The organism is Rhodococcus globerulus (assembly GCF_019334125.1).
GTDB classification, from domain to species: Bacteria; Actinomycetota; Actinomycetes; order Mycobacteriales; family Mycobacteriaceae; genus Rhodococcus_F; species Rhodococcus_F globerula.
The window spans coordinates 5573928-5688779 of record NZ_CP079698.1; the positions used below are offsets into that span (position 1 = coordinate 5573928).

Below are 114852 nucleotides of genomic sequence, written 5' to 3' on the forward strand. Positions count from 1 at the left end.
ATGGTCGCGCTTGACGACGCCGGCGATCGACCGGAGGTTGTCGGCCAGGTCTCCGAACAGTCCGGACAGCGAGGCTGGGACGTCCGCGGTCGCGGTGTCGAGCCACCCTGCGAATTCGTCTGCCGAGGACGCAGCTGCCTGCGCTTTGCTCGTCACGTCGGACTCGTCGTTGTTGTTGGCGTCGATATAGGCGTTGAAGACGGCCACGTCGTCCTTCGATCGGCGTATCAGCTCTTCACAGGTCTGGAACGCGGTCTCGACCGCGTCGGCTGCAGCTTTCGACGACGACGCTGCAATCGACGCCGTCACCTCGGCCTGATAGGCAGCAGCCTGCACCCTGTTCGGAGTCGGTGATCCCTCTACGGCACCCGAACACCCCACGATCACCACAGAACCCACCGTCAACGCGCCGATCGCGACAACTAATCCACGACGTCGATACCGGTCCACGCTTTTTCCCGATCCCCTGACCGGTCCCGACTTCATCACCGACGAATCCCCCCTCACATCGCGTTGCCACCGGCAACTCTTGCAGCCGAACGTCGAACTCGAGAACGCTACCCGACGGTAACCGGGGCCACAGTGTGCCAGGCCGACCGGGATGGTGAAAGATGAGGTACGCGCCATATTCATCATGGAAGTGGATCGGACCTAACAAGGTCCCGGTCACCTACGTAAGGACGCCCAACCACGCGTCCCTAACCCCTCTGAGGAGCACACGTTGTCTGACCTGATCCAGGGTCCCTCGTCCGAGCCGAACGCCGAGTCCGGGGGCACGGGAGTGCCAGGTTCACCATCCCCCAGCGCACCCCCTGGAGCGGACGGCCGTGTTCGCGTCATTCGCGAAGGCGTCGCGTCGTACCTGCCGGACATCGACCCGGACGAAACCACTGAATGGCTCGAGTCGTTCGACGGACTTCTGGATCGATCAGGCCCGACCCGTGCCCGCTACCTGATGCTGCGCATGCTCGAACGCGCCGGCGAGAAGCACGTCGCACTGCCCGCTCTGACGTCCACCGATTACGTCAACACGATCCCGACCGAGAACGAACCGTGGTTCCCGGGCGACGAAGAGGTCGAACGCCGTTACCGCGCTTGGATCCGCTGGAACGCAGCCATCATGGTGCACCGCGCGCAGCGCCCCGGCGTCGGTGTCGGTGGCCACATCTCCACCTACGCGTCCTCCGCCGCCTTGTACGAGGTGGGCTTCAACCACTTCTTCCGTGGCAAGGATCATCCGGGCGGCGGCGACCACATCTTCATCCAGGGCCACGCCTCCCCCGGCATCTACGCGCGAGCATTCCTCGAAGGCCGTATCCCGGCCGAGCAGATGGACGGCTTCCGTCAGGAACAGAGCCACGCCGACAAGGGCGGCGGACTCCCGTCGTACCCGCACCCCCGCTTGCTCCCCGACTTCTGGGAGTTCCCGACGGTATCGATGGGTCTCGGCCCGATGAACGCCATCTACCAGGCGCGGTACAACCACTACCTCAATGATCGCGGCATCAAGGACACCACCGATCAGCATGTGTGGGCATTCCTCGGCGACGGCGAGATGGACGAGCCGGAGTCGCGCGGTCTTGCGCACGTCGCGGCGACCGAAGGCCTCGACAATCTGACGTTTGTCGTCAACTGCAACCTGCAGCGCCTCGACGGCCCGGTTCGCGGCAACGGCAAGATCATCCAGGAGCTGGAGTCGTTCTTCCGCGGCGCAGGCTGGAACGTCATCAAGGTCGTATGGGGCCGCGAGTGGGATTCGCTGCTGCACGCCGACAAGGACGGCGCGCTCGTCAACCTGATGAACGTGACCCCGGACGGCGATTTCCAGACGTACAAGGCCAACGACGGCGCGTTCGTGCGTGATCACTTCTTCGGTCGCGACCCGCGCACCAAGGAACTCGTCAAGGACCTCACCGATCCGGAAATCTGGAACCTCAAGCGTGGTGGCCACGACTACCGCAAGGTTCACGCCGCATATGCCGCCGCGATGGCTCACAAGGGCCAGCCGACGGTCATCCTCGCGCACACCATCAAGGGCTACACGCTCGGCAAGCACTTCGAGGGCCGCAACGCGACGCACCAGATGAAGAAGCTGACGCTGGACGACCTGAAGGCCTTCCGCGACATGCAGCACATCCCGATCTCGGATGCCGAGCTCGAGAAGGATCCGTACCTGCCTCCGTACTACCACCCAGGCAACGACGCACCCGAGATCCAGTACATGCTCGATCGCCGCAAGGCACTCGGCGGTTTCCTGCCGTCCCGCAACACGGATGCTGCGCCGCTGAAGCTTCCCGAGGACAAGACGTACGACGTCATCCGCAAGGGTTCGGGCAAGCAGGAAGTGGCCACGACCATGGCCATCGTCCGCATCCTCAAGGAACTGCTGCGCGACAAGGAGATCGGCAAGCGCATCGTGCCGATCATCCCGGACGAGGCCCGCACCTTCGGTATGGACTCGTGGTTCCCGTCGCTGAAGATCTACAACCGCAACGGACAGCTCTACACGTCCGTCGACGCCGAACTCATGCTCGCCTACAAGGAGAGCCCGGTCGGCCAGATCCTGCACGAGGGCATCAACGAAGCCGGCTCGACGGCGTCGTTCACCGCGGTCGGCACGTCGTACGCGACGCATGGCGAACCGATGATTCCGCTGTACATCTTCTACTCGATGTTCGGTTTCCAGCGCACCGGCGACGGCCTGTGGGCAGCAGCCGACCAGATGGCCCGCGGATTTGTTCTCGGCGCAACTGCCGGTCGCACCACGCTGACCGGTGAGGGCTTGCAGCACGCCGACGGACATTCGCTGCTCCTGGCATCCACCAACCCGGCCGCGGTCACCTACGACGCGGCGTTCTCGTACGAGTTGGCGCACATCGTCAAGGACGGCCTGCGTCGTATGTACGGCGGTACAGAAGGTGTTGCCGGCTTCGGCGGCGAGAACATCTTCTACTACCTCACCATCTACAACGAGCCGTACGTGCAGCCTGCCGAGCCTGCCGACCTGGACATCGAGGGACTGCTCAAGGGCATCTACCTCTACAAGGCATCCGATGCGCAGGGCCCGAAGGCTCAGATCCTCGTTTCCGGTGTTGCCATGCCGGAAGGCCTGCGCGCGCAGCAGATGCTCGCAGACGACTGGGGTGTCTCGGCTGACATCTGGTCCGTCACGTCGTGGGGCGAACTGCGCCGCGAGGGTGTCGAGTGCGAGCGTCAGGCTCTGCTCAACCCGGGCGTCGACGCTCCGGTTCCCTTCGTCACCAACGCGTTGGCGTCGGCGCAGGGTCCCGTTGTGGCGGCATCGGACTGGATGCGCGCTGTCCCGGATCAGATCCGCCAGTGGGTTCCGGGCGACTACATCACGCTGGGCACCGACGGTTTCGGATTCTCCGATACCCGCACTGCCGCTCGTCGTTACTTCAACGTCGATGCCGAGTCGATCGCCGTGGCCGTGCTCAACGGTCTGGCCAAGGAAGGTTCGATCGACCGAAGCAAGGCCGTCGAGGCAGCTGGTCGGTACCGCATCGACGATGTGAATGCTGCTCCCGAGCAGACCGGGGACACCGGTAGCGCATAGTTTCCACCGCTACTGAGAACCACTTCCGCCCATTGCTGCGGGTGTCATCACGACATCCGCAGCGATGGGCGTAGGTTTTTGTCATGCCTGATCCTGATTCTGATGTGCCTGCATCCGGGGTACCTCCGGTAGGAGTACGACGCATCCGGTCGTCGACTTCCGGGTTGCAGGCGTCGCTGTCGCGGCGGCGTCAGGTTCGCGATCCACTGCCCGAGGCTTTGCTGCGGCGGGTCAAACAGTTCTCCGGACGGCTGGCGACCGAAGCCGTGACGGTCATGGAGGAGCAACTCCCGTTCTTCGACACCCTGGACGCGTCCCACCGCGCAGACGTTCAACTGTTGGTGCAGACGTCAGTGGTGAATTTCCTCGAATGGCTCAGGCAGTTGGATTCGGAGATCAGCTTCGGATACGAGTCCTTTCCGGTCATTCCTCAGGAGTTGGCGCGGCGACTGACGCTGCGGCAGACGGTCGACATGGTTCGCGTTGCCATGGAGTTCTTCGAGAAGTGGTTGCCGGCGTTGGCTCGCAACGATCAGCAGCTCATCGCGTTGACCGAGGCCGTTCTTCGGTACGGACGTGAACTCGGATTTGCTGCCGCATCGGTGTACGCCAGCGCCGCTGAATCGCGTGGCGCATTGGACAGCCGACTGGAAGCACTGGTGGTCGACGCCGTTGTGCGCGGCGATACCGGCTCGGACATGCTCTCGCGCGCTGCCACGTTGAATTGGGATGCAACTGCTCCGGCAACGGTCATCGTCGGATCACCGCCGCCCGATGAACGGGTCTCGGTCGCAGGAACCGTCCACGCCACTGCTGCGGCCCACGGCCGAGCGGTACTCGCAGTCGTTCAGGGCAGCCGCCTGGTGATGGTTGTCAGCGGCGACGTGACCAGCAAGTCCGCGCAGAGCGAGTTCATGCAGGATCTTCTGCGAAGCTTCGCCGGCGGCCCGGTGGTGATCGGCCCGACGACCCCAAGTCTGAGCGCCGCGCATTTCAGTGCGTCTGAGGCTTTTGCCGGAATTAAAGCGGTCGTGGGATGGCGGGGAGCGCCGCGCCCGGTGTTTGCGACGGAGCTACTGCCGGAACGCGCACTACTCGGCGATCAAGCTGCCGTCGACGCTCTCCAGGATCATCTCGTTACTCCGTTGGCGGAAAGTGGCTCCGTCTTGACCGACACTTTGGACACTTATCTCGACTGTGGAGGTGCGGTTGAGACTTGTGCACGTCAGCTGTTTGTTCATCCAAATACGGTGCGATACCGCCTGAAACGAATTACCGAAGTGACCGGTCGGGATCCAACCAATCCACGCGACGCGTACGTCCTGCGTATAGCCGCTACCGTGGGCCGATTAAGCGAAATCGATAACAAATCGGACACAACGTTCACTCCCGTCACACCGTTCACAGTGTGACAAATTGCCTTGTAACCCTTTCGCGTCCAATTCCGATGAGGAAACGCGACGTGGGAATTTGTGGGAAACCTACAAAACACACCACCAGAGTTCATCGCCACCGACATCTCGAACTTCACTGCTGCCAGTGTTCTCTTAATAAGTGATTTCCTTGCTTGCCCCGGGACAGGGCTCTCAGACACCCGGCATGCTCAGCCCATGGCTGGCATTGCCCGGAGCGCAAGACCGCCTGGAAATGTGGTCGAAAGCCGCAGGTCTCGACCTCGTCCGTCTCGGAACCACCGCGACCGCGGAAGAAATCACGGACACGTCCGTGACTCAGCCCCTGGTCGTCGCAGCAGCACTGCTTGCCTACGAGGAAATCGAATCGCAGGGCCTCCTCGGAACTGGCGTCATTGCCGCCGGTCACTCGGTGGGCGAACTCGCCGCGGCGGCAATCGCGGGCGTCATCACTGCTGACGAAGCTGTCGCACTCGCAGCACTGCGCGGCGCGGAGATGGCCAAGGCATGCGCACTCGAGCCCACCGGCATGTCCGCGGTCCTCGGCGGTGACGAAGCCGAGGTACTGGCCCGCATCGAGGAACTCGGACTCGAAGCCGCTAACCGAAATGCTGCGGGTCAGATTGTTGCAGCCGGTTTACTCAGCGCCCTCGAAGAGCTTGCGGCCAGCGCACCCGAGAAGGCTCGCGTGCGGGCACTTCCCGTCGCCGGTGCCTTCCACACCCGATTCATGGCTCCGGCCCAGGACGCCGTTGCAGCTGCTGCCGCCAAGATCACCCCGTCTGATCCCACGCGCACGCTGCTGTCCAACTCGGACGGCGCACCGGTCTCCTCTGGTGCCGACGCCCTCACAAAACTTGCCGCGCAGGTAACTCGACCCGTTCGTTGGGACCTCTGCTCCGCTTCGTTGCGGACCGCAGAAGTCACCGCGATCGTCGAACTCCCGCCGGCCGGAACCCTCGTTGGTATTGCCAAGCGCGAAATGCGTGGCACTCCGACGGTGGCCCTCAAGAACCCGGAGGATATCTCCGCTCTGTCCGGACTGACCTAGCCCGGGCGCTTCACCCTGAGTTCAGCTGCCCAGAAGCTGGACTTGGTTCACCACCTCAATCGATCAAGAAGGGAGCCACACCAGTGGCCCACACTCAGGAAGAAATCATCGCGGAACTCGGCCAGATCGTCGAGGAGGTCACCGGAATCGAGCCTTCCGAGGTCACCGCTGACAAGTCGTTCGTCGACGACCTCGATATCGACTCCCTGTCCATGGTCGAGATCGCAGTTCAGACGGAAGACAAGTACGGCGTCAAGGTTCCGGACGAGGATCTGGCCGGCCTGCGCACCGTCGGCGACATCGTCGCGTACATCCAGAAGCTCGAAGCCGAAGGCGCCGAAGCCAAGAACGCAGAGTGAGCCGACCGTGACTTCCGCTTCTACCCGCAGGGGGAAATTTCCCGACATCGTTGTCACGAGCCTCGCGACGACGACGTCGGTGGCTGGTGATGTGGATGGCACGTGGAAGGCTTTGCTCGCCGGCGAAAGCGGCATCGGAGTCCTCGACGACCCGTTCATCGACGAATTCGACCTTCCGATTCGCATCGGCGGGCACCTCAAAGTTTCACCGGACGAGGGTCTGTCGAGAGTTGAAATCCGACGGATGAGCTGGGTCGAACGACTCGCGCTGACCCTCGGCCGGACTGTGTGGAGCAATGCCGGCAGTCCCGAGGTCGATCAGGACCGCCTCGCGGTTGTCATCGGCACCGGACTCGGCGGCGGCGACACGCTGATCGACGCAGTCGACAAGCTTCGCGGAGGTGGATACCGCAAGGTGTCCCCGTTCTCGGTGCAGATGGTCATGCCGAACGGGCCGGCGGCAACGGTGGGACTCGAGCTCGGCGCCCGTGGTGGCGTCATTACTCCCGTCTCCGCATGTTCGTCGGGTTCCGAAGCGATCGCCCACGCGCACCGCATGCTTGTCATGGGTGACGTGGACATGGTGGTGGCCGGCGGAGTCGAGAGCTTCATCGACGCCGTTCCCATCGCAAGTTTTGCCATGATGCGTGCGATGAGCACCAATAACGACAATCCGACCGCGGCTTCGCGTCCGTTCGACAAGGACCGCGACGGATTTGTGTTCGGTGAAGCCGGCGCGCTGATGATCCTCGAAACCGAGGAGCATGCAAAGGCGCGTGGCGCCACGATTCACGCACGTTTGTTGGGCGCGGGAATCACGTCCGACGGTTACCACATCGTGGCACCGCATCCCGAGGGTCTGGGCGCGGCTCGAGCCATGACGCGGGCAATCGAGATGGCCGGTCTCTCGAAGGCCGACATCAAGCACATCAATGCTCACGCCACCGCGACGCCGATCGGCGACATCGCGGAGGCAACGGCAATCAACTCCGCCGTGGGCAACCACGCGGCGGTGTACGGACCGAAATCCGCACTCGGACACTCGATCGGCGCTGTCGGTGCCCTCGAGTCCGTTCTGACGGTTCTGGCTGTGCGCGACGGGATCATTCCGCCGACGCTCAATCTCGACAACCAGGATCCAGAGATCGATCTCGACGTCGTCAAGGGCGAAGCCCGAACCGGCAGTTTCGATTTCGCACTGAACAACTCGTTCGGTTTCGGTGGGCACAATGTTGCGCTCGCTTTCGGCCGGGCATAGCCAGTCGTTGACCTTGTCCGCGGGTGATGTTGGAACGGAAATGACAACATCACCCGCGGGCACACCGATCGGCAGTTCTGCCGAAGGCACGTATTGAAGGAGGACGCGATGACCATCCTGGCCCCCGTGACTAAGTCCGAATCGTCGACAGATCCGCGTGATCCCCTTGCGCGCCTGGAGAATCTGTTCGATCCGGGAACCACGGTTCCGCTTCACCCGCGCGACAAGTCAGGTGTGCTCGCCGCATCCGGAAAAATCGACGGCGTCCGCACCATCGCCTACTGTTCCGACGCCACCGTCATGGGTGGCGCCATGGGCCTCGACGGATGTAAGCATCTGGTCGACGCCATCAACACCGCCATCGACGAGCAGACTCCCATCGTGGGGCTCTGGCATTCCGGTGGCGCTCGCCTCGCTGAAGGCGTCGAAGCTCTGCACGCTGTCGGACTTGTCTTCGAGGCAATGGTCCGCGCATCAGGCCTTATCCCACAGATTTCGGTTGTCCTCGGATTTGCCGCAGGCGGCGCGGCGTACGGACCGGCTTTGACCGACGTCGTCATCATGGCGCCCGAAGGTCGAGTGTTCGTCACCGGACCCGACGTCGTCCGCAGTGTGACCGGCGAACAGGTCGACATGGTCTCGCTCGGCGGACCGGACACCCACAGCAAGAAGTCAGGCGTCGCACACATCGCCGCGCATGACGAGTCCGACGCCCTGCACCGGGCCCGTCGACTCGTCTCCATGCTCTGCGACCAAGGCACGTTCGATCAGCGCGCCGCCGAACTCGGCGATTCCGATTTGCGGGCGATGATGCCGGCGTCGGCGAAGCGCGCGTACGACGTGCGTCCGATCGTTCACGAACTGCTCGACAACGTCGAAGGTGAATCGAGTTTCGAAGAGCTGCAAGGTAACTACGCGCGCAGCATCGTCACAGGATTCGGCCGGATGGCCGGTCGCACTGTTGGTGTCATTGCCAACAATCCCCTGCGACTCGGCGGCTGCCTCAACTCCGAGAGCGCCGAGAAGGCCGCGCGATTCGTTCGCCTCTGCAATGCCTTCGGTGTGCCACTCGTCGTAGTCGTCGACGTCCCCGGATATCTCCCCGGCGTGTCGATGGAATGGGAAGGCGTCGTCCGCCGCGGGGCAAAGCTGTTGCATGCCTTTGCCGAAGCCAGCGTCCCCCGCGTCACCGTTGTCACCCGAAAGATCTACGGCGGCGCCTACATTGCCATGAATTCACGGGCCCTCGGTGCCACGGCTGTATTTGCGTGGCCGAATTCCGAGGTCGCCGTCATGGGCGCAAAGGCCGCGGTGGGCATCCTGCACAAGCGCGCCCTCGCCGCCGCTCCCGACGACGAACGCGAAGCCCTCCACGACCGGTTGGCCGCTGAACACGAAGCCATCGCAGGCGGCGTCGACCGGGCCGTCGAGATGGGTGTGGTGGATCGGGAAATCGATCCCGCGAAGACTCGCAGTATCGTCACGGCCGCCCTTGCCGCCGCTCCGAATGTGCGTGGGCAGCACAAGAATATTCCGCTGTAGGAACGCGTCGAACGCAAGGTGAGCCCCGCCGATAACGGCGAGGCTCACCTTTTCATTCACGCTTGCGGATCAGCTGACGCGGCGGTGCAACCACATCACTTCAGCGCCCTCGCCGGAGCATCGATACGGTTCCAACTCTTCGTCCCAGGGCGCCCCCATTGCCCGGTCGATTTCTCCGACGATGTCGCCGCCCGCGTCGATGATGGATCGAAGCCGCAGTTCGCCGACAACAACGTCTCCGTTGGCACTGGTGGAACCGCGCCACAGACCGAGACTGGGAACGTGGCTGTAGCGCTCACCGTCCACGCCGGCACTGGGGTTCTCGGTGACCTCGAATCGAAGCTTCGGCCACGCCCGTAGTGAATCTACCAGTCGGGCACCGGTTCCGACGGGCCCCGACCAATCCGTTGTTGCACGCAGCAGTCCATTGTCTGCCAACTGCGATGTCCACCGCAGTTTGGCAGGACAGCCCAACGCGGCGGACAAAGCCCAATCCACGTGCGGGCACAGCGCTGCGGGTGACGAGTGGATGAAGACCACACCAGTCGTCAGTTCCGCGAGGTGATTCGGTTGCACTCGAGCCTCCTGCTTCGACGAGGGACGTCTTCCCCAACGACCTCTGTCGAATGTGTGAAGCAGGCTCGATTGAATAGTGTGCCTGTGTTACCCGTGTTGCGCTAGTGGAACAAGAGAAAATTGTTACCGAATGTCCGTTATAACGTGATCGGACAATTCAGTCCATAGCGGCTTTGCCCAATCACCGAAGGCGCGATCGGTCAGGACAACGCAGGCAGCGTCGATATCGGGATCCACCCACAGGAAGGTTCCGGACTGACCGAAATGGCCGAAAGTCGACGCGGAATTCTCGCGTCCGGTCCAATGCGGATTCTTTTGTCCGCGTATTTCGAAGCCCAATCCCCAATCATTAGGCCGCTTGGAGCCGTATCCCGGCAAAATGCCGTTGAGCCCGGGGAATTGCACCGAGGTCGCCGTTTTGTACGTCTGCGGTGAAATCAGCGTCGGGGCTAGTAGTTCAGCAGCGAAGCCGGCCAGGTCGGCCGCCGATGCCTGCGCTCCGTGGCCCGCCGGGCCGACCAGCGCCGCGCTCGTCATCTTCAGCGGTTCGAACACCGCCTCAGCCAGGTAGTCGGCAAACGGAATCGAGGTTTCGTGTTCGACCAATTCGGCAAGCACCTCGAATCCCGCACTCGAATAGATCCGCTTCGACGCGACGGGAGCTTGGACGGTCCGCTCACCGAAGGCCAGGCCGGACGCGTGAGCCAGCAGATGCCGCACCGTGGATCCTTCGGGGCCTGCTGGTTGATCCAGCTCGACGGCGCCTTCCTCCACGGCAACCAGAATTGCGTAGGCGCACAGGAGTTTTGTTACCGAAGCCAATGGGAACACGCGGTTCTGGTCGCCGTTCGACGCAGAAATGCGGCCGCCCCCGCCGGAATGTTCTCCCGTGAGGACGACCGCTGCCGCATTGTCGACGGGCCACTGATCGATGACGTCAAGACTGTGCACCCGATCAGACTACTGGCCCACGAATTCAGCTGTAGATCACCAGTCCGCTTCGGTGTAACGGATCACGCCGCGGATATTCTTGCCGTCCAGCATGTCCTGGTAGCCGTCGTTGACACCTTCGAGGGTGTAGGTGCGGGTGACCATGTCGTCGAGGTTGAGCTTGCCCGCCTTGTACATCGCGAGCAGGTTCGGAACGTCCTGGCGGGCGTTGCCGCCGCCGAAGATGTTGCCCTGGAGGTCCTTCTGCAGCATCGACATCAGGAACAGATTGAGCTTGACGTCCATGTCCGTCAGATGCCCCATCGCAGTGACAACACAACGTCCGGCCTTGGCCGTAAGGATCATCGCCTCTTCGACGTATTCGCCCTTCATCTCACCGACGGTGATGATGGTCTTCTGCGCCATCCGTCCGTGTGTCGCCTCGATGATGGGTTGAATTGCCGCAGCGGCACTCTCGAACGCGTGGGTGGCACCGAACTTCAGAGCCTGCTCACGCTTCCACGGCACCGGGTCGATGGCAAAGACGTACCGCGCACCGGATGCAACGGCACCCTGCAGCGCGCTGATTCCCACGCCGCCGACGCCCATGATGACAACGTCCTCGCCTGGCTTGACGTCGGCAATGTGCGTCGCCGATCCCCAACCGGTGGGAACGCCGCAACCGACAAGCGCGGCAACCTCGAACGGAATGTCCTTGTCGATCTTCACCACCGAGGACTGGTTCACCACCATGTACGGGGCAAACGTTCCCAGCAAGCACATCGGGATCACGTTCTCGCCGCGAGCCTGAATTCGGTACGTGCCGTCACTGATTGCCTGACCGCTGAGGAGTCCCATGCCGAGGTCGCAGAGATTCTGATGTCCGGCCGAACACGCGGGACAGGTTCCACATGCCGGGATGAAGGACAGCACGACGTGGTCGCCCACCTCGAGACCTGAGACCTCGGGGCCGAGTTTGGTGATGACGCCCGAGCCTTCGTGGCCGCCCATCACGGGGAACGACGGCATCGGCGTGGCGCCGGTGACGATGTGGTGATCGGAGTGGCACATTCCGGCCGCTTCCATGCGGATCTGGACTTCGCCGGCTACCGGATCGCCGATCTCGATCTCCTCGACGGACCATTTCTCGCCCAGGCCCCACAGGATTGCACCCTTGGTCTTCACGTCAGTTCACCCTTTCATTCGCACACCCGCATCTATCACTGTGACCATAGCCACAAATAGCGGAAATTGGAACGTGTTCTAACGAAAGTTTTCGTGCCGCAGGTCAGACGTCCAATTGAGCAGGGAAAACACGTGCCGGGCATTTCGGAATCGGCCCGCTCAGTGGGACAACCTCTCAATGGGACAACTCTGCCGACCACGGCGGGTCCGCGCCGGGTCGTGACACCGTGACGGCAGCCGCACGCGCCGCAAACTCCAGCGCCGCCTGCCATTGAGGTGCCGTGAAGCTGCGAACAGCTGCCGGATCGAGTGCGTCGTGGCGCTCCAAGTAAGCCAACAGAGCGCCGTGCACCGTGTCCCCCGCTCCGATGGTGTCGGCGACGCGAACCGTCGGCGCCGGTACCGAAACCTCGAATCCCGGTGTCAATACCGTCAATCCATCGCCGCCTCGCGTCAACAAGATTGCTCCGACACCGTCGGCCAGCCACTCACGACCGTCGACCGAACCCAGCCACGCCGCGTCGTCGTCGCTCACTTTGAGAATGTCGATGGACGGCAACCAGGTGCGGAACCGTCGACGGTACGCGTCGGGGTCGCTGATGACGGCCGGGCGGATATTGGGGTCCACCATGGTCAGTCGTCCGCGTCGATGCGCCTCGAACAGCAACGCTTCGTACGCCGACGCTCCGGGTTCCAAGACCAGCGAGAGGGTTCCGAACGAGAAGGCGCGGGCGTCGGGAAGTTCCGGCGCACTGAAAAGCCGATCCGCTGTCCCCTCCAGATAGAAGCTGTACCGGGCGCTACCGTCGTCGGACAGATTGACGACGGCAAGTGTGGTCGGCTCCGGACCCCGTTCCACGGCACTGGTGTCCACGCCCGACGCGGTCAGCGACTCGATCATGCGATCACCGAACGCGTCGGACGACAATCGGGAGACAAACCCGACGGCCGACCCGAGTCTGCCCAACGCGAGTGCGACGTTGAACGGTCCGCCGCCGAGCTTGGGCGAGAAGTTCTCCCCCACCGGCACCAGATCGACCAGTCCCTCACCACACACCACGACGGATCGATTTCGGGTATCACTCATCGGTAGACCTTAACTTTGAGGCGATCATGGTAATGCCCTGCTCGGCGCGATCGAGTTCGAGCGCCGAGCAGGGCACGATTTCGGATGGGGACTCAGTTACCCACGCGCTCACCCGTCGTGGGGTCGAAGAGGTGCACCGGTCCGTCTACCCGCTCGAACCCGAGCGTCTGGCCGTACTGCAGTTGAGATCGCCCACCTGTACGTGCGACGAGTGAAATCGGGTCGGCATCCGTTCCCGGCACATGGGCGTAGATGTACGACTCGTTGCCCAGTTCTTCGACCAGATCGATCTGAGCGGCGATGCCGGTTCCCGCGGGAACCACCTGGAATTGTTCCGGCCTGATTCCGACGGTGACTGAATCCAGTCCGGCGGCAGCAATTGCCGTCATCTGCTCTCGCTCCAAGGGAACGTCGACGGATCCGAATCGAACGCCGCCGGACGTGACGGGCGCCGTCACCAGGTTCATTCCCGGCGATCCGATGAAACCGGCGACAAACGCGTTTGCGGGACGATCGTAGAGCTCGGTCGGTGACGCAAACTGTTGCAACTTACCACCTTTGAGCACTGCGACGCGATCACCCATCGTCATCGCTTCCACCTGATCGTGAGTGACGTATACGGTGGTGGTTCCGAGTCGACGCTGCAATGCCGCGATTTGCGTACGCGTCTGGACGCGCAGCTTCGCGTCGAGGTTGGACAGCGGTTCGTCCATGCAGAACACCTGAGGCTCACGAACGATGGCACGTCCCATGGCAACTCGCTGACGCTGACCACCGGACAGCTTGGCGGGCTTGCGGTCCAGGTACTCCGTCAGATCGAGGAGCTTTGCCGCTTCGGCAACCTTCTTCTTTCGTTCCTCCAAAGGAACTCCACGCATCTTCAGCGCGAAACCCATGTTCTCGCCGACGGTCTTGTTGGGATACAGGGCGTAGTTCTGGAAGACCATCGCAATGTCGCGATCCTTCGACGGGACATCGGTCATGTCCTTACCGTTGATCGTGATTGCACCGGAGTCGATGTCCTCGAGCCCGGCCAACATGCGCAGCGCAGTCGACTTTCCTGATCCTGAAGGTCCGACGAGGACGATGAACTCACCGTCCTTGATATCGAGATCGAGCGAATCGACAGCGAGGGTTCCGGCACCTTCGTAGATGCAAGACGCTTTCCGGTAAGAGATTTCAGCCATGACGAACTCCTGAAAGTGTGGGGCGAACTAGTGGATTGCGCCGGGTCATTTGATGGCGCCGAAGGACAGGCCGCGCACCAGCTTGTTCTGGGCGAACCAACCGGCCAGGATGACGGGCAACGCCGCCATGGTTGCTGCTGCAGAGAGGCGAGCCCAGTACAGGCCCTCGCCCGTGATGAAGCCGACCAGGAAGACCGGAATCGTCTGCGCTTGAACAGCTGTCAGGTTGACTGCGAAGAAGAACTCGTTCCACGAGAAGATCACGCAGATCAGCGCAGTGGCAGCGATTCCGGGCGAGATCAGGGGCAAGATCACCTCGCGAACCGAGGTCCACAAACTGGCGCCGTCCATGCTGGCTGCTTCGAGGAGCTCGCCGGGTACTTCGAGGAAGAACGAGCGCATCATCCACACCGCAATCGGCAGATTCATCGACGTGTACAGGATGACCAGAGCCCAGATGTTGTCGAGCAATCCGATGTCGTTGACGATCACGTACAGCGGCACGATCGCTGCCACGACGGGAAGCATCTTGGTACTGATGAAGAAGAACAGCACATCTTGCGTCTTCTTCACCGGGCGAAGCGAGAGCGCAAACGCCGCTGGAACACCCAGTAGCAGAACAAGAATGGTGGACATTCCCGTGGCAAATGCCGAGTTCGCCAGCGTCGTACCCAGACCCGAATCGAGAACGGCACGGAACTGCTCGAGTGTCGGGGTGAAGAACAACTTCGGCGGATCCGTGTAGGCATCGGCCTCGGTCTTGAACGCCGTCAGAACCATCCAGAAGACCGGAAAGAAGAAGCCCAGAGCGGCAATCCACGCCACTACCGACCAGGGACTGAACTTGCTGCTTTTCTTTTTCTTCACTACGGGCTTGTCGGTCGTCGCGCTTGTCGTATCTACGGTAGTCATCACGCAGCCTCCTCATTACCGGTGAAGCTCTTGAAGATCAATCGGAGCGCGAGTGTCGACACGATGATGGTCGCGATCACTGTCACGACGCCCATCGCCGCAGCTTGACCGACGTCGAAGCCGAGGAACGCACGCTGGTAGATGTAGAACGGCAGGTTCGAGCTGGCGACTCCTGGCCCTCCCGCCGTCATCATGTACACCGCGTCGAAGGTGTTCACGAGGTAGATCGCACCGAGCACGGCGCCGAGTTCGATGAATCGGCGCAGATGCGGCAACGTCAATTCGCGGAACATCGCAAACGGCTTGGCGCCGTCGACTCGCGCGGCCTCGAGAATGTCGCGGGGCATGGACTGCAGCCCGGCCAGGATCAGCAACATCATGAACGGGGTCCACTGCCAGATCAAATTGATCATGACTGCCGCGAGCGGGAACTTGCTCACCCAGTCAACCTGGCCGACACCGAATGGTTGGAGGACGAAGTTCACGATGCCGAACACCGGGTCGAACATCGTTGTCTTCCACAGCAATGCGCCGGCGACCGGGGTGATGAGGAACGGCGTGATCAGCAGCGTTCGCACAATTCCGCGGCCGAGGAACGCTCGGTCGAGAAGCAGTGCCAGCGCCAGTCCGAGGATCACGGACACGATGACCGTTCCCACGATCATGATGACCGTGTTGACAGCCACCTCACGGAACTGACTGTCCTTGAACACCTCGATGTAGTTGTCCAACCCATTGAAATGCCGTGATCCCGGCCGCACGAGGTTCCACGACTGCGTGGAGTAGTACAGCGTGAACAGGAACGGAATCTGGGTGACAACGATCGCGAAGATCAACGCCGGCAACAACGGACCTCGACGACGCCACCCCTCGGCGCGGGAGATCTTCTTCTCGATTCGGACCGGCGGCGCGTCGTCCACCGCAGTTCTGGGCTCAGCAACCGTAGTCATCGGTTCTCCTGATAGGTCTTGCCGACCACCTCGGCATACTGCTGCGATTGTTCGAGTGCTTCTTTCACACTCTTCTGACCCGCGATGGCAGCGCTGATCTGCTGGCTGACGCGAGTGCCCAGATCCTGGAACTCAGGAATGGTGAGGAACTGGACTCCGGTGTACGGAACCGGTTGCACTGTGGGGTTTTTCGGATCTGCGTTGTTGATCGATTCGAGGGTGATTTCACCGAATGCCTTGGAGGCTTCCTGATACTCCGGAATCTCGTACGTCGAAAGACGACTTCCCGGCGGCACCCTCGACCAGCCGAGCTCCGTGCCGACTCGCTGGATGTAATCCTTGTTTGTCATCCACGAGATGAACTTCCACGCATCGTCCTTGTTCTGGGCCGACTCCGGGATCCCGAGCGCCCACGTGTAGAGCCATCCTGGATCGGATTTCTCGACCTTCGGAGCCTTGGCGTAGCCGATGTTTCCGAACACCTTCGACGACGCGGGATCTTCGAGAACCGACACAGCCGACGTCGCGTCGTACCACATTGCGGTATTGCCCTGCGCGAATTGTGTTGCGCACTCACCGAATCCACTGGTCGCGGGACCTGGTTGACCATGTTCCGTGACCGTGTCCACGTAGAACTGAACGGCGTTTTCCACCTGCGGACTGGTCAGCTGCGCATTCCAGTCTTCGTCGTACCAGCGACCTCCGAAGGTGTTGATCACGGTGTTCAGAGGTGCGAGGACCTCGCCCCAGCCAGGCTTTCCGCGAAGGCAGATGCCCGACATCTTGGCGTCGGGGTTGTCGAACTGCTCTGCCCAACCGGCAACTTCCTGCCACGTCGGATCTTCGGGAACCGTGATGCCGGCCTCGTCGAACAGGTCTTTGCGATACATCAGGAACGACGACTCACCGTAGAACGGAACGGCGTACATGCTGTCCTCGTAGGACAGGGACGTCTTGATCGACGGAATGAAGTCGTTTTCGTCGTAACCCGGTGTGGCATTGGCATACTCGGACAAATTCACGAGCCAACCATTGGCAGCCCATTGCGGCGTCTCGTAGTTGCTGATCATGACTACATCGAATTCACCGCCGCCCGTAGCCGTCGATGCCGTGATCTTGGCGCGCGCCTGATTCTCGGAGAGGCTGACGAACTTGAGGTCGATCCCCGGGTTCTCGGCTTCGAAAGCGGGTGCCAATTTGATGGCGTCCTGCATCTGTGAGTTCGACACCATCGCAATGGTGACGGTTCGTTCGCCGGAACCACCGAGTGCGCCCGCACCCGCACATCCCGACACCAGGAGGCAGAGAGCCGCAGCAGCAGCGCCCCACACTCGTCTTCCTGTTTTCACGGATTACCTTCCTTCACACTCACGTGTCAGTTGCACGCTCAGCCGGCAGAACTCGTGAGAGAGCTAGCTTTCGAGCAGCCACTGGGCGCACTCGACATCGGTGACGAGTACGTGTGCCAAACCTCCGCGCAATGCGCCCAGAACGGCCTGGCGTTTGTGTGTTCCCCCCGAAATCAGAATGGTCTGATCACAGGATTTCACTGCGTCGAGCGATACGGATACCGTGCGCTCGGGTAGTGGCCCCTCCACTGGAGTTCCGTCGATCGTGTAGAAACGGCCCCCGATTTCGCCGACCGCGCCGCGACTTTCCAACTCGTCCAGCATGGTCGAGTCGACAAAGCTACCGGCAAACAACGTGGTGGCCGTGGATACGGCGCCAACACCGAAAACCATGATGTCGGAATCGGTTCCAGCTTGCAGCGCCTTTGATATGACCGAATCGTTTTGCATCGACTCCACAGTCGCCGGATCGGCGTACAACGGAGCATTGAGGCGAATCGGATTGGCCTGCAACTGTTGTGCACATCGGCCGATAGTGAAGTCAACGCCGGTTTGATAGTCGGTCACCGTCATGGAGCCGTCAAGTTGTACCACAGCCGAGCACTTTGCCGCCCGGTCCGGCAAAGAACCCGCTACTGCAACGGTTTCCGGCCCCCACGTGAATCCGAGAACGCTCGACGGCTGCAGACGCCGAACCAGCACGTCAGCAGCGCGACGGCCCAACGCATCGTAGTCGGGATCGTCTGAATCCGAATTCGCTTCGGGGACAACCAAAACTTCGGCCAGGCCGAAACGCTTCTCGAGCTCGGACTCCAATTCCGTGTTCACCGAACCTTCCAACTCCGGCGGAACCAAGATCTCGACCCTGACCAAGCCTTGCGACCGCGCCCGAGCCAGCAAGCGGCCCGCCGTCGGCCTCGAGACACCGAGTTTTGCCGCGATCTCCGCCTGAGTAGCACCTTCGAGGTGATACATCGTTGCCGCGCGCAGCGCGAGTCGGACATCCTCGGACGCCGGCGTCTTCGACGTCTTGAGTCCCGTTGGCTGAGCCGACTGGTTCACGCGTTCTCCTCGTTGATTCTTTTGGTTGATTCTTTTGGTCGTGAGCAAATGCTCACTAGATGTTCTTATGCTCATTAAGCTAACATCTGCGTTGTGACCCACACAACAGTTTCCGGTGAATCCATCGATCTACCTGCGACAATTCGGGCAAATGTCCTTATTTCAGTCGGAAAGATGCAGATGGAGGAAAGACCGCGACCGTCGCCCAGGCCTGGCGAAGTGCTCGTCCGCGTCCATGCGGTTGGCGTATGCGGATCGGACGCCCACTATTTTCGCGAAGGCCGCATCGGCCCCTACGTCGTCGAGGCTCCCCTCGTTCTCGGACACGAGGCGTCAGGTCGGATCGCAGCCGTCGGGGACGGCGTTGATCCCCGTCGAATCGGACAACGGGTCTCCATCGAGCCGCAGAAGCCCGATCCGACCAGTCCGGAATCGAAATCCGGCCGATACAACCTCTGCCCTCACATGGAGTTCTTCGCGACGCCTCCCATAGACGGTGCGTTGACGGACTACGTGACCATTGGCGCAGACTTCGCACATCCCATCGCCGATTCCGTGTCCTATGAAGCCGCAGCGCTGTTCGAGCCACTCTCTGTGGGCATCGCTTCCGTCCAGAAGGCGGGTATCACCGGTGGGTCCCGAGTCCTCATCGCGGGCGCCGGACCGGTGGGAATCGTGACGACACAGGTAGCCAAGGCTTTTGGCGCCACCGAGGTCATCGTCTCGGACATCGACGCCGCCCGACGCGAGGTGGCACTGAAGTTCGGCGCCACCGCCGTGGTGGATCCCCGCGAGTGCGATGTACGTTCACTCGGCGTCGACGCGTTCATCGACGCCTCGGGAGCCACAGCCGCCGTGATCGACGGCATCCATGCTGTTCGGCCGGCCGGGACAGTTGTGCTGGTCGGAATGGGCGCAGACGAAATCCCGCTGCCCGTCCCCATCATTCAGGGTCGCGAGCTCGTCCTCACCGGTGTGTTCCGATACGCCAACACGTGGCCGATCGCCGCGGCACTGGTCGCGTCCGGTCGCGTCGACCTGGATTCGATGGTCACAGCCCGCTTTTCACTCGAACGCTCGCGCGAGGCACTGGAAGCCGATCGCGTCCCCGGCAGCATCAAGGCCGTTGTCATCGTCGCCGAAGGAGACTAGAACTTTCATGGAACTCAACACGAAGACCTTGCGCGACTTCGATGCTTCACTCGAAGTGCCGAACTACGACCGGAGCAAAGTCACCACCGGCATAGTGCATTTTGGTGTCGGCGGCTTTCACCGCGCGCATCAGGCCATGTACATCGATACCCTCCTACGCCAAGGAGAAGGTTTCGACTGGGGCATCTGCGGTGTCGGAGTGATGCCGTCGGACAAGCGGATGAAGGATGCGCTCGGCGCTCAGGACGGTTTGTACACGCTGGCGCTCAAGCATGCCGACGGAACGCTCGAAGGCCGAGTCATCGGGTCAATTGTCGAGTACCTGTTTGCTCCGGACGATCCACGTGCCGTCATCGAGAAGATGGCGTCGGAGTCGACAAAGATCGTGTCCCTCACCATCACCGAGGGCGGTTACAACATCTCGCACACCACCGGTGAGTTCGACGCATCCAATCCCGATGTCGTACATGATCTTCGGCCAGGAGCTCTCCCCCGCACGACGTTCGGACTGGTCTGCGATGCTCTCGCCCTTCGCCGAGAACGCGGCCTCGCGCCCTTCACGATCATGAGTTGCGACAACATCGAAGGGAACGGCGCCGTCGCACGAACAGCTTTCGGAGCCTTTGCCGCCCTGAAAGATCCGGAACTTGCAGAGTGGATCGAGCAGAACGGTGCGTTCCCCAACTCCATGGTCGACCGGATCACGCCCGTCACTACTGCCGAGGTGACCGCCGAAATCGCCCAGGCATTCGGCGTCGACGATCAATGGCCTGTCGCAGCGGAACCGTTTACTGCGTGGTTCCTCGAGGACGAGTTCACGGTGGGCAGGCCACCTTTGGAAAATGCCGGCGTGAATGTGGTGCCGGACGTGCGCCCGTACGAACTCATGAAGCTGCGTCTCCTCAATGCCAGCCATCAGGGCATCGCTTACTTCGGCTACCTCGCCGGATACCGTCTCGTTCACGAGGCATGCCAGGACGAACTCCTGTCCGGGTTCCTGCTCGACTACATGAACCTCGAAGCAACGCCGACCCTGGATCCGGTCCCCGGCGTCGACCTAGATCAGTACAAGAAGACGCTCATCGAACGCTTCTCGAACCCACAGGTTCGTGACACGATTGCGCGTCTGTGCGCCGAATCGTCCGATCGAATTCCCAAGTGGCTCTTGCCGGTCATCCGCAAGCAACTCGACACCGGAGGGCCCATCAATCTGTCCACCGCCATCGTGGCCAGTTGGGCGCGCTACGCCGAGGGCGTCGACGAGAACGGCGACCCGATCACCGTGGTCGATCAATTGGCCGACACGTTGGTGCCCCTTGCTCGGAAGCAGGCGGTCGACCCACTCGCGTTCATCGGCAACCGTGCCGTTTTCGGAGATCTGGTCGACAACCGGCGATTTGTCGCGAGCTTCCGAACAACACTCGACTCGTTGCACGCGGTCGGAGCGCGGAAAACTCTCGAGGAGGTGCGTGGGCTCTGACTACCCCGACACGTCGTGCAGGTGATGGATCGGATCATGAATGAAGTACATGGCCAATGATTCGACGGTGAACGCCGATCCGTCACTGCGGAGTCCACGCCTCCCCAGCTGACCCTCCGCGACTGATTCGAATGCGCTCGCGACGGCTTCAGCAGCGTCGGCCAATTCCGAAGCGACTGTCGCCGAATCCTGCTCGTTGTAGCGATCGGCAATTGCTGTTGCGTCTTGGTCCCAGTTCTCGAAGTGCGGATCGTCGAATTGAAGCATCTGCTCCAACCGGGCTCTGAAAATCCTGAACACGTCACGCACATGGGCGGAATACTCCAACGCGGACCAGGTTTCGCTGTTCGGCCGTACCGTCACGTCCTCGCGCTGCAGCACCTCACCCCAGGCTGCGGCATTCCTGCGAACCAGATCGGGAACATCAGCGAAGGTGATGGTGGTCGAGTCGAACCCGCACTCTGTGCACGGGCGTTCGAGCACCCAGGTCCAATTCTTTGTATCCGGTGCGATCGGCATGGATCGAGAATAGTCCGCCCACGGCGGGTATTGATTCCATCGCCGATCGTGGAAGAGAGTTGTGGGGCGGGCGGGGCTCGAACCCGCGACCAATGGATTATGAGTCCACGGCTCTAACCGACTGAGCTACCGCCCCATCCGAGTTGCATGACATCTCGGCGCGTCCGAATGTTACCGGCACCGCTGACGCGAATCACAACCGGGCAGGGTGTGACTGGTGTAACTCATATCGGAGCAGGTACCTCGACTTGGTTCGCACGGGTGCCGGAACCCGATAACGTTGGAGAGCACACCCCACTGAACAGGATCATCACATGAAGCTTGCACTCTCTGAATTCAAGAACTCCAAGGCCACGATCCGGATCATCATGTCCGACGGCGCAAAGCTCAACGGCACCGTCAAGGACTTCTCCGAGGACACGTTGGTGCTCAACTCCCCCAACGGGGTCTACTACATCAACCCGGCCCACATCGTTCGCTTGTTCGAGCCTTCGGACCGCGCAGCGAAGTAGCCGCTCGCACCATGAACACCGAAGCCCGGCGCAGAATCCTGCGCCGGGCTTTCGCTTCAGACAACCACCGACTTCGAACGACCACCGACAAGAAAGGCATCAGATGAAGGTCACCGCCAAAGTCTCGAAATCCGGCGATTGGTGGGCCGTCGAGGTGCCCGAGGTCGACGGCGCATTCACCCAGGCACGCCGACTCGATCAGATTCCCGACATGGTCGCTGACGCGGTGCACCTTCTCACGGATGTTCCTGCCGGGGATGTCGAGGTCACGCTCGACGTCAACCAAACCCACAGCCCCGGCGCGCAATTCGAATAGCCGCCAGTCGGCTGAGTCGCCATGCAGCCTCGGGGGCTCGTCCGGGCGATCATCTTGTAGACGCGGCGGAATGTGTCCACTAGCGGCATAGTTGGCATGGTGTCAGGTATGCGGCGATGTCGTTTGGGGCCGGTATTGGCTGGCTCCGTTGCTGTTCTCGCGGTTGGGGTAGTTGTTGCTTTCCAGATTGTGGACGACCGACGGTCCCCGGCAGCTGCCCCGCAGGGGCAGATTATCGGGCAACCCACATGTCTGGCGCCTGACGTGCTCGAGGCGGTCATTCCGATACCGGTCCAGTCACCGGAGTACCTAGTAGACCCATTGCCTCCGGCAGGAACGATTCCCGAGAGCTTCCAACCGACATCGGTGGTGGTGTGCGAATTCCTGAAGTTCGCGGACGACAACAGTGGGGCGATCCTGAGGCAGACGAGGAGAAGCGGTGATTTGACGCGAGTCATCGCTGAATTGGCGCAGCCCTCGCTCGATCGTCCGTGGTTGGGCGAGTGCCCCACTGGGTCGACCATTCCTACCCCTGTGGTTTGGCTGGTCGATGCCGTAGGACACGGTGTGAGAGTTGCTTTTCCGACTGGAGGAGTGTGTGAGCACCCACTACCGGAGGCATACGAGGCAGTCATGAACCTGGCCGTGCAGGAAGACCAGGTGCACTATCTTCCCAGTGCGTTGTGAGCTTCCTACCTGCTGACAACGATCAAATCTCGGACGAATACCTCCCCTGGATATTCTGATGTACCCGTCCGGATCCAGCCGGTCAGCGCCAGCCCTCGAATCATTGCGGTCACGAGGCTCACAACAACTAACCTGACGGTCTGTCATAGACAGCCGGGCTGCGGCGGCATAGATCTACCGACTGCGCCAGCGATCAACCTGCGGCATGGCACCGGCGCATGGCGGCGTTCGCACAGTCTTGCCACACTTGCGGCAGTAGTGCGTTCGATGCCCGCCGTTCTCGGCCGTCACACAGCCGCAGACTTCCCATCCGACGAGACAGGTGCCACCGGTGAGGGCGTGCCCGCTGGGGCAACTGGTCGGCGCAGACTCGACAGACATATCAGAATCTTCGCACACACATTCGAATGACAGTTGTCGGTCACGCGGCGCCTGGCAGGCCTTCGACATAATCGTGCAACAAAAAAATCCCTGATCCGCATTGCTGCGGATCAGGGATTCTTCTGAACGCTCCCCCGGCTGGACTCGAACCAGCAACCGTCCGATTAACAGTCGGAAGCTCTGCCAATTGAGCTACAGGGGATTGTCTTGCTCGCTTCGCCCGTTCCGGCGTTGCCTGAGAAACTGTAGCGAATCCACCGCCGAAGTACCAAATCGCCTGCCCAGCGAGTCATCAGGCAGGATGGAGTCAGGACGATCGGTGCTGGAGGGAAGCAGGAATGATGCGTTTGTTGATCGGTGTTGCCGCTGGGTACGTCCTGGGGACGAAAGCAGGGCGGGCCCGGTACGAACAGATCAGTCGGGCCGCGAAGGCGGTGGCGACCAGTCCTGCCACGAAGAAGGTGCTCGACGCGTCGCGTCAGAAGCTGGCTGATTCGCTCAGCACGCAGCCGAAATTGGAGCCCATGAAGCCGATCAACGAGGAAACCACGATCCTGATCCCTCATGACCAGTTGAAGAAGAACCGCTAGTCAGACGCTGTTGTCGCCGACGGCTTGCTCACGCAGCTGTCGGCGGTACTGCTCGAGGGCGACGAGGTCGCCGAACAGCGAGTTGTACTCGTCCGGTGCTGCGGCGGGTGAGATGCGCTGCAGTTTCGATTTGAGGTCTGCGACCTGTTCGCCGACCCAAGCCTCCTGCAGTCGCGCGAGCACGCCGCTGATGTAGCGGGGAACTGTGTCCTCGTCACATGGCATCGGTTCGACGGCAAGTTCGGAGATCACTGAGGCAACTGTCACATCTTCGACTCCCTTGGTGACAACCTCGATCCATTCGGCGCCGCCGAAGCCCTTGCTGGTGCCGCCGGCGTCGGACATCGACTGCCTGATTGCCACGTAGGCGGGATGAGTGAACGTCTCGACGGGCAGTGAGTCGAACACCGTTCCGGCGATCCCTGGGTACTGTAGGGCCGCTTTGAGCACCGCTCGCTGCGTGGACAGCCCCGGGTCGTTGGGCCGGGGCCGTGAGATGCCGATCGGGAGGGCAAGGGCGTCGTCGCTGGGCTCCGGAATGACCTGACGCCGCTTCGGCGCGGGTGAGGAACCTCGGGTGGACGCACGTTTGCGAGCTTCGTCACGGACACGTCGACGCACGGACGGCAGGTCGTCCCACCCGACCCATCCGCACAGCAGGTTGGCGTAACTGTCACGCAGAGTCGATTCCTTGATCTGCGCGACGACGGGAACGGTGCGACGCAAAGCCTCGACGCGACCTTCCGCTGTGTCGAGATCATGCTCGGTGAGTATCGACTTGACCACGAACTCGAACATCGGGGTTCGCCTCGCCACGAGGTCGCGGACTGCGGCATCACCCGACGCCAGCCTGAGATCGCACGGGTCCATTCCGTCGGGAGCGACGGCAACAAACGTCTGCCCGGCCATCTTCTGATCACCTTCGAAAGCCTTCATCGCGGCAGCTTGCCCCGCGGCATCGCCGTCGAAGGTGTAGATGATTTCGCCGCGAAAGTAGCTGTCGTCCATCAGGAGTCGGCGCAGCATCGCGAGGTGTTCCTCGCCGAATGCGGTGCCACACGACGCGACAGCAGTTTTGACGCCGGCCAGATGCATCGCCATGACGTCGGTGTACCCCTCGACCACCACAGCCTGATGCCCCTTGGCGATGTCGCGTTTCGCGAGATCGAGGCCGAACAAGACCTGAGACTTCTTGTACAGGATGGTTTCCGGGGTGTTGACGTACTTGCCTGGCATGGTGTCGTCGTCGAAAAGTTTGCGGGCACCGAAGCCGATTACGTCGCCGGCAACGCTCCGGATGGGCCACAGGAGTCGACGATGGAAACGGTCGATCGGGCCGCGTCGCCCCTCCTTGGCCAGGCCGGCGGCTTCGAGCTCCTTGAACTCGAATCCCTTGGCCATCAAGTGCTTTGTGAGTGTGTCCCAGCCTTCGGGGGCGTAGCCGCAGCCGAACTGCAAGGCCGCAGCGCCGTCGAAATTTCGCTCGGTGAGGTAGTCGCGCGCAGCTTGGGCGTCTGGCTCCCGCAGGCGCGCCGCATAGAACTCCTGCGCTGCCGCGTTGGCCGCGATCAAGCGCGCACGGGTGCCGCGATCGCGCTGAACCGAGGGACCGCCGCCCTCGTAGGAGATCGAGTAGTTCAGCCGGTCGGCCAACTGCTCGACAGCCTCGACAAAACTGATGTGGTCCATCTTCTGCAAGAAGGAGTAGACGTCGCCGCCCTCACCGCAACCGAAGCAGTGATAAAGCCCATGGTTGGGACGAACGTGGAACGACGGCGACTTCTCGTCGTGGAACGGGCACAGCCCCTTGATGGAGTCGCCACCCGCACGCTTGAGCGAGACGTATTCACCGACGATGTCTTCGATGCGTGTGCGTTCGCGAATGGCCGCGATGTCTCTGTCAGAAATTCGGCCCGCCACGTATGTCAGTCTAGGCGGTCCACGAACTGCGCCTGACACGGCAAGTTCGTCACGGGTGGTCTGGAGTCTGGCGGTAGGAGTTCGGTGTGAAACCGAGGACGTTGCGGAAGTCGGCGGACAGGTGGGCGTGGTCTGCGTAACCGAGATCGGCCGCCACTTGCGCGATCTTCACCGACGGATCTTCGCGTAGCCGTTGTGCGGCTTCCTGAAGTCGGTAGCGTCGAATGATTGCCAAGGGCGGCAACCCGACGTATCGCTGGGCAAGGCGTTGAACACCACGGACAGAGGTGCCGAGAAGTTCGGCGATATCACCGACACGGATCACTGTCCGATCCGAAGCGATCAGGTCTTCCATTGCATTTGCCTGTCGACCACTCTCGTCGTCGGGCGCAATGTGCTGGGCCGCCCACTCGGAGAAAGCCGCAATCGCACGCTGCCTACCCACCTCATAGTCAGCCTCACCCATTGCCGACATCACCGCCTCGTGCAAGTCCGGCGCGGCGATCTGCACTTCGGTGTTCTGGATGGTCTGCGGATCAGCTCGCAACGACGCGAGGCCCGCCGGCCGCAACAGTGCACCCACCGCCCAGCCACTGCCGGACAGGTCACGGTGCGACGCCCCTGTCGACGGGCCGACCAGGGACACCCCGCCGGGTTCGACCACGAGATTGGAAGCGGGGAACGGCAGCACTTCCTGTCGGACAGTTCGGCCGGGCGCCAGCTGCCATCGCGGAATCCAGAACCAGCGGATACGCCCTTCCAACGAGGCGTCGGCCGGTTCGCGGTGGAACGTCGGGAGTTTGGTCGGGTACAGAATCCCGCGACTGTCATTGGGCGTGACCAACTGCCGTCCTCCTCGTTCGTCGCAAATCTTCAAGCCACAGCCCATCTGACGGCGCTACCTTCGTTTCATGAACGCAGACAGCATTTCCCAGCAGGGCGTGACCGGCGAGCACACAACAGACGGCATCCCGCACGGCTCGACGAGCTTGACCCCGTTTCTGGCGATCAAGGGAGCCGCCGACGCGATTGAATTTTACCGGTCGGTGTACGGCGCACGCGTCGTCGACATCACCGAGTTCAGCGGCGTCGTCGTCCACGCCGACCTCGATTTCGGAAACGGCCGGCTCCAACTCGGCGAACCCAACCCCGATTACGGCCTCGTCGAGGCGCCTTCCGGCGACGCCGACTCCTACTCGATGGGCCTGTACTGCTCAGATGTCGACGCAGTCGTCGAGCGCGCAGTACAAGCCGGCGCGACCGTTCGTGAATCGGTAAGCACGTTCGTCTCGGGCGACCGGTTTGCCTCGATCCGCGACCCCTTCGGCGTGCGTTGGTCCATCATGACGCGCGTCGAGGACCTCAGCGAAGCCGAGAGTGCGCGCAGGGTCGCAGAATGGGCGCTGACGCAAACGCCGTCGAGTTGAGCAGTCAGCCCCAACTGGCCTGCGCGCCGAGGCTGGCTTTGTCGACCCGCTCGAGGCGACTCTCCGTGTACGACGCGATCTGATCCACGACAACTCGGGTGCGCGCCGCATCGTTTTCCGCTCGCTCCCAGGCAGGCAGCAAGATGGGGTCCAATCCGGCGGGCGCGGTCGCCAGCAGCCATTCCGCGACGCGATGAACTCGGTCACGTTGACGGTCTTGGCGGGCCTTGTGCCCGTTGTCGGACATCACGTAATACAGCGCAACGGTTTTGAGCAGCGCCACTTCGGATGCCACCGCTTCGGGGATGTCGAGGTCTGCTTGGTACCGCGACAGCGGCCGGTCTCCGTTGGTCAGCCGGGTGCGGGCGATGGCTGCCGTCGCAAAGCGTCCGACCAATTCGCTGGTCAGGTTTTTCAATGCCACGGAACTGTTCAGGGTCCCGTCGTAGCTGCCGACGCTCTGTACGACGGGCAGTTCCGACAACCGCTGCGCAGCGTCGATCAGGTCGTCGATCACCAGGCCGCGAAACTCCGAGGCACCCAACTCGGCGAGTGCCCGTTGCTCGCTCGGATCGGCCAGTGACCGAAGGTCGATACGGCCGGCAATCACCCCGTCCTCGACGTCGTGCACCGAATAGGCGACGTCGTCGGCCCAGTCCATGACCTGAGCTTCCAATGCTTGTCGACGCCCGGGTGCTCCGTCGCGGACCCAGGCCAGCACATCGGCGTCATCGTCGTAGGCGCCGAACTTGGCTCCGGGTTCCGGCCTGGTCCACGGATATTTGATCGCGGCGTCGAGGGAAGCCCGGGTGAGGTTGAGTCCGGCACTGCGACCGTCGGGCCCCAAGATCTTGGGTTCGAGGCTCGTGAGGATGCGCAGGTTCTGGGCGTTGCCTTCGAACCCGCCGCAGTCTTTCGCGACCTCGTCGAGTGCCTTCTCACCGTTGTGCCCGTACGGAGGGTGCCCGATGTCGTGGGCCAATCCGGCGAGGTCTACGAGATCGGGATCACAGCCGAGGCCGTCGGCGATACCGCGACCGATCTGCGCAACTTCCATCGAGTGCGTGAGCCGGGTACGCGGGGTGTCACCATCGCGAGGACCGACTACCTGGGTTTTGTCGGCCAGGCGTCGTAGCGCCGCGGAGTGCTGCACGCGAGCGCGATCCCGCGAGAAGTCGGATCGATGTTGGGCGGCGGCAATCTGAGTTCCGGGTAATCCCGCTCGCTTCGGCGCCTCGACAATGCGGCGCTCCAGATCGTGCTCGGAATAGGTTCCGCCGCCGTACGTGGTGTGTGCCGTCATGTCGGTTGTTCCTATTGCCCTGCCGTGTAGGGGAAGTCAGCGGAGAAGTGCGTCAGTTGGTACCAGAGCAGAGCGCCGGTTTCGCGCGCGATGCCATGCAGTTGGGATTCGCGGGTGAACACGGCCGGCCCTTGTCTGGTGGGCGCGGTCCAGGCTTCGAGGCCGGTGTCGCGGGCCATGGTTCGAGTGCGCAGGGAATGCCACGGGTCACTGACCAGAACTGCGGAATTGATTCCCTGCGAAGCCATTTCGTCGCTGACGGCATCAATGCTCAGCAAGGTGTCCGAGCCGGTTTCCACAGCGGTAATCGCACTCGACGGAATCCCGCGGTCGGTGAGATACATCTTTCCGGACGCGGCTTCGGTGTACTCGTCACCTTCCTGCTTGCCGCCGACGGTGATGATCTGCGGCGCTACCCCACGCTTGTACAGCTTGTACGCCTGCTCGAGCCTGGCTTCGAACACCGACGACGGAGTTCCCGAATACTGAGCGGCCCCGAGAACAACAATCGCGTCGGCTGGTGTTGTGTCGTCGATCCGCGCAACCTGCCAGACCCGGACCGCGGTTCCGCCGATCAAGACGAAGGTCATCAGTAGAGCCCCGGCGATGAGGCGTCGGGTCCATCGAGCCAGACCTTCGCCGAAGCCGCCGCCAGCCCCGGAGGGCGCAGAGTTGCGGGAGCGGTTGCCGAAAGCTGGTTTCACTCCCGCAATTGTGCCAGCCCTGATCGCTCCCCCGCGCTGCCGACGCGCCATAACGGTTAGATTTGCGTCATGGCCTTCGCAGCACACATCGAGCAGTCGTCTCCAGCAGACCACGACCGGGCATTCGTCCGGCCGATCCGGCGTTGGGGCAGCGCGAGCGCCGTTGCGGCGATCTTCGCGATCCTGGCATTGATCTTCAGTCCTGCCACTGCGTCGGCTGATCCGCCGTTGGTCCTTCCCAACCAGATCACCGATACCTCTGGCGTACTCAACGACGGCCAGAAGGAGGACATCCAAGCTGCGCTCGACCAACTCAGCGAAGACCATCAGATCGATCTGTGGGTTGCGTTTGTCCCCGACTTCAACGAGATGGGTGGCCAGGCGTGGGCCGATCAGACAGCAACGAAGTCCACTCTCAGCGGCACCGACGTCCTGCTTGCCGTCGCGACCACGGAAGGCGCCTACTACCTCGACGTGCCGCCCGGACTGACAAACATCACACAATCCGACATCGACTCCATCAAGTCCGACGCGACGGAACCGGCTCTCGCCGACGGTGATTGGGCAGGTGCGGCAATCGCCACCGCCGGCGCGCTCGGTGACGCAAACGCCAAGAACGGCGGCATGTCCGTAAGCACACTCCTCATCGGCGGCGGCGCGGTCATCGTCGGAACCGGTGGAGTGGTTCTGTACTCACGCAAGCGGAAGAGCGACCGAGACAAGGCCAGCCTCGAGGCCGCAAAAAACATCGCACCCGACGACATCGCCGCCTTGAACGCACTTCCCTTGCCGACGCTGGACGAGCGAGCTCAGGCCATTCTCGTCGAGACCGACAACGCCATCGCGTCGAGTCAGGAAGAACTCGAACTGGCGCGGAGCGAATTCGGTGATGCGGCGGTCGCGCCGTTTTCCCAGGCCTTCGACAAGGCCAAAGCGACACTCGCCGGAGCCTTCGGCATCAGGCAGAAGCTCGACGACGCCATCCCGGAGTCACCCGAGCAGCGGCGCCAGATGCTCATCGACATCATTTCCTCGTGTGGCCGTGCCGATCAGGAACTCGATGCGCGGGTCGACGAGTTCGACACGATGCGTGATCTTCTCATCAACGCGCCCGCTCGCCTCGATGCACTGACTCAGGCTGTTGTAGCCGTCAGCGTGCGGCTGCCGGAGTCCGAGAAGATCCTGAACGAGCTGAAGAACCAGTTCCCGGCTCCGACCCTGGCGCCGGTCGCCGGCAACGTCACCATGGCCGGAGAACGTTTGACTCTGGCCGAGCAGTCCATCGAGCAGGGCCGCGACGCCGTTGCCTTGCCCGCCGGTAAGCAGGGCGCTGCCGTCACAGCGATTCGGACCGCGGAGGCCGCGCTGGACCAGGCTCGCAAACTTCTCGACGCCGTGGATCACGCGGCAGACGACATCCGCAACGCTATCGCTACCCTCCCCGCCGCGATGGACGACGTTCAGCAGGGCATCACCGCTGCCGACGCCTACCTGGCCCAGGGCGGCGATCGATTGGCCGCCGCCAAGGCTGGTGCACAAGCCGCGTTGGCTCACGCACAGACATCGAAGGACAGTGATCCACTCGGCGCCTTCAACCAGATTGTGGCCGCCGACGCACAGCTCGACGCATTGCTCGCGGAGGCTCAGGAGCAGAAGCAACAGCTCGAACGGGCGCAGCAGCGCCTCGCGCAGGACATCCTGGCGGCCCAGGCACAGGTCACTGCTGCCGGCGATTTCCTCAATACGCGACGCGGCGTCATCGGCGCCGAGGCCCGCACCCGCTACGCCGAGGCGCAGCGCCATCTGCAGGCAGCTCAGCAGTTGCAGGGCACCGATCCGTCGACGGCTCTGCAGCACGCGCAGGCTGCAACAACGCTGGCCACCCATGCTCTGCGGGCGGCCCAGAGCGACGTCAGCACATGGGAGGCAAACCAGCGTCCCCGCGGCGGCAGCGGCGGCGGCGGCAACGCGGCAGGCGCCATTCTCGGCGGCATCCTGATCAACAGCGTTCTCCGTGGCGGCGGCGGTGGACCGCGTTCGTACGGCGGTCCGAGCAGCAGCGGCCGGGGCGGCGGATTCGGCGGCGGCGGGTTCGGCGGCGGCGGTGGAGGACGCGGCAGTCGCGGCGGTGGCGGCGGCGGCCGGTTCTGAGTCAACTACCCGAGGTAGTAAAATTCTGACTTTGTTCGCGACCGACCTCGTCGTACGCTTCATCCGGCAAGTCGGGATCACAGATCATACGAAGGTGTTATGAACAACGTCGCTCCGCAGATTACCGTCGTGGTACCCACGTACAACGAGCGTGAAAACCTGCCCAAGCTCGTCGATCGTCTCGCCGCATTGAAGATCCCGAACCTGGCAGTACTCGTGGTGGACGACAACTCCCCCGACGGAACCGGCGAGGTAGCTGACAAGCTCGGCATCGACGGCCCCATCCCGGTGGGTGTTCTGCATCGCACCGCCAAGGACGGACTCGGCCGCGCGTACGTCGCCGGTATGACGCGGGCCCTCGCCGAGAACGCCGACATCGTCATTCAGATGGACGCGGACCTGTCTCATCCGTCCGAAGTGATCCCCGCCATGATCGAGATCCTCACCACAACCGACGCTGCGGTGGTGCTCGGTTCGCGTTACGTCGAGGGCGGCGCCGTGGCCGGCGACTGGCCGTGGCACCGCAAGGCACTGTCGGCATGGGCCAACTTCTACGTCAACGCAATCTTGCGGCTGCACGTCAAGGATGCCACCGCCGGATTCAAGGCGTGGCACGCAAAGACGTTGCGCGCCATCGACGTCGAATCGGTGCAGAGCAACGGTTACGCCTTCCAGGTCGAGATGAACTACCGAGTTGTGCAGCGCGGCATGAAGATTGCCGAAACCCCCATCCGTTTCGAGGAGCGCACCGACGGCGTCTCGAAGATGAGCCTGGCTGTTCAGCTCGAATCGGCACTGGTTCCCTGGAAGCTGAAGTTCGGCAAGAAGTCACTCTGATTTCGCTCTGAAGAACTCCGCGGTCTCGCGGTCGGATGGATAAAAACATTCGATCGCGATCTCTGCCAAAGTGACATCGCGCGGCGTACCGAACACGGTGGTGGTACTGAACATCGCCAGTTCGGTGTCGCCCGCGCGAATCCGCAAGGGCACCAACAGAGAACTCTCGTCCTCATGCGACTCGCCGCCGCTGGAATAAGTCAGCAATTCTTCCAACAGCGCACCCAACTGCGCGTCGGCGGTTACCTCGACCTCACGGCGCAGCCGAGCGATCACGTGATTTCGCCACTGCGCCAAGTTCACGATGCGCTCAGCCATGCCTTCGGGATGCAAACTCAGCCGCAGAACGTTGACCGGCGGCTCCAGAAGAAACGACGCAGCGCCCTCCGTCAGGATGCTTACCGCGCGATTGCCGACGATCAGATCCCACTGGTGATCGACCACCACAGCCGGGTACGGGTCATGGGCGTCGACGATGCGATTGATGGCGTCGCTGACAGCGGACATCGGCGTTTCCGCCAACGCATTCTCCGAATAGGCCGGTGCATGACCACCCGCCAGCAACAGCGTATTCCGCTGCCGTAGCGGCACTTCCAAACACTCGGACAAGTGGATAATCATGTCCTTACTGGGTTTCGATCGACCGGTTTCGATGAAACTCAGGTGCCTCGTCGAAACTCCGGCAGCGGAGGAAAGCCCCAACTGAGTGAGCCGTCGTCTTGCACGCCACGACTTCAGCTGGGCTCCCACATGCGTGCTCTGAGTCATCCACTCAACGTAGCGACAAGGTGTAATCAACGCCATGACCTCCGAGGTAATCGACTGACGTCACATCCACTTGGCACAGTGATCTCAGCCGGGAAACAAACCCCGGACCTCGACAACCAGGAGGATCTGCCATGAGTGACTTCGACGCAATCGCACACGCCTACATCGACCTGTGGAACGAAACCGATGCGGGCGCTCGTCAGGAACGAATCGAGCAACTGTTCGCGGCCGACGGCCGGTATACCGATCCACTGGCAGATGTGACCGGACACAGCCAGATCGACGCGATGATCAGCGCTGTGCAGCAGCAGTTTCCGGGCATGACCTTCACACTCGCCGGACCGGTGGACTCACACCACAGCCAAGCTCGGTTCGGCTGGAAGCTCGGCCCGGCCGGCAAAGAATCCCTGATCGACGGATTCGACGTGCTCGAACGAAATGACGACGGCCGGTTGACGCTTGTTCTCGGGTTCCTCGACAAGGTGCCCTCAGCCTGAATCCCCCACCACCGACAGCGCTGCACCTTCAGCGCTGTCGGTGACCCGTGCCATCATCATTGCCGATGAACGCTCACGGATGTACCTGGTCCACACCGATTCCCGAACCCGAGGGCGCGGAGTACAGCGCTCACTCCCTCACTGTCGACGGGCGCAGCGCCGTGTACCGTCGCGCAAAGACGACTCCTACCAAACTCGGGCAGTTCGTGACGCTGTGGCGACGATCGGACGCCGGGCCGATCCGCCCGTTCGATATTTCCGACGGCGTCGAATTGTTCGTCGTGGAGGTATACGACGGAGAACAACTGGGGCACTTCATTTTTCCCGTCGACGCCCTCGTCACGAATCGAGTGGTTTCGACAGACTTCACGGGCGGTAAACGCGCCATTCGCGTCTACCCGCCGTGGGTAGCGCCGACCAGTGTGCAGGCCGTCAGATCCCAGCGCTGGCAACTCGAGTTTTTCGCCCCACTCACTGCAACTGATATGTCGCCATGATGACTCCGGTTGTGGTGGAAACACTTTCGGCGAGAGTGAACCGCGCGAGTGCGGCGCCGTCAGGAAACAACCTGCGTCCCGTTCCGAGAACCACAGGATGGATGAGCAGAATGTAGGTGTCGATCAATTGGCGCTGCGCCAACGACGTGATCAGTTCCCCACTACCCAGAATCACCAGATCCGGTCCCTCGGTGTCCTTCAACTGGGCAACCGCGTCGGCCGCGTCACCGCGGAGCAACGTCGAGTTCTTCCACGGCAGCGGTTCGGTCAATGTCCGCGACGCAACATATTTCTGCGTGTTGTCGAGCACTTCGGTGAACGGATTGACGGTCTGGTGCGGCCAGTACGACGCAAAACTCTCGTACGTCCGTCGTCCGAAGAGTAGCTGCGATCTCGCAGCCATTCCCTCGCCCATCTTCCGCGCCATGACCGCGTCACTGAACGGCGCAGCCCATCCCCCGTGCTCGAATCCGCCGCGACGGTCCTCGTCGGGCCCACCCGGTGCCTGCATGACACCGTCGAGAGTCACGCTGTTGGTCACACTGAGTTGTCTCATATGTCTGTTCTTACGCCTCGAAGGCCGCCGGGAACAGCAAACGGGCGGCCTCCCTCGTTATCGAGGAAGGCCGCCCGAGACGGATACGGCTTAAGAACCGATCAGTCGCGTCGCAAGGTAGCTCTCGACCTGATCGAGTGCGACGCGTTCCTGAGCCATGGAGTCACGCTCGCGAACGGTGACTGCCTGGTCTTCGAGGGTGTCGAAGTCGACCGTGATGCAGAACGGGGTGCCGATCTCGTCCTGACGACGGTAGCGGCGGCCGATGGCGCCGGCGTCGTCGAATTCGACGTTCCAGTTCTGACGCAGTTGCGCTGCAAGATCTTTTGCCTTTGGCGTGAGATCCGCATTGCGCGAGAGCGGCAGGACAGCGGCCTTGACCGGAGCGAGACGACGATCCAGGCGCAGCACCGTGCGCTTGTCGACGCCGCCCTTGGCGTTGGGGGCTTCGTCCTCGGTGTACGCGTCGACGAGGAAGGCCATGAGCGAACGGGTTAGACCTGCGGCCGGCTCGATGACGTACGGCGTGTAGCGCTCGCCGGTTGTCTGGTCGAAGTAGTTCAGCTCGGTGCCCGAGTGCTTGGAGTGCGTCGAGAGGTCGAAGTCGGTGCGGTTCGCGATGCCCTCGAGCTCACCCCATTCGCTGCCCTGGAAGTGGAAGCGGTACTCGATGTCCGTGGTGCCCTTGGAGTAGTGCGAGAGCTTTTCCTTCGCGTGCTCGTACAGGCGCAGGTTGTCCTTGTTGATGCCGAGGCCGGTGTACCAGTCCATGCGGTAGTCGATCCAGTACTTGTGCCACGCGTCGTCCTCGCCGGGCTTGACGAAGAATTCCATCTCCATCTGCTCGAACTCGCGGGTGCGGAAGATGAAGTTGCCTGGGGTGATCTCGTTGCGGAAGCTCTTGCCGATCTGGCCGATGCCGAACGGCGGCTTCTTACGCGACGTGGTCAGCACGTTGGCGAAGTTCACGAAGATGCCCTGCGCGGTTTCGGGACGCAGGTAGTGCATGCCCTCTTCGCTCTCGACGGGGCCGAGGTACGTCTTGAGCATCATGTTGAAGTCGCGCGGTTCGGTCCACTGGCCGACGGTGCCGCAGTCGGGGCACCCGATGAGGTCCATCGTGACGTCGTCCGGGTTGTCGAGCTTCTTCTTCTCCGCGTACGCCTCCTGCAGGTGATCCTGACGGTGACGCTTGTGACAGTTGAGGCACTCTACGAGCGGGTCGTTGAAGACGCCGACGTGTCCGGATGCAACCCAAACCTCGCGGGGCAAAATCACCGAGGAGTCGAGGCCGACAACGTCCTCGCGGCTGGTGACCATGTTCCGCCACCACTGACGCTTGATGTTCTCCTTGAGCTCGACACCCAATGGGCCGTAGTCCCATGCGGACTTGGTGCCTCCGTAGATCTCACCGCACGGGTAGACCAGGCCTCGCCGCTTGGCGAGATTGACGACGGCTTCGATCTTGGACTTGGGTGCCACTGGATTGCTCTCCATCTGGGTAATAGATGCACGGTTTTCCTGCGCTTTTTGCATGTCCAGACTAACCGGCCCCGGAAGTGGACTTCGCGCCACGGTTGACATGCGTACTTGTGCATATCAAAATGAATGTGATTTGCAATAGTGTGGTCTTATGGCTACGCAGGAACGTTGTGACACATCCCTCGAAGGAGCCTCGCTGTGAGCATTGCGGATACCGGCGATCTCCACAACCACCATGATCACGACGCGCTCGATCACACACATGACCCGTTCGAACCCGTCCCACCAGCCGTGGTTCCACCCAAGGAAACTCTGGCTGCGGCCGGTGAGATCCTGCGAGCGCTCGCCGCACCTGTCCGCATCGCGATCGTGCTCCAACTCCACCAGTCGCAGCGGTGCGTCCACGAACTTGTCGGCGCCCTCGGCGTCACCCAACCGCTCATCAGCCAGCACCTTCGTGTCCTGAAGGCTGCGGGCGTCGTGCGTGGCGAACGCCACGGACGCGAAGTTCTCTATCGACTGGCCGACGACCATCTGGCCCACATAGTCGTGGACGCTGTCGCCCACGCAGAAGAAGGATGATCACCACCAACATGAACACCACCGGTCAGTCTGCATTCAAGCGCAGCGCCACTGTCGGCATTCGATCGACCAAACAGCGCAGCGCGATCTCCGCACTGCTCGACGACATCGGCGAGTTCAAGTCGGCGCAAGAGCTGCACGACGAACTGCGCAAGCGTGGTGAAGCCATCGGCCTGACCACCGTCTACCGAACCCTGCAGACCCTCGCCGACGCCGGAACCATCGACGTCCTGCGCACCGACACCGGTGAATCCGTCTATCGCCGTTGCTCTTCCGGCCACCATCACCACCTCGTGTGCCGCAATTGCGGCTACACCGTGGAGGTGGAAGGCGCGATGGTCGAGCAGTGGTCACAGACCATCGCCGACGACAACGGTTTCACCGACGTCAGTCACACCGTCGAAATTTTTGGTACCTGCCGCGATTGCGCGGCCGCGACTTAATCAGCCAGCGAAAACCGAAGCAGATTGGATTCGCGCGGCTCGAAACCGAGTTTCCGGTAGAGCTGATTCGCGGCTACCCGCGAGCTCCTCGAGGTCAGATCCACAGTGCGGGCACCGAGCTCCTCGGCGCGAGCGAGGGCTGCTGTGGTCAGCGCGGATCCGACCTGTCGGCCTTGAGCCGCCCCGTCGACCACAACGTCCTCGATCCAGGCGCGGTAGCCGGTCGGGGTCGGAAAGACGACCAGGGTCAGCGTTCCGACGATACGACCGTCGAGCCTGGCCACGAAAAGTGTGTTCGTGGGGCAGGCCACAACCTTCTCGAGCGACGCCGCGGTGACTGGTGGCGCCGACTTCGACAGCTGCGGAATGAGTCTCGCGCAGGCTTCAACCAGCTCGTCGGTGACTTCGCAGGCCTTGTGGATCTCGAGCGTCATGGACTACTCCTCGAAGAATCGGTGCGTTCAGGTTTAAGGAAGTAGTCCCTGTCGAGCCGTATCGGCTCCCGTGAGCGCCAGGAGCAGCATCGTAGTGAGCGCTTCGTCTTCCAGTCCCGCTGCCGGGAACGTGTACCGCAGAATGACATCTGCGAGACTGCCGTGCCCGAACACCGCGATGGATCCGAACTGGATGGTGCGGTTGCGCTCGGCTACCTTGCGGTGCAGCGCGGCGCTGACCGGACGGTCCCACGCCAGCACGCACGTCATCGACAGAACGTCGAGGCCTTCGGAGAGGTTCATCGCCTGAACCGAGCACAATGCGCCGGCGTACTGGAAACCCAGTGAACCGTCGTCGGCCACGTCGACGGTCACAAAATGTGCCAGCGCTTCGGCGGCACGCTCTTGCAGTCGTGCGGCGTTGTCGGTCTCGGTCATATTTTCACCTGTCATTTCACTCCACCAAATCGGCGGTCGCGTGAGGCATATTCGACACACGCGGCCCACAGGTCACGACGGTCGAAATCGGGAAACAGCTTCTCCTGGTACACCATTTCGGCGTACGCGGACTGCCAGATCAAGAAATTGGACGTACGCTGCTCCCCTGAGGGGCGCAGGAACAGGTCGACGTCCGGCATGTCGGGTTCGTCGAGGTACTTCGCAACGGTGGCCTCGGTGATCTTGTCTGGATTGATCTCGCCGGCAGCCACCCGCTTGGCGATTTCCTTGACCGCGTCGGCAATTTCGGCGCGCCCACCGTAGTTGACGCACATCGTCAGGTTCATCACCGTGTTGTTCTTGGTGAGCTCTTCGGCGATCTCGAGTTCCTTGATGACACTCGCCCACAATCGTGGCTTCCGGCCCGCCCAGCGAACACGCACGCCCATCTCGTTCATCTCGTCGCGTCGACGACGAATCACGTCACGGTTGAAGCCCATGAGGAAACGCACCTCGTCGGGGCTGCGCTTCCAGTTCTCGGTGGAGAAGGCATACGCGGAAAGCCACTCGACGCCCATCTCGATGCACCCGCACACCGTGTCCATCAGTACGGCTTCGCCGCGCTCGTGACCGGCTGTGCGCGGCAAACCGCGCTCCTGAGCCCAGCGTCCGTTGCCGTCCATCACCAGCGCAACATGGCGCGGGATCAATTCGGTTTGCAGGATCGGCGGTTTTGCTCCGGACGGGTGTGGGTCCGGTGGCCGGATCACCCGATCTGCAGCAGAATCAAGCGGGGTGCGCGGTTCGCGTCGTCGAATCACGCGTTCCATCCTGCCCCACCGCCGCAGCGCCCTCGACCGCCGCATGCGGCCTTGACCGTTCGATGAGCGGTAGCGTGCGCAATTGCCGCTCCAGATGCCACTGCAAATGCGCTGCGACCAGGCCACTTGCCTGAGTGCGTAGTGAGGTCGGCGCCACGTCGGTACCTTCCCACTCCCCCCGCAGCAACGCTTCCATCAGATCAAGGACACCGGGCGACGGAGTCGCAGATCCGGGTGGGCGACAGTACGTACAGACCGCCCCGCCGGCCGCGACGTGGAAAGCGCGGTGCGGGCCGGGAGACGAACACTTGGCACATTCCCCGAGTGCGGGCGCCCAACCCGCGTAACCCATGGCCCGGAGAAGAAAAGCGTCGAGAACAAATTCGACGGGACGGCCCTGCTCGGCGATAGCCCGCAGGGCGCCGACAGTGAGCCGCTGAAGTTGCGGCGCCGGTGCACGTTCTTCGCCGGCCAGTCGTTCCGCGGTTTCGAGTACCGCGCAGGCCGTGGTGTACCGGCTGTAATCGTCGACGATGTCGGTGGCAAAGGCGTCCACCGTCTGGACCTGCGTGATGATGTCCAGATTTTTACCCGGCAGGAGTTGGACGTCGACATGCGCAAACGGTTCGAGCCGCGCACCGAACTTGGAGGTAGTTCTGCGGACACCCTTGGCCACGGCACGCACCAACCCGAATTGACGGGTGAGCAACGTGACGATGTGGTCGGCTTCCCCCAGCTTATGCAGGCGCAGCACCACCGCCGTGTCTCGATACAACCTCACCGAACAAGTGTCCCACGCGGCACCGACGGTTTATACGACCGCTAGCGACGGGATTTTGTCCAACGCCTCGGTTCACCGCGATACCGGGCCCTGTCGCCGGCGATTCCGAACTTCTTCCAAGCCCGCCGCGAGACTGGATTCATCAGCCCCAACTCGTCTGCCAATGCGCGCATTTCACCGAAGTAGTTACCCAGGATTCGGCGCGACGTAGGACTGTCCCAAAATGCTTCCCGGATCACCGAGTCGGGAATGTCGAACTTTTCCGCAAACTCCTTCGGCGGTGCCATGATTTCGCCGGACAGCCAACGCATCGCGCCGGGGAAGGCGACAGACGTCATCGCACGGCCGAATGGACTCAGTCTCGGAACATGCGTGCGCAGGAAATCATGCGCGAAGGAAATGTGCCTGGCCTCTTCCGCGATGTGAATCTCCATGGTGCGCAACATCACCGGGACGGTGTCCTTGCCTTCGCGGATGAGATCCTTCTGGAAGTGATCGATCGGTTCCTCACCGGCGAGGATGCCGATGAAGAAGATGACCGGGAACCTAGCGCCCAGCAAGCCGACATACGGAGACATTCGGCGAAACAGCGGGCGCATCCCCGGAACGTCGACGCCAACCCGATTGACGAATTCCTGGAACATCTGAATGTGATTGCACTCTTCGGTCATCTCGTGCAGGCAATACCGAAACTCCGGGGATTGGTTCGGCAGCGCCATGATGTAGTCCATCATTCCGCGAATCAGGATGCTCTCGAACGCCGAACCCACCTTGGTGACATTGGCCTGGCGCCATTTCCCCATCGCGATGCGACGCCCGAGGGACTGCTCCTGATACCAACTCGTGGCACCGAGCGGATCGGATATCGACGACAGCACCCACCGGGGGTCGTCGGGATCGATCGCGTATTCCGGTGCGTCCCAATCGATGTCGAGATAGGGGTCGAACCTCCTGTGCACCGAGCCGTCGGACAGCGTCGCCAGCAACTCGCGGTACGACTGGTCCATGGTGATCGATGTCGACCTGGCCATCGGTGTCTCCTCACAGTGCCTGTAACTCGATGTGGCTCAACTTAGTGCTACGACGAGTCTCACACAACCCCTATGGCGTCGACGCGGTAAGCGAGCATGGTTTCTGTGCAGTGAACACGCACTCCAGCAGGCCGAAACAGCTGCTCACTACACACAAACCGTGCTCACTTCAGCTCATTCATCGCCTCTTCCCGAATGCGCGGAAACTGCTCACCCATGGCGGCAGCAAGGGCGTTGGCACCTGACAGCGGCCGGACCATCACCGTGAACTCGTCGATCAGCCCGTCGTCGTCGAAATGCAGAAAGTCGCAACCGTTTACGAGCTTGCCGTCCACTGTTGCCTCGAAGACCAAGGCATGATCGCGCCCATCTGCCGACTCGATCTCGCGCACATACCGGAAATCCTCGAACACCCGCATCACACCGCGCAGGATCGACGCCGTGATCGCCTTGCCGGGATACGGCATGAAGGCAACAGGACTGGTGAAGACCACGTTGTCGGCGAGCAGCGCCTCCATGGCGTCGGTATCGCGCGCTTCGACAGCACTTCGGAAGGACTTCATGGTGACTCCTCGTCATGGGGTTGTTCGGCGGCCAAGTAATCATGCGCGCTGCGACGCCCACCCACGCAGCAATCGAAGACCGTCCTTCAGCCCTATCGCACGCGTCACTCGACCGAGGACAATGGAACGTACGCCGAAGGGGGTCACATCATGAACGAAAAGCACTGGTCGGTGGATATCACCATCGACGAACACACATCCGACACGGCAAACCGAACTCGCGCGATTGCCCGACTGCGGGCGCAGGAAGACACGCACTTCGCAGGAGCTGGTTTCGCGCGCTGCAATCCCGCCGACCGAGACGTACCCGAGATCGGTGACGAACTTGCGGTCGCGCGCGCTTTGGCCGACCTTTCTCGTCAATTGATCGAGGCCACAACTTCTGATCTCGCAAGCGCTACGCACGAAACAATTCGGCTGACGTCCTGACGCTGCTGCGCGAGCGGCTAGTCAGGGAGCAGCGGCACCGAAACGTCGGGATCGCGGCCGATGAGCACTGCCCGCGTGAGCGCCCCCGAGCCGAACTTCTTCCGCACACTGTCCATCGCGGAGTCGAGGGCAGCGGTATCCGGCCCGCCGTCGAAGGACAGTTCCAATTGCTCCGCGCCGCTTCGGTCCAGATTGGATACGGCAACACCGATCAGCGTGATGCCTTTGTCGGCGATGAGTGGCGCCGCATCGCTCAGCAGCGCCATCGCCGCATTCAACAGATCCGTGGTTTCGGCCGTCGAACGGCGCAGCGTGTGGGAACGAGTTGCGCGCGTGAAATCGCCGAAACGCAGCCGGAGTGTGACGGTGCGGCCGGTTTGTTGCGCGGAGCGCATGCGGCGCGACACCCGATCGACCAGCGACATCAACGACACCTCGAGTTCGGATCGTGAGTGCACACCTCGACCTAATGCGTGCTGAGCGCCCATCGAGCTTCGGCCGCCGTACGCACGCACCGGCCGCGGATCCCGGTTGTGCGAGAGCGCGTACAGGTGTCGGCCGGCGCCGCGACCCAGAATCGACACGATGGACGACTCGTCATGCCGCGCGATGTCCCCCACCGTCGCGATGTCGAAATTCCGCAGCTTCTGCGCCGTGATCTTGCCGACGCCCCACAGCCTTTCCACGGGCAGCGGATGCAGGAATTCACGCTCACCGTCCGGTGGCACCAGCAGCAATCCGTCGGGTTTGGCATAGGCACTGGCGACCTTTGCCAGGAACTTCGTGCGGGCAATGCCGACGGTGATGGGGAGGCCAACCTGCTCGGCCACGTCTCGTCTGAGGTTGGCGCCGATCTGGAGTGGAGTGCCGACAATGCGTGCCAGTCCCCCGACTTCCAGGAAGGCTTCGTCGATCGAGATCCCCTCTACCAGCGGCGATGTGTCATGAAAGACCTCGAATACGTCCTTGCTCGCCTGTGAGTACGCGTCCATGCGCGGCGGAACGACAATTGCCTGCGGACACAACGTACGCGCCTGACCACCACTCATTGCGGTCCGGACCCCGAATGCTTTGGCCTCGTAGCTGGCCGCCAGCACCACACCCCCGCCCACGATGACGGGTCGCCCGATCAAACCAGGATCGTCTCGCTGTTCGACGGAGGCGTAGAACGAGTCGAGATCGGCATGCAGGATCGTGGCGCCACCGGACCGGTGATCGCCGCGAGCATCTGACGACATCGACACGAACAGATGTTCGCACAGGCCACCGACACACTTCGCCCTCTTCCACGGGGAAGCGCTGAGGCGCACGATTAAGTGGTGAACGACATCCCCGGAACTTCGACGCCAATGGCCTCGTGGCAGGTACACCAGCCTGGGCCGGTCCGAACGCACCCATTAGTCGAGGTACAACAATCGCGGCCGGTGCCTACCTCGGGCGAATTACTGGTCCGGGTTCTCGCCTGCGGAGTGTGTCGAACCGATCTGCATATTGCCGAAGGCGAACTGCCCGTACATCGCGCAAACGTGGTTCCCGGCCACGAAATTGTCGGTGTGGTCGAAGAGGTCGGTACGGCGGTCGAGGACTTCTCCCCTGGCGATCGCGTCGGAATTCCGTGGCTGCATTCCACGTGCGGCGAGTGCGAGTACTGCTTGCGCGGCCGGGAGAACCTGTGCCCGAACTCCACGTACACGGGCTGGGACATCGACGGCGGCTACGCCGAATATGCCGTGGCGACAGCCGAATTCGCGTTGCGCTTGCCCGATGGGTACAGCAATGCCGAAACCGCACTGCTGCTGTGCGCCGGCATCATCGGATTTCGGGCACTTCAGCGCGCCGAGGTCCCCGATGGTGGGCGACTGGGGATTTACGGTTTCGGCGGGAGCGCACACATTGCCGCGCAAGTCGCGATTGCGCGGGGCGCAGAAGTCCACGTCATGACGCGCAGCGAATCGGCGCGCGCACTGGCCTCGCAGCTCGGCGCGGCCTCGGTGCAGGGTAGCCGCGACCGTCCACCCACTCCGCTGGATTCAGCCATCCTCTTTGCTCCCGCCGGAGATCTGGTTCCGACTGCACTCACCGCGCTGAACCGTGGCGGAATCCTGTCGATCGCCGGGATACACCTCTCCGACATACCGAGCCTGAACTATCGGCACCACTTGTTCTACGAGCGCGAAATTCGTTCGGTCACCGCAAACACACGGCGCGATGCTCGGGAGTTCCTCGCGTTTGCCGGCGAGCACCACCTCGAAATCACCGCCAACACGTATCCGCTGGCCGATGCGAATCGGGCCTTGGTCGACCTGGCCGAGGACCGAATTACCGGCGCTGCCGTCTTACTGCCTCAACGTGTCGACTCAGGAGGACGAGCATGAATGCACCAATTGTCGTGGGAGTGGACGGTTCGACGCGCTCGTTGGACGCGGTTCGCTGGGCGTCGCACGAGGCAGTTCTCCGCCGGCGGCCTCTTCATATTGTTGCCGCGATCCGCGGCGAACCGAGCACGTACGGAAACGCTTTCACTCTCGGTGCGCCGCAGTTTGCCGCGAAGCGTCGGGAAGGAAAACTCCGACTGTCCCGTGGCCGAGCGGCGGCGCTGCCTGCAACAGGTGACGGCCCGGTTGTCACCGAGCACCTCGGTTTCGGGCACCCGGTCGACATTTTGCTCGAACAATCAGCGGACTCCGCAATGCTGGTCGTAGGCTCGCGTGGCCTCGGCCGTTGGGCTGACGGGATTCTCGGTTCTGTCAGTACAGCGATTGTCCTGCATGCCCGGTGTCCGGTGGCCGTGATCCGAGAACTACCTTCGGAGGACGAACCGGCGAGAGGCCGTCCCGTTGTTGTCGGCGTCGACGGCAGCGAACACAGCGAACCTGCACTGGCCCAAGCCTTCGAAACAGCGTCGCTGCACGGCGTCGAACTTGTTGCCGTCCACGCTTGGAGCGATTCTCACCTGTCCACAGCATTCCGCACCGATCCCGACGGCGAGTCTCTCGACTGGGATGCCGTCGCTATTGCCGAGCACGCAGTTCTCGCCGAACGGCTTGCCGGATGGAAGGACCAGTATCCCGACGTCGTCGTTCGTCGAGTTGTGGTGCACGACAACCCTGCTCAAGAGCTGATCACCGAGTCGAAGTCTGCGCAATTGGTTGTTGTCGGCCGACGGGGACGCGGCGGTTTCAAGTCCATGTTGCTGGGCTCGACAAGTCGAAACCTCTTACACCGAGCGCTGTGTCCACTCCTGATCGTCACGCACCCCTGAGCCGACACCACCCGAATTCTCACACCACCGAGCTCTCACACCACGAAGCGGTAACCCATCCCCGCTTCCGTGATCAGGTGCTTGGGGTGAGCCGGGTCGTCTTCGAGTTTGCGACGCAGTTGAGCCAGATAGACCCGCAGGTAGTGGGTCTCGGTGTCGTAGGCCGGTCCCCACACCTCACGGAGAAGTTCCTTCTGCCCGACCAACTTTCCGCGGTTGCGCACCAGCATCTCGAGCATTCCCCACTCGGTGGGCGTCAGATGTACCTGCTCGCCGCGCCGACTGACCGTCTTCGCCGACAAATCGACGGTGAACGAGGCCGTCTCCACCGACGGTTCCGACGTGTCGGTTGCCGATACTCCTCGTCGCGCCGCCGCGCGCACCCTCGCCAGGAATTCGTCCATCCCGAACGGCTTGGTGACGTAATCGTCCGCACCGGCATCCAACGCTTCGACCTTGTCTGCCGAGTCGGTGCGTGCCGACAACACGATGACCGGCGCGGTACACCAGCCACGCAGTCCGGCAAGCACTTCGGTGCCGTCCATGTCCGGCAGACCGAGGTCGAGAATCACCACGTCCGGCGGCCGTTCCGCTGCAGCGCGCAGCGCCCCTGCACCGGTGGACGCCGTCACCACGTCGTATCCACGCACAGTGAGGTTGATGCGTAGTGCCCGCAAGATCTGCGGTTCGTCGTCGACAACCAGTATCCGGCTCATGACTCGCTTCCATTCGTTCCTGCACCGGCCAGTTCGACCATCATCGTCAACCCACCGCCCGGAGTGTCGGTGGCACTGACCGTTCCGCCCATCGCGTCGACAAATCCGCGAACCACGGACAGTCCGAGCCCGACGCCGCCCGTGTTGTCGCGATCCCCCATTCGCTGAAACGGCTGGAACATCGATTCGGCTTCGCCGCGGGGTACACCGGGGCCGGTATCTGCGACGGTGATGACGGTACGGTCTCCGACGCGTGCTGCTCCCACCCGCACCGGAGTTCTGCCGCCGTACCGCAAAGCGTTGTCCACGAGGTTGGCAATCACTCTCTCGAGCAAACCCTGATCGGCTTGCACGGCAACAGTACCCACGTCGACGATCACACTGTGGGATCGGGAGTCCGACCTGCCGCCGATGCCCAATCCGAGCAGCGCCCGGTGAACAACTTCGTCGAGGTATACCGCCCGCAACGTCGGCTTGACCACTCCCGCAGCCAGTCTGGACGAATCAAGCAGGTTGCCGACCAGAGCGGTCAACTGATCCGCAGACTCCTCGATGGTGGCCAGTAGTTCTGCCGTGTCCTCGGGTGAGAACTCGATGTCGTCGCTGCGCAAGCTCGACACAGCAGCCTTGACGCCGGCAAGAGGTGTCCGAAGGTCATGGCTCACAGCCGAAAGCAACGCTCGGCGCAGTTGATCGGCCTCGGTCAGTGCTGCCGCTTTGCTCGCTTCGACCGTGAGCTTGTCCTGACGGATCATGCCGACCGCCTGGTGCGCAACAACGGTCAGCACCCGTCGATCACGCGCACTCAGCTCCGGCCCCGATAGCAGTAGCGCGTATTCGCCGTCGTTGACCTCGCACACGGTATCCGCGTCAGCCTCACGTGCCGGCGGTTCGGCGCCCACCGCAGCGACTACGCCGTCCTCATGATGCACCACCGAAACCCCACGTTGACGGTAGATTTCGCGAGCTTTCTCGAGCAGCGTGGACAGGTCAGCGCCGCGGAGAACCGACCCCGCAAACAGTGTCAGAAGTTCCGCTTCCTCCGAAGCGCGCTTCGCTTCCCGCGCTTTTTTGGCGGCCGCATCCACCAGAACAGCCACTGCCACAGCCACTATCAGCAGAACGACCGTCGTGATGAAGTTGTCGGGTTCGGCAATCGTGAAGCTGTATTTGGGGTCGGTGAAGAAGTAATTGAGCAGTAGTCCCGATATCAGAGCAGACACCATGGCCGGCCCAACACCACCGAGTAGCGCGACCAGAACCACCACCACGAAGAACAACGCGTTTTCGCCCTGCACACCGGAGATCCGGTCGATCAAACCCATGAGTCCGGCTGCGGCCGTCGGAACCACCACTGCCGCAATCCACGACAGCAGGCGTCGCTCGGATCGGCCGAACAAAGAGATCCGACGGCGGACGGTCGCTTCCTCGTGGGTGACCATGTGCACGTCGATGCCGCCGGACTGCTGAACGACCGCCGCGCCGATCCCCTCGTCGAGAATTCGGGCCAACCGCGACCGCCGCGACGTCCCCAAGACCAACTGCGTGGCGTTCTCCTCACGCGCGAACTCGAGGAGCGTCGACGGTACGTCGTCGCCGACCACGGTGTGCAGTGTTGCGCCCACCCCGGTTGCCAGTGCGCGCACCTTTCCCATCTCCGGTGCCGAGACACCGGTGAGGCCGTCGCCGCGAACGACGTGCACCACCATGAGTTCGGCACTCGACTTGGAGGCGATCCGAGAAGCGCGTCGTACCAGGGTTTCCGACTCCGGTCCCCCGGTCACCGCAACGACAACGCGTTCGCGCGCTTCCCAGGTGTCGGTGATCTTGTTCTCGGCCCGGTACTTCGCCAGCGCCGCATCCACCTGATCGGCTACCCACAGAAGCGCCAACTCGCGTAGCGCGGTGAGGTTTCCGCGCCGGAAGTAGTTTCCGAGGGCCGCGTCGACTCGTTCGGGGGCATAGACGTTTCCGTGGGACAGTCTGCGTCGCAATGCTTCCGGAGTGATGTCGACCAACTCGACCTGCGCCGCACCGCGCACAATTTCATCCGGAACCGTTTCCTGCTGTGTGACCCCCGTGATGTGCGCGACTACGTCGTTGAGGCTTTCGAGGTGTTGCACGTTGACGGTCGAGAGGACGTCGATTCCGGCGTCCAACAACTCCTGCACGTCCTGCCACCGCTTGTGATTCTTACTTCCCGGTGTGTTGGTGTGCGCCAATTCGTCCACCAACACCAAGGCGGGGCGACGAGCCAGCACCGCCTCGACATCAAGTTCCGGCATCCGTGTGCCCCGATATTCGACCAGCTTGGGCGCGATGATCTCGAGGTCGCCGATCTGCTCGGCGGTGCGGGCGCGGCCGTGTGATTCCACAACGGCCGCGACCACATCAGTTCCACGGGCCCGGCGGCGATGAGCCTCACCGAGCATCGCAAAGGTCTTTCCGACGCCTGGCGCTGCGCCGAGGTAGATGCGCAGTTCACCTCGTTTGCGCGTACCGACCTTCTCAGAAGAACTCACGTGACAATCATCCACCAGCAGTCGACGTGGCACACGTAGGCGCCGTCAATCCGAGAGCAAGATTCAGTTCGAGGACGTTGACGCGCTCCTCACCGAGGAAGCCCAACTGCCGCCCGTCGGTGTGCTCGCTCACCAATTCCCGTACCGCGTCTTCGGATATCCCGTTGGTCGAGGCAACCCGGGGCACCTGCAGCAGCGCGTAAGCCGGGCTGATGTGCGGATCGATGCCCGAGCCCGAACCGGTGACGGCGTCGACGGGGACGGACGACGGGTCTACACCCTCGCGATCCGCGATGGCGGCCCGACGCTCGGCGATGAAGTCGGCAAGAATCTCACTGCTAGGCCCCTGGTTCAAGGGCAACGCAGCGGCGGGATCACCCGTTGCAAAGGGGTCCTCGTCCGCAACCGAACCCACAACCCGGTTGTGGAAGAACGGGTCGCGCGCTCCCTCCGGCACCTGCGGATCGACGCCTACCCAAGCACTTCCGACTACGCACCCGGCCGCATCGGTCACTGGTGACCCTTCAGCGGAACCGGAACTGATCCGGCCGACTCCCCAGACCGCGGCGGGATAGATCACGCCGAGAATCACGGTGAGCGACAGCAGCACCAGAAGGCCCGCCCATACCTGTTTGGCAAAACCGATAGTGAAACGCATGACAGGTCACCCAATCCCGGGAATCAAACGAACAACAAGATCGATCAGCCAGATACCGACGAACGGCGTGATCACACCGCCGAGTCCGTACACCAGCAGATTTCGGCCGAGCAGCGCCGACGCCGTCGACGGCCGGTATCGAACGCCCTTCAGGGACAGTGGAATCAGCGCGATGATGACGAGCGCATTGAAGATCACGGCCGAGACGATTGCCGACTCGGGAGTGGCCAGTCGCATGATGTTCAGCGCATCCAACTGCGGGTAGATACCACTGAACAGAGCCGGCAGAATCGCAAAGTACTTCGCGAGGTCGTTTGCCAGCGAGAACGTGGTCAACGCGCCGCGAGTGATGAGCAACTGCTTGCCGATCTCGACGATCTCGATCAACTTGGTGGGATCGGAATCAAGATCCACCATGTTCCCGGCCTCTTTGGCCGCCGAGGTACCGGTGTTCATCGCGACGCCGACGTCCGATTGCGCCAGTGCGGGAGCGTCATTGGTACCGTCGCCGGTCATCGCCACGAGGCGACCACCCTCCTGTTCCTTTCGGATCAGGGCAAGCTTGTCTTCCGGCGTCGCTTCCGCCATGAAGTCGTCCACACCAGCTTCGTCCGCAATGGCCTTGGCGGTCAACGGATTGTCTCCGGTGATCATGATCGTGCGGATTCCCATGGCGCGCAGTTCCGCAAACCGCTCTGCCATACCGGGCTTGACGACGTCCGAGAGTGCGATGACGCCCAGAACCGACGCTTTCTCACCCTCTGCCACAGCCACAACAAGTGGTGTACCGCCCGCCTGGGCTATCTCGCCCACGGAATCGGTGACGGCAACATCGACTGTTCCGCCGTTTCGCGCAATCCAGCCCAGGACGGCATCGGCCGCGCCTTTGCGGATCTCGCGACCAGGCAGGTCCAGTCCACTCATACGCGTCTGCGCTGTGAACGGAACGAACTCTGCCCGGTTCTCGTCCGCTGTCGGTTCGGTTCCCAGGCCGAACTGTGCGGCGCACAGTTCGACAATGCTGCGCCCCTCGGGAGTTCCGTCCGCAAGGCTCGACAACCGCGCTGCGGCAGCAAGTTCGAGCGCCGAGACACCCGGAGCGGGATGCAGCGCCGTGGCCCGGCGATTACCGAAGGTGATGGTTCCGGTCTTGTCCATCAACAGTGTGTCGATATCCCCGGCAGCTTCGACGGCGCGTCCCGACATCGCAAGCACGTTGCGCTGCACCAGACGATCCATCCCGGCGATGCCGATAGCGGACAGCAGTGCGCCGATCGTAGTCGGGATCAGGCACACCAGAAGGGCGATCAATTTGATCGGATCCTGCTCGTGGCCGGCGTACAACCCCATCGGACCGATTGCAACGACCGCGAGCAGGAAGATCACCGTGAGCGACGCAAGCAGGATGTTGAGCGCAATCTCGTTCGGTGTCTTCTGACGCGAAGCGCCCTCGACCAACGCAATCATCCGGTCCACAAACGACTGGCCGGGTGCCGCCGTGATCTCCACGACGATGCGGTCGGAGAGTACCGTCGTACCACCGGTGACGGCGCACCGGTCACCGCCCGATTCGCGGACCACCGGCGCGGATTCGCCGGTGATGGCGGACTCGTCGACGGACGCGATGCCTTCGACGACATCGCCGTCGCCCGGTATGACCTCACCCGCCACCACGATCACCCGGTCGCCGACAACGAGGTCGGTACCGGACACCATCTCGATGGCACCACTCTGCGTGATGCGATGGGCAGTAGTGTCCTGCTTCACCTTTCGCAGACTGGCGGCCTGCGCCTTACCGCGCCCCTCGGCCACGGATTCGGCGAGGTTGGCAAAGATCACCGTGAACCAGAGCCACAGTGTGATCACCCAGGAGAAGACGGACGGTTCGGCAATCGCCATGACCGTCGTGATGACGGAGCCGACAAACACTACGAACATCACCGGATTGCGGGCGAGATGCCGCGGGTCGAGCTTGCGTACGGCGCCCGGTAGTGCAGTGATCATCTGCCGCGGGTTGAACGCGCCGGCCTTGACGTGGTGGGAATGGACGGCGCCGTCGACGCTGTCCACCGCCACAGGTTTTTCTTCGGTATTGAGGGTCGCTTCGGTATTCATGGTCATTGGAGCGCCTCCGCGATAGGGCCCAGTGCGAGGGCCGGGAAGAATGTGAGTGCGGCAACCAACACAACGGTGCCGGTGAGGAGTCCGGTGAACATCGGCCCCGACGTGGGCAGGGTACCGACGGTGGGCGCCACCTTCTTCTGCGACGCCAATGATCCGGCCAATGCGAGCACAAAGATGATGGGCAGGAAGCGGCCGAACAGCATGGCGATACCGAGCGAGGACTGGAACCAGTCGCTCGTGACGGTCAAACCGCCGAATGCGCTGCCGTTGTTGTTCGACGCCGACGCGAAGGCGTACAGCACTTCACTGAAGCCGTGGATGGACCCCGGCGAACCCGGATCTCCGCCGTTTCCTTGATATCCCAAGGTCGACCCGAGAATCACTGTGATGCCGGTGCCGATCAACACCAGCGCAGGCATCACCAGAATCGAGAGCGCTGCCAGGGTGATTTCACGTCGGCCGAGTTTCTTACCGAGGTACTCGGGCGTGCGGCCAACCAGGAGTCCGCCGACAAACACCGCGATCAGCGCGAGGACCAAGATGCCGTACAGACCGGTTCCGACTCCGCCGGGAGCGATTTCTCCGAGCAGCATGTTGAGTAGGACCGCACCGCCGCCCAAGGGAGACATACTGTCGTGTGCGGAGTTGACTGCGCCGGTGGATGTTCCGGTGGTGCTCACCGCGAACAATGCCGATCCGGGAATCCCGAAGCGAACTTCCTTACCTTCCATCATCGAACCTGCTGCGCTTGCGGCGACACCGCGGGCACCGGATTCAGCGGCCAATGTGACGGCCAGCAATCCGCTCCACAACAGACCCATCACAGCGAGCAGCGTCAGCCCTTGACGGCGGTCACTGACCATCGTTCCGAAAGTCCTTGTCAGACACACCGGAATCAGCAGTATCGCCAGAATCTCGACGATGTTGCTGAGCGGCGTCGGATTCTCGAACGGATGGGCGGAGTTAGCAGCAAGGATTCCGCCGCCGTTGGTTCCGAGTTCCTTGATCGCTTCCTGCGACGCCACCGGTGCGAGGGCATTGGTGACGGCATTTCCGTCGAGACCCGTCGACGCAAATCCGCTGTGGAACGACTGAATCACGCCCTGACTCAACAGGATCAGTGCGATCACAAACGAGAACGGCAACAGGATACGAAGGCATCCTCGCGTGAGGTCTACCCAGAAGTTCCCGATCTCACCGCCCCTCGCTACTCGGACGAAGCCGCGAACGAGCGCAATCGCCACCGCCATACCTACAGCTGCCGATACGAAGTTCTGAACAGCCAAACCCAACGGCTGAACGACATTGCTCATCGTCGTTTCCGGAGTGTATGACTGCCAGTTCGTATTGGCCACAAAGGAAATCGCCGTATTGAACGCCACCGCCGGGCTCACCCCTGACAGCCCGTCACTGAGCGGCAATACACCCTGTATCCGCTGAAGGAAGTAGAGCAGCAACGCACTCGCGAGCGAGAATCCCAGCACACTGGCGGCGTAGCCGTACCACGTCTGCTCAGCCCGTGAATCGATCCGGCCGACTCGGTAGATGACGCTCTCCACCCGCAGATCACGGGTCGAGGTGTACACCCGAGCCATGTAATCGCCGACCGGAACGTACGCGATCGCCAACACAATCAGAACAAACGCAATCTGCAGTCCGGCTGCCAGAGCGGGCGACATCAGAACCTCTCAGGATCTACGAGCGCAACAAGGAGATAAACAACCAGAGCCGCGGCCACGGCAATCAGCACGACGCTGACAACACCGGCGACCGTCATTTGGGAGCGCTCGCTTGTAAGGCGCGAAGAACCAGTGCGCACACGAGAAAACCACCAAGAATCAGAGCAACGTAGGCCAAGTCGGCCATGAGCTTCCCTCTTCGACATCAAAAACCGTGCTGCAGTTCATCGCAGCCATGACGCACCAGGAGCGCTCTCCCAGCTTCGACCTGAAAATGCCGGCTTTGACGCTCTCTGACGATCCGTTTACACAGCGGACAACCGTCTTGACGGAATCTTGACGCGCCACCGACCGTCGTCGATACTGAAACGCGTTGCTGATCGGTCGCTCGATAAGTTCCGAATAAAGGAGTTCAATGCCGCCGAGACCGCATACGGAACTGCGCGATGCCCCTACCTTGATCGATCAGGTAGCCGGTCTGACGTCGGGCGCCACGTCGTCCGTAACGGCCACGACCGAGACACTCGACCGCATCGACGCAGCGCAGTCGACTCTCAATGCATTCAAGATCGTTCGCCGCCAGAAAGCACTCGAGGAAGCCGCCGACGCAGACCGCCGGCTTGCCCGCGGTGAGCGACTCCCGCTCCTGGGCGTACCCATCGCGGTCAAGGACGATGTCGACATCACCGGCGAGCCCACCGCATTCGGTTGCCCCGGCGACTTCCCCGTCAAGACGGAAGATTCCGAGATGGTTCGACGGTTACGCGCCGCCGGCGCTGTCATCGTCGGCAAGACCAACAGCCCTGAACTAGGCCAGTGGCCGCTCACCAGCGGTAGCGCCTTCGGATACACCCGCAATCCATGGTCACGTGAGCACACTCCCGGCGGTTCGTCCGGCGGTACCGCAGCCGCGGTTGCGGCCGGATTGGTCAGCGCCGGAATCGGTTCCGACGGAGCCGGGTCGATCCGGATACCGGCGGCCTGGACCAATCTGGTCGGCATCAAACCGCAGCGTGGCCGCATCTCCACGTGGCCCGACGCCGAAGCGTTCTACGGCCTGACCGTCAACGGACCGCTTGCCCGCACGGTCGCCGACGCAGCCCTTCTCCTCGACGTAGCAGCCGGAAACCATGACGGCGACCTACACACGCCGACGCCACTCACGGTCAGCGACGCGGTCGGCCGCGATCCCGGAAGGCTGAACATTGCTCTCTCCCTGCGTAATCCGTTCACCGCTACACCGGTCACACTCGATCCCGAAGTGCGAAGGGCTGTATATGCCGTCGCCGACACGCTGCGCAGCCTCGGCCATCGCGTCGTCGTGGACGATCCCGCCTACGGACTGATCTTCGGCCTCAACTTCCTGCCACGCTCACTCGTCGGGGTACACGATTGGCTCGGGCGCCTCCCCGACCCGGCGCTCGCAGACCCGAGAACTCGCGGAAATGCACAGAGCGGCAAGCTACTTCGCGGGGCACCGTTGCGTGCCGCTCGGGCGGCCGAGCCGAGAATGCGCAGGCGCATCGGCGCAATCTTCGACAAGTACGACGTCGTCCTTGCGCCAACCACGGCAACTCCGCCGATCCCGGTCACCGCTATCGACGGTATCGGCGGCTGGGAAACCGACAAGGTGATGACTGCGGCGTGCCCGTATGCCTGGCCATGGAATGTCCTCGGGTGGCCCTCGATCAATATCCCCGCGGGATTCAGCAGCGCCGGACTGCCGATCGGAGCACAATTGATGGGTAGCGAGAGCACTGAGCCGTTGCTGGTTTCGCTCGCCTCGCAATTGGAGTCGGTGCTCCGCTGGGATCAGAGTCGTCCTCAACAGTGGTGGTGAGCCCAAATGGCCGCAGTAGACATCCGAACAAGCATCCTCGACGCGGTACTTCACATCGTTGCCACCGAAGGTATCTCCGGTGTGAGTAACCGTCGCATTGCATCCGACGCCGGGGTGTCACTGGGTTCCGTCACGTATCACTTTCCGAGCCAGTCGGACATGCTCCGGGCCGCACTGTCCCGGTTTGCGGCCGAGGAGACTGCCCGCATACTCGAGCTCGTCGAGCAGTACCGCGACCAGGATTTGAGCGCGGAGGATGCGGCGGCCGCCACGGAGAGCATCGCGCAGGACATCGCTTTTGTGGTCGAGCGGATCGCACCGTTCGAGATGTTCGTCGCCGCAGGCCGCGATCACGAACTTCACCAGATAGCCGCGGAGTGTTTTGCGGCGTACGACTCTTTGGGAGTCGCAGTCCTGACCGCGCTCGGGGCACCTGATCCGGAATCCGTCGCGTCCTACCTCGTCGCGATGATCGTGGGCCTACAACTGCGCCGCCTGGCAACAGGTATCGACAACGCGGATGTTGCGTCGTCGATCCTGTTGGTACTCAAAGGGGCTGCGCCCTAGAACCCGAGCCGGCCCAACTGCTTGGGGTCGCGCTGCCAGTCCTTGGCAACCTTGACGTGCAACTCCAGGAAGATCCGCACACCGAGGAGCTTCTCGATCTGCAGACGCGCGCTGGTGCCGACTTCCCGTAGGCGCGCTCCGCCCTTGCCGATGACGATGCCCTTCTGGCTGGGCCGCTCGACATAGAGCAAAGCGTGGACGTCGAGCATCTCGCCCTGCTTCTCGGTGCGTCCTTCACGCGGAATGACCTCTTCGATCACGACGGCGAGAGAGTGCGGCAATTCCTCGCCCAGACCCTCGAGCGCGGCCTCACGGATGAGTTCGGCCATGAGCACCTCTTCGGGCTCATCCGTCAATTCACCGTCGGGGTAGAAGGCCGGACCCTCGTCCATCAGACCGGACAGCACGTCGACCAGTATCTCGACCTGCTCACCCGACTGGGCGGACACAGGCACAACTTCGCACTCGGGTCCGAGCAGGGTGGACAGTGCTAGCAACTGCTTGCCGACGGCGTCGCGGCTGACCTTGTCGATCTTGGTGACGATGCCGACCAACGTCGTCTTCGGCGCCATCTGGCGGACCTGCTGCACAATCCAGCGGTCGCCGGGGCCGATGGGCTCGTCAGCCGGAATGCATAGGCAAATGACGTCGACCTCGGAGTACGTATCGCGAACCAGGTCGTTGAGGCGCTGGCCCAGCAGGGTGCGCGGCTTGTGCAAACCCGGGGTGTCCACCAGGATCAGCTGGGAATTCTCGCGGTGCACGATGCCGCGGATCGTGTGGCGCGTCGTCTGCGGACGCGAGGACGTGATGGCGATCTTGCTGCCGACCAACGCATTGGTCAACGTGGACTTACCCGTATTGGGCCGGCCGACGAAACACACGAACCCCGACCGGAATTCCTTCTTACTCATACCTACTCCTCGTAGAACGTCTCGCTCAGTCATCGTTGTCTTCTGCCGCATCGTCTTCCGAGCGAGGCGCACGCTGCACAAAAACCGTGCTGATGCGCACACGTCCACGGCCGGTGTTCGTTCCCTCACCGCGCAGGATCAAACCGTCGTACTCCACCTCGGATCCGGGTAGCGGCACCCGGCCGAGCACGTAACCGATCAAACCGCCGACGGTCTCGACTTCGTCGTTCTCGAGTTCCAGATCGAACAGTTCGCCGAGGTCCTCGATGGGCAGGCGCGCCGAGACGCGGAACATCCCGTCACCAAGATCTTCGACGGGTGGTGTCTCGTCTTCGTCGTACTCGTCCGCGATCTCGCCGACGATTTCCTCGATGACGTCCTCGATGGTCGCGAGCCCGGCAATTCCGCCGTACTCGTCGACGAGGATCGCCATGTGGTTGCGGTCGCGCTGCATTTCGGCGAGCAGGCTGTCGAGTGGCTTGGAATCCGGAACGAATACCGCCGGACGCATCACCTCACAGACATTGACGCTGCGGCCGCCGTCGGGCAGGTGATAGGTCTGTTTCACCAGGTCTTTCAGGTACACGACACCAAGAACGTCGTCGACGTTCTCACCGATCACCGGTAGGCGCGAGTGTCCGCTGCGCACTGCCAACGATGTTGCCTGTCCGGCGCTCTTGTCGTTCTCGATCCACACCATGTCGGTGCGCGGCACCATGACCTCGCGGGCGGACGTGTCGCCGAGATCGAACACGGACTGGATCATGCGACGCTCTTCGTCGTCCACGACGCCGCGAGCCTGTGCCATGTCGACCAGTTCACGCAGTTCGATTTCCGACGCGAACGGCCCGTTCCGGAAACCTTTACCCGGCGTCAGCGCATTACCCAGAAGAATGAGAATGCGGCTGATCGGGCCGAGAAGAACACCGATCCACAACAGCGGCAACGACGCCGTCAGAGCGATCGAGTACGCATGTTGACGACCGAGTGTCCTCGGCCCGACACCGATCACCACGTACGAGACCAGCACCATGACAGCCGCCGTGGTCGTCAGAGCCCAGCCCATCGACATCACATCGATGAGTGCGCCTGCCAACACGACTGTTGCGGTGATCTCGCACAAAATGCGAAGCAACACCATAAGATTCACGTATCGCGGACGATCGGTCAGAATGCGTTGCACGCGCTCAGCGCCTGCTCGCTCCTCTTTTGCCATCTCGTCGATGCGTGCCGACGATATTGTGTTGAGCGCCGAATCCACGGCGGCGAAGAGTCCACCGACCGGGACCAGAGCAACGGCTAGTACCAACAGCGCGATTGCGCTACTCACTACAGATCCCCCGGCTGTTCGATTATCGGTCTGCGCCGTCGACGAACCCGGTCTTGCCGAGCAGTTTCTGATCTCGCTCCGCCAGCGCGGCCTCGCGTTCGATCCGACGCAAATCCTCGTACCACTCTTCGAGGAGACTGTTCTGCAGTCCGAACATCTCCTTCTCCTCTTCCGGCTCCGCGTGGTCGTAGCCGAGGAGGTGCAGCACCCCGTGGACCGTCAGCAACGCAAGCTCGTGGGCCAGTGAATGCCCGGCCTTGTCTGCCTGATCGGCCGCAAACGACGGGCACAGGACGATGTCGCCGAGCATCGACGGTCCGGGTTCCGGGGAGTCGGGGCGTCCGCCTGGCTCCAGTTCGTCCATCGGGAAGGACATGACGTCGGTCGGACCCGGAAGATCCATCCACCGGACGTGCAGATCTGCCATCGTCGCGGAGTCGACGAGAACCATCGACAGCTCGGCCGCCGGATGGACATCCATCCGTGCGATCACGAAACGGGCGACACTGATCAACTCCGGTTCGGAGATGTCCATGCCCGATTCGTTCGAGACCTCGATGCTCATGTGCGACGCTCTTTCCTGGGAAAAGTAGGGGTTGCTGCGTCGCTCAGCCTACCGTCGAGGTGAATGAGCATGCGCAGCGCGGCGTTGTGCTCGGTTGCCGAGCCTCGGCTCCCCGTCGCGATCCGTTTCGTGGCGTTCATAGGCGTCGACGATGTCGGAGACCAATCGATGGCGAACAACGTCGCTGCTGTCGAGCTTCGCGAAGTGGATATCGTTGATGCCCGTAAGGATTTCGGATGCCGCCCGTAGGCCCGATCGAGCACCACCAGGCAGGTCGACCTGCGTGACGTCTCCGGTGACAACGATCTTGGATCCGAATCCGAGCCTGGTGAGGAACATCTTCATCTGTTCGGCCGTGGTGTTCTGCGCCTCGTCCAGGATGATGAACGCATCATTCAGGGTGCGACCACGCATGTACGCCAGTGGCGCTACTTCGATGACCCCGGCTGCCATCAACTTCGGAATGGCTTCGGGATCCATCATGTCGTGCAAGGCGTCGTGCAAGGGGCGCAGGTACGGATCGATTTTCTCGTGCAACGTGCCGGGCAGGAATCCCAACCGCTCGCCCGCCTCGACGGCCGGACGCGTCAGGATGATGCGTGAGACCGACTTGGACTGTAAGGCCTGCACAGCCTTGGCCATCGCAAGGTACGTCTTACCGGTGCCTGCCGGCCCGATGCCGAAGACGATGGTGTTCTCGTCGATCGCGTCGACGTAGCGCTTCTGGTTGAGAGTCTTGGGACGAATTGTCTTGCCACGCCGCGACAAAATGTCGAGCGAGAGCACCTCGGCCGGGGACTCCCCGACCTCGTTGGTGAGCATGCCGATGGTTCTGCGGACGGCGTCGGGTGCGATGGGCTGCCCGCGCCTGGCCATCACGGCCAGCTCGGCGAATACCCGCTCCGCGAGAGCAACGTCGGCCGGCGTTCCGGACAGTGTGATGGTGCCGCCACGAACGTGAATATCGGCAGAAAGCTCACGTTCGATCGCGGTGAGATTTTCGTCCGTCGATCCCAGGAGTTGACGCACGGTCTCCGGCGCCAGGTCCATACTCGATCGGACGGTGCGCTCTGCCGGCAGAGCGCGCTCGGTAACGGTGGATGTACGGTTGCCGCCGAACTCACTGTGTTCACTCACGTGGAGAATATGGCCTGCTTCCTGGTCCGAAAGAGCCCGCTCGACCCGAGGGCTCCGATACCTCGAAGTCTAGCGCCCGAGTCCGACACCGCCCACTTGTTAATCCCCGGGCGCAACGGGCGGCACCGACTTTCGGATCCATTTCCAGGCGTCCGCGACTATCTCCGCACTGCGGTCCGGGCTGATCCCGACCAGGACGAGACACACGATCGCGAAGGACTCTCCCGAGTCCGTGATCACCCCACTGTTTGCCTGGTCGAACAGCGTGATGGTCACCGATTCGGTCATCGCAACCAAGGTTTCGGCCGGCAGATAGGTCGAGAAGATACCTTCCCTCTGGCCTTGCTCGACAACTCTGATGCTCAAGGCGCGAGCGGGTTCCATCAGGTCGAGGATGCGCTGCTCACCCAATTCTTTTCGGGCGAAACTGAGCAGCACCCGGAACCGATCTCCCACCGGCCAGGCCAACAACGCCAGCACGGCGGTCGCAAGTTCCGGGTTCTCGGGAGGCTCCCCCGCGCGACTCAATGCCGCCACCAGATCAGCGGACGCCTCGTCCACGATTCCGTTGATCAGGGCGTCACGGCTCTCGAAGTGTGCGTACACGGTCCGCCGCACGACGCCGGCGGCTTTTGCGACGTCGTCCATGCTGGCGTCGGGATCGACTGCAAATGCTGTGATCGCCGCTTCGATGATGCGACTGCGGTTCGCCCGCGCCTGACTGCGTCGCTGCCGCGTTGCCGGCACAGCAGTTCCCGATTCCGTCAACGCGTTGTCCACCTTCCTCGTGTGATCTACATCAATGATAGTTGCACAATGGTGTGCAAGTTATTAACTTACACAGCACTGTGCAAATAGATCAGAAACGGAGTCGCGCCATGACAACACTCGTGAGCAAACCGGTCACAGAAATGGACCAGCCGTATCCACGGCGATGGGCCGCGCTCGGGGTGCTGTGTCTGAGCTTGCTGATCGTGGTCATGGCCAACACGGCACTGATCGTCGCGGCGCCGGACATGACCCGCGACCTCGGACTCACCAGCACACAACTTCAATGGGTCATCGACGGCTACACGGTCCCCTACGCCGCGTTGATGCTGCTGTTCGGCGTGATCGGCGACAAGTACAGTCGTCGCGGTGCACTCCTCGCCGGGCTCGCGGTCTTCGCCGGCGGCGCAGTCTTCGGCAGCATTGCCGACACCACCAACGCCGTCATCGCGGCCCGCATGATCATGGGCGTCGGTGCTGCGATCATCATGCCCGCGACGCTGTCACTCCTGGTCGCGACCTTCCCGAAATCCGAACGCTCACGCGCTATCGCAGCGTGGGCAGCCACCTCGGGTCTTGCCATCGCGCTCGGCCCTCTGCTGGCCGGATGGATTCTCGAAAGTCATTCCTGGAGTGCCACATTCCTGATCAACGTTCCAATCGCAGCAGTTGCGGCCCTGGCCGCCGTATTCCTGGTGCCGCCGAGCAAGGCCGAGCACCTCGGTCGCATCGACTGGATCGGCGGCGCGCTGTCGGTTGTCACCATCGGCGCACTTGTCTACTCGATCATCAACGGCTTCCACTTCGGTTGGACCGCAGGACCCATCAGCGCAGCAGTGCTTGCCGCACTCGGCCTCGCGATGTTTGTCGTCTGGGAACTGCGTCATCCCCAACCGCTCCTCGACGTCCGTAAACTCGGTCAGCGTGTGGTCGGCGGCGCAACACTTGCCGTACTGCTTCTGTTCCTGGCCGCATTCGGCGCTATCTACTACATCTCGCAGCAATTCCAGTTCATTCTCGGATACGGAGCACTCGAGACCGGTGTCCGTCTGTTGCCCTTGGCAATTGCCGTGTCGATCGGTGCGGTGGTCAGCGGCCGGATCACCCCGCTGATCGGTGTACGCGCATCCATCGTCGGTGGCATGCTCATCGCTGCGATCGGCGTCCTCATCCTCACGCAGGTGGACGGTGACTCCGGCTACTGGATGTTCGCGGTCCCGCTGATCCTGCTCGGTCTCGGCATCGGCCTCAGTGAACCACCGGCCACCGACGCCATCATGGACAACTTCTCCGAGGACGATCTTGGCGGTGCCGGCGGTCTCAACGACACTGCCATCGAACTCGGCGGATCACTCGGAATTGCCATCCTCGGCTCGATTCTGGCTGCAAGCTACAAAGATTCGATTGCAGGATTCATCAGCGGAATGCAGGTCCCGCAACTGACCGGCGAACTGGCCGAGCAAGCCGCCTACGCACTTGAAGTATCCGGAGAATCCGTCGGCGGCGCTTCCCTGGTCGCCGAAGAGATGGCCCACAATCCATTGGCCGCGGCTCGAGCGCAGCCGCTACTCGACGCAGCCGGTGCCGCGTATGCCGACGCGATCTCGGCCGCCAGTTGGGCGGGCGGCCTCGCACTGCTCGTCGGCGCGATCGTCGTCGCGTTCATCCTGCCGGGCAAAAAGGCTCTGGTATCAGTGTGACGTAGCCGGTGGGTCTTCTAGAACCAGTTCACGGGAGACCCTCCACGACTCGGCCCCGGGCGAGAGAAACGCATCGTGCCCCTCGCCCTCGACCACACGCAATGCCACGGGATCACCGGCTGCCTGCGCCGCTTTCACATACCGCGCACTGACCTTGGCTGGGACTTGCAGATCATCGCTGCCCGTCACACATACGACGGGAACGCCGATCGGTAACCGATGTTGCGGCGACGCACTCCGATACAGATCCGGATCCGATTCGAAGGGGATGCCGAAAAGATCCTCGATGTAGCTGATCCGTCGACCACGCTCGGCCGCCGACGCAAGATCCAGTGCGGCGGCCTGCGCGACAACGCGCTCCGGGCGCGTGAACACGTCCTTCTCCCCCGCCAGCCAGACTGCGAGGTGCCCACCGGCGGAGTGCCCGACAAGGCGAACCTTCGTCAGGTCGAATTCGATCTCGGTAGCTTCGGCCACAATCCCGGGAATCGCGTCGTACGCGGTTTTCACGTCTGTGGACATCTCCGGCCAGCCGCCGCCGGCCCCGAGGCGCCGGTACTCGATGTTCCAGACCGCCACACCAGCTCGCGCGAGTTCGACGGCAAACGCGGTGCCGAGGTTCAGCCCGTACTGCCCGCTCCAGAATCCGCCGTGGATCTGCACGACAACAGGCACTGGGCCGTCAACGGTATCGGGAACGTACAGATGACCGAACTGCTGACCGTGGGAACCGTAGGAGATCTTGATCCGAGACACCAGGAAAACCTAGCTCAGGCGAGGGCGCTGCCCGCGGCCCACTGGTCCCAGGACAGGGTCCAGTCGCCGTTCTGCCACACCTCGAGCGGAGCGCCACCGGTGTTCTTGATCTCGACAACGTCACCGGGCTGTGCGAAGTCGAAGAACCATTTGGCATTGGCCGCACTGAGATTGAGGCAACCGTGTGACGTGTCGGTGTTGCCCTGAGCCCAGACGGTGCTTTCCAACTCGTGCAGATAGATACCGTCGGTGCTGATGCGCGTCGCCCAGTTGATGGTCTCCTTGTACCCGAGCCGCGAGTTGATGGGCAGACCGTACGTGGACGAGTCCATGATGACCGGGTTTGCCTTGTCCATGACGGTGTACGTGCCTGGTTGTGTCCAGAAGGACAGTGTGGTGTCGCCGATGGTTTCGGTTCCACCCATGCCCATGGACGTCGGCATTTCCTTGATCACCTGACCGTTTTCGTACACGGTCACCATCTTGGTGTTGTCGTCGGCAATGGAGATGTGGGAGTCACCGATCGTGAAGGCGACGGTGTCGTCCTGCTCGCCGTACAGACCCTTGCCTAACTCTTTGCCGTAGATGTTCGCGCTCACCGACACCGTGGTTCCCGGCGTGTAGTACTCCTGCGGGCGCCAGTGAACGTTCTGACTGTCCACCCAGTACCAGGATCCGGTGACCGGCGGATTGGTCGTCACCAGTAGCGACTTCTCGGCAGCGGCTTTGTCTCCGATCGATTCGTCGAAGTGAACCGCAACGACGGTGCCGACGCCGTAAGTGCCGCCCTCGGAGATCGACGCGCCGCCGGTGGTGTTGATGTATGCCCGCGTTTGATTGCTCGGGGCGACAGTCGTGAGCGTCGTATTCTTGGTTGTGGCAACACCATTCGAGTCGACTGCATCGACAACCAAGTCATAGGACTTGCCGTAGCCCAGTGGTTCACTCGGCTTCCACGCGGTCTTGTCCGGCGTGATGATTCCGGCGACGTCCTTACCCTCAGGGTTAGTGAGGGTGACACTGGTCAAAGTGCCTTTGGCGACCTCGACGGTGATGGGGTCGAGCGGGTTGATCGGAGTGCCGCCTTCTGCAGGCGACACCGAGATGACAGCGACGCTGGTTGCCGTGGTGGCAACAGCACTCGCAGCCGGATCGGCCTTGTCGTCAGTGGATACGGTGCACCCCGCAGCCAGCATCATTGCCGCGACGGCAGCCACCGCGCCTGCAACTCGCTTGTGCGCACGTGAGCGCATCATTCCTCCTGAGATTTCCGAACGAACCCGCGGAACGCCGCCGGGCAATTCAACGATAGTGGTCATGGCTGACACTTCGCTGAGCGCAAGGTCTCAATTGGCTTCAGATCACATACCGATCAGTGCAGCGGTCGTGGTCCCCAGCGATCGGTCAGAACACCGATGGCCCCCAATGCAACTGCGCCGGCCGTCGAGGTTCGCAGCACAGTCGGGCCGAGTAGCACGGGGGTTGCGCCCGCCTCCGCGAGTGCAGCGATTTCCGAGTCGTCGAGCCCACCTTCAGGTCCGACAACCAGAAATACTTCTTCCGCACTTGCCAGGGGAAGTGCCGCCAGCGCAGTGGTGGCCGACTCGTGCAGAACAGCTACCACGGCGCCGCGCGCAACGGCTTCGCGAACCACCGCAACCACAGCCGCGGTCTTGTGCAGCTCAGCGATCTCCGGAACAAATGCCCGGCGCGACTGCTTGGCCGCCGACACCGCGGCATTACGCCAACGAGCGACGCCTTTGGTGAGCTTCGCGCCTTCCCATTTGGCGACGCACCGCAGTGACTGCCACGGAATGACGGCATCGATACCGGCCTCGGTGGCCAACTCGACAGCCAACTCGGAACGCTCCGCCTTCGGCAATGCCTGAACGAGTGTCACCAGCGGCTTCGGTTGCTCGAGTACCTGTACGTCACTGACCAGAAGTTCCAAGCGGTCTTTCCCGGCTGCGATCACCTCGGCGTCGGCGACGCGGCCACGGCCGTCAGCCAGCACGAGGCGCTCACCGACACCGATCCGGCGGACGGTCGCCGCATGGCGACCCTCCGGACCGTCCAGAACCGCAGTCTCACCGACGCCCGGAACGGGGTCGAGGAAAAAGACCGTCGCAGCCACTGTCAGCGGCCGCTGAATGCTTCGCGAAGACGCGAGAACAACCCGCCACTGTTCTGCGACCCGGTGGAGACAACTTCGGCCTCGTCACGATCGCGGAGCAACTTGAATTCCTTGAGCAACTTGGACTGCTTGTTGTCGAGGCGACTCGGGATGACCACTTCGAGGTGAGCGTGGAGATCGCCGCGCGTACCGGACCGCAACTTCGGCATACCGTGTCCGCGAACAACGGCGACGTGACCGGGCTGAGTTCCCGGCTCGATGACGATTTCCTTGGGGCCGTCGATGATGGTGTCAACGGTGACCGTCGTACCCAGCGCCGCATCGACCATGGGGACACGAATGGTGCAGTGCAGATCTTCGCCGTCGCGGACGAAGACCTCATGCTGCTGCTCGACGATCTCGACGTACAGGTCGCCGGGATGTCCACCGCCGGGGCCGACCTCACCCTGCGCGGTCAAACGGATACGCATGCCGCCTGCAACACCCGCCGGAACCTTCACGGTGATGTCGCGCTTCGCACGCACGCGGCCGTCGCCACCACACTTGTGGCACGGATCGGGAATGGTCTCGCCGGCGCCGCGGCACGTGGGGCACGGACGTGACGTCATGACCTGGCCGAGGAACGAACGCTGGACAGACTGCACTTCACCGGCGCCGTTACACGTCTCACAACGGACGGGCTTGGAATCACCGTTCGTGCCGGCGCCCGTGCAGCTGTCACACAGAATCGCGGTCTCGACGGTGACGTGCTTGCTGACGCCAGTCGCACATTCTTCGAGAGTCAGTTTGGTGCGCAGCAGGGAATCGGCACCGGGTTGCACGCGTCCGCGAGGTCCACGGCCTGCGCCACCGCCGCCACCGAAGAACGCTTCGAAGACGTCGCCGAGGCCGCCGCCACCGAATCCACCGCCGAAGCCGCCACCGCCGCCCCCACCGGATTCGAGGGGATCGCCGCCGAGGTCCACGATGCGACGCTTCTCCGGATCGGTGAGAACCTCGTACGCCGTGGAGATCTCCTTGAACTGGGCCTGCGCTGCCTCGTCCGGGTTGACGTCAGGGTGCAGTTCGCGAGCCAGCTTGCGGTATGCGCGCTTGAGTTCCTGATCGGTCGCGTTCTTGTCGACGCCGAGCAATCCGTAGTAATCCCGTGCCACGTTTTTTCTCTCGTCCTTCTCTTACTTCTAGTTTTCCTCGTACCTCACGAAGAGGAACGTCGGCCTGCGGCGACGCACGTCATCGTTCGGAGAGGACTTCGCCGATGTATCTGGCAACGGCGGCAACCGATGCAATTGTTCCCGGATAGTCCATCCGAGTGGGACCGAGCACACCGACACCACCGAAAACGGTACCGGCCGCACCGTAGCCCGTCGAAATCACGGAGGTCCCGCGCATTTGCTCGACCTGAGTTTCTTCACCGATCCGGACAGTGACCATCCCGGCGTTCTGGGTCGATGCCAGCAGTTTCAGCACCACTACCTGCTCTTCGAGCGCTTCGAGAACCGCCCGCAACGAACCCGGGAATCCGGCCAGACCGGAGAAGTCGGAGGCGTTGCGCGTCAGGTTGGCCGTTCCGCCGAGGACAAGACGCTCCTCGGGATGCTCGACCAGCGTCTCGACCAGGATCGTCGCGGACCGGACAACGGCGTCGCGCAGATCGTCGGGAGCCTCGTCGGCCAGTTCGGAGACGGCGATGGACGCTGCTGCCAGACGCTTGCCTTCCAGCGCGCCGCCCAGCAGTGCACGCAACCTGGACAGATCCTCGTCCACCAGAACGTCACCCAACTCGACGATGCGTTGATCGACGCGCCCGGAGTCGGTGATGAGAACGAGAAGCAACCTCGCCGGGGTCAACGCCACCACTTCGAGATGACGGACCGACGACGCCGAGAGTGTCGGGTACTGAACTACGGCTACCTGCCGGGTCAATTGAGCCAGCAGACGCACACCGCGCCGCAGCACGTCGTCGAGGTCGACGCCGGATTCCAGAAATTCCAGAATGGCGCGGCGCTCGGGCCCGGACAGCGGTTTGACGTCGGCTATGCGGTCGACGAACTCACGGTATCCCTTGTCTGTCGGCACGCGCCCAGAACTGGTGTGGGGTTGGGCGATGTAGCCCTCGGCTTCGAGAAACGCCATGTCGTTGCGCACGGTGGCACTCGACACACCAAGGTTGTGACGCTCGACCAGAGCCTTCGATCCGACCGGATCCTGCGTGGAAACGTAGTCCGCGACAATTGCGCGCAGAACCTCGAATCGCCTGTCGTCGGTACTCGACATCGTTGCGACCTCCGTTTCCCGCGCGCTGTGTGCACTGATCTCAACTGGCAGTCTAATCGCCCGAGCGCCAGTCTCGGGTGGTGGCCTTACTGTGGAGTCATGATTTTCAAGGGCGTGATGGACGGCAAGCCGTATCCCGACCACGGACTGTCCCTTCGTGACTGGTCCAAATTTCCGCCGCGTCAGGTCCGGCTCGACGAGATCGTGACCACCACCAAGGTCCTCGAGCTTGACCGCCTTCTGTCGGAGGACTCCACGTTCTACGGCGATCTCTTCCCACACGCCGTCCAGTGGAAGGGCACCTTGTACCTCGAAGACGGCCTGCACCGGGCGGTGCGTTCAGCACTGCGGAATCGTGTCGTTCTCCATGCGCGAGTCTTCGACTACGACGCGATGCCCGGAATTATCGAAGGTTCGCACTAACCGATCTGCAGCGACGCGAGCAAGGCGCGCTCAGCCTGGCCGGGCCACGTTCCGGTCAGGGTGAGTTCACCTAATTCAGCGCCGGCGTCGATCACTCTGAACACCGTCAGTTCCAGCGTCCCGGATGTGATCGTTGTTGCCGAACCCATCGTTGTTGCCGAACCCGCGGTGGAGCAGTTCACCGCCCCGATCGACGGAACGTCTCCGGACCCGCTACCCAACACATGTGTTGTGACCTCACGGGCATTGCCGGGGTCAGCGAACTCCAGCGCCGCTTCGGTTCCTCCGGTGACGATGGTCGTTGCCAGTGCGCGGACATACACCGGATCGCAGCACGCGTCGTACACCCAGCGCTGCCCCAGGACGGAATGGTCCATGGTGGAGACCAGGAAGGCTTCCGCCCCGACTAGTGGAGCACCTCGATACGTGAGCGGGATCTGGAGAACCGCTCCGTCCGCAGTGCGGAGCAGATGCGTCTCGATGCCGACCTCGCCGTCCGGATCATCGAAGCGGTACGCGTCGATGTGCTCGAGGCTCGAGGTATCGGCGGATCCGACCCACGGTTGCCCAGGCACCCAAGCACTGAGCAGTTCGATCTTCGACGGATTCAATTGCGCACTGTGTATGAGGGCCACGCAGGTGAGGTTACTGCGACAGCGCGGTTACTGCGATGACGAGTAGCGCCGCACTGCAATCGGGATCGCGACCGCTAGCAGCACCGCAGTCCACCCGAACGCCGCGGCAACGGGATGCTGCATGGGCCACGATGCATCGGGCGCAACACTGGTACCCGAACCGAACAGCTCACGCAGCGCCGCGACCACCGCACTGACGGGATTCCACTCGGCCACCGTTGCAACAACACTCGGCATGGTCTCGGTGGGGACAAAGACGTTCGAGAGCATGATCGTCCCGAAGATCAGCGGGGCGAGCTGTTGGAGCAACTGCTCGTCCCGGATGGCACTGCCGAGCACGATCCCGAGCCACGCGAGTGCCCACCGGAATGCGACGAGCAGCACGATCGCAAGCGCCACGTCTGTGGCCGACGCGTCGATCCGCCATCCCGACAGATACCCGACTCCCGCCATAGCGGCCAAAGCCACTGCGCCGGTGACGGTTTCCGCCAGTGCCAGACCCGCAGGCATAGCAACAGGATGGATGGGCAATGCACGAAGTCGGTCGGTCAGGCCGCTGTGCAGATCGGCATTCACTGTCGAAGCGGTGACCACCAAGCCCATCGACGCAACAAGGACAAGTACACCCGGAGTGAGGTACGACCGATACGCGGCCCCGTCGGCGCCACCGGACAGCGCACCACCGAAAACGAAACCGAACAACAGCATCATGCCAAGGGGCGCAGCAAGAGTCACTGCAACCAGTGCGGGCGCGTGGCGATACACCGCAACGATCCGCATGAACAGGATTCGGGTGCCGGTGAACGCCGAGACGGCACTTCGGGTGGGCGTGGTCATGCGGAAATCCTCTCGCTGGTGTGGCCGGTGAGGGCCAGGAAGGCGTCGTCGAGTGTTGCCCGGCGACGCCCGATGTCCTGCACGGCAATTCCGGCGTCGTCGAGCGCCCGCAGTATCGGCAGCAGCGCGATCGACTGCCCGCCGAAGGCAAAGGACAGTTCCGTCGCCGAATCGTGAGAAGCACCTGGCCGGCCGCCGAATCGCCCGACAATCTCAGCGACCTCACCACATCGGTGCCCGTCGGCGATCACCACGTCGAGACCTGTTCCCACAGCCTCGACGATCCCGTCCGGGGTTCCGGCAGCAACTACTTTTCCGGCATCGATGATGGTGACGCTGTCCGCCAGCTTGTCGGCCTCGTCGAGGTATTGGGTGGTCAGTACGACGGTCGTACCGTCGTTCACGAAACTTCGTACGTATTCGTAGATTTCGTGTCGGCTTCGGGGATCGAGACCCGTCGTCGGTTCGTCGAGGAACAGAACGGCCGGGCGCACCACCATTCCCGCGACGATGTCGAGTCGCCTTCGCATGCCGCCGGAATACGTCTGCACCTGCCGGTCGGCAGCATCGAGGAGTTCAAATCTTTCTAGTAGTTCCCCCACATGCAGACGCGCAGCCTTAGCCGCATATCCATTGAGCCGAGCAAACATAGCGAGATTCTCGGCGCCGGTCAGACGAGGATCCACGGCATGAAATTGTCCGACCAGTCCGATGTTCTTCTTCACCTGCGCGGCGGCCAGGACTGTGTCGAAACCGAGAACACGAGCGCTGCCCGCACTGGGTCGCAACAGCGTGGCAAGCATCCGCACGATCGTCGTCTTGCCGGAACCGTTCGGTCCGAGCAACGCATGAACAGTCCCCGCGGGGACGCTCAGATTCACACCGTCGACCACCGTGCGTTTTCCGTAACACCTGGTGAGTGATTCCGCTTCGATAGCCGGCATGTCTACCTCCTCAATTGGGAACACTGTTCGCAATTAGAGAATAGACAACTGCGAACAGTGTTCGCAACTACTGAAGTGGGGCATGCTTGGTGCTATGACCAACGCCGGACCACCGGCCTCGCTGTGGCTGCGAGGCGAGGACACCAAACGAGGACCCCGCCCGGCTTACACGCTGGAACAACTTGCCGACACGTGCGTCCGAATCGCCGACGACCAGGGGCTCCGCGCAGTGTCGATGCGCGGTGTCGCACAAGAACTGGGCACGGCCGCCGCGTCGTTGTACCGGTACGTCAACGGCAAGGACGACCTGATGGCGCTCATGGCCGACTCCGTCGGGGCCGAATACGACTACCCGCCACTGACCGGAAACGTGCGCACCGACGTCCTCGCCATCGCCGTGCAGTCGCGGGCGATTCACCGCCGACACCCTTGGCTCAGTCAGATCCAGCCGACCGGCCTCGGCCCGCAGTCGATGCGCTACCTCGACCAGATGGTCGGCGCGCTGTCACCGACCGGCCTGAGTGCACCAGCGACGATGACCGGAATCGCACTACTCACAGGCTGGGTTACCAGCTTCGCAGCGCAAGAATCTGCGGGAATGTCCGCCCGCTCCTCTGCCAACAGCGGGGCCGAACACATCGGCGCACTACTCGCCCACGGCGACTATCCGCACCTGGCGGCACTGTATGCGAGCACCGATATCAGCACACCCACAACAGAATCAGCACCCACAACAGAATCGATAGACAACAACACGGCATTCGAAGCCGGAATCGACGCACTACTGTTCGGCATCGCCCCGAATAATTGAGCCCCCACCACCACATCGCAGTGGCCAGTTTCGTCCACACGCACATAGTGGCCAAAAATGGCCCTAAATAATGCGTGCTTTTGACCCAACTGTCCGTTATCTTTGCTCAGTGGTTACCGACGGTGCCACACCGCCCCTGTGCGGGATTTTGCCGCAGAGAGGCACAGCCATGGTTCACCGGCGCCGATTACGCCCTGTCAGTCGTTTACAGGGTCTCGCCGTCGTATTGACTGGAGGTGTGCTCACTCTTGCTGCTGTGGCAATCGCTGCGGCTGGAACAGATGACATGCCGGTCGAACCACTCGGAAACGTGGCCTCCTGGGGATGGGACGGCTCCGCCCTCGCCGCAAAGACCCCTCGAGGTAGTGGCTTCACCGCCTACGCCGAAGGCGGCAGCCATTCGCTGGCGCTGAAATCCGACGGCACCATCACATCTTGGGGAAACGACGGCTCCAAGCTGGTCACGAACACCCCCACCGGTAGCGGCTTCACCGCCATCGCCACCGGCACCTACCATTCGGCGGCACTGAAATCCGACGGCACCATCACATCCTGGGGCTGGGACACCTACAAACAGGTCACGAACACACCTATCGGCAGCGGGTTTACCGCCATCGCCGCCGGAGACAGCCATTCGGTGGCGCTCAATGCCGACGGCACCATCACATCCTGGGGAGACGACGGCTTCAACCAGGTCACGAACACCCCCACTGGAAACGGCTTCACTGCCATCGCCGCCGGCAACTACCACTCGGTGGCATTGAAATCCGACGGCACCGTCGTCTCCTGGGGAGGCGACAGCCACCGGGTGGTCACCGGCTCTCCTCGGGGCAGCGGTTTTACTGCGGTCGCCGCCGGCGCACACCATTGCGTGGCACTGAAATTCGACGGCACCATCACCTCGTGGGGCTGGGACAACGACAAGCAGGTCACGAATACGCCCAGGGGTAGCGGCTTCACCGCCGTCAGTGCCGGCGCCAACCATTCGTCGGCCCTGAAATCCGACGGCACCATCATCTCCTGGGGCGATGACAACTTCACACAGGTAACGAACACCTACCCGAAGTAGCCGCTCAGGTCAGTACCGTGCGGATGACGGCGTCAGCAAGCAGCCGACCACGATCGGTCAGGATCAGATGGCCGTCGTCGACGATCGCCAAACCGTCGGCGACAACCTGATCGGCCGAATCACGTTCGGACACAGTCAATTCCGATAACGGCAGGCCGGTGCGCAACCGTGCGGTCAGCATCACCCGCTCCATGTGAATGTCGTCGGCGGACAGTTCCTCACTGCCACCGACGGGCAGTTCACCCTGTACGAGTTGCTCCGCGTAGCGCGCCGGGTGCTTGACGTTCCACCACCGCACTCCGCCGACGTGACTGTGCGCGCCGGGACCGGCACCCCACCAGTCGCCGCCGTCCCAGTAACCGAGGTTGTGACGGCAACGGGTATCCCCGGATTCGACTGTTTCCGCCTTCGCCCAATTGGAGACCTCGTACCAGGACAATCCAGCCTCGGACAGCCGCGCGTCGATCCGTTCGTACCGCGACGCCAACACATCGTCGTCGGGCGCGGGCAATTCACCACGGCGAACCTTGCGTGCCATCGCAGTGCCGTCCTCCACGATCAGCGCATAGGCCGAGACGTGATCGACGTCGGCGGAAAGAACTGCATCCAAGGAAGCATCGAGATCAATATCCCGCTCCCCCGGCGTTCCGTAGATCAAGTCGAGGTTCACGTGCGCAAACCCTGCCGCGCGCGCCTCTTTTGCGGCCGCTACTGCCCGGCCCGGTGTGTGCGTGCGGTCCAGGATCTTGAGCACATGCTGAGCCGCCGACTGCATACCGAGAGAAATTCGCGTGAAACCGGCACTGCGCAGGGCGTCGAAAAACTCCGGCGACGTCGATTCGGGATTCGATTCCGTCGTGACCTCGGCGCCGGGAGCCAGACCGAAACTGCTCCGTACTGCCTCGAGCACCTCGGACAGACCGTCGCCGCCCAGCAGCGACGGGGTTCCGCCACCGACAAACACCGTCTCGGCCGCCGGTGCTCCGGTCATCTGCGCCGCGAGGTCGAGTTCGCGTTTGAGCCCTTCAAGCCAGGACTGCGGCGACGCCGAGGTCCCCAACTCGCCCGCGGTGTACGTGTTGAAGTCGCAGTAGCCACATCGCGTCGCACAGAACGGGACGTGGACATAGATCCCGAACGGCCGCGTCCCGACGCCCTCGAGCGAGCGAGCGGGCAACACGAAGGGGGTTGTAGCGGTGACATTCACTCCACCAGTCTCCCAGCATCGCGCGTGCCGACCTATTCGCCGACCTGGCCGGACCACCAAGTCCCCTGAGCACGCTATTTCCCCCATTTTTCGTGGAAATAGGTCCCCGAGTCGGAATTATCGAGTTGACGTGGCACAATGGTCCGCATGACCGGACCAGGAGTACGACTTGTGGCGCGTCGCCACGTCGACTTCAAGCGCGTGTGCAGTTCCACGTGTCTGCACTGCTGTTGCTGTTGATCTTCAACTGATCAACAAGCCTTCCCCGCTCATCTCCACCTGTTTCCCCAGCCTTCAGCGTTTCCGCTGCCTGCTTGGTGAGCACATCTGCCGGCCGCAAGCCTTTCGAGCCCGAGGACAGCCCCCTCACTCGACACGGTCCGGTGCACCCCGATCGGACAGAGTCACAATGCTGCAGCGTTTGCGTGCCTCGTGCCTGATCAACACCGCCGAAGATCCAGGAGTTCATCGATGACGTCGACAACCGACGCCGCCCCGACTGCCGATTCGGCAGCGCCCGCCGAGGCACGGCCCGCTCGCGCTGCTCGCCCCACGAAGCAGCGCGCCGAAGGTCAGTGGGCCCTCGGATACCGCGAGCCGCTCAACGCCAACGAGCAGGCCAAGAAGGACGACAACCCGCTCAACGTGCGAGCGCGCATCGAGAACATCTACTCGAAGCAGGGTTTCGACAGCATCGACAAGAGCGACCTGCGCGGCCGGATGCGGTGGTGGGGCCTCTACACCCAGCGAGAGCAGGGATACGACGGCACCTTCACCGGCGACGAGAACCTCGATCTCCTCGAGGCCAAGTACTTCATGATGCGAGTGCGCTGCGACGCCGGCGCTCTCAACGTCGAGCAACTGCGCACCATCGCCGGTATCTCGAAGGAGTTCGGCCGCAACACCGCAGACCTCTCCGACCGTGAGAACGTTCAGTTCCACTGGATCGAGATCGAGAACGTCCCGGAGATCTGGAAGCGTCTCGAAGACGTCGGACTCAAGACCACCGAAGCCTGCGGTGACTGCCCCCGCGTTGTCCTCGGTTCTCCCCTGGCCGGCGAATCGTTCGACGAAGTCCTCGATCCCACTCCGGCGATCGACGAGATCGTGCGCCGCTACATCGGCGACCCCAAGTACTCCAACCTGCCGCGCAAGTTCAAGACCGCCATCTCCGGTCAGCAGGATGTTGTTCACGAGATCAACGACATCGCCTTCATCGGCGTGAACCACCCCGAGCACGGCCCCGGCCTCGACCTCTGGGTCGGCGGCGGACTGTCCACCAACCCGATGCTCGCGCAACGCGTCGGCGCCTGGATTCCGCTCGACGAGGTTCCCGACGTCTGGGAAGGTGTTGTCTCGATCTTCCGCGACTACGGCTACCGTCGTCTGCGCGCGAAGGCCCGGCTCAAGTTCCTCATCAAGGACTGGGGCATCGAGAAGTTCCGCGAAGTTCTCGAGACCGAGTACCTGAAGCGTCCGCTCATCGACGGTCCCGCACCGGAGAAGCCCACGCGCCCGATCGATCACGTCGGCATCCAGAAGACCCGAAACGGCCTCAATGCAGTCGGTTTCGCGCCGATCGCCGGCCGAGTGTCCGGCGATATCCTGGCGCAGGTCGCCGACGCGGCAGAGAAGGCCGGCAGCGACCGGATCCGCTTCACCCCGTACCAGAAGCTCATCATCCTCGACGTTGCAGACAACACGCTCGAGCCGCTGATCGCCGACCTCGACGCACTGGGCCTGCCCGCCCGTCCGTCGCACTGGCGCAAGAACCTCATGGCCTGCTCCGGCATCGAGTTCTGCAAGCTCTCGTTTGCCGAGACCCGCAAGCGCTCGCAGGTTCTCGTTCCGGAACTCGAAGAACGTCTGGCCGACATCAACAGCCAGCTCGACGTGCCGATCACCATCAACATCAACGGCTGCCCCAACTCGTGCGCCCGCTCGCAGGTCGCGGACATCGGCTTCAAGGGCCAGCTCGTCGACGACGGTGACGGGAATCAAGTGGAGGGTTTCCAGGTTCACCTGGGAGGCAGCCTCGGATTCGACAGCGCCTTCGGACGCAAGCTGCGCCAGCACAAGGTCACCAGCGTCGAGATGGGTGACTACATCGACCGCGTCGTACGTCAGTTCGCGAAGAACCGCAACGAAGGTGAGCGGTTCGCCGAATGGGCAGTGCGAGCAGACGAAGGAGATTTGCGATGACAGTGGACATTTCGCGAGCAACCGTCGACGAGCTTCGGGCGATCGCCGAACGCGGTGCCGTAGAACTCGACGGAGCCAGCGCGCAGGAACTGTTGCAGTGGACCGAGGACACGTTCGGTGACGGGGCGAGCGCAGCGACGGGGGATCGTAGCGGTTACATCGTTGCATCGAATATGCAGGATGGAGTGCTGGTTCACCTTGCCGCACAGGTACATCCGGGCGTCGACGTACTTTTCCTCGACACCGGCTACCACTTCCCCGAGACCATCGGCACGCGTGACGCTGTCGAGCAGGTGTACGGCGTCAACGTCATCAACGCTCGCGCATTGGCAAGCGTCGGTGAGCAGGACATCGCGGAGGGCAAGGACCTCTTCGCCCGCGATCCCAACCGTTGCTGCGCACTTCGCAAGGTCGCGCCGCTCAAGCAGACGTTGTCCGGCTACAGCGCCTGGGTTACCGGCATCCGCCGCGTCGAAGCTCCTACTCGCGCCAACGCTCCGCTGATCTCCTTCGACGAGGGCTTCGGACTCGTCAAGATCAATCCGATCGCTCCGTGGTCGGACGAGGAGATGCAGAACTACATCGACACCCATTCCATCCTCGTCAATCCGCTTGTCGACGAGGGCTATCCATCCATCGGCTGCGCGCCCTGCACCAGCAAGCCAGCCCCCGGCAGCGATCCGCGTAGCGGTCGTTGGGCCGGTGCCTCCAAGACAGAATGCGGGTTGCACGCATCATGACAGTTGACTTGACACTTTCACGTCCTCAGCTCGACGGCACACAGTTCGATACTCTCGACGCCCTCGAGTCCGAAGCGATCCACATCTTCCGAGAGGTGGCCGGCGAGTTCGAACGCCCGGTCATCCTGTTCTCGGGCGGCAAGGACTCCACGGTGCTTCTGCACCTGGCGATCAAGGCCTTCTGGCCTGCACCGCTGCCATTCACGCTGCTGCACGTCGACACCGGCCACAACCTGCAGGAAGTCCTCGACTTCCGTGACCACGTCGTGGCGAAGTACAACCTGCGCCTGCACGTGGCCAGCGTCGAGGAGTACATCGCGGACGGTCGCCTCACCGAGCGTCCCGACGGTATCCGCAACCCGCTGCAGACCGTTCCGTTGCTGGACGCGATCTCCGAGAACCGCTTCGACGCCGTCTTCGGTGGCGCTCGCCGCGACGAAGAGCGGGCCCGCGCCAAGGAGCGAATCTTCTCCTTGCGCAACGCTTTCGGCCAGTGGGATCCCAAGAAGCAGCGCCCGGAACTGTGGAACTTGTACAACGGTCGCCACTCCCCCGGCGAGCAGGTCCGCGTCTTCCCGCTCAGCAACTTCACCGAGCTCGATATCTGGCGTTACATCGCCCGCGACAACGTCGAACTCGCCAGCATCTACTACGCCCACCAGCGTCCGGTGTACCAGCGCGACGGCATGTGGATGACCCCCGGCGTCTGGGGTGGACCGGCCGAAGGCGAAGAGCTGCAGACCCTTTCGGTGCGTTACCGCACCGTCGGCGACGGTTCGACCACCGGTGCTGTTCTCTCCGATGCAGCCGACAATGAAGCCATCCTGGCCGAGGTTGCGGCATCACGTTTGACCGAGCGCGGCGCGACCCGCGGCGACGACCGAGTTTCCGAAGCGGCCATGGAAGACCGCAAGCGAGAGGGCTATTTCTGATCATGAGCGACTTGCTGAGACTGGCAACTGCCGGCAGCGTCGATGACGGAAAGTCCACCCTCGTGGGCCGCCTGTTGTACGACACCAAATCCGTTCTCGCCGACCAGATCGACGCCGTGACCCGCGCGTCGGTGGACCGCGGTCTCGACACCCCTGACCTCTCGCTCTTGGTCGACGGTCTGCGCGCCGAGCGTGAGCAGGGCATCACGATCGACGTGGCGTACCGCTACTTCGCGACCCCCAAGCGCACGTTCGTGCTGGCCGATACACCGGGCCACGTGCAGTACACCCGCAACACGGTTTCCGGTGCGTCGACGGCTCAGCTCGTGATCCTGCTGGTCGATGCCCGCAAGGGTGTCATCGCGCAGACTCGTAGGCACGCAGCGGTTCTCGCCTTGCTCGGTGTCCCGAAGCTCGTTCTCGCCGTGAACAAGATCGACCTCGTCGAGAACCCCGAAGAGGTCTTCACCTCGATCTCCGCAGAGTTCAACGAACTCACCAGCTCACTGGGCTGGGCAAGCGAGGACGTCGTCGAGATCCCGGTGTCGGCTCTGCACGGTGACAACGTCGCAATCCGCTCGGACAAGACCCCGTACTACACCGGCCCCACGCTGATCGAGCACCTCGAGTCGATTCCGGTCGACGCCGAGCCGCACCGCGTCGGCCTGCGCTTCCCCGTGCAGTACGTGATCCGCCCCCGCACGGCGGAGTTCCTCGACTACCGCGGCTACGCCGGCCAGGTTGCCGCCGGTTCCGTCGTGCCAGGAGACGAAGTGGTGATCCTGCCTTCGGGTACGCGCACCACTGTCGTCCGGATCGACACCGCCGACGGTGAACTGGATGTCGCTCACGCCGGGCGCAGCGTCACGCTGATCCTGGCCGACGACGTCGACGTATCCCGCGGCGACACCATCGCGTCGCCGTCGGACGCACCCGAGCCCATCGGCGAATTCGACGCCACCGTCTGCTGGCTGGCCGAGAAGCCGCTTCGCCCCGGTGCACGCTTGCTGCTCAAGCACGGCACGCGCACGACGCAGGCCATCGTCGGCAGCTTGGTGGAGCGCTTCAACGAGCAGGATCTCACCACGGATCAGGGCCCGGAAACACTCGAGCTCAACGAGATCGGCAAGATCTCGATCCGGGTAGCCGAGCCGATCGTGGCCGACGACTACGCCGTCAACCGCCACACGGGCAGCTTCCTGTTGATCGATCCCGCTGGTGGAAACACTCTCGCAGCCGGCCTGGTCGGCGACGTCATTTCCGCTGTCGAATTGGGCGAGCGCGTCTAAGAAGATGGTTCCGCTCATTGCTGTTGCACACGGAAGCCGTGATCCCCGTTCCGCTCGGGCGATCACGGCTGCCGTGGCGGCTCTTCGTGAAGCCCAGCCAGGTCTCGATGTCCGGCTGGCGTTTCTCGATCTCAATGCGCCGTCCATCGATCAGGTCCTTGACGGTGTTGCACACGACGGCCACACTCATGCCGTTGTTGTTCCGATGTTGCTGGGCCACGCTTTCCACGCCCGCGTCGACCTGCCCGGGCTCCTCGCAGCGGCCACACTGCGCCACCCGCAGTTGACCGTGACCCAAGCCGAGGTACTGGGTCGTGACGATCGATTGATCGAGGCGCTGCGGGAGCGAATTCTCGAAGCCGGTGCGCATCCCGACGATCCGTCGGTGGGTGTAGCGGTTGCCGCGGTCGGCTCGTCCGACGCGGAAGCCAACTCCGCAACTGCCGAGATTCCCGGCGCCCTCGCTACCGGAACGAAGTGGTCCGGTGTTCGAGTCTGTTTTGCCACCTCGGCGCAGCCCAGCGTGGGGGCCGCAATTTCCGCACTCCGCGAATGCGGCGCCAACCGCATCGTTGTTGCGCCATGGTTTCTCGCACCCGGCCTTCTGACCGATCGCCTCAGTGCTGCCGCAACTACCGCTTTCGGCGGCACGGTTTTTGCAGACACCATCGGTGCCCACGCCCTGCTGATCGAGACGATGATCGACCGATACAACGCCGCTGCTGAAACTCTTCCCGGCCGGTTGATTCGCTCCGCCTGAGCAATTTCACAGGCCGTTATCAGATTGTTACCGTACTGTTGGTTCCACCAACCAGTTGGGAGCAAGACGATCACTCACAATTTCCGTCTCGGCACCGCCGGCGTCGCCTGGGTCCTGTCCGTCCTGTATCTACTGGTCGAGATCCTCACAGCCGGCGCTTGGAAGACTCCCTACAGTTTTGCGCGTGATTCCATCAGTTCGCTGGGCGTCACAACCTGCAGCACCGATTCGTGTTCACCGCTACACGACGTGATGAATGCCGCGTTCATGATCCTCGGCGCACTCACCATTCTCGGAGCAGCGTTGCTGCACAAGTACATTCCGGACGGTCGCACGAAGAAATGGATACTGGGACTGGCAGTCGTCGTGGCCTTGAGTACCGCTGCCACCGGAATGTTCCCCGCCAACGACGGAACCTTCGTCCACTGGACTGCTGTCCTGCCCGGATTTGTCGCCCGCCACGCCGTCCTCGTGCTTCTCACCGTCTCGTTCTGGAACCACCAGCGGTGGATCGCAGTGTGGTCAGGCCTTTGCGCGGCAACAGGACTCGTCGGTGCTGTCCTTCTCCTCGGCCGAACCCTCACCTTCGGACTCGGTGAACGTCTCACGCTCTACCCGCTTCCCATGTGGATGGCCGTCACAGGCGTCGCAGCGATCCTCGCCCTGATGCGCAGAACCGTTCTGAAAAACGTCGACATGACACTTCTCGGTAACGGATTCATCACTGCCCTGCTGTCATTGCGGCCACGTCGATCACTGCCCTCGGTCTCCACCGACGTGCTTGCCCGGCGGGCAAAGGCTTCCGTGTAGCGAACCCGAGGCGAGCAGGGACACACTGGAAGGAGGCGACGCGAGGAGACTCCCATGACCAGTGCATCTGTTCGACACGGAATCGTGGCCGGAATCGACGGCTCCCCCGGCGCGGTGAACGCTGCGCGATGGGCGGCGTCTGCGGCCCGGAAATTCGACGAACCGCTGCGCCTGACACATGTGCTGCGCGGACAACCGGATTTCAGCGAAGGCGGCGCCGTGACCGACGAAGAGATGTTCGATCGTCACGTCCGTATCGAAGGTGCGAAGTTGGTCGAGGAGGCCGAGAACGCCATTCGTGACGACCACACCGACGTCACCATCGAGCGTGTATTCGTCTCCGGTACCACGGCGGCAGCGCTCGTCGAACTCTCGAAAACCGCACGAATCCTCTCACTCGGACAAGCCGGAACCACCGAGATGCAGTCGGTGTTTCTGGGATCCGACACGATCAGAGTGGTGAACCGCGCCCATTGCCCGGTGACCGTCTTCCGCGGCAGCGGCGATCACGCCACCACCGACACCAGGCCCATCGTCGTCGGTATCGACGGCAGCAAACTCAGCGAACTCGCCACCGGCCACGCCTTCGAGTTTGCGGCGTTTCTCGGTGTGCCCCTCGTTGCCGTCCACACCTGGAACGAACACGCCTCGCTCGGGGGCTACTCCGAAGCGCGGCGGTTCACCGATTGGGGTCCGTACGAAGAGCACGAGAACGCGCTGCTCTCCGAATGCCTCGCCGGCTGGACCGAGAAGTACCCCGAGGTCGAGGTCACTCGCAGCGTGCAGCGAAGTGGACCGATGAAGGCGCTTCTCGAGCATTCAGCCGAGGCTCAACTTGTTGTCGTGGGAAGCCACGGTCGAAGCCCGTTCATGGCCTCGATCGTGGGATCCACCAGTCAGAGCCTCATTCACCACGCCCAGTGCCCGGTGATGGTGTGCCGCGAGGGGTGAGAAACCGCGTCACACCTGGCCTACGAGGCTCACAACCGTCGGAGAGTCCACCGGCTCTTCCGGAAGGTCCGGAACCCGAGTCGCACGGGCGTACACCGTCTCGCCGGCTTCCAAATGCAGAGCAGCACTGTCTCCGCGCGTGACCTGAGCTGAGAACAGCTCCCCCGTCGCTTCGTTGCGCAGGTCCACACGAACCTCGAAGCCCAGGTACACCACACGTTCGACTGTTGCCCGGGTGACGCCGAGCGATTCTGCGGTTCCGGCTTCCTGAGCGAGAGCCATGCTGGGGTCGCGGCCGAGCCGGATGTCGTGCGGGCGTACCAACTGGCCGTTGAGCTTGGCGACAGATCCGAGGAAGGACATCACAAAATCGTTGGCCGGGCGGTCGTAGAGGTCGGCAGGTTCACCGATCTGCTCGATCCGTCCCTTGTTCAGCACAGCGATGCGATCCGCGACATCGAGGGCTTCTTCCTGGTCGTGGGTGACCAGAACCGTCGTGACATGCACTTCGTCGTGCAACCGGCGGAGCCATGTGCGCAGGTCTGCGCGAACTTTCGCGTCCAGCGCGCCAAAAGGCTCGTCGAGCAGCAGCACCTGCGGATCGACGGCAAGGGCACGCGCCAATGCCATCCGCTGACGCTGACCACCGGAAAGCTGTGCCGGATAACGATGCTGGAAGCCGTCGAGGCCGACGATCTCCAGAAGTTCGTTGACTTTCTTCTCGATCTCCGGCTTCGGACGCTTACGGATCTTGAGACCGAACGCGACGTTGTCGCGAACCGTCATGTGCTTGAACGCGGCGTAATGCTGGAACACGAACCCGATGTCACGCTTCTGCGGGGAGACGCCGGTGACGTCCTTTCCCGCAATCGTGATGGTGCCGGAATCGAGTTGCTCGAGACCCGCGATCGACCGCAATAGCGTCGACTTGCCGGAGCCACTCGGCCCGAGCAGTGCGGTCAGGGAACCGGACGGGATGTTGACGGACACGTCGTCGAGCGCCGCGAAGTCACCGTAGTTCTTACGCGCCCCGGTCACAGTGATCATGTGTTGCTCCTCTTGCGGTCCAGCAGCGTCATCAGCAACAGGACAATGATGGCGATGCCCATCAGCAGAGTAGCTGCCGAATACGCACCAAAGGTGTTGTGATCGTCGATGTATCGCGAATGCACGAGCAAGGTCAACGTCTGGGATACCCCGGGGAAGCCCGACGACACCATGATGACAGCTCCGAATTCACCGAGAGAGCGGGCAACGGTCAACACGATTCCGTAGGTCAAGCCCCACCGAATCGCGGGCAACGTGATGCGCCAGAACGTCTGCCACCCCGAAGCACCGAGCGTCGCCGCGGCCTGCTCCTGCTCGTCACCGATCTCGTGCAGGACGGGTTCGACCTCACGGACGACAAACGGCAACGTGACGAAGATGGTTGCGAGCACCATGCCAGGCAATCCGAAGATCACCTTGAATCCCAAGGACTCGATTCCGCCGAACCATCCGTTTGCGCCCCACAGCAGGATCAGCGACACACCGACCACAACAGGCGAGACCGCAAACGGCAGGTCGACGACGGACTGCAAAACACCGCGACCGGGAAAACGCCCGCGCACCAAGGCAAGTGCGGTGACAATTCCGAAGATCACGTTGATCGGTACCACGATCACCACGATGAGCAGCGACAGATTCAGTGCCGAAATCGCCGCAGGCGTCGTGATCGAGTCGATGAACGCGCCGATCCCGTTCTCGAACGTACGCGTCAAGATCACGCCGATCGGCACCACAAGAAGAACGAACAGGTACAGCAGCGCGACGGACCGCAGTCCGATCCGCGATTTCGTGGAAATGTTCATCAGCCGCGTTCCTCACGTCGTTGACCCCGAGAAGAGAAGAGACGCAGCACGAACAGCGTCACGAACGCGATGAGCAGCAAGGCCACCGACACCGCAGCAGCATTGGTCGGACGATCGATTTCGATCTGCTGCTGAATGTACTGCGACGTCACCTGCGTCACGCGCGGAATGTTGCCGCCGATGAGAACCACGGAACCGTACTCACCGATCGCTCGCGCAAACGCCAGGCCGGCTCCTGAGATCACGGCAGGAGCCAGCGTCGGCAACACAACGGAACGGAAGATCGTCCAGTTGGACGCGCCCAAAGACGCTGCCGCTTCCTCGACTTCACGATCGACCTCCATCAGAACCGGCTGCACCGAACGCACGACAAACGGCAGCGTCACGAATGCCAGCGCGACGATCAGGCCGGGCTGGGTTGCGTTGAGGTGAATGTCGATCGGTGACTGCGGCCCGTACAGCGACAGCAGCACGATCGACGCCACGATGGTCGGCAACGCAAACGGCAGGTCGATCATCGCGTTCACAATTCGCTTGCCCGGGAACTCGTCTCGCACAAGCACCCACGCGATGATCGTGCCCATCACGACGTTGATCAACGCCACGACGATCGAGGCGAACAGCGTCACCCGCAACGACGCCAGCGCGACCGGTGCGGTGATGGCGTCCCAGAACCCGGCGATACCGTCGTCGAAAGCGGTGACGGTCAGCGCCGCGAGCGGCAGCAGGACGATGATGGAAAGCCAGAGTGTGGCCACGCCGATGCCGAGTGGCCCGACGCTTCCCGTGACCCGCGCGAGTTTGGGTTTGCGGGTCACGGGTGTGCGTTCAATGGTGTCGGTCACGGCAGTCTTACTTGGTTGCGTTGTCGTAGATTACGGCGATGGAACCGGTGTCCTTGGTGAACAGTGTGGAGTCGACGGTCTTCCAGCCACCCAGATCCGTGATGGTCCACAGCTTCGTGGGCTCCGGGAACTTGTCGGTGAACTCGGCGGCAACCGCGGGATCAACCGGGCGGAATCCTGCTTCGGCCCACAGCTTCTGGCCTTCGGTGGTGTAGAGGTAATCCTTGAACGCCGTTGCCTGATCCAGAACCTTGCTGTTCGACAACACAGCGACCGGATTCTCGATCTTGAACGTCGTCGGCGGGGTGACGTGCTCGACCGGATCTCCGTTGCCCTCGATGAACAGTGCTTCGTTCTCGTAGCTGATCAGAACGTCGCCGCTGCCCTGCAAGAAGGCTTCCGATGCTTCGCGGCCCGACTTCGGCTGGATCTTGACGTGATCGTTGACGAGCGCGGTGATGTAGTCGAGGCCGGCCTGCGGGTTCTTGCCGCCGTCACTCTTTGCCGCGTACGGCGCCAACAGGTTCCACTTGGCCGAGCCCGAACTGAACGGGTTCGGGGTGACAACCTCGAGGCCGGGCTGGAGCAGGTCGTCCCAGTCCTTGATGCCCTTCGGGTTTCCGGGACGCGTCACGATGGTGACAACCGATCCGAACGGAATTCCGTTGTAGGCGTCCTGATTCCAGTTCTTGTCCACCAGGCCCGCGTCGACGAGGCGAGTGATGTCGGGCTCGACGGAGAAGTTGACGAAGTCGGCTTCCGCGCCGTCCTTCACCTTGCGCGACTGGTCGCCCGAGGCGCCGTACGACGGGTTGAACGCAACGTTCTTGCCGTCTTCCGTCGCCTGGAATGCGGGAATCAGCTTGTCGAAGCCGGGCTTCGGGACCGCGTAGGCAAACAGGTTGATCGTGCCGGCGCTACCGTCGCTGGCAACCGTATCGGCGCCGACGGTATCGCTCGAGCCACCGCTGCACGCTGTGAGTACCACGGCCCCCATGGTCGCGATAGCAGTGAGGAGTGTGCGGGAACGGCGTTTCATTGCAGATACCTTCCGAGAGGGCTGACAGAAAAGGGCTGACACAGCGTGAAAGTCCGAGACCTCTGGGGCTGAATCCATCGGAATGTTCGGACATGAAGAGCCGACGGGGCTTTAAGATGCCCATGGTCGGGGGGCGCGAACTACGCGCAGAAGAGTTCGAGCGGGGCGCACGTGCGCCACCGAGGAATTCGAACTACAGGGAAATCAACAACAGGCGACGTCAGCGACGTCAAGCATGCCGACAGCGATCAACGCCAACTGGTGGCGGATCTGGGGAGCAGCTGCTTCGGACACGTCGAGGACTCTAGCAGAGCATTCCGGCGGTCTCGAATCGAATCTCTAACGAGTGAGAAGCCACGCCACGATACAAAGAAGGATCAGGGCGATCAGTGCAAGAGTGACCCGTGAGCGGGGCATCAGTTTTCCTCGACTTCTCTGAAAGATTTCTCGGGGGTTTTCTCGGAGATTGCCGCTGGGGTGCGTCGTAGCCACTCGAAGACCGGCGACGACAGCACTGCTGACAATCCACGATCCAGACCGATCGCGATGCCGGCACACAGTGGAACAACAACGGCAAGGACCAACACGACCTGTGGGATGAAGGGAAGGCCGGCAATCCACAGCTCCACGCCGTCCCACCAACCCGCAATTCGCTCCACGCTCATCACCCTATCGTTCGCCGCCGCGGGCACCGAACAGCTGCGGAGTGGACGTGCCTCAGATCTGGCCGGACAATGTCCGAATGAGTGTCGACGACGAAGTAATGCAGGCCGTCCCCTCCACCACGGCAGGCCACCACCGAAGCACCTTCCCACCCATCGACGACTACGCATTTCTGTCCGACTGCGAGACATCCTGCTTGATCGCCCGGAACGGATCAGTGGAGTGGATGTGCGTCCCGCGTCCCGACTCTCCGAGCGTCTTCGGCGCGATCCTGGATCGCAGTGCAGGGCACTTCCGGATCGGCCCGTACGGCCAGAACGTTCCGGCAGCTCGCCGCTACCTTCCCGGCGGGCTCATTCTCGAGACCACCTGGCAGACCGAGACGGGATGGCTGGTCGTGCGCGACGCGTTGGTTCTCGGCCCGTGGCACAACGTCGACAAGCGTTCCAGCACTCATCGGCGCACACCCACCGACTGGGATGCAGAACACATCCTGCTCCGCACTGTGAAGTGCGTCAGCGGCACTGTCGAACTCGAAATGAGCTGCGAACCGGCCTTCGATTACCACCGGGGTGCCGCAATCTGGGAGTACACCGGCAAGGTGTACGAGGAAGCGACGGCCACGTGCCATTCCTCGCGGCCCGGCGATCATCCGTCACTGCGCCTCACCACCGATCTGCGCCTCGGACTCGAGGGGCGCGAAGCCCGTGCCCGCACCCGGCTGGTCGAGGGCGACAACGCGTTCGTCGCACTGTCGTGGTCCGAACTGCCGTCGCCGCAGACCTTCGACGAAGCCGCCGAGATGATGTGGCAGACCGCAAAGTCGTGGCGTGAATGGGTCACCATCGGCAAGTTCCCCGACCATCCGTGGCGGGCCTACCTCCAGCGCAGCGCACTCACCCTCAAGGGGCTCACCTACGCCCCCACCGGCGCCCTCCTTGCCGCCTCCACGACATCTCTCCCGGAAACACCTGGCGGAGAACGTAACTGGGACTACCGCTACGCGTGGGTTCGCGATTCCACCTTCGCACTCTGGGGCCTCTACACCCTCGGACTGGACCGCGAGGCCAACGATTTCTTCAACTTCATCTACGACGTCTCCAGCTCCGACCACGGGAAACCACACCCGTTGCAAGTCATGTACGGCATCGGCGGTGAGCGAACCCTCGAGGAGTCCGAACTGAGCCACCTGTCCGGCTACGACGGTGCCCGGCCGGTACGGATCGGCAACGGCGCGTTCGACCAGAAACAGCACGACATCTGGGGCACCATGCTCGACTCGGTGTATCTCCACATCCGCACCCGCGAGCGTGTCCCCGAAGCATTGTGGCCGCTCCTCAAGCGGCAGGTCGAGGAAGCCATCAAGCATTGGCGTCAACCCGACCGCGGGATCTGGGAAGTGCGCGGCGAACCGCAACACTTCACGTCGTCGAAGATCATGTGCTGGGTTGCTCTCGACCGCGGCGCCAAGCTCGCAGAAATGCAGGGCGAGAAGAGCTTTGCGCAACAGTGGTCCGCCATTGCCGACGAGATCAAAGAGGATATCCTCGCTCACGGCGTCGACTCTCGTGGTGTGCTCACCCAGCGATACGGCCACAATTCACTCGACGCGTCGCTGCTTCTCGCGCCGCTCCTGCGTTTCCTTCCGGCCGACGATCCCCGCATCCGGGCAACCGTGCTTGCCATCGCCGACGAACTCACCGAAGAAGGCCTGGTTCTGCGCTACCGCGTCGAAACCACCGACGACGGATTGAGCGGCGAGGAAGGCACATTCACCATCTGTTCGTTCTGGTTGGTCTCGGCGTTGGTCGAGATCGGCGAACTCGAGCGCGCGAAGCACCTGTGTGAGCGTCTACTCGGATTTGCCAGCCCGCTCAAGCTCTACGCCGAGGAGATCGACGCACACACCGGCCGTCATCTCGGAAACTTCCCGCAGGCGTTCACCCACCTGGCATTGATCAACGCCGTGGTGCACGTGATCCGCGCCGAGGAGGCCGCCGAAGCCGGCGCATTCCAGCCGGCGCACAACGCGACGTAATCCCCTGCTGTGCGCCTTTCTCAACCGCCCGCGGTTAAGAAAGGCGCACAGCAGATAGGTGGCGCTCCGCATCCGCGCCGATCCGCCGAACCACGTCACCGGCGGGGTGAGTTCCATGCACGAGTCCCACCGCTTCTCCGGCATACACGACGCCGTTGTTCGGATCGGACGGGTCGTACGCCTTTGCGAGAGTGTCCTCATCGGCATCGACGCCGTCCCACGCTGCCGTGAAGTCGTTGGCGATGGCTCGGCCACCCCAACGCTGCGGCCACGGCTGACTGCGCGCTCGGTCGAACACGGACGTGTAGACGGTGTCCGCACTCCCGGCTTCGACGACGCGATCACGCGCGTAATCCGGGCCGACAGTTTCGGGGCTGGCGAGCAACGCGGTCCCGATCATCACGCCCTCCGCGCCGGCAGCAAGAACCGCGGCCAGACCGCGCCCGGTCCCGACTCCACCCGCAGCGAGCACCGGCAGCGAGGTTGCTTCGAGGATCTCCTGCAGCAGAGGCAACGTCCCGATGCGGCCGGTGTGCCCGCCGGCCTCACCGCCCTGCGCGATGACGGCGTCCACTCCCGCGGCCTCCACGATACGAAGGTCCTCGAGCGTATTGATCTGTGACACAACAGGAATCCCGGCATCGTGGATGCGGCCGACATAGGCGGCGGGATCACCGAACGACAAGGTGATCATGGTCGGTTTGACCGCGATCGCGGTGTCGAGCATCAATTCGTTCTCGGGCAGTGACCACGTCATGAGCCCGACACCGAATTTCCCGCCGATCGAGCGAGCCACGTCGGCTTCGGCCTCGATCCACTCGGGTGTGTTGTACCTGGCCGCCCCCAGCAGACCCAGCCCACCGGCAGCGGAGACCGCGCCGGCGAGAGCGCCACCGGCCCGCCCACCCATGGGTGCCCCGAGTACCGGGATCTCGATTCCGAATTCTCGGGACAACCAGGTGGTGATCATGCGCTCCTACTTCTTGGGCTTCTCGCCGACCGATTCGGATGTCAGTGCTGCCACGAATGCTTCCTGCGGAACCTCGACGCGGCCGATGGTCTTCATCCGCTTCTTGCCTTCCTTCTGCTTCTCGAGCAGCTTGCGCTTACGGCTGATGTCGCCGCCGTAGCACTTGGCAAGGACGTCCTTGCGGATTGCGCGAATGTTCTCGCGCGAGATGATCTTCGCGCCGATCGCGGCCTGGATCGGAACTTCGAACTGCTGACGCGGGATGAGCTCGCGCAGCTTCGATGTCATCCGGCCACCGTAGGCACCGGCGTTGGAGCGGTGAACGATCGAGGAGAACGCGTCGACGGCCTCGCCCTGCAGCAGAATGTCGACCTTCACCAGGTCTGCCTGCTGCTCGCCGGCCTCTTCGTAGTCGAGGCTGGCGTAGCCCTTGGTGCGGGACTTGAGCGCGTCGAAGAAGTCGAACATGATCTCGCCCATGGGCAATTCGTAGCGCAGTTCGACGCGGGTCTCCGACAGGTAATCCATGCCGCCGAGCTCACCACGACGCGACTGGCACAGCTCCATGATTGCGCCGACGTACTCGCTCGGCGCGATGACGGTGCACTTGGCGACCGGTTCGTACACTTCACGAACCTTGCCTTCAGGCCAGTACGACGGGTTGGTGACGATGACCTCGGACCCGTCTTCCATCACGACGCGGTACACGACGTTGGGCGCCGTGGAAATCAGTTCGAGACCGAACTCGCGCTCGAGACGGTCACGGGTGATTTCCATGTGCAGCAGTCCCAGGAAGCCGCAGCGGAAACCGAATCCCAGAGCAACCGATGTCTCGGGCTCGTACGCAAGGGCCGCGTCGTTGAGGCGGAGCTTGTCCAAAGCGTCGCGCAGCACGGGGTAGTCCGAGCCGTCCATCGGGTACAGACCCGAGTAGACCATCGGCTTGGGATCGCGGTAGCCGACGAGCGGTTGTGTGGCGCCGTTGCGCGTTGTGGTGACGGTGTCACCGACTCGCGACTGACGAACGTCCTTCACTCCCGTGATGAGATAGCCCACCTCGCCGACGCCCAGGCCGATACTGGCCTTCGGCTCGGGCGAGATGATGCCGACCTCGAGCAGTTCGTGCGTGGTGCCGGTGGACATCATCGTGATCTTCTCGCGCGGACGGATCCGGCCGTCGACAACGCGCACGTACGTGACCACGCCGCGATACGCGTCGTAGACCGAGTCGAAGATCATCGCGCGAGCCGGACCGTCGGCATCACCGACCGGTGCGGGAATCTGCACGATTACTTCGTCGAGCAATTCCTTGACGCCCATGCCGGTCTTACCCGAGACGCGCAGGACATCGCCGGGTTCACAGCCGGTGATATGCGCAATTTCCTCGGCATAGCGGTCGGGATCGGCAGCCGGGAGGTCGATCTTGTTGAGGACGGGAATGATCTTGAGATCCTTCTCCATCGCCAGGTACAGGTTGGCCAGTGTCTGAGCTTCGATGCCCTGAGCTGCGTCGACCAGCAGGATCGCGCCTTCACACGCTTCGAGCGCACGCGAGACCTCGTACGTGAAGTCGACGTGGCCGGGGGTGTCGATGAGGTGGAGGACAAACTCTTCACCGTTGACAGTCCAGGGCAGGCGCACATTCTGGGCCTTGATGGTGATGCCACGTTCGCGCTCGATGTCCATGCGGTCCAGATACTGCGCGCGCATCGCCCGCTCTTCGACCACGCCGGTGAGCTGCAGCATGCGGTCTGCCAGCGTCGACTTACCGTGGTCGATGTGCGCAATGATGCAGAAGTTCCGGATCTGCGCAGGATCCGTGAACGTCTTGTCGGCGAAGCTGCTGATGGGAGACCCCTTAATCGGACCGGCACCGGCCCGGATCCGGGCCACTGTCAACCCTTAGGATATCCAAGTCTCACCGCCGCCGCGCCAGCGGTTCCCGCACAGAGCACTCGGGTGTGCCCGCACCAAGCGCTCAGGGTTCCCGCGCACCATGCGATTATGCTCGGTCGCCATGGCAAGCATGTGGAAGCAGCTCGGCAGAACCCTCGGTAACTTCGCTCTGGACAAGGGCCCGACACTGCTACGCCAACTGCAGTCGTCGAACGCGTCGACGGGCACGTCCGGCCGACCGGTCGCGGCGCGCACCGTCCCCACCGCGCATCGCGCCCGCAAGGTCGAATACTCCCCCGATCTCGACGGCAAAGCCGATCCCGGCGAGATCGTCTGGACCTGGGTCGCCTACGAAGAGGACCCGACGCAGGGCAAGGACCGCCCGGTTCTGGTTGTCGGCCGAGACGGGGACACACTCCTGGGCTTGATGCTGTCGTCGCAGAGCAAGCGCAACGGCGAGCGAGATTGGGTCGCCATCGGGTCCGGCCCGTGGGACAGCGAAGGCCGCCCAAGTTGGATCAGGTTGGATCGTGTTCTCGACGTCCCGGAAGCCGGTATTCGCCGCGAAGGAGCCGTCATGGACCGTAAGAAGTTCGAGCTGGTGGCCACAAAACTTCGGGCCGACTTCAGCTGGAGCTGAAGCCGACCCGAAGGACAAAGCACTACCGAAATCGCTCAACTGTTGAGGCGGCTCAGCTGTTCAAGCGATTGAATCGGCCGAACAACGCGCGGTAGATCAGTGCGCCGAGTGCGCCGCCGATGATCGGGAACACGATGAACAGCCACACTTGGCCCATGGCACCGACCTGATACGGGGCGACGGCAAGGCTGCGGGCGGGGTTCACGGACGTGTTGTCGATCGGGATCGAGATCAGGTGGATCACGGCGAGCGTGAAGCCGATGGACACTCCGGCCAGCGGAACGTCGGAGATCTGGTCGGTGGACGCCAGAACGACGAACACCAGTAGCGCGGTCAGCAAGATCTCGATGATCATCGTGGCGCCGATGCCGTAGCCGTCGGACACCACCATTCCCAGGAGGTTCTTCTCGGCCGACGGGCTGTGCGCTCCCCAGCCGTTAGCACCCAGGCCGTCTGCGACTCTGTTGTAGGCAGGAAGGCTGTTTGCGACGGTGTAGATGACAACACCTGCAAGAAGACCACCGATTATCTGAGCGACGATGTAGATGCCCGCATTCACTGCCGAGATTCGCCCGATGGCAAATTGGCCGACGGTCACCGCGGGATTGACGTGACAACCCGAAATCGGGCCGATGGCGTACACCAGAAACAGCAAGGTCAAACCGAAAGCCAGAGCAACTCCGAGGTTTCCGACTTTCGCACCGGCAAATACGGCGGTGCCGACGGCGGAGAACACCAGTACAAATGTCCCCACCGCTTCGGCCACATATTTCTTGACGTCCGAAATCGGTTCGACCTCGGTTAATTCCTGTGCAGTTGGAGACATATTCCCACCTTCTTCGTCAATGAAACGGCAGTAATGCTCACGCGTCTAGATTTGCCGGACTTTACGCAAGGCGAGTGATCTCCACAACAACTTCGAGATCTGTCGATCGACCGCCGGAATAGATTCCCTTCAGCGGCGGCACATCCGAATAGTCCCGACCTATCCCGACCGCGACATGTTGTTCATTCACAGCTATCACGTTTGTCGGGTCGTATCCCCACCAGGCACCCGTCCACGCCTCGATCCAGGCGTGTGATTCCCCGACCACCGTGTCCCCGATAGCGGCATCGCGCGTCGGATGCAGATATCCGGAAACATATCGACACGGAATTCCCATGGTGCGCAGTATGTCGAGTGTCAAATGCGCATAATCCTGACACACACCTTCGCGTGCGGCCCAGGCTTCGACCGCCGACGTGTGGACGCCGGTAGTCCCGGGCACATACGACATTTCGCTGTACACCCATTTCGACACGGCCACTACCGCTTCCTCCGGCGATAAACCCTGTCGCAATTCTTCGGCAATTGCCGTGAACTTCTCGTCTCGCGGGACATAATCCGTGAAACTCAATTGTTCGTTGAACCGATCCTTGATCGAATTACCGGCCAACTCGTCCCAGCCGACCTTTTCTTCCGGCGCGACAAACGGTTCCGTCTCGACAACGGAAAGACCCGTGACTTCCAGTTCCTTATGCGGCGCATGAAGATCGAAAGCCGTCACCGCAGTACCCCAATAGTCGGTGTACCGGTAGGCACGCGAAGCCGGTTGGGTCTCGACGCGGTTCAGGATGACCGTTTGCCGGTTGTCACCCCGTGGAGTCAGTCGCACCTCGTTGTACGACGACGTCACCGGAGCTTCGTAGGCATATCCGGTCGTGTGTACAACCCTCATTCGCCAACTCACAGTTCCCCCTCCACAGTCGCCTCGGCGTAGACAGCACTTGCGTCAGTCCACGCGACCCATGGCGCGGCATGGAAGTACTGCAACGAAATAGCCTCACCCAGTTCGCGACACGTCTCCTGCCAACCCAACAGTCTCAACTGCAAATCCTCGAGCAACACTCCCTGGGGGAGGAACTCGAGCTCACTTCGTGCCCTACCGAGCAATCGGGTGGCCTCAGCGCGGATCCCGACCCGGCTGGCCTGCTGCGGGTCCAGTTCCTCCAGGCACTTCTCCGCTTGCCGAATCGAGTGGAACACCGACCGCGGAAACAGCCGATCGAGAAGGATGAACTCCACGACCCGGTTCGCGTCGAGAGCACCACGGTAGGTACGGAGGTACGTGTCGTGCGCACCGGCCGAGCGCAGCACCGACACCCAGGCTGGCGACGTCGGCTTGTCCCCCGCACGGGCCAGCAGCATGCGCACGATCATGTCGACTCGCTCGATGGAGCGACCCAACAGCAGGAACCGGTAACCGTCGTCGCGGCTGAGCGTCGAATCCGCCAGTCCCGCAAACATTGCCGCGCGTTCCTCGACGTAGCGGAAGAACTCGTGTGGCCCGAGGTAGCGCGACGCTCGCTCGCGCTCCCCCAATCCGTTGTACGTCGTGTTCAGGCACTCCCACATCTCACTGGACGTCACCTCACGTGCGCCACGAGCGTTTTCCCGGGCGCTCGACAGTGAGTCGACGATCGATCCGACCTGATTGCGACTGAACGCAACAAGATCCGTCAGCGACCGCACATCCAGTTCCTCTTCCGGCGCGTCGATTCCGAGGACCCGAAGCAACAACCGCGACGTTCGATCCGGATCGAGGGTCGTGTCGTCGAGCAGTTGGTGGACGGTCACGTCGAGGATGCGCGCGGTGTCATCGGCCCGTTCCACGTAACGGCCGATCCAGTAGAGAGATTCGGCATTTCTGGCAAGCATCCTTACATCACACTCCGTTCTGTTGACCGCTTCGGCGTGATCACTGTTGTTGTTGATTCAGTTGTGACGGAGTCAGTTCCGGGCCCTTGTCAGGTTCTGCGGATTCCGGCGGTTCGCCGACAAGTTCCTCACCCGCCAGTTCCCCGGCGTCGGTTGATGTCGCCGCGGCCAATACCCACGTGTCCTTGCTTCCCCCGCCTTGGCTCGAGTTGACCACCAACGAGCCTTCCGGGAGCGCCACGCGAGTCAACCCGCCGGGCAATACCCAGATGTCGTCACCGTCGTTGACCGCAAAGGGACGCAGATCGACATGACGCGGCGACAACACGTCCCCGATCTTCGTGGGCACTGTCGACAACTGCACCACCGGTTGAGCGATCCAGCCGCGCGGATCGGCTCTGATCTTTCCGGTGATCTCGGCCAGTTCCGCCGGGCTCGCGTCCGGGCCGAACACGATGCCGTACCCACCGGACCCCTCGACGGGTTTGATCACCAGTTCCGCGACGCGGTCGAGTACTTCCTCACACTCGTCGTCGAGCCAGCAACGGAACGTGTCGACGTTCTGCAGCAACGGTTTCTCACCGAGGTAGTAATCGATGATCTGCGGCACATAGGTGTAGACAAGTTTGTCGTCTCCGACTCCGTTTCCCACAGCACTCGAAATTACGACGTTGCCCGCCCGGGCCGCGTTGAGCACGCCGGCCACACCGAGAATCGAGTCCGGGCGGAAGTGCATCGGGTCGAGGTAGTCATCGTCTATCCGTCGGTAGATCACGTCGACCTGACGTTCACCTTCCGTCGTGCGCATGTAGACGACGTTGTCGCGGCAGAAGAGGTCGCGGCCCTCCACCAACTCGACACCCATCTGTCGCGCGAGCAGCGAGTGTTCGAAGTACGCCGAATTCGCGACACCCGGTGTGAGAACAACCACAGTTGGGTCGGCTTCGTTCGTGGCCGCACCGGCTCGCAGGGCGCGCAGCAAATGAGTTGCATAATCACCGACAGCACGCACCCGGTGCGACATGAACAGGTCCGGGAACACCCGCGTCATGGTCCGACGGTTCTCCATCACATAGGAGACCCCGGACGGTGATCGCAGATTGTCCTCTAGCACCCGGAAGTCACCGACTTCGTCCCGGACCAGGTCGATCCCGGCCACGTGAATACGCACGCCATTGGGCGGCACAATTCCCGTGGCCTCCCGGTGGAAGTGCTCACACGAGGTGACCAGCCGCCGGGGAAGCACGTGATCACGCAGAATCCGCTGTTCGCCGTAAATGTCGGCCAGAAACAACTCCAGCGCTTTGACCCGTTGTTTGATGCCCTTTTCGAGGTGCGCCCACTCCTGCGCCGCGATAACGCGCGGAACCACATCCAACGGGAAGGGGCTTTCCTGCCCCGAGAGCGAGAACGTCACCCCCTGATCGATGAAGGCGCGACCAAGTGCGTCTGCGCGGGCCCCGAGGTCCTTACTGCTCGTCGGCGCCAGCGCGGAGTACACCCCTCGATAGGACTCGCGCACTGATCCGTCGGCGTCGAACATCTCGTCGAAAGCCAATTCGTAGCGACCGATGTCCGCATATCCGTCGAACACTCCGGAGGGACGCGCCCGCGTCGTGGCCGAGCCTGTATTCACCACATTGTCTGTCGTCGGCGTCATAGCAAACATGCTGCTACACGTCCGGGATTTGAGCAGTGCGGAAACATCCCCGCAAACCCCGTGTAACCTTCTCAATCAGGCGCATCGTGCGGCGGTTTGGGATATTCGACCCTGGACTGGTAATCTTGCCAGTCGGTGCATCAGTGCGCCCACAGCTTTCTCGACCGTAACCAGCTAAAGACGACAAGGATTTTACGCGTGGCCAACATCAAGTCCCAGGTGAAGCGAATCCGTACCAACGAGGCGGCCCGACTCCGTAACCAGTCGGTGAAGTCCTCGCTGCGTACCGCGATTCGTTCATTCCGCGAGGCTGCGGCAGCCGGTGACAAGGACAAGGCCAACGAGCTCCTCGTCGCCACCAGCCGCAAGCTCGACAAGGCAGCCAGCAAGGGCGTTATCCACGCCAACCAGGCTGCAAACAAGAAGTCTGCACTCGCGCAGGCTGCAAACAAGATCTGACACATCCTCGTTGACGGTTCGCCGTCATCAGTGGTGTTTCAATAGCCGCTCCGGTCCACTCGACCAGAGCGGCTATTGTGCGTTCAAATAATGCGTTCGAATAATACGGCGTGCCGAGCGCGTCTTACTTACGCAGCGCACAGACCTTACGCACCGCTGATTCCAGCGCATAGGACGAGTCGACGGCCGCACCCTTCACATCGGCGTTGAGCGCGGCAACAATCTGCATCGCTGCGCCGATCGACGCCGGGTCCCAGCCCTTCACTTCCTTGATTGCCTTCTTGACCTTCCACGGCGGCATCCCGAGCTCCGACGCCAATCGGAACGGATCACCGCCCCGGGCATACGGGCCGACCTTCGCGACGGTATGCACCGCGTCGGCGAGGGCGTCGGCCAGAAGAACGTGCGGGGTTCCGATCTGGTCAGCCCAGCGAAGTGCTTCGAGCGCGCCCCGGGTATCGCCGACGATTACTTTGTCCGCGACGTCGAACCCCGACACCTCGGCCCTGCCGGAGTAGTACTGATGGACAGCATCGACGTCGATCTTCCCGCCGGTATCTGCAGCCAACTGGGAACACGCCGATGCCAACTCACGCAGGTTCGAGCCGACGCTTTCGATCATTGCCCCGATGACAGCGGGCGAAACCTTGACATCTGCGGACGAAAACTCGGCCCGAACAAAATCGGTCAACTGAGATTTGTTGAGTTTGGCGCACTGATGAACTACGGCGCCCAACTTCTCCAGCGCGGGCGCCAGTGCTTTTGCGCGTCCACCACCGGAGTGCAGAACAATCAGCACAACACCTTCGGACGGTTCGCGGGCTGCGTCGAGTACCAGTGCAACGGCGTCCTTGCCGGCCTCCGCTGCCGCTTCCAGAACGATCACACGATCTTCCGCGAACAGCGACGGACTGAGCAGTTCGGCAAGTTCTGGCGCATTGGCATCGCCGGCACGCATCCGGGTGATGGGCAGATCCGAGATTCCCTGCCCACGATCACCACGAACGGCCTTGATCAACGTCGACACTGCCCGTTCGATCAGGAATTCGTCGTCTCCGAGAACGAGGTGCAACGGGTCGAGGCCAGCCGGAGTACTCACCCGAAGATCGTCCCACGAGGTACCGACACCACGGACACGGACCCGTCGACGCTTCCGTACACCGCGAGCGTGCCACCTTGATCGGTACGTGCCACGACGCCGCCCAACGATTCCAGCTCGCTCAACACCTGCGGATGCGGATGCCCGAAGGTGTTGCCGGCGCCGGCGCTCACCAAGGTCAGCCGGGGGCGAACCGCCTCGAGAAATGCTTTCGATGTAGTTCGTGAGCCGTGATGCGGCAGTTTCAGGACATCTGCCCGCACGTCGATTCCGCTACGCATGATCGACGCTTCACCCGCGGTTTCCGAGTCGCCGGTCAACAGTATGCGGCCTGCACTCGTGTGCGCCATCAGCACCAGGGACTGATCGTTGGCCGACGCGTCCGCGTCCACGACATCACGGGGTACCGGCAACACGGGACCGAGAACGTCGAACTGCACCGTCCCGAGAACAAACGTGGACCCGGCGCGCAGACCGACCAGCGGAACTCCATGGGCTCGTGCGGCCGCGTCCACATCGCGAAAACCTGATTCCGGCAACAACATCGGGCCGACACCCACAGCCGACACCGAACGACCGGCAAGCACGGCGTCGAGTCCGGCGATGTGATCGGCGTGAAAATGACTGATCAGAACGAGCGCAATATCGTCGACCCCCAACATGTTCAGGCAACGGTCCATCGACGTCGGATCGGGCCCGACGTCGATCACGATTACCCGGCCATCCCCCGTGGCCAGCACCAGTCCGTCGCCCTGCCCCACGTCGCACATCACCATGGCCCATCCCGGCGCCAGCCGCCCACCGGAGAAGACGTGGTGAAACGCCAGTGCCAGCCCCAGTCCCGTCAGCACTGCGCCGAGTAGCCACCGCGAGATGCGATTCCACAGCAGGAGTATCGAGACAAGCACCAGCCCCAGGACTACAAGTGCCCCGAGCAATCCCGACGGCACGGTGAGGTTTGCCCCTGGCACCGAGGCAGCCCGGTCTGCGACGGAGAGCAGCCACCACATCGGCGGCCGCACAGCCAAAGCCAGAAGTGCGGCCGCGGGCACACTGACCAAGGCGAGCAGCGCCATCAGTGCCCCCAATACCGTGAGAACTCCGATCACCGGTGCCACCAACAGGTTTGCTGCTATCGACACGACACTGAGCGTGCCTGCCATCGCGGCCACTACCGGCGCGGTGACAGCAAACGCGGCACTCGACACTGCCGTCATCTCTGCCAGCCACCGCGGCCAACCGCGCAGCCGAAGTGCGTCGACCCACACGGGCGCAAGGATCACCAATGCCCCGGTTGCCGTGGTCGACAACACAAATCCCCAGTCAACGGCCAGTTCCGGCATCACGATCACCAACACGATGACGGCCGCGCCCAACGCGGGCAGTGCCTGTTTGCGTCGTCCCGTCACCAAACTCAACAATCCGATCGTGCCCATCACCGCGGCGCGAAGCACACTCGGCGACGGCCGCGCCACAATCACGAACGCCAGGATCGTCACAGCTGCAAGTGCCGCCCCGATCCGCGGATCGAGTGCGGCAGCCCGCACCAGCAGTAACACAGCGCCCAGGAGAATGCTGATGTTTGCACCGGACACGGCGGTGAGATGAGAAAGACCGGCCGCCGTGAAGTTGTCCTTGACTACCGGAGACAAGGCAGAGGTGTCCCCCACGACCAAACCAGGCAGCAGGCCCGCCGCATCGGGAGCCAGCGCCTGAGCACATACCTCCGCAAATCGAGACCGCACGACGCCGGCCCACCGCTGATACCACGGTGCGCCGCCGATCTCGAGCGGCCCGCCTTCGGTGGTGATCACTGCCAGCGTCAGATCCGAGCGCGATGGAACGCTTACCTTTCCCCGAATCGTAAGCGCCTGTCCGGGAAGCGTTTCCGGCCACAGCCCGCTCGGCGCGCGTACTGTCACGGCGCCGCGTGCGTCGTAGTGCTGATTACCCACGGTCACCGATCGCACCGATGCCCGGAAATACACCTGACCGGGACCCATCGACGACGCCGTCGCCCGTGGGTCCTCGGTGGGGTTCACCTCCGCGGTCACCCACCCTCCGGACGACGCAGCGCGCGCCAGTGGATGTGCTTCGACATCTGCCATCCGCCACGCAGTCACAGCGCTGAATGCACCGCCGAATACGCAGGCCACCAATAGGACCGGAATCCAGTCCGTAGATCCCCACCGCCACACGCAAACAGCCAGGCCGGCGCAGGCAATGCCCGAAGTCACCGCGACGCACCACGCAAGTCCGGACCCGAACACGATGCCCGCAGCAGTTGCTCCCCACACCGCAACCGCTGCGGGCACAAGCCTCGCGTCGAGAATCCGCTGCTCTGCATCCCCGTTCACACTGTGACCAGAGCTCGCAGCTTGTCGAGCCGCGCCGGACCGATGCCGTCCACCTCACCCAATTGTTCTATGTCCGTGAACTTTCCATTCGACGTACGCCATGCGAGGATCGCGCTCGCCGTGACGGGTCCAACTCCGGGAAGCCCGTCGAGTTCGGCTTCCGTCGCAGTATTCAGATTGATCGGTGCCCCATTTGCACCCGAGGGAGCGGATGCACTCGGCGTAGCCGACCCCCCGCCCGCTGTAGTCGAACTGATCTGCTGATCCGGCGAATCACCCACCGCACCAACAACTACTTGATCGCCGTCGGACAGTTTCTGTGCCAAGTTCAAGCTGAGAGTGTCAGCGTTGTCGAGCACCCCACCGGCCGCGCTCAGTGCATCAGCGATCCGTGAGGTATCGGGCAGTGTCACCAATCCGGGGTTGTGCACCAGCCCGACAACACTGACAACCACCGATGCCGGACCAGAGTCATCGACGAGCGCTGACGGCTGAGCCTGATTCGATGTCGCGACCGGAATTCCCACAGCTGCAGGCAGTGCCGGCACCGCCTGGATTGTCGGAGAATCCCACCACAGTGCAAAAACACCGAGCCCGGCGGCAGCAAGCGCAATGAAAACCAACACAATTGCACCGCGCCGGTGCGGACTCCATCGCATACCGCGCCAACGTTCGGGCACCGCGGCAAACCGAGAGCCCTCTTCGGCTCCATAGGGTTCGTCATCGTCAATATCCAGAAGCCACTCGGGCACTGCCGGACGGGCGACGTCGCCGCTCATCGTGGAAAGTCGATCACGCACCCTCTCCCGCTCTTGATTGATCCGCATGAGGCGACGCTAGCGAGCGGCCACTGATCTGTGCAGCGAGAGAAATCGTGTTGGGGATAACTGGCAGTCTGTGGATAACCGACTGGTCAGGGCGCATCTTCCGGAAGTGGGCACACCACGACACCGATCGCACCCACACCTACGTGCACGCCCAGGACTGCGCTGAAATCGGTGACCACGGTTTCGGCGACATTCGGGATTCGCTCGCACAGTTGTGCGGCGATGCCCTCGGCTCGTTCCCGAGCTTTCATGTGATGGACGGCGATGGCCACGCGGCTGCGCCCCGCTCGCTCCACTGCCGCATCAACCAATCTCGCGAGCGCTTTGGTGCTGGTGCGAGTTTTTTCTTTCAAGACCAGTTTGCCGTCCACCAGGTGCAGCAGCGGTTTCATCGCCAGGGCGGTACCCAACAACGCTGCCGCGGTACTGATCCGGCCACCACGACGCAATTGGTCGAGCTTGTCGACGAAGATGAAGGCGCGCCCGCGTTCGGCAACGTCGACAGCGCGGTCGTACACGAGGTCGAGCGGAGATCCGGTCGCTGCGAATCGTGCCGCTTCCAAGGCCGGGAACCCCAAACCCATACCGGTGGACGCTGAATCGACGATGCGTACCTTGCCGCCGAATTCCTCCGCCGCCTGCCTCCCGGCGTCCCAGGTGCTCGAAAGTTGCCGCGAGATGTGGACTGCGACAACACCGTCGCCCTGGCTCAGGTCCAGTGCGCGCCCGTAGGCCTCGGTCAGCTCTGCCGGTGAGGCACCAGCCGTCGAGAGCCCGGACAGGTCGTCGGGAATGGTGTCGACGCCTTCGAGGAAATCAGTGCTGTCCCGAAGGATGTGCAACGGAACGACTTGAAGCCCACACGCTTCGGAAGATTCGTGTGGGACGCAGGCAGACGAATCCGTGACGACGACAACTGACACTTCGCTACCCGACCTCACTCGCGGACGTGGGCGCACGCTGAGCTTCGGCGGCGCGAATTGCGGCAGTCATGGCCCGGGCGACACCGATGTGTCCGTCCCAACCCCAGTGAATTCCGTCCGGGTTGCCATTGTCGGAGAACACGTTTTCACGTACCGCGTCGGCAAGATCCACAACAGGTACGTCTTTGGCTGTTGCCCATTCGGTGATCGCAGATACTGCGGCCGGACGACCGGCATGGACACTCGCGTACGCGTCACTGCGATGCACGGACGGCAACGTCGCGATCATCGGCAGTTCGGGACGCATGTATTCCAACGCGTTTCGTGAGCTCTCGAGGTATTCGACGCTCAGCTTCGGTGGCAGCGCCACGGGGCGGCCGAGTGGTGCCAGGCGCGGTTGAAGCCACTGGTATCCCTCGCGGACCACGCGCCGTAGGGCCGGTGGCCGCACGTAGCGGATGGTTTCGCGCAACGCGGTGGGCAACGGTGACGGCAGAGAATCCATACCGCCGACGGCAAACACAACAGCCCCGGCGCGCGGGACAGCAGCCCACACTCGTGGGTCCTGGGTCAGCGCCCACCACGCGTCGCGACACGTCCAGCCGATGCGCGCGACAAGCTCGACGTCCCACCCCAACTCCTCGGCGACGAGGTTGGGCCAGATCCGGGGATGGTCGGCGGCCAGTCCGCCTTTGGGGCCGAAATACGACAGCGAATCGGCAATAACCAGAAGGACGGGGCGCTGCCCGTCGGCACTCTCAGAGGACGTCATTTGCGACACTCGCAGAAGCATTCCATACGTCGAGTCGCCATTCGATGGAAGCCGGATTTCCGTGTCCGCTGAGCTGAACCCAACTCGTATTTCCGAGACCGCCCAGAATCGCCCAGCGGTCGATCGGCAAGTCGAGCAGTGCGGCGGTCAACGCCGCGATCAAGCCGCCGTGTGCCACCAGGACAACCGGCCTCTCGGCCCAGTCGGGAAGTGCCGCCAGAAGTTCCGTCACCACCGGCACACTGCGCCTCGCAACGTCGATGCGGCTTTCACCGCCAGGCGGGGCCAATGTCGCGTCAGCTCGCCACGACGCCCGGAGCCCAGGTGTCTGCTCGTCGACGTCGCTGTGGGTCAATCCCTGCCAGCCGCCGAGGTGCGTCTCACGCAGACGCGTGTCGGTGAGGACCGGAAGCCCGGCCGCATCACCGACAGCGACTGCCGTGAAGTACGCGCGCTTGAGGTCCGAGGACACGATAGTCAGCGGCGCACGGTCGGCGATCACCGGACCAGCACTCTTCGCTTGCGTGCGCCCCAACTCCGACAAGTCGGTGTCGAGTTGCCCCTGCATCCGAGAATCGGCGTTGTACACGGTCTGCCCGTGGCGGAGCAGAATCAGCCGCCGCACAGGATTCGACGCCGCTCCCGGCGCCGAGGAGGTCACAGTGAAGGTTCCTGCGCGTCCGGCTCGGCAACCGTGTCGGTGTCGAACACTGTGTGTGCGTCAGCCGGTCCCGGGATGTTCAGGCCGAGTCCTTCGACCTCGACTGCCGGGCAGTCCTTCCACAGACGATCGAGAGCGTAGAAATTGCGCTCCTCGTCGTGCTGCACGTGAACAACGATCTCGGCGTAGTCGAGAAGTGCCCAACGACCCTCGCGGGTGCCTTCACGACGGATCGGCTTGTGGCCGGCCTCGCGGAGGCGATCTTCGATGTTCTCGACGATCGAGTTCACCTGACGCTCGGTAGCGGCGGATGCGATGACAAAGCAGTCCGTGATGACCAATTGCTCGGACACATCGAGCACCACCACTTCAGTGGCCAGCTTCTCGTCGGCTGCCAGGGCCGCGATGCGTGCCATGTCGATGGCTTCGGTTGTTGCGCTCACTCGATGTTCTCCAGTTTCGTCTTCTTGGTATTGCTTCTAGTTCGAATCGGCCGTCTTGCCAGGCGCCGGTTCCGACATGGTTGTCGCACCGTCACGGCGCTCCGCGTCGACAGGTCGATACAGGTTCCGCTTCGAGATGTACTGCACCACTCCATCCGGTACGAGGTACCAGACAGGACGGTCTTCGCTTGCTCGACGCCGACATTCGGTCGACGAAATGGCAAGAGCCGGGATCTCGATCAACGTCACCGCATCGGCGGGCATCGTGTCGAGGTGAGCGGCCAGGTGCTCGGTGTTGAGATCGAAACCCGGTCGCGATACTCCGACAAATTTTGCCAATGCGAACAACTCTTCCCAATCTTGCCAGGAAAGGATGCTGGCCAGCGCATCGGCACCAGTGATGAAGAACAGTTCCGCGTCCGGATGATAAGCCCGCAGGTCGCGAAGTGTGTCCACGGTGTACGTCACTTTTTCACGGTCGACATCGACCCGGGAAACGGAAAACCGCGGGTTGGAGGCGGTGGCGATGACCGTCATGAGGTACCTGTCCTCTGCCGGGCTGACGCCTCGAGCCTCCTTCTGCCACGGTCGGCCGGTGGGGACGAAGATCACTTCGTCGAGTCCGAACCTGTCGGCGACCTCACTCGCTGCGACGAGGTGACCGTGGTGAATGGGGTCGAAAGTGCCGCCCATCACGCCGAGGCGTCGAGCACGTTCCACCGATTGTCCCTTCTGCACAGCTGCCGAGCTTACGTGTCTCACACCGGCAGCAGGCCGGACACCACGTCGGCCAGCTGCTGGGCGGAGCGGCACTCGTGCATGCTGATGACCTCGTTGTACACCTTGGCAGCCGAGTCGCCCGACCCCCACTGCCCCTTGGGCTCTGGATTGAGCCAGTGTGCGTGCTTGGCCACTGCAACCATCTGCGCGAGTGATTGCAGGTTTGGGTCGCGGTAGTTGTTGCGACCGTCGCCCAGTACCAGCAGTGATGTGCGACTGGTGATGCTCTGTGCGAACTTCTCCTGGAATACCCCGAAGGCGTGGCCGTAGTCGGAGTGACCGTCGTACGTGATCAGCTCCGCTTCACGAACCATCCGTGACATCGCGGATCCGAGGTCGGCATTCGAATCGAAGTACCGGGTGACCTCGTCGGTGGTGTCGATGAACGCAAATACGCGTACGCGGGAGAACTGCTCTCGCAGAGCGTTCACCAACAGCAAGGTGAAGTGGCTGAACCCGGCTACCGAACCGGACACGTCGCACATCACGACAAGTTCGGGACGCGCGCGTTTGGGTTTGCGCTGCACCAGATCGATCGGCACCCCGCCCGTCGACATCGATTTACGCAAGGTTCGACGCAAGTCGATGGAACCGGCTCGGCTGCGACTGCGACGGACGGCAAGTCTGCTGGCGAGCAACCGTGCCAGCGGAGTCACGTTCTTCTTGAGCGTCGTGAGTTCCGCGTCGGACGCGCGTAGGAAGTCGACTTCTTCGGCCAGCTTCGGAACACCGTAGGTGGCGACGCGCTCCTTGCCGAGATTCTCGGCCGTACGTCGACGCGTTTCCTTCTCGACCATCTTGCGGAAGTCCGCGATGCGCTGGGCCGCTGTCCGCTTGGCAACCTCCGATTGATAGTCGGAGTTGTCCTTGCCCTCACTACCGCCCTGCTGATTACCGAGTAGACCTTCGAGGATCTTGTTGAGCAGTGTTTCGGGAGCGACATCCCGCAACGCCTGGTACGCGGAGAACGACGGTCCGTTGCTCGACTGGTACTGCCCCAGCTCTTCGACCATCGCGGCAGTGAGAAGCTCGGTCAGCTCCATGGCCTCATCGCTGCCGTCGGTCAGCAGTTCGGCGATCAGCTCCCGCAGTGCCTGTAGATCGATGCTGCCGTCAGGCTTACGAGGCAGGCTGACGTCGACGTCGCCGACCGCACGGTCGCCGATCGCCCGCGGGAACCACAGGTCGAAAACGGCGTCGAAGGTCGCGCGATGGGTGGGCCGGCGCAGCAGCGAACAGGCCAGCCCTTCGCGGAGAGCTTCACGATCGAGGAGATCGAGAACCGACATGACCTGGCCGGCGTCGACGGTCTCGGAGGGGCCGACCATGATGCCGCGTCGGCGAAGGGCCTCGACAAAATCGACGAGGTGACCTGGCAGACCGTATGGCGCCGCCAACCCACCCGGCTTGATCGGTGACGTACCTCCGAGTGCCATGACCAGACCTCAGTTCAGCCGAAGTTCGGCGGTGGCTCGCACCTGATCGGACTGGTGCTTGAGGATGACGCCGAGTGTTGCGCGTACGGCGTCGTCGTCGAGTGTGTCCATGCCAAGGGCGAGGAGCGTGCGTCCCCAGTCGATGGTTTCGGACACCGAGGGAACCTTCTTGAGCTGCATGCCGCGCAGAACGCGGATGGTGTTGACCAGCTGCTCGGCAATGGCTTCGGGCAGTTCGGGGACACGGCTGGCAAGAATGCGACGTTCGAGGTCTGCATCGGGGAAATCGAGATGCAGGAACAGGCAACGACGCTTGAGTGCCTCGGACAGCTCACGGGTGGCGTTGGACGTCAGCACCGTGAACGGCTTACGTGTTGCGGTGATGGTTCCGAGTTCCGGGATGGTGACCGCGAAGTCGCTGAGAACTTCGAGGAGCAGTCCCTCGATCTCGACGTCGGCCTTGTCGGTCTCGTCGATCAACAGGACTGTCGGGTCTTCGCGGCGAATCGCCTTGAGCAGTGGACGCGCGAGAAGGAATTCCTCCGAGAACACATCAGCCTTGGTGGAATCCCAGCTGTGGTCGGAGCCGGACTGAATGCGCAGGATCTGCTTCGCGTGGTTCCACTCGTACAGCGCACGAGCCTCGTCGACGCCCTCGTAGCACTGCAGGCGCACCAGCTCGGCGCCTGTCGTCTGGGCTACCGCACGCGCCAACTCGGTCTTACCGACACCGGCCGGTCCCTCGATGAGCAGGGGTTTGCCCAGTCGGTCGGCGAGAAACACTGCCGTTGCAGTGCCCTTGTCGGACAGGTAACCCGTCTCGGCCAAACGCTCGATCACGTCGTCGACGCTCGAGAAGAACGGTGTTGTATCGGGGAGAGCTCGGTCCACGGTTAACTCCTAAAAAGGGTGGGGCAAGTCCAGGTGAACGATCAGGCGGGTCGGGTGTGTCCGTCGCCCCAGACGATCCACTTGGTGGACGTCAGTTCCGGCAACCCCATGGGGCCGCGTGCGTGAAGTTTTTGCGTCGAGATGCCGATCTCGGCTCCGAATCCGAACTGCTCGCCGTCGGTGAAGGCAGTTGATGCGTTGACCATGACGGCTGCTGCGTCGACGCGCGCGGTGAACTCGCGGGCAGCCGAGAGATCCGACGTCACGATTGCCTCGGTGTGGCCGGTGCCGTACGTGTCGATGTGCTCGACTGCCTCGTCCAGGTCGGCAACAACCTTCAGTGCGACGTCGAGGGTGAGGTACTCGTTCGACCAGTCGTCCTCGGTGGCCGGAACGAGGCCGGGCAGATCGCCGTGAACAACAACGTCATGCATCTGCAGCGCCTGAAGCAGTGCGGGAACCGCGGTGTCGGCAATGGCTTTGTCGACCAGGATCGTCTCGGCGGTGTTGCACACGCTTGGCCGACGGGTCTTGGAGTTGAGCACAATCTTCTCGGCCATCACCAGATCGGCAGCCGAGTGTACGTAGACGTGGCAGTTTCCGACACCGGTCTCGATGGTGGGGACCGTGGCATCACGAACGACGGCACTGATCAGGCCCGCGCCACCGCGCGGGATGACAACGTCCACGAGACCGCGGGCCTGAATCAGGTGCGTCACCGTGGACCGGTCTGCGCTCGGCAGAAGTTGAACGGCGTCTTCGGGGAGCTGCTGCGCAGCCAACGACGCACGAAGAGCGACCACAAGAGCTTCGTTGGATTTGACTGCCGACGACGAACCGCGAAGCAGTGCAGCATTTCCCGACTTCAGGGTCAGACCGAACGCGTCGACCGTGACGTTGGGGCGGGCTTCGTACACCATGCCGACAACACCGAGCGGGACGCGCTGCTGACGCAGTTCCAGGCCGTTGGGCAGCGTGGAGCCGCGGAGCACTTCACCGATGGGGTCGGGTAGTCCGGCAACCTGACGCAGACCCGAAGCGATACCTTCGATGCGATCCGCTGTCAGACGCAATCGATCAAGCAGCGATTCCTCGGTACCCGCAGCTTTCGCGGTGTCGATATCGACGGCATTTGCCGTCAGGATCTGATCACTTGCGGCAAGAACCGCGTCGGCCGCGGCGTGGAGCGCGCGGTCCTTCTGTGCTGTGGTCAGCAACGCCAGGACACGCGAAGCCTTACGCGCCCGGCGGGCAGCCTCGTGCACTACGTCGCGAGTGTCCGAGCCGGTGGAAGTTACAGCAGTCATGAATACACATTAGCCATTGGCTCCGACGCGTTCCTTTCGGGAATGATTCGGACTGTTACCGCTGTTGCACGGGATCGACCACCTTCGGGTGATCCTCCCCTTCCCCGAGTCAGGAGTTACTCCGTGAGCGTGCTGTTCGAACCTCTCACCTTGCGCGGCGTCACCATTCCCAACCGCGTGTGGATGGCACCGATGTGCCAGTACTCCGCTGATGTCATCGGCGATCAGGTGGGAGTGCCCAACGAATGGCATCGAACGCATCTGGCGAGCCGAGCTATCGGTGGTGTCGGCCTGATCCTCACCGAGGCGACCGCTGTGAGCCCGGAAGGACGAATCAGCCCCGCCGATCTCGGTATCTGGAACGAGCGGCAGGCTCGCGCGTTTGCCGAGATCAACGCGCAGCTCGCGTACTTCGGAGCGGTGCCCGGAATTCAGCTGGCGCACGCCGGCCGCAAGGCGTCGACGAAGGTTCCGTGGCGTGGCGGTAGATCGCTCGACCAGGATGACCGCCTGTCCTGGACGACCGTCGCCCCGAGCGCCGTGGCATTCGGGGATTACCTACCGCCCGCGGAACTGACAACAGATGCGATTGCCGGCATCGTCGCCGACTTCGCGGCGGCAGCCACCCGCGCGCTTCAGGCGGAGTTCAAGGTCGTCGAAATTCACGCGGCGCACGGATACCTGATCCACCAGTTCCTCTCCCCGCTCAGTAACAAGCGAACGGATCACTACGGCGGCAGTTTCGAGAACCGCATCCGCTTCCTCCTCGAAATCCTCACGGCGGTTCGAGAAGTGTGGCCCGCCGAGTTGCCCCTGTTCGTCCGTGTGTCAGCCACGGACTGGGTCAGCGAGGAGCGTGGGCTCGAGGTCGGCAGTTGGACTGCGGATCAGACTGTGTCACTTGCCAACATCCTCACCGACTACGGCGTCGACCTCGTCGACGTGTCCACTGGCGGTAATTCGCCGGGTGTACAGATCCCGGTCGAGCCCGGCTACCAGGTTCCCTTCGCCCGCCGGATCCAGAACGAATCCCTGGTTCCCGCAGCGGCAGTCGGACTGATCACCGAACCCGAGCAGGCAGAGAAGATCGTCGAGGACGGCAGTGCGGTGGCCGTGCTGTTGGGACGCGAACTCCTGCGTGATCCCTACTGGGCACGGCGCGCCGCACGTGAGCTGAATGCCGAAGTAGGACCGCGAGTTCCGTCGCAGTACGCCCGCGCATTCTGAAGGCAGGCGCAGGCACCTCAGCTTCGAAGGCGGCCGCGGCGTCGAGTCTTTGTCGCTTCGACGGGATCGATGCTGCGCTCGGCCCAGATCGACGCGAGGTGCAAGCTCATTTCCCGACCGGAATGGACGTGTGAAAATGCAGATGCAGCAGCGCGATCCGGATCGCGCTCGGCTATCGCCGCATAGAGGTGTTCGTGTTCGGCGCACTGTTGTCCGGGATCACGGTCTTTGGTGAGATGAAACAGCCACTGGACGCGCGCCTCGAGTGGCCTGAGCAACGACTCGAGCAGCGGGTTCGCCGACATCTCGACAATCATCGAGTGGAACCGTGCGTTTGCCGCGGCAATCGCCGGCTTGTCGTTCAATGCGGTTGCCGCCCGCGCTGTTTCGAGCTGGGCAGAAAGCGCATTCAGCGAGTCGGCGTCCGCGCGTTCAGCGGCCAGCCTCGCTGCCAGCACTTCGAGACTCTCGCGAACATCGAAGAGGTCCCGCACGTCGTCGACGGTAAACGGAGAGACAATCGCTCCCTGCCTCGGCACCAGGACAACAAGTCCATCCTGTTGCAGCAGTGAGAGCGCCTCGCGCAGCGGGATGCGGGAGACATTCAATTCAGCAGCCAGATCGCGTTCGATCAGTCGAGCGCCCGGAGCCAGCACCAAATTGACGATGCGGCCACGAATCTCGTCATAGGCGATGTCTCGCAATGATTTTCGAGTATCCACCGGAACTTCTGTCGACACGGGCACTCCTTCGATCTTCTTCTGCACTCGAGTTGAGCGTAGCGGTGCACGATCCCCCGGGACGCGGTGTGCAGTCCCTTACGTATCGGTAACACCGACGAAATACGGGTCCTCCATTCTTCTACTTAACGGTATACCGCTAAGTGCTCGAACGAACTCAGGAGAACCCGATGAAACTTCCTCTCGCACTCGCAGCAGTCGCAGCCACCGCATTGACCTTGACTTCCTGCAGTTCAGCCGACTCCGAACCGTCGAGTGACGCCCTCTCCGTCGGCGTCTTCTTTCCCGGTTCGATCTCGGATACAGGCTTCATGGAGTCCGGCTACCTCGGCTACCAGCGAATGGTCGAGACGTACGGCGACCGGATCGACGCCAGCTACGTCGAGCAGGTCGCCGCAGCGGACTACCAGCAAGCCCTCCAGCGATTCGCGTCGACAAACGACCTGGTCATCTCCGTCGGCGGCCAAACCGACGCCGACGTCCGAAAAATCGCCGCACAGTTCCCCGACGTCAAGTTCGTCGAAATCGGCGGCCCGGCCGATGCAGTTCCGCTCGACAATCTGGCCTACTACGACCCCCAGCAGGCCGAAGCCGAATTCCTTTCCGGCGCAGTTGCTGCGAGCGTGTCCAAGACCGGCACCGTCGGATTTGTCGGTGGCGTGGAACTCCCCGCAATTGTCAACGCAGCATCGGCATTCCAATCCGGAGCCACACTGACGCGCCCGGATATTCGAGTCCTCAGCCCACAATATGTCGGCGACTTCAACGACCCAGCCAAGGCCAAGCAAGCTGCCAGCGCCGAATTTTCCGGTGGCGCTGACGTTCTCGGACAGATCGTCAACCTCGGTAAGCAGGGATTGCAGCAGGCTGCCCGCGAAGCCGGCGGCACCATGAGCGGTGGACCCATCCCCGGCGACTGCAGCGATCCCACCTATCTCGGCTACGTCCGCACCGACATCGGAACCGAAATCGAATACGCGGTGTCCTCGACACTCGACGGCACGTGGGCCGCCGAACAGGTTCCCTTCGGACTCACTTCCGACAAGGGCGGCACCGACTACGTGCTGTGCAGCAGCGACCCCGCAGCCGCGGCCGCGTTGACGAAGGCCAAGGCAACCGTGGCCGATGGCACCGTGAAGTTGTACTGACCAATGGCCACACTGACACTGAACGGCGTTGGCAAGCGTTTCGGATCGGTATCCGCGTTGACCGATGTCACGATGACCGTCGCCCCGGGCTCGGTGCACTGCATCCTCGGCGAGAACGGCGCGGGAAAGTCGACGCTGTGCAACATCGTCTTCGGCTCCACGACACCGTCATCAGGCACGATGACACTCAACGGCCGTACTTATACGCCGCAGTCCCCCGCCGACGCCATAGCTGCGGGAATTGCGATGGTCCATCAACACTTTTCCCTGATTCCGACCATGACCGTCCGTGAGAATCTCCTGCTCGGCACCAAAGGTTTTCGCCTTCCGGTCGATGCGCTGACCGCCAAGCTCGACGTCATCTCACAGCAGTACGGCTTGACCGTCGACCTCGACGCGTTGACGTCCGACTTGCCCGTCGGATCTCGCCAGAAAGTGGAAATTGTCAAAGCTCTGCTACGAGATCCCGAGCTGGTGCTACTCGACGAACCGACTGCTGTCCTCGACCCCGGTGAAATCGATTCACTGATCGGAACATGCCATGCACTGGCCGCGGCCGGCACATCAGTCGTACTCATCACGCACAAACTCGGTGAGGTCGCCCGCGCAGCCGATGCGGCAACGGTACTGCGCGGCGGAAAAGTCAGTGGCGGTGGGCTTCTCACGGAGACATCGATTTCCGACCTTCTCACCGACATGGTGGGTTCTGCTGCGCCCCTCTCCCACGCCCGGGTGGTCAGGCGCCCCGCTTCGCGCGAGCCCGGACTGACACTCGCTAACATCTCGTTCACGCGCCCGGATCGAAGCGAAGCACTCACCGGTGTCGATCTGACCGTGTATCGAGGTGAGATCGTCGGTATCGCGGGCGTCGAGGGTAACGGCCAGAGCGAGTTGGCTTCGATCCTCTCCGGCGCAATCACGGCAGACACCGGGAAAATCCTTCTCGACGCGGTGGACATCACGGGTTTCGACCCCGCAGCACGAACCAGGATCGGCCTCGGGGTGGTCCCCGAAGATCGGCACGCTGAGGGGATCGTCTCGGAGTTGACAGTCACCGACAACCTGCTTCTCGGCCGGTTGAGGGATTACACGCGGTTCGGACTGCTCGACCGCGCCAAGATGGCTGCCCGAACGGCAAGTGCGATCGACGAATACTCCATCCGCGCCGATGGCCCTGGCGCCCCGATGCACTCGTTGTCCGGGGGTAATCAGCAGAAAGTTGTACTCGCCCGCGAACTCTCGATCGACGGGCTCGCAGCGGTGGTCGCAGCGCAACCGACCCGTGGTCTCGATATCGGCGCAGTCAGCTTTGTGCTCGACAGACTCCGCCGGGTCGCCGACGCCGAGACTGCCGTGCTTGTCATCTCCAGCGAATTGGACGAACTGATGGCTGTGTGCGACCGGATCTTCGTGGCCTACCGCGGGCAGTTGCTGGGACCGATTGATGCGAATTCCGCTGCTGCACAGAGCAAGATCACCGAACTGATGATGGGAGTGGCAGCGTGAGACGACACCCACTGGTCATCGGATCGGCTGCCCTCGCGATTGCCGCACTGATCGGCCTCCTTCTCGCCGCGGCCGCCGGTGCCGGCCCGGCCGAGACCACTGAAGCACTTTTCGACGGCATGTTCGGGACACCCTTCGCCATCGGCACGTCCTTGAACAACGCAGCACTGCTCATGCTCATCGCAGCGGGCTTCACCATCGCCTACCGGGCGGGTTTGGTCAATGTTGGCGGCGAAGGCCAGATGGCCTTGGGAGGCATCTGCGCGACAGCCGTCGGTGTGTCGCTTCCGGAGGGACTTCCGGCCGGACTGGGCATCGTCCTGGTACTGGCGTCCGCTGCCGTCGGTGGCGCATTCTGGGCGTCGATCGCTGCGTACCTGAAGGTTCGGCGCGGTACCAGCGAAATCATCACGACCCTCCTCCTCAACTTCGTGGGTCTCGCGGCCGTCGTACTCGTTGTTCACGAACCTGCGCTACTGCGCCAGCCCGTGACTTCGTCCGAGACCCTTCCACAGTCCGAGCCGCTGAAAGAATCCGGCCAGCTTGCACTACTCGGCTTGCACAAGTCACCCGCAACCATCGCGCTTCTCATCGCCCTCGTCGCCGTCGTCGCAGTGGGAGTCCTGCTCCAGCGCAGCGCTGTCGGACTGAAGCTGCAATCGGTCGGCTTGTCGCAGAAAGCTTCTCACCGTCTCGGAATCCCCGTCGATCGAACCCGATTCCTGAGTCTGACTGCCGCTGGGGCCTTTTCCGGAGTCGCGGGGGGCATGATTGTCGCCACCGCACCTTTCGTTTTGGCCGAAGGTTTCTCCTCGGGATTGGGGTTCACCGGACTTGTTGTCGGCTTGCTCGCCCGCGGGTCCATGACGGCAGTCGCGGCTGTTTCCCTACTTCTCGGATTCCTCGTCTCGGGTGGCATCAATCTCCAACTGGCAGTGGGTGTTCCCGCGGCAACCGTGTCAGTAGTCGAATCCGTTCTCATCATTCTCATCGCAGGCAGCGCACTGTGGACCACGACGTCCGCCGTGCGCACGAGAAAGCCCGCACCGAGCCAGGAAGTTGTATCGGTATGAGTACTGCAGTGATCACCGGAATCGTCACCAGCGGAGTCAGCTTCGCCATTCCCCTGTTGGTTGCGGCAAGCGGCGAATCGATCAGTGAACGTGCCGGTGTACTCAACCTCAGCATGGAGGGAATGATGCTGACCGGCGCCTTCGCGAGCGTTCTTGCGACTGTTACCACCGGCTCCCCAGTCCTCGGTGTGGTGGCCGGAGTCATCGCGGCCACCGTTTTCGGCATCGCACAGGCTCATCTGAGCGTTCACCTACGCGCAGATCAGATCGTCATCGGAGTCGCCGGAAATGCTCTCGCCTTGGGTCTGACAACCTTCGGATCCCGAGTACTCCTGTCCGACGGAAAAGGTCAATCGATCGACGGATTCCACAGCGTCGATATCCCCGTACTCAGTGACATACCTTTTATCGGGCCCACCTTGTTCGGCCAGACCCTGCTCGGATATCTCAGCATCGCACTCGTCGTTGCCATGGCCGTTCTGTTCTCCAAACGGACTGTGCCCGGTCTGACCATCGACGCTATCGGCGAGGACGCACTCTCGGCCGACTGGACCGGACTACCGGTACGACGCGTTCGATATCTGTGTGTCCTTCTTGCTGCTGCCGCGGGCGGCCTTGCCGGCTCGCAACTTGCACTCTCGGAAGTTCATTCGTTCAGCGACAACATGACCGGTGGCCTCGGCTACCTCGCAGTGGTTGCCGTCATCGCCGGCGGATGGCGAATACTCGGCATCGTCTATGCCTGCGTGTTCTTCGGAATCGCACAAGCACTGCAGTTTGCATTGCCCGCTCTCGGCATCGACATTCCATACGCACTGCTCGTCATGCTGCCGTATGTCATCGCGATCGTCGCGATCAGCGGATTCATCGGGAGCCGTAGCGCACCATCCTGCTTGACCATTCCCTACACCGGCAACAGCCGATAAGGACCCATTCATGACTTTGATTCTCAACCACTCCGACATCACGACGTTGATCGACCGCAGCGAGATCTACGACGCTGTCGAGCGTGCCCATGCCGACCTGGCTCGGGGCGACGCTTTCAACCCACAACCATCCGCGATGCCGTTGCCGAACGGCGGAAACTCGATTCCGATGACTGCGGCAACAGCGCAGTCGAGTTCGGTCAAACTTCTTTCGGACATGCCTGCCAATGCCGCTCGCGGCCTGCCGACTCAGCGCTCTACGATCATTCTCTCGTGTGCGGAAACCGGCGAATGCGAAGCGGTGCTCGACGGGCGAGCAATTACCGCAATCCGTACGGCCGCAGCCAGTGCTGTTGCCACGGAATATCTTTCCAGAAAAACGAGCACCGTACTCGGCGTTGTCGGGGCGGGAACCTTGGCTGTGGAACACACGCGCGCGATTGCACGCGTTCGCGGAATCGACAAGGTTCTCGTCTGGTCGCGCTCCGCGTCCACGATCCGGACGTTCGAGGAACGTATCGCCGATTTGAACCTGGCCGTCGAGCGAGCCGAATCCCCCAGGGCCGTGACCTCGGCAGTCGATATTCTGTGCACGCTGACGCCGTCGCACTCTCCGATCGTGTCGGGAGACTGGTTCCACCCGGGCCTTCACGTCAATGCCGTCGGCGCTCCTCCGAGAGGAGATTGGCGCGAAATCGATTCTGCCGGAATGCGAGTGGCATCACTATTCGTCGACGCCACATCGACGACTCTTGCCAAATCCGGAGATGCCCTGCTCGCTATTGCCGAAGGCGCCATCACCGCTGAAGACCTTCACACCGAAATCGGACACGTCATCACCGGACAGAAGCCTGGGCGCACATCGAGCGACCAGATCACGTTGTTCAACTCGGTCGGAATCGGCCTTCAAGACCTTGTCACCGCTCGAATACTGCTCTCCCGTGCCCGCGCAGCCGGCGTGGGAACAGAATTGGATTTGACGGCATGAACGACATCCACCTCCGCCGGGCAATCGCACTCGCGGCCGAAGCCGCAGGTGGTGGCAATCGGCCGTTCGGCGCCGTACTCGTCGGCGAGAACGGAACCGTCATTGCCGAAGGCCGCAACGAAGTGACGTCTTCCGGTGACCCGACGGCACATGCAGAATTGGTCGCGATCCGCGGCGCCGCAAACGGTTCCACTACAAATGCGACGATGTTCGCGAGCGGTGAACCGTGCCCGATGTGCAGCGCCGCAATGGTGTGGGCGGGCATCACCCACATAGTTTTTGCGGCGACGGAATCAGAGTTCTCGAAAATCCTCGACGGCGGTCCGCGATTCAAGCTGGGATGCGCGGAGATCATCGCCGCCGCAGATGTCGAAGTTTCCGTCATCGGTCCGCTCCTCGAAGCCGAGTCCCTCGCCGCCATGCGGGGGTGAGGCTGATACCGTGAATGTCTTACTTGCCGGACGTCCGGAGCCCCACCAGGGCTTCGGACACTGCCGCGAGCCAGAGCCGAGCGACGGGGGTCGCATCGAGCCACAGGGCCCGCGGACATCATGTTCCCAACCGGCTCATCGGCGAGTGGGCAAGACAAAGATGCGTGCATCAGGTACGTGCCCCGCTCGGTTCGATGATTGCGCTGGGGAGCGCATGTCATGACAACACCAGAGAACTCGATCAGCGCTCTCGAAGTGGCCG

114 protein-coding genes and 2 tRNA genes (2 of these 116 running past the window's edge) are annotated in these 114852 nt (G+C 62.6%); 45 read left to right on the top strand and 71 right to left on the bottom strand.

Annotation, left to right across the window (positions count from 1 at the left end; genetic code table 11):
• Positions 1-489, bottom strand: the 5' portion of a protein-coding gene (locus KYT97_RS31030; RefSeq protein WP_245005924.1) for a hypothetical protein. It extends 81 nt beyond the left edge of the window; only the first 489 of its 570 coding nucleotides appear in the window; it begins with the start codon at positions 487-489; the stop codon falls past the left edge of the window.
• 232 nt (positions 490-721) lie between these two features.
• On the opposite strand from KYT97_RS31030, the gene aceE reads away from it, so the two are divergent.
• The 6 genes from aceE to KYT97_RS25490 all read left to right on the top strand — a co-directional run bounded on the left by aceE (position 722) and on the right by KYT97_RS25490 (position 9199).
• On the top strand, positions 722-3577 hold the full coding sequence (gene aceE, locus KYT97_RS25465) for a pyruvate dehydrogenase (acetyl-transferring), homodimeric type (protein WP_172936673.1): 2856 nt from the start codon (positions 722-724) through the stop codon (positions 3575-3577).
• An 83-nt stretch (positions 3578-3660) separates the two neighbouring features.
• Positions 3661-4989 carry a PucR family transcriptional regulator gene (locus tag KYT97_RS25470; RefSeq protein ID WP_084702724.1) on the top strand — a complete coding sequence of 443 codons (1329 nt, stop codon included), beginning with the start codon at positions 3661-3663 and terminating at the stop codon, positions 4987-4989.
• 142 nt (positions 4990-5131) lie between these two features.
• Positions 5132-6040: an ACP S-malonyltransferase gene (locus KYT97_RS25475; RefSeq protein ID WP_033233098.1), complete on the top strand. Its 909-nt coding sequence runs from the start codon at positions 5132-5134 to the stop codon at positions 6038-6040.
• A gap of 83 nt (positions 6041-6123) precedes the next feature.
• Positions 6124-6399 carry a meromycolate extension acyl carrier protein AcpM gene (gene acpM, locus KYT97_RS25480; protein WP_033233096.1) on the top strand — a complete coding sequence of 92 codons (276 nt, stop codon included), beginning with the start codon at positions 6124-6126 and terminating at the stop codon, positions 6397-6399.
• Between the two features lie 7 nt (positions 6400-6406).
• On the top strand, positions 6407-7657 hold the full coding sequence (locus tag KYT97_RS25485; RefSeq protein WP_033233094.1) for a KasA/KasB family beta-ketoacyl-ACP synthase: 1251 nt from the start codon (positions 6407-6409) through the stop codon (positions 7655-7657).
• Between the two features lie 108 nt (positions 7658-7765).
• Positions 7766-9199, top strand: coding sequence for an acyl-CoA carboxylase subunit beta (locus KYT97_RS25490; protein ID WP_033233092.1), 1434 nt, complete (start codon positions 7766-7768; stop codon positions 9197-9199).
• 69 nt (positions 9200-9268) lie between these two features.
• Here KYT97_RS25490 and KYT97_RS25495 read toward each other — a convergent pair whose 3' ends face one another.
• The 9 genes from KYT97_RS25495 to KYT97_RS25535 all read right to left on the bottom strand — a co-directional run bounded on the left by KYT97_RS25495 (position 9269) and on the right by KYT97_RS25535 (position 18437).
• A complete protein-coding gene (locus KYT97_RS25495; RefSeq protein ID WP_033233089.1) occupies positions 9269-9775 on the bottom strand; it encodes a DUF3145 domain-containing protein in 507 nt (168 codons plus the stop codon).
• Positions 9776-9898: 123 nt separating this feature from the next.
• Positions 9899-10726 (bottom strand): serine hydrolase domain-containing protein, encoded by an 828-nt coding sequence (locus KYT97_RS25500; RefSeq protein ID WP_045067032.1) that lies wholly within the window; start codon positions 10724-10726, stop codon positions 9899-9901.
• A 36-nt stretch (positions 10727-10762) separates the two neighbouring features.
• On the bottom strand, positions 10763-11890 hold the full coding sequence (locus KYT97_RS25505) for an NDMA-dependent alcohol dehydrogenase (protein ID WP_033233085.1): 1128 nt from the start codon (positions 11888-11890) through the stop codon (positions 10763-10765).
• Positions 11891-12065: 175 nt separating this feature from the next.
• A complete protein-coding gene (locus tag KYT97_RS25510; RefSeq protein WP_116103064.1) occupies positions 12066-12977 on the bottom strand; it encodes a carbohydrate kinase family protein in 912 nt (303 codons plus the stop codon).
• Positions 12978-13069: 92 nt separating this feature from the next.
• Positions 13070-14164, bottom strand: coding sequence for an ABC transporter ATP-binding protein (locus KYT97_RS25515; RefSeq protein WP_092808635.1), 1095 nt, complete (start codon positions 14162-14164; stop codon positions 13070-13072).
• A 45-nt stretch (positions 14165-14209) separates the two neighbouring features.
• Complete coding sequence (locus KYT97_RS25520) at positions 14210-15076, bottom strand: carbohydrate ABC transporter permease (RefSeq protein ID WP_045067029.1); 867 nt, start codon at positions 15074-15076, stop codon at positions 14210-14212.
• A complete protein-coding gene (locus KYT97_RS25525; protein WP_092808636.1) occupies positions 15076-16026 on the bottom strand; it encodes a carbohydrate ABC transporter permease in 951 nt (316 codons plus the stop codon). Before KYT97_RS25525 ends, KYT97_RS25520 begins: the two co-directional genes overlap by 1 nt.
• Positions 16023-17375, bottom strand: a complete 1353-nt coding sequence (locus KYT97_RS25530) for an ABC transporter substrate-binding protein (RefSeq protein WP_425332392.1) — start codon at positions 17373-17375, stop codon at positions 16023-16025. The genes KYT97_RS25525 and KYT97_RS25530 overlap by 4 nt, the downstream gene beginning before the upstream one ends.
• Before the next feature lie 63 nt (positions 17376-17438).
• The gene (locus KYT97_RS25535; protein ID WP_033233071.1) at positions 17439-18437 is read right to left on the bottom strand and encodes a sugar-binding transcriptional regulator; all 999 of its coding nucleotides are present in this window, start codon (positions 18435-18437) and stop codon (positions 17439-17441) included.
• A gap of 141 nt (positions 18438-18578) precedes the next feature.
• Between KYT97_RS25535 and KYT97_RS25540 the strand changes: the two genes are divergently transcribed.
• Together KYT97_RS25540 and KYT97_RS25545 are read left to right on the top strand one after the other, a co-directional pair.
• Positions 18579-19589 carry an NAD(P)-dependent alcohol dehydrogenase gene (locus tag KYT97_RS25540; protein ID WP_219113132.1) on the top strand — a complete coding sequence of 337 codons (1011 nt, stop codon included), beginning with the start codon at positions 18579-18581 and terminating at the stop codon, positions 19587-19589.
• Positions 19590-19596: 7 nt separating this feature from the next.
• Positions 19597-21069 carry a mannitol dehydrogenase family protein gene (locus KYT97_RS25545; protein WP_219110965.1) on the top strand — a complete coding sequence of 491 codons (1473 nt, stop codon included), beginning with the start codon at positions 19597-19599 and terminating at the stop codon, positions 21067-21069.
• Here KYT97_RS25545 and KYT97_RS25550 read toward each other — a convergent pair whose 3' ends face one another.
• Both KYT97_RS25550 and KYT97_RS25555 read right to left on the bottom strand, forming a co-directional pair.
• The gene (locus KYT97_RS25550; RefSeq protein ID WP_219110966.1) at positions 21070-21588 is read right to left on the bottom strand and encodes a DinB family protein; all 519 of its coding nucleotides are present in this window, start codon (positions 21586-21588) and stop codon (positions 21070-21072) included. It lies immediately after the preceding gene.
• 62 nt (positions 21589-21650) lie between these two features.
• Positions 21651-21724: transfer RNA gene (locus KYT97_RS25555), tRNA-Ile, on the bottom strand.
• Positions 21725-21902: 178 nt separating this feature from the next.
• Between KYT97_RS25555 and KYT97_RS31035 the strand changes: the two genes are divergently transcribed.
• Together KYT97_RS31035 and KYT97_RS25565 are read left to right on the top strand one after the other, a co-directional pair.
• The gene (locus KYT97_RS31035; RefSeq protein WP_230590060.1) at positions 21903-22100 is read left to right on the top strand and encodes a hypothetical protein; all 198 of its coding nucleotides are present in this window, start codon (positions 21903-21905) and stop codon (positions 22098-22100) included.
• 103 nt (positions 22101-22203) lie between these two features.
• Entirely contained in the window at positions 22204-22416 is a 213-nt protein-coding gene (locus tag KYT97_RS25565) for a hypothetical protein (protein WP_219113233.1), read from the top strand.
• A 1197-nt stretch (positions 22417-23613) separates the two neighbouring features.
• Here KYT97_RS25565 and KYT97_RS25570 read toward each other — a convergent pair.
• A tRNA-Asn gene (locus KYT97_RS25570) sits at positions 23614-23686 on the bottom strand.
• A 136-nt stretch (positions 23687-23822) separates the two neighbouring features.
• Between KYT97_RS25570 and KYT97_RS25575 the strand changes: the two genes are divergently transcribed.
• Positions 23823-24074 (top strand): hypothetical protein, encoded by a 252-nt coding sequence (locus KYT97_RS25575; protein WP_033233058.1) that lies wholly within the window; start codon positions 23823-23825, stop codon positions 24072-24074.
• On the opposite strand, the gene dnaG is transcribed toward KYT97_RS25575, so the two are convergent.
• Together dnaG and KYT97_RS25585 are read right to left on the bottom strand one after the other, a co-directional pair.
• Entirely contained in the window at positions 24075-25994 is a 1920-nt protein-coding gene (gene dnaG, locus KYT97_RS25580; protein WP_033233056.1) for a DNA primase, read from the bottom strand. It abuts the gene before it with no gap.
• Between the two features lie 49 nt (positions 25995-26043).
• Entirely contained in the window at positions 26044-26838 is a 795-nt protein-coding gene (locus KYT97_RS25585) for a helix-turn-helix domain-containing protein (RefSeq protein ID WP_245005925.1), read from the bottom strand.
• A 67-nt stretch (positions 26839-26905) separates the two neighbouring features.
• On the opposite strand from KYT97_RS25585, the gene KYT97_RS25590 reads away from it, so the two are divergent.
• Positions 26906-27421, top strand: coding sequence for a VOC family protein (locus tag KYT97_RS25590; protein WP_033233054.1), 516 nt, complete (start codon positions 26906-26908; stop codon positions 27419-27421).
• A gap of 4 nt (positions 27422-27425) precedes the next feature.
• On the opposite strand, the gene KYT97_RS25595 is transcribed toward KYT97_RS25590, so the two are convergent.
• Both KYT97_RS25595 and KYT97_RS25600 read right to left on the bottom strand, forming a co-directional pair.
• Positions 27426-28724: a deoxyguanosinetriphosphate triphosphohydrolase gene (locus tag KYT97_RS25595; protein ID WP_095885929.1), complete on the bottom strand. Its 1299-nt coding sequence runs from the start codon at positions 28722-28724 to the stop codon at positions 27426-27428.
• Positions 28725-28735: 11 nt separating this feature from the next.
• Positions 28736-29428 (bottom strand): YdcF family protein, encoded by a 693-nt coding sequence (locus tag KYT97_RS25600; RefSeq protein WP_033233188.1) that lies wholly within the window; start codon positions 29426-29428, stop codon positions 28736-28738.
• 69 nt (positions 29429-29497) lie between these two features.
• Here KYT97_RS25600 and KYT97_RS25605 point away from each other — a divergent pair, with 69 nt between their 5' ends.
• Together KYT97_RS25605 and KYT97_RS25610 are read left to right on the top strand one after the other, a co-directional pair.
• Complete coding sequence (locus KYT97_RS25605; protein ID WP_219110968.1) at positions 29498-31579, top strand: TPM domain-containing protein; 2082 nt, start codon at positions 29498-29500, stop codon at positions 31577-31579.
• 99 nt (positions 31580-31678) lie between these two features.
• Positions 31679-32416, top strand: a complete 738-nt coding sequence (locus KYT97_RS25610; RefSeq protein ID WP_033233048.1) for a polyprenol monophosphomannose synthase — start codon at positions 31679-31681, stop codon at positions 32414-32416.
• On the opposite strand, the gene KYT97_RS25615 is transcribed toward KYT97_RS25610, so the two are convergent.
• Positions 32408-33184, bottom strand: a complete 777-nt coding sequence (locus tag KYT97_RS25615) for a helix-turn-helix domain-containing protein (RefSeq protein WP_219110970.1) — start codon at positions 33182-33184, stop codon at positions 32408-32410. The two genes, KYT97_RS25610 and KYT97_RS25615, sit on opposite strands and share 9 nt — an antisense overlap.
• Positions 33185-33315: 131 nt before the next feature.
• Here KYT97_RS25615 and KYT97_RS25620 point away from each other — a divergent pair, with 131 nt between their 5' ends.
• Complete coding sequence (locus KYT97_RS25620; RefSeq protein WP_095885927.1) at positions 33316-33681, top strand: nuclear transport factor 2 family protein; 366 nt, start codon at positions 33316-33318, stop codon at positions 33679-33681.
• 65 nt (positions 33682-33746) lie between these two features.
• A complete protein-coding gene (locus KYT97_RS25625) occupies positions 33747-34178 on the top strand; it encodes a MepB family protein (protein WP_245005926.1) in 432 nt (143 codons plus the stop codon).
• Here KYT97_RS25625 and KYT97_RS25630 read toward each other — a convergent pair.
• Complete coding sequence (locus KYT97_RS25630; RefSeq protein ID WP_219110976.1) at positions 34153-34734, bottom strand: dihydrofolate reductase family protein; 582 nt, start codon at positions 34732-34734, stop codon at positions 34153-34155. The two genes, KYT97_RS25625 and KYT97_RS25630, sit on opposite strands and share 26 nt — an antisense overlap.
• 90 nt (positions 34735-34824) lie before the next feature.
• Entirely contained in the window at positions 34825-36216 is a 1392-nt protein-coding gene (locus KYT97_RS25635; protein ID WP_033233186.1) for a glycine--tRNA ligase, read from the bottom strand.
• Between the two features lie 198 nt (positions 36217-36414).
• On the opposite strand from KYT97_RS25635, the gene KYT97_RS25640 reads away from it, so the two are divergent.
• Entirely contained in the window at positions 36415-36798 is a 384-nt protein-coding gene (locus tag KYT97_RS25640) for an ArsR/SmtB family transcription factor (protein ID WP_033233027.1), read from the top strand.
• Positions 36795-37241 carry a Fur family transcriptional regulator gene (locus KYT97_RS25645; RefSeq protein WP_230590059.1) on the top strand — a complete coding sequence of 149 codons (447 nt, stop codon included), beginning with the start codon at positions 36795-36797 and terminating at the stop codon, positions 37239-37241. Before KYT97_RS25640 ends, KYT97_RS25645 begins: the two co-directional genes overlap by 4 nt.
• Here KYT97_RS25645 and KYT97_RS25650 read toward each other — a convergent pair.
• The 6 genes from KYT97_RS25650 to KYT97_RS25675 all read right to left on the bottom strand — a co-directional run bounded on the left by KYT97_RS25650 (position 37238) and on the right by KYT97_RS25675 (position 41309).
• Positions 37238-37675 carry a GNAT family N-acetyltransferase gene (locus KYT97_RS25650; RefSeq protein WP_033233025.1) on the bottom strand — a complete coding sequence of 146 codons (438 nt, stop codon included), beginning with the start codon at positions 37673-37675 and terminating at the stop codon, positions 37238-37240. The genes KYT97_RS25645 and KYT97_RS25650 overlap by 4 nt on opposite strands.
• A gap of 33 nt (positions 37676-37708) precedes the next feature.
• Positions 37709-38128, bottom strand: coding sequence for a YbjN domain-containing protein (locus tag KYT97_RS25655; RefSeq protein ID WP_106939767.1), 420 nt, complete (start codon positions 38126-38128; stop codon positions 37709-37711).
• The gene (locus tag KYT97_RS25660; protein ID WP_092808653.1) at positions 38125-38943 is read right to left on the bottom strand and encodes an isoprenyl transferase; all 819 of its coding nucleotides are present in this window, start codon (positions 38941-38943) and stop codon (positions 38125-38127) included. Before KYT97_RS25660 ends, KYT97_RS25655 begins: the two co-directional genes overlap by 4 nt.
• On the bottom strand, positions 38900-39715 hold the full coding sequence (gene recO, locus KYT97_RS25665) for a DNA repair protein RecO (protein ID WP_033233019.1): 816 nt from the start codon (positions 39713-39715) through the stop codon (positions 38900-38902). Before recO ends, KYT97_RS25660 begins: the two co-directional genes overlap by 44 nt.
• Positions 39716-39756: 41 nt before the next feature.
• A complete protein-coding gene (locus KYT97_RS25670; protein ID WP_033233017.1) occupies positions 39757-40746 on the bottom strand; it encodes an AurF N-oxygenase family protein in 990 nt (329 codons plus the stop codon).
• Positions 40747-40910: 164 nt separating this feature from the next.
• Positions 40911-41309: a nuclear transport factor 2 family protein gene (locus KYT97_RS25675; RefSeq protein ID WP_033233015.1), complete on the bottom strand. Its 399-nt coding sequence runs from the start codon at positions 41307-41309 to the stop codon at positions 40911-40913.
• Between the two features lie 150 nt (positions 41310-41459).
• Between KYT97_RS25675 and KYT97_RS25680 the strand changes: the two genes are divergently transcribed.
• Entirely contained in the window at positions 41460-41738 is a 279-nt protein-coding gene (locus KYT97_RS25680) for a DUF1876 domain-containing protein (RefSeq protein WP_092808655.1), read from the top strand.
• A gap of 17 nt (positions 41739-41755) precedes the next feature.
• On the opposite strand, the gene dinB is transcribed toward KYT97_RS25680, so the two are convergent.
• Positions 41756-42976, bottom strand: coding sequence for a DNA polymerase IV (dinB, locus tag KYT97_RS25685; protein WP_095887778.1), 1221 nt, complete (start codon positions 42974-42976; stop codon positions 41756-41758).
• A gap of 111 nt (positions 42977-43087) precedes the next feature.
• Here dinB and KYT97_RS25690 point away from each other — a divergent pair, with 111 nt between their 5' ends.
• Positions 43088-44113, top strand: coding sequence for a zinc-dependent alcohol dehydrogenase family protein (locus tag KYT97_RS25690; RefSeq protein WP_219113134.1), 1026 nt, complete (start codon positions 43088-43090; stop codon positions 44111-44113).
• Positions 44110-45000: a universal stress protein gene (locus KYT97_RS25695; RefSeq protein ID WP_219110979.1), complete on the top strand. Its 891-nt coding sequence runs from the start codon at positions 44110-44112 to the stop codon at positions 44998-45000. Before KYT97_RS25690 ends, KYT97_RS25695 begins: the two co-directional genes overlap by 4 nt.
• 35 nt (positions 45001-45035) lie before the next feature.
• Here KYT97_RS25695 and KYT97_RS25700 read toward each other — a convergent pair whose 3' ends face one another.
• The 6 genes from KYT97_RS25700 to kdpF all read right to left on the bottom strand — a co-directional run bounded on the left by KYT97_RS25700 (position 45036) and on the right by kdpF (position 52797).
• The gene (locus KYT97_RS25700; protein ID WP_033233006.1) at positions 45036-45716 is read right to left on the bottom strand and encodes a response regulator; all 681 of its coding nucleotides are present in this window, start codon (positions 45714-45716) and stop codon (positions 45036-45038) included.
• The gene (locus KYT97_RS25705; protein WP_095885924.1) at positions 45713-48238 is read right to left on the bottom strand and encodes a sensor histidine kinase; all 2526 of its coding nucleotides are present in this window, start codon (positions 48236-48238) and stop codon (positions 45713-45715) included. The genes KYT97_RS25700 and KYT97_RS25705 overlap by 4 nt, the downstream gene beginning before the upstream one ends.
• A gap of 7 nt (positions 48239-48245) precedes the next feature.
• Positions 48246-48896 carry a potassium-transporting ATPase subunit C gene (locus KYT97_RS25710; RefSeq protein WP_045067001.1) on the bottom strand — a complete coding sequence of 217 codons (651 nt, stop codon included), beginning with the start codon at positions 48894-48896 and terminating at the stop codon, positions 48246-48248.
• Positions 48897-48902: 6 nt separating this feature from the next.
• Positions 48903-50900, bottom strand: a complete 1998-nt coding sequence (kdpB, locus tag KYT97_RS25715; protein WP_245006183.1) for a potassium-transporting ATPase subunit KdpB — start codon at positions 50898-50900, stop codon at positions 48903-48905.
• 113 nt (positions 50901-51013) lie between these two features.
• On the bottom strand, positions 51014-52699 hold the full coding sequence (gene kdpA / locus KYT97_RS25720) for a potassium-transporting ATPase subunit KdpA (RefSeq protein ID WP_219110982.1): 1686 nt from the start codon (positions 52697-52699) through the stop codon (positions 51014-51016).
• Positions 52699-52797 (bottom strand): K(+)-transporting ATPase subunit F, encoded by a 99-nt coding sequence (gene kdpF / locus KYT97_RS25725; protein WP_033232997.1) that lies wholly within the window; start codon positions 52795-52797, stop codon positions 52699-52701. Before kdpF ends, kdpA begins: the two co-directional genes overlap by 1 nt.
• Positions 52798-53114: 317 nt before the next feature.
• Here kdpF and KYT97_RS25730 point away from each other — a divergent pair, with 317 nt between their 5' ends.
• On the top strand, positions 53115-54539 hold the full coding sequence (locus KYT97_RS25730) for an amidase (RefSeq protein WP_033232995.1): 1425 nt from the start codon (positions 53115-53117) through the stop codon (positions 54537-54539).
• A 6-nt stretch (positions 54540-54545) separates the two neighbouring features.
• A complete protein-coding gene (locus KYT97_RS25735) occupies positions 54546-55106 on the top strand; it encodes a TetR/AcrR family transcriptional regulator (protein WP_033232993.1) in 561 nt (186 codons plus the stop codon).
• Here KYT97_RS25735 and era read toward each other — a convergent pair.
• From era to KYT97_RS25760, 5 genes are all read right to left on the bottom strand, one after another.
• A complete protein-coding gene (gene era / locus KYT97_RS25740) occupies positions 55103-56020 on the bottom strand; it encodes a GTPase Era (protein WP_033232991.1) in 918 nt (305 codons plus the stop codon). The two genes, KYT97_RS25735 and era, sit on opposite strands and share 4 nt — an antisense overlap.
• Before the next feature lie 25 nt (positions 56021-56045).
• On the bottom strand, positions 56046-57350 hold the full coding sequence (locus KYT97_RS25745; protein WP_116102885.1) for a hemolysin family protein: 1305 nt from the start codon (positions 57348-57350) through the stop codon (positions 56046-56048).
• Positions 57351-57372: 22 nt separating this feature from the next.
• Positions 57373-57915, bottom strand: coding sequence for an rRNA maturation RNase YbeY (gene ybeY, locus KYT97_RS25750; RefSeq protein ID WP_033232989.1), 543 nt, complete (start codon positions 57913-57915; stop codon positions 57373-57375).
• 48 nt (positions 57916-57963) lie between these two features.
• Positions 57964-59052, bottom strand: a complete 1089-nt coding sequence (locus KYT97_RS25755; RefSeq protein ID WP_033232988.1) for a PhoH family protein — start codon at positions 59050-59052, stop codon at positions 57964-57966.
• A 99-nt stretch (positions 59053-59151) separates the two neighbouring features.
• A complete protein-coding gene (locus KYT97_RS25760) occupies positions 59152-59832 on the bottom strand; it encodes a TetR/AcrR family transcriptional regulator (protein WP_045066997.1) in 681 nt (226 codons plus the stop codon).
• Between the two features lie 98 nt (positions 59833-59930).
• On the opposite strand from KYT97_RS25760, the gene KYT97_RS25765 reads away from it, so the two are divergent.
• Entirely contained in the window at positions 59931-61520 is a 1590-nt protein-coding gene (locus KYT97_RS25765) for an MFS transporter (RefSeq protein WP_219110984.1), read from the top strand.
• Here the strand turns inward: KYT97_RS25765 and KYT97_RS25770 are convergent.
• The 5 genes from KYT97_RS25770 to hrcA form a co-directional block, all read right to left on the bottom strand.
• Positions 61512-62276 carry an alpha/beta hydrolase gene (locus KYT97_RS25770; RefSeq protein ID WP_219110987.1) on the bottom strand — a complete coding sequence of 255 codons (765 nt, stop codon included), beginning with the start codon at positions 62274-62276 and terminating at the stop codon, positions 61512-61514. The genes KYT97_RS25765 and KYT97_RS25770 overlap by 9 nt on opposite strands.
• 14 nt (positions 62277-62290) lie before the next feature.
• Positions 62291-63529, bottom strand: coding sequence for a L,D-transpeptidase (locus KYT97_RS25775; RefSeq protein WP_095887776.1), 1239 nt, complete (start codon positions 63527-63529; stop codon positions 62291-62293).
• A 119-nt stretch (positions 63530-63648) separates the two neighbouring features.
• Positions 63649-64410: a 16S rRNA (uracil(1498)-N(3))-methyltransferase gene (locus KYT97_RS25780; RefSeq protein ID WP_219110990.1), complete on the bottom strand. Its 762-nt coding sequence runs from the start codon at positions 64408-64410 to the stop codon at positions 63649-63651.
• A gap of 2 nt (positions 64411-64412) precedes the next feature.
• Positions 64413-65564: a molecular chaperone DnaJ gene (gene dnaJ / locus KYT97_RS25785; RefSeq protein ID WP_033232981.1), complete on the bottom strand. Its 1152-nt coding sequence runs from the start codon at positions 65562-65564 to the stop codon at positions 64413-64415.
• 79 nt (positions 65565-65643) lie between these two features.
• Positions 65644-66687 carry a heat-inducible transcriptional repressor HrcA gene (gene hrcA / locus KYT97_RS25790; RefSeq protein ID WP_033232979.1) on the bottom strand — a complete coding sequence of 348 codons (1044 nt, stop codon included), beginning with the start codon at positions 66685-66687 and terminating at the stop codon, positions 65644-65646.
• A 99-nt stretch (positions 66688-66786) separates the two neighbouring features.
• On the opposite strand from hrcA, the gene KYT97_RS25795 reads away from it, so the two are divergent.
• Entirely contained in the window at positions 66787-67110 is a 324-nt protein-coding gene (locus KYT97_RS25795) for a type II toxin-antitoxin system VapB family antitoxin (RefSeq protein ID WP_033232977.1), read from the top strand.
• Here KYT97_RS25795 and KYT97_RS25800 read toward each other — a convergent pair.
• From KYT97_RS25800 to KYT97_RS25810, 3 genes are read right to left on the bottom strand one after another with little or no spacing between them, the layout of a single operon-like run.
• The gene (locus KYT97_RS25800; RefSeq protein ID WP_219110993.1) at positions 67107-67745 is read right to left on the bottom strand and encodes a CG0192-related protein; all 639 of its coding nucleotides are present in this window, start codon (positions 67743-67745) and stop codon (positions 67107-67109) included. The genes KYT97_RS25795 and KYT97_RS25800 overlap by 4 nt on opposite strands.
• A gap of 27 nt (positions 67746-67772) precedes the next feature.
• Positions 67773-68582, bottom strand: coding sequence for an ABC transporter permease (locus KYT97_RS25805; RefSeq protein WP_219110996.1), 810 nt, complete (start codon positions 68580-68582; stop codon positions 67773-67775).
• Positions 68579-69526 carry an ATP-binding cassette domain-containing protein gene (locus KYT97_RS25810; protein WP_045066988.1) on the bottom strand — a complete coding sequence of 316 codons (948 nt, stop codon included), beginning with the start codon at positions 69524-69526 and terminating at the stop codon, positions 68579-68581. The genes KYT97_RS25805 and KYT97_RS25810 overlap by 4 nt, the downstream gene beginning before the upstream one ends.
• Before the next feature lie 94 nt (positions 69527-69620).
• Between KYT97_RS25810 and KYT97_RS25815 the strand changes: the two genes are divergently transcribed.
• A complete protein-coding gene (locus tag KYT97_RS25815; protein WP_245005927.1) occupies positions 69621-70337 on the top strand; it encodes a TetR/AcrR family transcriptional regulator in 717 nt (238 codons plus the stop codon).
• 256 nt (positions 70338-70593) lie between these two features.
• The gene (locus KYT97_RS25820; RefSeq protein ID WP_219110999.1) at positions 70594-71406 is read left to right on the top strand and encodes an RCC1 domain-containing protein; all 813 of its coding nucleotides are present in this window, start codon (positions 70594-70596) and stop codon (positions 71404-71406) included.
• 4 nt (positions 71407-71410) lie between these two features.
• Here KYT97_RS25820 and hemW read toward each other — a convergent pair whose 3' ends face one another.
• Positions 71411-72613: a radical SAM family heme chaperone HemW gene (hemW, locus tag KYT97_RS25825; RefSeq protein WP_219111000.1), complete on the bottom strand. Its 1203-nt coding sequence runs from the start codon at positions 72611-72613 to the stop codon at positions 71411-71413.
• A gap of 471 nt (positions 72614-73084) precedes the next feature.
• Between hemW and KYT97_RS25830 the strand changes: the two genes are divergently transcribed.
• From KYT97_RS25830 to KYT97_RS25860, 7 genes are read left to right on the top strand one after another with little or no spacing between them, the layout of a single operon-like run.
• Complete coding sequence (locus KYT97_RS25830) at positions 73085-74815, top strand: nitrite/sulfite reductase (RefSeq protein ID WP_033232972.1); 1731 nt, start codon at positions 73085-73087, stop codon at positions 74813-74815.
• On the top strand, positions 74812-75555 hold the full coding sequence (locus tag KYT97_RS25835; RefSeq protein ID WP_141486127.1) for a phosphoadenylyl-sulfate reductase: 744 nt from the start codon (positions 74812-74814) through the stop codon (positions 75553-75555). Before KYT97_RS25830 ends, KYT97_RS25835 begins: the two co-directional genes overlap by 4 nt.
• On the top strand, positions 75552-76487 hold the full coding sequence (cysD, locus tag KYT97_RS25840) for a sulfate adenylyltransferase subunit CysD (protein ID WP_033233176.1): 936 nt from the start codon (positions 75552-75554) through the stop codon (positions 76485-76487). Before KYT97_RS25835 ends, cysD begins: the two co-directional genes overlap by 4 nt.
• 2 nt (positions 76488-76489) lie before the next feature.
• A complete protein-coding gene (locus tag KYT97_RS25845) occupies positions 76490-77776 on the top strand; it encodes a sulfate adenylyltransferase subunit 1 (protein ID WP_033232967.1) in 1287 nt (428 codons plus the stop codon).
• A gap of 4 nt (positions 77777-77780) precedes the next feature.
• Entirely contained in the window at positions 77781-78536 is a 756-nt protein-coding gene (locus tag KYT97_RS25850) for a sirohydrochlorin chelatase (RefSeq protein ID WP_219111001.1), read from the top strand.
• Positions 78537-78560: 24 nt separating this feature from the next.
• Positions 78561-79346 (top strand): DUF998 domain-containing protein, encoded by a 786-nt coding sequence (locus KYT97_RS25855; protein WP_051730377.1) that lies wholly within the window; start codon positions 78561-78563, stop codon positions 79344-79346.
• A 54-nt stretch (positions 79347-79400) separates the two neighbouring features.
• Positions 79401-80297 (top strand): universal stress protein, encoded by an 897-nt coding sequence (locus tag KYT97_RS25860; RefSeq protein WP_092808678.1) that lies wholly within the window; start codon positions 79401-79403, stop codon positions 80295-80297.
• 9 nt (positions 80298-80306) lie between these two features.
• Here KYT97_RS25860 and KYT97_RS25865 read toward each other — a convergent pair whose 3' ends face one another.
• The 6 genes from KYT97_RS25865 to KYT97_RS25885 all read right to left on the bottom strand — a co-directional run bounded on the left by KYT97_RS25865 (position 80307) and on the right by KYT97_RS25885 (position 84690).
• On the bottom strand, positions 80307-81344 hold the full coding sequence (locus KYT97_RS25865) for a sulfate/molybdate ABC transporter ATP-binding protein (RefSeq protein ID WP_033232961.1): 1038 nt from the start codon (positions 81342-81344) through the stop codon (positions 80307-80309).
• Complete coding sequence (cysW, locus tag KYT97_RS25870; protein ID WP_033232959.1) at positions 81341-82147, bottom strand: sulfate ABC transporter permease subunit CysW; 807 nt, start codon at positions 82145-82147, stop codon at positions 81341-81343. The genes KYT97_RS25865 and cysW overlap by 4 nt, the downstream gene beginning before the upstream one ends.
• The gene (cysT, locus tag KYT97_RS25875; protein WP_033232957.1) at positions 82147-82992 is read right to left on the bottom strand and encodes a sulfate ABC transporter permease subunit CysT; all 846 of its coding nucleotides are present in this window, start codon (positions 82990-82992) and stop codon (positions 82147-82149) included. Before cysT ends, cysW begins: the two co-directional genes overlap by 1 nt.
• A gap of 7 nt (positions 82993-82999) precedes the next feature.
• Positions 83000-84031: a sulfate ABC transporter substrate-binding protein gene (locus KYT97_RS25880; protein WP_219111002.1), complete on the bottom strand. Its 1032-nt coding sequence runs from the start codon at positions 84029-84031 to the stop codon at positions 83000-83002.
• A 204-nt stretch (positions 84032-84235) separates the two neighbouring features.
• Positions 84236-84325: an Ms4533A family Cys-rich leader peptide gene (locus tag KYT97_RS31210; protein ID WP_309599224.1), complete on the bottom strand. Its 90-nt coding sequence runs from the start codon at positions 84323-84325 to the stop codon at positions 84236-84238.
• Between the two features lie 122 nt (positions 84326-84447).
• Positions 84448-84690: a hypothetical protein gene (locus KYT97_RS25885; RefSeq protein WP_033233174.1), complete on the bottom strand. Its 243-nt coding sequence runs from the start codon at positions 84688-84690 to the stop codon at positions 84448-84450.
• Positions 84691-84773: 83 nt separating this feature from the next.
• On the opposite strand from KYT97_RS25885, the gene KYT97_RS25890 reads away from it, so the two are divergent.
• On the top strand, positions 84774-86732 hold the full coding sequence (locus KYT97_RS25890) for a glycoside hydrolase family 15 protein (protein ID WP_033233173.1): 1959 nt from the start codon (positions 84774-84776) through the stop codon (positions 86730-86732).
• Positions 86733-86766: 34 nt separating this feature from the next.
• Here the strand turns inward: KYT97_RS25890 and KYT97_RS25895 are convergent, their stop codons facing one another.
• Together KYT97_RS25895 and lepA are read right to left on the bottom strand one after the other, a co-directional pair.
• Positions 86767-87702, bottom strand: coding sequence for an NAD(P)H-dependent flavin oxidoreductase (locus KYT97_RS25895; protein WP_219111004.1), 936 nt, complete (start codon positions 87700-87702; stop codon positions 86767-86769).
• A 6-nt stretch (positions 87703-87708) separates the two neighbouring features.
• Positions 87709-89601 carry a translation elongation factor 4 gene (lepA, locus tag KYT97_RS25900; RefSeq protein WP_033232951.1) on the bottom strand — a complete coding sequence of 631 codons (1893 nt, stop codon included), beginning with the start codon at positions 89599-89601 and terminating at the stop codon, positions 87709-87711.
• Positions 89602-89719: 118 nt separating this feature from the next.
• Between lepA and KYT97_RS25905 the strand changes: the two genes are divergently transcribed.
• Positions 89720-90238, top strand: coding sequence for a type II toxin-antitoxin system PemK/MazF family toxin (locus KYT97_RS25905; protein WP_045066969.1), 519 nt, complete (start codon positions 89720-89722; stop codon positions 90236-90238).
• A 52-nt stretch (positions 90239-90290) separates the two neighbouring features.
• On the opposite strand, the gene KYT97_RS25910 is transcribed toward KYT97_RS25905, so the two are convergent.
• From KYT97_RS25910 to KYT97_RS25925, 4 genes are all read right to left on the bottom strand, one after another.
• A complete protein-coding gene (locus tag KYT97_RS25910; protein WP_033232946.1) occupies positions 90291-91064 on the bottom strand; it encodes an aquaporin in 774 nt (257 codons plus the stop codon).
• Positions 91065-91125: 61 nt separating this feature from the next.
• Positions 91126-91956, bottom strand: coding sequence for a transglutaminase family protein (locus KYT97_RS25915; protein WP_095885913.1), 831 nt, complete (start codon positions 91954-91956; stop codon positions 91126-91128).
• Between the two features lie 8 nt (positions 91957-91964).
• Positions 91965-92936, bottom strand: coding sequence for an alpha-E domain-containing protein (locus KYT97_RS25920; RefSeq protein WP_033232943.1), 972 nt, complete (start codon positions 92934-92936; stop codon positions 91965-91967).
• 40 nt (positions 92937-92976) lie between these two features.
• Complete coding sequence (locus KYT97_RS25925) at positions 92977-94596, bottom strand: circularly permuted type 2 ATP-grasp protein (RefSeq protein WP_033233172.1); 1620 nt, start codon at positions 94594-94596, stop codon at positions 92977-92979.
• Between the two features lie 198 nt (positions 94597-94794).
• On the opposite strand from KYT97_RS25925, the gene rpsT reads away from it, so the two are divergent.
• The gene (rpsT, locus tag KYT97_RS25930) at positions 94795-95055 is read left to right on the top strand and encodes a 30S ribosomal protein S20 (protein WP_033232941.1); all 261 of its coding nucleotides are present in this window, start codon (positions 94795-94797) and stop codon (positions 95053-95055) included.
• A 124-nt stretch (positions 95056-95179) separates the two neighbouring features.
• On the opposite strand, the gene holA is transcribed toward rpsT, so the two are convergent.
• From holA to KYT97_RS25985, 11 genes are all read right to left on the bottom strand, one after another.
• Positions 95180-96154 (bottom strand): DNA polymerase III subunit delta, encoded by a 975-nt coding sequence (gene holA, locus KYT97_RS25935; protein ID WP_033232939.1) that lies wholly within the window; start codon positions 96152-96154, stop codon positions 95180-95182.
• Positions 96151-98511, bottom strand: a complete 2361-nt coding sequence (locus KYT97_RS25940) for a ComEC/Rec2 family competence protein (RefSeq protein ID WP_219111005.1) — start codon at positions 98509-98511, stop codon at positions 96151-96153. The genes holA and KYT97_RS25940 overlap by 4 nt, the downstream gene beginning before the upstream one ends.
• Positions 98508-99338, bottom strand: a complete 831-nt coding sequence (locus tag KYT97_RS25945) for a ComEA family DNA-binding protein (RefSeq protein WP_219111007.1) — start codon at positions 99336-99338, stop codon at positions 98508-98510. Before KYT97_RS25945 ends, KYT97_RS25940 begins: the two co-directional genes overlap by 4 nt.
• Positions 99339-99424: 86 nt before the next feature.
• Positions 99425-100261 carry a DegV family protein gene (locus tag KYT97_RS25950; RefSeq protein ID WP_219111008.1) on the bottom strand — a complete coding sequence of 279 codons (837 nt, stop codon included), beginning with the start codon at positions 100259-100261 and terminating at the stop codon, positions 99425-99427.
• Between the two features lie 4 nt (positions 100262-100265).
• Positions 100266-101033, bottom strand: a complete 768-nt coding sequence (octT, locus tag KYT97_RS25955; protein WP_095885909.1) for a diglucosylglycerate octanoyltransferase — start codon at positions 101031-101033, stop codon at positions 100266-100268.
• Positions 101020-101694, bottom strand: a complete 675-nt coding sequence (locus tag KYT97_RS25960; RefSeq protein ID WP_095885908.1) for a histidine phosphatase family protein — start codon at positions 101692-101694, stop codon at positions 101020-101022. Before KYT97_RS25960 ends, octT begins: the two co-directional genes overlap by 14 nt.
• A complete protein-coding gene (gene rsfS, locus KYT97_RS25965) occupies positions 101691-102137 on the bottom strand; it encodes a ribosome silencing factor (protein ID WP_033232927.1) in 447 nt (148 codons plus the stop codon). The genes KYT97_RS25960 and rsfS overlap by 4 nt, the downstream gene beginning before the upstream one ends.
• 36 nt (positions 102138-102173) lie before the next feature.
• Positions 102174-102875 carry a nicotinate-nucleotide adenylyltransferase gene (nadD, locus tag KYT97_RS25970; protein ID WP_072782446.1) on the bottom strand — a complete coding sequence of 234 codons (702 nt, stop codon included), beginning with the start codon at positions 102873-102875 and terminating at the stop codon, positions 102174-102176.
• A gap of 20 nt (positions 102876-102895) precedes the next feature.
• Positions 102896-104353 carry a vWA domain-containing protein gene (locus KYT97_RS25975; protein WP_172936700.1) on the bottom strand — a complete coding sequence of 486 codons (1458 nt, stop codon included), beginning with the start codon at positions 104351-104353 and terminating at the stop codon, positions 102896-102898.
• 9 nt (positions 104354-104362) lie between these two features.
• Positions 104363-105244 (bottom strand): AAA family ATPase, encoded by an 882-nt coding sequence (locus KYT97_RS25980; protein ID WP_033232924.1) that lies wholly within the window; start codon positions 105242-105244, stop codon positions 104363-104365.
• A gap of 41 nt (positions 105245-105285) precedes the next feature.
• Positions 105286-106551, bottom strand: a complete 1266-nt coding sequence (locus KYT97_RS25985; protein WP_219111009.1) for a glutamate-5-semialdehyde dehydrogenase — start codon at positions 106549-106551, stop codon at positions 105286-105288.
• 123 nt (positions 106552-106674) lie between these two features.
• Here KYT97_RS25985 and KYT97_RS25990 point away from each other — a divergent pair, with 123 nt between their 5' ends.
• A complete protein-coding gene (locus tag KYT97_RS25990) occupies positions 106675-107778 on the top strand; it encodes an NADH:flavin oxidoreductase/NADH oxidase (RefSeq protein WP_219111010.1) in 1104 nt (367 codons plus the stop codon).
• Positions 107779-107795: 17 nt separating this feature from the next.
• Here KYT97_RS25990 and KYT97_RS25995 read toward each other — a convergent pair whose 3' ends face one another.
• The gene (locus tag KYT97_RS25995; RefSeq protein WP_033233170.1) at positions 107796-108518 is read right to left on the bottom strand and encodes a GntR family transcriptional regulator; all 723 of its coding nucleotides are present in this window, start codon (positions 108516-108518) and stop codon (positions 107796-107798) included.
• A 170-nt stretch (positions 108519-108688) separates the two neighbouring features.
• Between KYT97_RS25995 and KYT97_RS26000 the strand changes: the two genes are divergently transcribed.
• The 7 genes from KYT97_RS26000 to KYT97_RS26030 all read left to right on the top strand — a co-directional run.
• Positions 108689-109666 carry a BMP family protein gene (locus tag KYT97_RS26000; protein ID WP_092808688.1) on the top strand — a complete coding sequence of 326 codons (978 nt, stop codon included), beginning with the start codon at positions 108689-108691 and terminating at the stop codon, positions 109664-109666.
• A gap of 3 nt (positions 109667-109669) precedes the next feature.
• Positions 109670-111172: an ABC transporter ATP-binding protein gene (locus tag KYT97_RS26005; RefSeq protein WP_219111011.1), complete on the top strand. Its 1503-nt coding sequence runs from the start codon at positions 109670-109672 to the stop codon at positions 111170-111172.
• Complete coding sequence (locus KYT97_RS26010; RefSeq protein ID WP_245005928.1) at positions 111169-112245, top strand: ABC transporter permease; 1077 nt, start codon at positions 111169-111171, stop codon at positions 112243-112245. Before KYT97_RS26005 ends, KYT97_RS26010 begins: the two co-directional genes overlap by 4 nt.
• On the top strand, positions 112242-113171 hold the full coding sequence (locus KYT97_RS26015; RefSeq protein ID WP_219111012.1) for an ABC transporter permease: 930 nt from the start codon (positions 112242-112244) through the stop codon (positions 113169-113171). Before KYT97_RS26010 ends, KYT97_RS26015 begins: the two co-directional genes overlap by 4 nt.
• A 10-nt stretch (positions 113172-113181) precedes the next feature.
• The gene (locus tag KYT97_RS26020; protein WP_033232908.1) at positions 113182-114159 is read left to right on the top strand and encodes an ornithine cyclodeaminase family protein; all 978 of its coding nucleotides are present in this window, start codon (positions 113182-113184) and stop codon (positions 114157-114159) included.
• Positions 114156-114590: a nucleoside deaminase gene (locus KYT97_RS26025; protein WP_116102853.1), complete on the top strand. Its 435-nt coding sequence runs from the start codon at positions 114156-114158 to the stop codon at positions 114588-114590. Before KYT97_RS26020 ends, KYT97_RS26025 begins: the two co-directional genes overlap by 4 nt.
• Before the next feature lie 219 nt (positions 114591-114809).
• Positions 114810-114852: the beginning of an MFS transporter gene (locus KYT97_RS26030; protein WP_219111014.1), read on the top strand. Its footprint extends 1403 nt past the window's final position; only the first 43 of its 1446 coding nucleotides appear in the window; it begins with the start codon at positions 114810-114812; the stop codon falls past the right edge of the window.

Excerpts from the sequence above, each read along its gene's own strand:
- KYT97_RS25470 (WP_084702724.1), top strand. The coding sequence starts at position 3,661 with ATGCCTGATCCTGATTCTGATGTGCCTGCATCCGGGGTACCTCCGGTA.
- KYT97_RS25490 (WP_033233092.1), top strand. The coding sequence starts at position 7,766 with ATGACCATCCTGGCCCCCGTGACTAAGTCCGAATCGTCGACAGATCCG.
- KYT97_RS25510 (WP_116103064.1), bottom strand. The coding sequence starts at position 12,977 with ATGAGTGATACCCGAAATCGATCCGTCGTGGTGTGTGGTGAGGGACTG.
- KYT97_RS25515 (WP_092808635.1), bottom strand. The coding sequence starts at position 14,164 with ATGGCTGAAATCTCTTACCGGAAAGCGTCTTGCATCTACGAAGGTGCC.
- KYT97_RS25520 (WP_045067029.1), bottom strand. The coding sequence starts at position 15,076 with ATGACTACCGTAGATACGACAAGCGCGACGACCGACAAGCCCGTAGTG.
- KYT97_RS25525 (WP_092808636.1), bottom strand. The coding sequence starts at position 16,026 with ATGACTACGGTTGCTGAGCCCAGAACTGCGGTGGACGACGCGCCGCCG.
- KYT97_RS25545 (WP_219110965.1), top strand. The coding sequence starts at position 19,597 with ATGGAACTCAACACGAAGACCTTGCGCGACTTCGATGCTTCACTCGAA.
- KYT97_RS25550 (WP_219110966.1), bottom strand. The coding sequence starts at position 21,588 with ATGCCGATCGCACCGGATACAAAGAATTGGACCTGGGTGCTCGAACGC.
- KYT97_RS31035 (WP_230590060.1), top strand. The coding sequence starts at position 21,903 with ATGAAGCTTGCACTCTCTGAATTCAAGAACTCCAAGGCCACGATCCGG.
- KYT97_RS25565 (WP_219113233.1), top strand. The coding sequence starts at position 22,204 with ATGAAGGTCACCGCCAAAGTCTCGAAATCCGGCGATTGGTGGGCCGTC.
- KYT97_RS25575 (WP_033233058.1), top strand. The coding sequence starts at position 23,823 with ATGATGCGTTTGTTGATCGGTGTTGCCGCTGGGTACGTCCTGGGGACG.
- KYT97_RS25590 (WP_033233054.1), top strand. The coding sequence starts at position 26,906 with ATGAACGCAGACAGCATTTCCCAGCAGGGCGTGACCGGCGAGCACACA.
- KYT97_RS25595 (WP_095885929.1), bottom strand. The coding sequence starts at position 28,724 with ATGACGGCACACACCACGTACGGCGGCGGAACCTATTCCGAGCACGAT.
- KYT97_RS25605 (WP_219110968.1), top strand. The coding sequence starts at position 29,498 with ATGGCCTTCGCAGCACACATCGAGCAGTCGTCTCCAGCAGACCACGAC.
- KYT97_RS25610 (WP_033233048.1), top strand. The coding sequence starts at position 31,679 with ATGAACAACGTCGCTCCGCAGATTACCGTCGTGGTACCCACGTACAAC.
- KYT97_RS25615 (WP_219110970.1), bottom strand. The coding sequence starts at position 33,184 with ATGACTCAGAGCACGCATGTGGGAGCCCAGCTGAAGTCGTGGCGTGCA.
- KYT97_RS25620 (WP_095885927.1), top strand. The coding sequence starts at position 33,316 with ATGAGTGACTTCGACGCAATCGCACACGCCTACATCGACCTGTGGAAC.
- KYT97_RS25625 (WP_245005926.1), top strand. The coding sequence starts at position 33,747 with ATGAACGCTCACGGATGTACCTGGTCCACACCGATTCCCGAACCCGAG.
- KYT97_RS25630 (WP_219110976.1), bottom strand. The coding sequence starts at position 34,734 with ATGAGACAACTCAGTGTGACCAACAGCGTGACTCTCGACGGTGTCATG.
- KYT97_RS25645 (WP_230590059.1), top strand. The coding sequence starts at position 36,795 with ATGATCACCACCAACATGAACACCACCGGTCAGTCTGCATTCAAGCGC.
- KYT97_RS25650 (WP_033233025.1), bottom strand. The coding sequence starts at position 37,675 with ATGACGCTCGAGATCCACAAGGCCTGCGAAGTCACCGACGAGCTGGTT.
- KYT97_RS25655 (WP_106939767.1), bottom strand. The coding sequence starts at position 38,128 with ATGACAGGTGAAAATATGACCGAGACCGACAACGCCGCACGACTGCAA.
- KYT97_RS25660 (WP_092808653.1), bottom strand. The coding sequence starts at position 38,943 with ATGGAACGCGTGATTCGACGACGCGAACCGCGCACCCCGCTTGATTCT.
- KYT97_RS25670 (WP_033233017.1), bottom strand. The coding sequence starts at position 40,746 with ATGGCCAGGTCGACATCGATCACCATGGACCAGTCGTACCGCGAGTTG.
- KYT97_RS25675 (WP_033233015.1), bottom strand. The coding sequence starts at position 41,309 with ATGAAGTCCTTCCGAAGTGCTGTCGAAGCGCGCGATACCGACGCCATG.
- KYT97_RS25680 (WP_092808655.1), top strand. The coding sequence starts at position 41,460 with ATGAACGAAAAGCACTGGTCGGTGGATATCACCATCGACGAACACACA.
- dinB (WP_095887778.1), bottom strand. The coding sequence starts at position 42,976 with ATGTCGTCAGATGCTCGCGGCGATCACCGGTCCGGTGGCGCCACGATC.
- KYT97_RS25690 (WP_219113134.1), top strand. The coding sequence starts at position 43,088 with ATGGCCTCGTGGCAGGTACACCAGCCTGGGCCGGTCCGAACGCACCCA.
- KYT97_RS25695 (WP_219110979.1), top strand. The coding sequence starts at position 44,110 with ATGAATGCACCAATTGTCGTGGGAGTGGACGGTTCGACGCGCTCGTTG.
- KYT97_RS25700 (WP_033233006.1), bottom strand. The coding sequence starts at position 45,716 with ATGAGCCGGATACTGGTTGTCGACGACGAACCGCAGATCTTGCGGGCA.
- KYT97_RS25710 (WP_045067001.1), bottom strand. The coding sequence starts at position 48,896 with ATGCGTTTCACTATCGGTTTTGCCAAACAGGTATGGGCGGGCCTTCTG.
- kdpB (WP_245006183.1), bottom strand. The coding sequence starts at position 50,900 with ATGATCACTGCACTACCGGGCGCCGTACGCAAGCTCGACCCGCGGCAT.
- kdpA (WP_219110982.1), bottom strand. The coding sequence starts at position 52,699 with ATGTCGCCCGCTCTGGCAGCCGGACTGCAGATTGCGTTTGTTCTGATT.
- kdpF (WP_033232997.1), bottom strand. The coding sequence starts at position 52,797 with ATGACGGTCGCCGGTGTTGTCAGCGTCGTGCTGATTGCCGTGGCCGCG.
- KYT97_RS25730 (WP_033232995.1), top strand. The coding sequence starts at position 53,115 with ATGCCGCCGAGACCGCATACGGAACTGCGCGATGCCCCTACCTTGATC.
- KYT97_RS25735 (WP_033232993.1), top strand. The coding sequence starts at position 54,546 with ATGGCCGCAGTAGACATCCGAACAAGCATCCTCGACGCGGTACTTCAC.
- era (WP_033232991.1), bottom strand. The coding sequence starts at position 56,020 with ATGAGTAAGAAGGAATTCCGGTCGGGGTTCGTGTGTTTCGTCGGCCGG.
- ybeY (WP_033232989.1), bottom strand. The coding sequence starts at position 57,915 with ATGAGCATCGAGGTCTCGAACGAATCGGGCATGGACATCTCCGAACCG.
- KYT97_RS25765 (WP_219110984.1), top strand. The coding sequence starts at position 59,931 with ATGACAACACTCGTGAGCAAACCGGTCACAGAAATGGACCAGCCGTAT.
- KYT97_RS25775 (WP_095887776.1), bottom strand. The coding sequence starts at position 63,529 with ATGCGCTCACGTGCGCACAAGCGAGTTGCAGGCGCGGTGGCTGCCGTC.
- hrcA (WP_033232979.1), bottom strand. The coding sequence starts at position 66,687 with ATGTCGAGTACCGACGACAGGCGATTCGAGGTTCTGCGCGCAATTGTC.
- KYT97_RS25795 (WP_033232977.1), top strand. The coding sequence starts at position 66,787 with ATGATTTTCAAGGGCGTGATGGACGGCAAGCCGTATCCCGACCACGGA.
- KYT97_RS25805 (WP_219110996.1), bottom strand. The coding sequence starts at position 68,582 with ATGACCACGCCCACCCGAAGTGCCGTCTCGGCGTTCACCGGCACCCGA.
- KYT97_RS25810 (WP_045066988.1), bottom strand. The coding sequence starts at position 69,526 with ATGCCGGCTATCGAAGCGGAATCACTCACCAGGTGTTACGGAAAACGC.
- KYT97_RS25815 (WP_245005927.1), top strand. The coding sequence starts at position 69,621 with ATGACCAACGCCGGACCACCGGCCTCGCTGTGGCTGCGAGGCGAGGAC.
- KYT97_RS25830 (WP_033232972.1), top strand. The coding sequence starts at position 73,085 with ATGACGTCGACAACCGACGCCGCCCCGACTGCCGATTCGGCAGCGCCC.
- KYT97_RS25835 (WP_141486127.1), top strand. The coding sequence starts at position 74,812 with ATGACAGTGGACATTTCGCGAGCAACCGTCGACGAGCTTCGGGCGATC.
- cysD (WP_033233176.1), top strand. The coding sequence starts at position 75,552 with ATGACAGTTGACTTGACACTTTCACGTCCTCAGCTCGACGGCACACAG.
- KYT97_RS25845 (WP_033232967.1), top strand. The coding sequence starts at position 76,490 with ATGAGCGACTTGCTGAGACTGGCAACTGCCGGCAGCGTCGATGACGGA.
- KYT97_RS25850 (WP_219111001.1), top strand. The coding sequence starts at position 77,781 with ATGGTTCCGCTCATTGCTGTTGCACACGGAAGCCGTGATCCCCGTTCC.
- KYT97_RS25860 (WP_092808678.1), top strand. The coding sequence starts at position 79,401 with ATGACCAGTGCATCTGTTCGACACGGAATCGTGGCCGGAATCGACGGC.
- KYT97_RS25865 (WP_033232961.1), bottom strand. The coding sequence starts at position 81,344 with ATGATCACTGTGACCGGGGCGCGTAAGAACTACGGTGACTTCGCGGCG.
- cysW (WP_033232959.1), bottom strand. The coding sequence starts at position 82,147 with ATGAACATTTCCACGAAATCGCGGATCGGACTGCGGTCCGTCGCGCTG.
- KYT97_RS25880 (WP_219111002.1), bottom strand. The coding sequence starts at position 84,031 with ATGAAACGCCGTTCCCGCACACTCCTCACTGCTATCGCGACCATGGGG.
- KYT97_RS25890 (WP_033233173.1), top strand. The coding sequence starts at position 84,774 with ATGAGTGTCGACGACGAAGTAATGCAGGCCGTCCCCTCCACCACGGCA.
- KYT97_RS25895 (WP_219111004.1), bottom strand. The coding sequence starts at position 87,702 with ATGATCACCACCTGGTTGTCCCGAGAATTCGGAATCGAGATCCCGGTA.
- KYT97_RS25905 (WP_045066969.1), top strand. The coding sequence starts at position 89,720 with ATGGCAAGCATGTGGAAGCAGCTCGGCAGAACCCTCGGTAACTTCGCT.
- KYT97_RS25910 (WP_033232946.1), bottom strand. The coding sequence starts at position 91,064 with ATGTCTCCAACTGCACAGGAATTAACCGAGGTCGAACCGATTTCGGAC.
- KYT97_RS25915 (WP_095885913.1), bottom strand. The coding sequence starts at position 91,956 with ATGAGGGTTGTACACACGACCGGATATGCCTACGAAGCTCCGGTGACG.
- KYT97_RS25920 (WP_033232943.1), bottom strand. The coding sequence starts at position 92,936 with ATGCTTGCCAGAAATGCCGAATCTCTCTACTGGATCGGCCGTTACGTG.
- KYT97_RS25925 (WP_033233172.1), bottom strand. The coding sequence starts at position 94,596 with ATGACGCCGACGACAGACAATGTGGTGAATACAGGCTCGGCCACGACG.
- KYT97_RS25945 (WP_219111007.1), bottom strand. The coding sequence starts at position 99,338 with ATGCGGATCAATCAAGAGCGGGAGAGGGTGCGTGATCGACTTTCCACG.
- octT (WP_095885909.1), bottom strand. The coding sequence starts at position 101,033 with ATGACGTCCTCTGAGAGTGCCGACGGGCAGCGCCCCGTCCTTCTGGTT.
- KYT97_RS25975 (WP_172936700.1), bottom strand. The coding sequence starts at position 104,353 with ATGGCACTCGGAGGTACGTCACCGATCAAGCCGGGTGGGTTGGCGGCG.
- KYT97_RS25985 (WP_219111009.1), bottom strand. The coding sequence starts at position 106,551 with ATGACTGCTGTAACTTCCACCGGCTCGGACACTCGCGACGTAGTGCAC.
- KYT97_RS26000 (WP_092808688.1), top strand. The coding sequence starts at position 108,689 with ATGAAACTTCCTCTCGCACTCGCAGCAGTCGCAGCCACCGCATTGACC.
- KYT97_RS26005 (WP_219111011.1), top strand. The coding sequence starts at position 109,670 with ATGGCCACACTGACACTGAACGGCGTTGGCAAGCGTTTCGGATCGGTA.
- KYT97_RS26015 (WP_219111012.1), top strand. The coding sequence starts at position 112,242 with ATGAGTACTGCAGTGATCACCGGAATCGTCACCAGCGGAGTCAGCTTC.
- KYT97_RS26020 (WP_033232908.1), top strand. The coding sequence starts at position 113,182 with ATGACTTTGATTCTCAACCACTCCGACATCACGACGTTGATCGACCGC.
- KYT97_RS26025 (WP_116102853.1), top strand. The coding sequence starts at position 114,156 with ATGAACGACATCCACCTCCGCCGGGCAATCGCACTCGCGGCCGAAGCC.